This is a genomic window from Wolbachia endosymbiont of Protocalliphora sialia, from assembly GCF_053891855.1.
Genome location: NZ_JAIUJX010000002.1, coordinates 57,672 through 173,014 on the forward strand (window position 1 = coordinate 57,672; position 115,343 = coordinate 173,014).

Here is a 115,343-nt window from a genome sequence, read left to right on the forward strand (position 1 = left end):
ATATTATATGAATAATGGTTTACAGCAAGTTCTATTGCCCTACAAACTTCCTCTAATGTAAAATTAGCAATTCCTGTATCAGGACAAAAGCCAATCGCTCCTTTACTAGGATCAAAAAATATGTATTTATCATTCTCTGCTTTATACACCAACATAGAATGTCCACCATCCTTGGAATCCGCTTTATCACCAGCAAGATAAAAAGAATTAAATTCTAAGTAGCATCCTATTTCCACATCATTTAAGACACGTTTGATTTGTTCTTGGTTAGTATCGATCCATACTTTTGTTGAAGATAAACCATCAAACCATTGCTCATATATTTCCTCATCAAAATAAAATGGAGCTCCTTCTCGCCTTTTAATACTCTGAACATCAATAATAGGTAAGAATTGCGATAAAAACTGCATCATTAATAACTTTTTCGTTTGTTCTTTTCTTCCATCAATATAGTTCATAAAATCTTGTTCAGATATAATATTACCAGACTCGCAAAATTCAACAAAATCTTGCCTATTCTCTAATTTTAGAAAAGTAATAAAGTAACTTAATGAGTGACATAACCCTTCTTTGGGATCAAAATTTAAAACTTCTTTAAATCTATCTCTTAATTGTACAATTTTAGATATACTATCTGACATGCAATTATTCAAATCAAATTGAATGCCTTGCTCACTTTCAAATAATTTATTATACTGCCTTTCAGCTGATAAATCTGGTGCTTTATATACATATCTATCATTTTCTCTATGTATACCTTCTATATCTTTAATTATACCTTGTTCTACATTTTTACTGATAGCAGTTTTATGCTTTCCTCTGTTGGCAAATTTATTTAAAAACTCCGCAATTTCCTGCTTTGAAAGTATTTCTTCAACTTGTCCATCTTCTCTATCTTCAGTTTTTAAAAACACTCTAACTCTAGGATATTTTTTATCAGTATAGACTTTTAATACAATAGATTGAGCAATGCGATTAACATATTCTGGCATATTATTATTAAGATATTAATTATATATCTTAATAATAATATAACCTACACCACTTATCAATTAATAAATTAGTATTATTTATTACATAAAAAAGTAAGTTGCATAGTAGATTCCAGTGCTTGACACTGGAATCCAGGAATTTTGATTTTAAATTAGGTATTGGTCTTAAATTAAAATAAACGTTTGTGATGAGATTATATGAACACTGGATCCCAGTGTCGGGGCACTGGGATGACAGGAGAAGGAAATGCCGGAATGGCAGGAGAAAGAAACACTGGGATGACAATGGAAGATCTAATTCCTTATATCAATTAATTCTCATCCACCTTTTATGTTACATAAACTCATCACTTTTATAGAACATCTCATTAAAATCATTCAAAATTCCAAAATCTTGATTTTTAATAAATAGATGATCATCTGCAATATAGGACTCAGCAAGAGTAAATGATTCATCATGATGCTGTGATGCTGGCCTAACAATTTCATTGTACAAAACCATTACTTGCTCATAATTGTATCCACTACCATCATGATATTTACCACGTATAGTGTCATAAAAATTTCTTACATCATCATACGTAACTTGCAGTTCTACCTTATATTTCCCTATTTCAACAGCCTCACCCACTTTGATTTTTAAAGGATGTTGTTTCACATTATCTATAACAATTGTTTCCTCTGGCTTCTCTTCGTCTCCTCTTATCGATCTTTTACTCCTTTCTTCACTCGCAGGTTGATCTGCTGGCATTTGGTCTATATCGTTAGATTCTTCTTCTTGCATAGTAATTTTTTTGAGATAGCTAAGCATATCCTTTCCAGCTTTTTCCCAAGTTGCAGCTTCTTTTGAAAGCTCACGATAATAAGAATCATTACCGCCTTTGCTATCTATTACATCTCTTTCTATACCTTTCCCTTCTGCCCATAACTCAGCATGTTCAATAAGTGTCCTGCCATCTTTGCCCACAACATCAACGTCAGCTTTGTTTTTTATTAGATATTCTATTGTATCTAACTTTCCATGCCTCACTGCATGAACTAAAGGTGTCCAACCATCATTATCCTGCACATTAACATTCGCACCTTTTTCAACTAAATGTTTTATTATTTCCTTATTTCCAAGATCAACAGCAAGGTGCAAAGGCGTTAAGCCGTAGCTATCCTGAATATCAATATCCGCATTATGCTCTATGAGATATTTAACTACTTCCATATTTTTCATGTGCATAGCAAAATGTAGTGGAGATTTACCAGAGCTAATATCACGGGTATCAACATCTATAGCACGATCTATTAAGTATTTAGCAATTTCCGTATGTTTTAGCTCAATTGCATAGTGCAGCAGTGTTTGAGCTGACGTGTTCTTGATACCAAGATCTGCGCCATGCTCAACTAAACTCTTAACTATTTCCGCATGCCCTAGCTTAATAGCAGCAAGCAATGGAAAAGTATAAAAACCCTTACTGTTAGGATCTGCGTTATGATCTAATAGATACTTCACTATTTCTGTATTACCTGAATAAATAGCACTGTATAATGGCGTTTCGGAATAAGCATCTTGAATATTAGGATTTGCACCACGATCTATTAGATATTTAACTATTTCTGTATTGCCAGATTCAATAGCATAGTGTAAAGGTGTTTTGGAATAAGCATATTTAGCAGTTTGACGATAAGGATTGTCCTGGATATTAAGATTTGCACCATTATCAATGAGATATTTTGCTACTTCCGTATTTCCTGACCGAATAGAGTAATGTAGTGGCGTTTGTCCGTTATGGTCTCTTGTATCAATATATGAATTGTGTTTCAGTAGCGTTGCTACTTTGCTTAAATCTCCCAATGAAGCAGCAGAATGTAAACTCGTCGCACCTGTTACCTTATTTATCTCGTTTACTTTTCCTATAGTGTTTTCTACATTATTGTCATCAATATTCACCTTTAAGAAAGGCTGTTTATTATACTTCATAACTTTTATTGTAGCAGCTTTTCCTTGTTCGTCTTCACTCGCTTTTTTAGCAGGTTGCATAGAATCTTCTCTACTGACACTTTCTATCTTGGTTTTATCACCACTTACATTATGTACTGGGCTATAACCATATAGACCCTTGCCTGCACTTTGTTGGCTTGTTGAACTTTCAACACTGTTAGATTCAACAACATTATATTCCATATGTTGTTCACCACTCAGCTCAGCTTTGACCCACTGTTTAAATTCCTGAGTATAACCTTTTAGCTCAGTCAAAAAATCCTCAACTAATTTCTTACCTTCATCCCTATCATGATATCTCTTATAAGTAGAGAGGCTCTTTAGTAAATTATCAATTAAGTCCGGGTGTTTATGTTCAAGAAACTTTACTACTTGCTCTGCTTCTGAATAGTAGTGATTTCCTTGATAATCATTACGTAATATCTCATCTAGTTTAAGATTCTTATTTTTTATTGCAATTAAAGCTTCTTTATCTCCGTGATCATTAATGTGCTTGCCATTTTCTAAACCAGCAACATAGTTAGCAATAGCTTCGTGCATTGCTTTTGGCAAGATATAGCTTAGACCAAGATTTGCAAAGTGCATTGCATGCCCTATCTCGTGCTTTAACGTATGTTGATTTAAATTCCCTTTACTATCTAGGTAGACATAAACGTCAGCAGCATTTCCCTTATTTAGATCGATCATTCTTGTGTAGCCATTAACACCGTCGCCAGCATCGAATCCAACTTTTTTCAAGTACTCTTTAAACTCATTTTGAGTGTTGAATACATAAGCATTGATCCTTATATCATGGTCAGAGGTATTAAAAGCACCCTTAAAGTCTCGTACAGCATCTTTAATGCTTTTTTCTATTGTATCTAGCTTATTGGCAGCTAAGTCATACTTGATATTTATATTAGTGTTATCAAGGGACACAGTTTTGCTAAGTGAAAGGTTTGACATTACACTATCCATGTAATTTACTATTTCCACTTGCCCTTGCTGTTTAGCATAAGTAAGAGGTGTACCATCGCATGCTCTTTTAATATAAAGATCAGCACCATTATCTATCAGACATTTCACCATATCTAAATTTCCACGTGTAATAGCTAGGTGTATCGGAGTGTAGTTATGAGTAAGATTTATATCTGCACCGTTTTTTATTAAATAATCTACTACTTCTGTATGACCTTTATTGACTTCTACATTTGCAGTAAGATGAAGAGGAGTATCATTCCATTCATCTAAAACATCAAGCCTAGCACCTTTTTCTACTAAAAATTTCACTGCAGCTAAATTTCCACCTTCAGCAGCTTTATGCAGAAAGGTTCTGCCGATATTGTCTTGTCGGTTTATATCTGCACCTTTGTCTATCAAATATTCTGCTAATTCCATACGTCCACGTGAAATAGCCATGCCAAGAGGATTATTATATTTACCCAGGTTAACATCGGCATTACCTATTTCGACTAGAAATTTTATCATTTTCTCATCATTGTTGATAACAGCATAAAAAAGTGGAGTGAGCTCATGTTTATCTTGCACGTCCACTCTAACGCCTTTATCTATTAACAGTTTGACCTCATCGAAACGCCCACTAAAAACAGCTTTATGTAGAGCAGTATAGCCTGTAGAGTCTTTAGCATCTAAGTCTAAATTTTTTGATTTATCATATTCAGAATTTGTTTTAAATTTCATACTCACCTCTTAAAAATTTTCACTATAAATAAGTCTTGAGAAAAATGCGTTAACTGTAGATTCAGCCTTTACCTTGTTTTTACACAACTGCTTAGATAGTTGATCATCGCGAAAAAGCAGATTCTTAGTATCGAGATATTTAGCATAGTTGCCAGCAAGTATTGAGTAGAAACCGCTTTCAAGTTCAAGATAAGAGCTGCTATTGAGAACAAAAAATAAATCGCTCTGGTCAAGCAGTATGTCATAACCAGAGCTCGTGCAATGTAAGTATTCATTGCCTTCATACTCTGCTATGTAGTACTTACTTGCATCAAGATCACCATCAAGCTGCAAAATTGCCGCTGAACGTCCATTCCCAATACTATGGCCTTTTATTACTTTAAGTACTTTAATCTCATCATTTTCTATGAGTTCCCTTAACTTTTCATTCTTTTTATTTAATTCTTCCTCTGCTTTTCTTCTGTCTTCTTCTAATTTTGTTTCTTTTTCAACAAGCTCATTTTGTATTTGCAAAAACATATCTTGAACGGTTAAGCCATTTAGAAAGTAATCCAATACACTTGACACAAGTGGCTGCAATTCACCATTATCTTCAAAGCTCTTTTCCTGCTTTTTGTCATATTGAGTGGGGTTATAGGTTGCATACAGAGGATAAAAACCATAATTTGTCTCACCAGGTGATAACTCTATTGAAAATCCGCTCTGATCAAGTGGAAGTTTAGTAGCTAAATATCTACCATTATTATCTCTGACATACAGCTCATTTATACCATAGTGCCCACTATATTTGTTGTAATAAATATAAAAATTCTCAGGATTAAGATTAAAGTAATCATCTAAATTGTTAGGTTTACCGAGCTTTTCACATAGAAAACTCTTGCTCTTATCTGTAAGTTTGATGCGTGTAGAGAAGTAACACCGATCTATTCGGTCACCTTTTTCTATTTCAAAGTCTAGGACTATTTTATCGCTAAACATACAGAATTTCCTCACATTTCTAATATTTATGATTATAAATTGTGTACTATGAAAAATGTGTTAATTCTGCTTAGATTACAACCTGCGATTTCAGCGTATAACGCTGAAACCTAGAAAAAGTATGTTTTATTTGAATGAGATGAGTTATGCAACTTTCATAGTAGCTTCGCTATGAAAATTGTTTACTGTTATGTCTATAAGATACCCTACTACGCCACCTAATGCTGCACTCGCAATTCCTAATAACACAGCAGTTGCAATTATTCCAATAGCAGTAATTTCAGGTATAATTCCTATTGCAACTAATGTAGCTCCTACAGTACCAAACAATAATGCTAAGCCCATTGTCCATTCTCTCGAAGAAATTCCTGAAAATTGTTTTTGTGGAGAATGATGATTCTTATTATCTGTTATAGGTGGCTGAGCACTTTGCACTTCTGGTCCTAAAGTTGGTTGGAAATGATTATTAGTGTGTTGTACGGGTGAACCTGTTTTATTTTTATACTGAGCAAATAATTCTATAAATTCCTTGTTTTTCTCTTGTTGAACAATTTCTAATGCACTTGGCCACTTTCCTACTACTAGCGTTTGTTCAGCTCCTGCTTGTAATAAAAGGTTAGCGATGTTAACAGAATTAGGTTTGTTGAATTGACATATATCTTGCAAAATAGTTGCACACCCATCTATCGATATCAGATTAGGATTAACTCTATATTCAGAAAGTAGCTTGCTTACAAGCTCAACCTTGCCTATCCTACAAGACTCTAAAAATACTTTATTCTTTTCCTCGGTAGAAGCTCTGTCTAAAAGCATTGTTGTCACTTCTGCACTATATTCCCCTTTAGCAAGGTCATAAAGAATTGTACCATAATTAAGAAACCTCTCACCATTACTAATTTTAGCCTTGTGCTCTAAAAGCAGTTTTACAGCTTGAACATGGTTACCACTAGCAGCTTGATATAATGGACTGCATGACAATTTATCCAGCTTATTCACATCTGCTCCATATTTTAAAAGAACTTGTATCAAGTCCATACGACCGTACTTTGAAGCCACGTGAAGAGGGGTAGTACCTATTTGATCGCCAATATTAACATCTACAAATTCTTTCTGTGGGAGCATCGAATTTATGGCTACACCTGTTCCTGTATCATTATTTGATGATAAAAATTTCTCAAGAAGTACTTCCCAACCACTGTTAGGCTTATCACAAGCATTTTGCACAATATAATGTAATGGTGCTTTGTCCTTAATACCAACATTACCAGGTTGAATCTTTATATTAGGATTTGTAATTTTTGGTAATAATAACTCCGCTTCTTTTAAAAATCTACCTGCAAGAACAGTGAATAAATTAATTTCTATATAATTTAAGTGTGATCCAAAAATGCCTCCCATACACTCATCAACCCAATCATCATTAGGCTGTTGGCTAATGAATTCTTCAGTTATCTCGCCTATTGATATTTTATATGCTACTAATATTTCTTTAAACTTTTCTGTTGCTGTCTTTTGCTCTTCTTGGCTTTTATCTGACCATTTGTCGGGATGCCATTTCAATGCAAGCTCGCGATATGCCTTCTTAATCTCTTCTGTGCTTGCACTCTCTGACAATCCTAATACTTTGAATGCCTCTTTACGTGTTTCTGGAATCATACTCACTCCCCCAATCAAATTAATTTAGTATAACATTATACCAGTTTAACCCACAAAAATCAAAACTAATATTTTCAAAACGGTGCTAAACTTAAGGTACTATGAAGAAAGCAGTTGACGTATTACTACCGCTTCCAATTGATCAGTTATTTTCATATGCAGTTGAGGAAGATACTGAAGTTTCAATTGGAGATTACGTAGTGGTGCCGTTTGGCAGAAAGCGTTTGATTGGAATAGTTTGGAGAGAAAGTAGCAAAAGCGATCGAGAATTAAAATTTATTGAGCAAAAGATCGATTTGCCGAGCATCAGACCAAAACTGATCGAATTTGCAGAGTGGGTTGCGCAATATAATGTAATACCTATTGGTATGCTTGCCAAAGTGATAATGGGAGGAGTATTAAAGGTAAATCAAATAGATAAGTTAGTTTGCACTAAGCAAAAGCAAGAAATAAGTGAAATAGATTACCAATTAAGCCCTGAGCAGCAAGCAGCTCGCGATAAGATAATAAGTAATTTGAATGAGTATTCAGTGACTTTGCTTGACGGTGAAACCGGGTCTGGAAAAACGGAAGTTTATCTCTCTGTGATTGCAAGGTTAATTGAAATCGTAAACGATGCACAAGTCCTGATCCTTCTGCCAGAAATTGTCCTAACTTCACAATTAGTAAATCGTGTTCACAGTCAGATATCTGGAAATATAGCTGAGTGGCATTCAGGACTTACTCCCAAAGCTCGCCGAAATAATTGGCTCAGTATCGCAAATGGAAGTGCGCAGATAATTATTGGGGCAAGGTCATCACTTTTTTTACCTTATAAAAACCTAAAATTAATCATCGTCGATGAAGAGCATGACTCATCCTTTAAACAGGAACAAGGAATTATATATAATGCTCGAGATATGGCCATTATCTTAGCCAAGCTCGAAAATATTCCGATTATTTTATCATCCGCTACTCCGCTGCTTGAAACAATTTATCATGTTAAAAAAGGGAATTACAACCATGTAAAGCTAACCGAACGATTCGGTGGTGCAGAGTTGCCGCACATAAAAGTAGTGAATAATAAACAATGGATTTCAAATGAGCTTTTCGAAGGGATAAAACAAACCATAGAGAAAAAACAGCAAGTTATGCTCTTTCTAAACCGCAGGGGGTATGCGCAACTTGCAGTTTGTAAAAAATGTGGATATAAAATTTCCTGCTCAAATTGCACTGTATGGCTTACGTACCACAAGAAAAAGAACGTCCTTTTGTGTCACCATTGTTCTTACCAATCAAAACTTCCAGAAAAATGCTCGAATTGTCAAAGTGAGCAGTCATTATCCCTTTGTGGTATAGGAATTGAGAGGTTACTTGAAGAGATAGTAAAACTATTACCAAATGCAAAAACTGCGATTATTAGCAGCGACCAGAAGTCGCTTGGTAGCGTAATTGACTCAGTGCTCAAGGAAGAAGTGAATATTATAATCGGTACACAAGTGATTGCTAAAGGGCATAATTTCCCTAAATTAACTTTGGTTGGAGTGATAAATGCAGATTTAGGACTTGAAAATTCTGACCTCAGGGCAGCAGAAAAGACGTATCAATTATTGCATCAAGTTGCGGGTAGATCTGGGAGGTTCAACGAAAAAGGAACGGTAATAGTGCAAACTAATAATCCTGAAAGTTTGATAATAAAAGCATTGCAGCAGCAAAAAAGGGATTTGTTTTATGAAATTGAACTTGAGTCAAGAAGCAAAGCTAAAATGCCCCCATTTAGTAGACTAATAGCGCTTATAGTTTGTGGTAAGGATCAATTTGCAACGCAGAAAGCAGCAAATGAGATAACAAACTTTTTGCATAATCAATTTTCAACTACCTCTCAGCACTTGACATTGAAAGAATTTGAAATTTTTGGCCCATCACCAGCAGCAATAAATTTCTTAAATAATAAATATCGGTATAGAGTGTTACTCAAAATACACAATAAATACAGTCTGTCTATAAAGAAAAAGCTGAAACATTGCTGTAACTTGAGTTCAAACATTGCAATAACAATAGATGTTGACCCTGTGAGTTTCTTTTGAATTTATTTGACATTTGTAGGAATTGCTAATAAGTTCTATTAAATTTTTAATTAAAAATTTGACTTTTATTAGAATTTATTATATTATTGATATAATTAGAATAAGGAGATGGTATGAATGATTTAATGACGATTATTTGTAATCGACACGAGAGTCTTGAAAAAAAAATTAAAGAGTTACAAGAATATCTTAATGATAATAACGAAATTGTGATTAACAAGGAGTTATTCATACTGGCTCTTTTAAATATAGTCCCTATAAATGGAGATCTTATCAATAAGGAAGGAGGACAGATAGTATACCCTATCTTGCACCATTGTATTAAACACCGTAGTGCAATATCTGAGGAAAAAAAGGAGTTATCGTTTCAAGGAGTGATGGATATCTTAAATGAAGCAGTGCATAGCCATATTAGTCTTGAGAGTTTCTACAAATTGATAAATTTTCAAGATCAAAGTAGTCGAAATACGTTACTACATCAAGCTGTTATAAGTAATAACACTGACGCAATAAAAGCCCTTTTAAAATATGGTGCGAATCCTTTGTTAAAGAATGAAGAAGACAAAATTCCATTAGATTTAGCTCATGGAGATACAAAAAAAGTACTCATCGAATGTATGAAAGACCAAGCTCAATTGAAAAAAGAAAGTGCTAGATGTAATAGTTTGATTGGCATTATACCTGGCGTTTTTCTTGGCATTGGACTCGGTGTTGGTGGTGCTTTAGTCCCTTCAATGACTATTATATTATGCGCACTCGCAGTATCTGCTCTTGTTGCTGGAATAGCAGTTGGAGTGGCTATATATTTCCTAAGTCAAGACTATAAACAGGCTAAATCAATAGAAGAAGCTGTTAATCCTCAACTCTCTTCTGTCGAGCATGAAAAGACTGCAGATAATAAAGCAGTACTAGGATAACTGTGAGTTTTTTAACATTAGATTTCTTGCATAACTGGAATTCGAAAGTTCCAGCGCATTTTTCTTATTGGATTCCAGTGTCAAGCACTGGGATGACATCTTATTATGCAAGAAATCTATTCATTTAAAACTTATTTGAGAAAACGTAGCTATAAAAACCGCAGGTACCAGTTGGTTTTTATTAGCTAAATTAAAGGTCAAGTATCTGGAATTCTGAACATAAGATCCCCCTGTATAAAAAAGATTAGAAAAAATGCAGTGAACATACGACAGATATGCTCTGAAGAGGATACGCTACATTTTTTAATGAGTTTAATAAAAAAGTCTGCAGACGGAGATAGATTTTTGAGCTCAATAAATATCTCTAACTGTAATTGTAATCAGATTTAAAATATGCGGAAGTAATTTTTTAGCTATAAAATCTTCTAAAAAATTAACACAGAAGTTAGTTTCATAAGTATTTTTATCAAAAACTATTTTAAAAAAATTTAAATAGAGTTGAAAAATTTTAAAGATGAGATACCCTACCTGAAATGCAACTTCTGTAAAAAAAGAAATATGAAAGGTGAAATAAAAGCTGCAGCAAATTTTCAATCAGAAGACTTTGTATCTAAAAATAAGGATTTTGATTGTTTAGCTAACCCTATAAGTGCTTCGAATGAAAAGCTAGAGAATAGTGTTAAAGCTAAAGATAAAAAGAATGAGGCGCCTTTTTCCAGTAGAAGAGGCAGCTCGCATGTTTTAGAACTTTTTTCTAATGAAAATGTTGAGATTCACATTCAAGATAAAACGCCTTGTGCTGCTCGGAGTGAATCAGGTATAGCTGGAATATTTAGAGGTATAACTGGGTTGTTTAAAGGTAGGAATAGTATGAACGTAACCCTTTATCAATCTAAAGTGCAACGTAGCTCTGCAATTGATTATAGTACTACAGAAAGTATAGGGTCACGGCTACTAAATATCTGTAAAGGAGAAGAAGATATCTCTTTTGATCAAGAGATTAACTCCCTATATAAAGATGGTTGTTTGTATGATGCCTTATTGTTGCAAGATGAGAAAAATCAGGACACACCTTTACATGCGGCTATTAAAAAAAATCGTGCTGATTTTGTAAAAAAGCTTTTGTGTATCCTTAAGAAGCCATACCGTGCGAATGAGTTTTACAAGCACAAATATTTTGAACATAAGCAAGAGAATGAAAAGCCGCTTTTCAAAGTTATTAATACTAAGAACGAAAGCGGAAAAGACGTAATTACTCTGGCTATTGAAGGTAATAATTCAGAATGCATTTCAGCTCTTTTTAACTACTTAATTCGTGAAAATATTAACAGAAGAAAAGATGCTGAAAATGAGTACACACCTCTACACGAAGCTGTGCTTCTTAACAAAAATGAAGCAATCAAAGAGCTTCTGAAATCAAGAGATATAGATACTGAACTCATAGATAAGGAATCTTACAAAGCATATAATTATGCTAATAACAAAGAGGCAATAGAATTGTTTATTAAGTACTATAGCAGTAAAATTAGTGAGTTACGTATAAAATTAGAAGATAATAATAAAAAATTAGCGCGAATTAAGTGCGTCCTAAGCAAAACAAAACTTACTTGTGTATGCTTAGCAGCCTTTGGCTCTTGTTTTAGAATGTATAGAAATTCCCATGACATAATAAATGAAGAAGTGAGTGAAGATATGTTATATTATTCTCTTGCATTGCTTGCCAACACTACAGGTCTAATATTATTTTTTAATTATTTGATCGATACAATACTTTCCAAGTATGAAGAAAAAAATTCTAGTTTGAATAAAGAATCAGACAATTATGTAGAAGAAAGAAACATGTTGAAAAATAAATTGCGTCACTTTCAAAAAAGAGGTGCTGGAGTAACTACGCAAATGTATGAGATAATTTCAGTTATACCTGAGTCAGACTTAAGTTACAGTAGATTGTGATTACATTACTTTTTTCAAGACAATTTCTGAGAAAAGTGGAAAAATTTTTCTATAGCTAATCAAGATAAAGACTTACTACTTTCTTTACGAAAGGTTTGATGTTATCATTTTTGAACTATCTTGAATTTACTGAATGAACATTAATATAAAGAGTTTAGTTCATGCTTTTTCTAAATTGCCAAGTTTAGGTCCATCATCATCAAGAAGGCTAGTTATACATTTGCTCCAGAACAAAGAGAGGGTCATGCTACCACTTGCATCTTTGATTAGAGAATTAGCGGATCTTATAATAGAGTGTAAGATTTGTGGAAACCTAGATACTAAATCGCCATGTTCCATTTGTATTAACCCAAAGCGTGACACCAAGTTAATGTGTGTAGTAGAAGAATTGGGCGATTTATGGGCATTTGAAAAAGGAAATATATATTCAGGTATGTATCATGTTTTAGGTGGCAGATTATCAGCAATAAATGGCATCGGTCCAAAAGAACTCAATCTTGATAATATTCCTAAAAGAGTTATAGAATCTAAAGTTGAAGAGGTCATTATTGCAATCAATTCGACATTGGAGGGCCAAGTTACTGCACAATATATAATTGAATTGCTAAAAAACTTAAATGTGAAAATATCGCGCCTTGCTTGTGGCATACCGATAGGTGGAGAAATTGACTACTTAGATGAAGGAACGCTAAGAATAGCACTTACTTCAAGACAGGATATTAAATAATATTCCATTTCTTCTGAGCAACATACTTTAAAAATACTGTGACATGCTTCAGCCTAGAAACTTGCTTACTAATTGAAAATATTATACATTTAAATATAGTGTTTTAAAATGAGGGGTTATGTTAACTTTTGTACTAGATGGAGTACGTTATACTTATAATTGGTTAATCAAAAAATCAAGATCAACTACTCTTGATTTCATCGCATTATTTAACAAAAAATACGCAGATAGTAAACGAATTGGATATATAATAGAAGATCATCTGGGGATTGCACTTAAAAAAGATCTGATGAAGATTGAGCTTAAAACTGAGCAGATAGAACAATTGGAAAAAGAGCTGAAGATTGAGCCTAAAGTAGATTTTCTAAAAATGTTTGAAGTATTTCAACAAAAACAAGAACAAGAGCGTAGATCTATTGAAAATCTGGAAAATGTGATTCGAGTAAGACTTGATGATCAAATTAGGTCGGGGGTGTCGAGGTTTAGTTATTCTTATAGTGGCAAAGATCCTGTTTGTTATGCATTCAGTCAGGCACGTAAAATAAATGGAATAACAAAAGGTAATACGGACTTAGTTCTTCTTTTGTGGCTCATGTATGTTCATGTACCTATAGATGAACATGGAAAACTATTAGAGGATCTTGTAAAGAACCACTCCGGTAATAGAGCTGAGATGATAGAAAAATTATATTCACTTCAAGAAGAAGGTAAATTATCAATAACCAGTCGTAAGAGCCTAGATTGGATAATTAAAATATCCCCACTTATAGAGCAGTATATTTCAAATGAGAAATTTTCTGTTATGGAAATGGTAAGTTCTGGCAATATACATGGTTTAGAAAAAAGGTTAACAGAGGATATGGAAAGAAGGGTAAAAGAATTAACTGGCATAGATATTGTACATAGTCCTGAAAGCAGCTTGAAGAACCTTTCCATTTCTGCAGTAATAGAAAATTATGGGTTATTTAAGTAAATAGACTCTTAACTTATAAAATACTATAGTAAAATATAGTGTAAGAGTCTTATGTGCTTTAAAAAATTTATATCATTAGTAAGGTTCAGAAAAAAAGAAGACGAGCAATTACCTAAGGTAATAACTTGGGAGAATGATTGCTTAAACTATAAACAAGCTGCAAGTAGATTTAGTACTGTAATTAAGACAATCGATCAGTCTTTTTCAATTGTCTCCTTAGAAGGATATGATAAGTGGGGTAAAACATTTTTTTTGAAAGAATGGGTAAAGGATCTAGGGCAGCAAAATGAAATTGCAGCTTATTACAGCGCATGGGATATTAGTGCGCTAGATCAACCATTGCCTTCTTTTTTGCATTTCCTGTTTGAGGATCTATTCGCATCATACAAAGTAAAAAGGAGTGTTATACAGCAGTTCAAAAACATAAACCAAGAACTATTTTCTCTCAATACATTAGGAAAGCTAATCAGTAAATCTCCACTTGCTATGCTTTCAGTATTTCTCGATGCTGCAAAAGAGGCTGATAAGAAAGACATTGGTTTTGTCTTGGGTGAGTTAAATCTTCTCCAAAGGAGAAAAGAGAACATTAGAGATTTTAAAATACAACTAGCAGATGTGGTTAATAAAATCAGGAAAGACAAAAACATTTATATAATGGTGGATGATCTTGATATATGCCGCCCTAAATTCATTGTTGATTTTTTAGAATCCATAAAGTATATGCTCGATGTGGAAGGACTGGTTTTCATTATCTCTGTTAGTCAAGATAAAAGTAACGTGCAAAGAGCAATCAGCACAATACTTGGACCAAATTTTAGCCTAAAATCTTTTACTGATCTCTCTTTGCATTTGCCAAAACAGCCAACAGAGCAGTTTATAAGAAAACTGTTTGAAAGTTCTGAATTACCGAAAAAATCAAAGAGTTTAATAATAGATAGCTTTATATTTTACGCAGAAAGCTTCTCATTATCATTAAAAGCAATACAGTACTGCGTAAAGAAAATAAAGCTATGTTATGTGAAAGTTGATCCAAATTTATTTACATTTTTAGTAATACTACAGTCAGTAAACACTGATTTGTATGAGGAATTATATTCATCACCTCAGAAAGCACTGGAGAAGATTAAGAGCGCTTTGATTCTAAACAGTTCGAAAGAATGGGAAAAGCTTAAAACTTCTCTTGAAACTACTTTTAAAGAAAAAGAATCAAAGAATCATAAATCTTTGAAGCAAATAAGAGATATTATATTCTAGCACTTTCTTTTTAATTTGCATGACACAATGATTATACTTATTCCAGTTTAGCATTGGAACCATAAGCTGGCTCACATAAATTTTAGCATACATGACCTTGAAAGATCGCGGTGCAATACTTAAATTATTAGAATAGTAGGCTAATAATGGAGCTCAAAATGCACAATGTACAAGAAACTGAAAATTTAAAATTTGATGCTGAAGTAGGGAAAGTACTGAATATAGTAATCCACTCACTCTATACTAATAAGGATATTTTCTTGCGTGAGTTAATATCAAACGCATCAGATGCATGTGATAAATTGCGCTATGAATCACAATTAAATCCTAATTTATTAGATTCAAGTGATGAATTAAAGATTACTATTAGCTCCAATAAAGATAAGAATGAGCTGTATATAACCGATAATGGAATTGGAATGAACAGACAGGATTTAATAGATAATCTTGGCACGATTGCAAGTTCTGGTACGCAAAAATTCTTGGATGCAATTAAGAATAATAAAGATTCGAGCCAAGCTGTAGAGCTGATTGGAAAGTTTGGTGTTGGTTTTTATTCAAGCTTCATGGTTGCTTCAGAAGTTATAGTAGAATCAAGGAAAGCCGGAGAAGAAGAGTCTTGGGTGTGGAAATCTAAAGGAGATGGAGAGTATTCAATCAGCAAATTAGATGGTCAAATCTCTCGTGGCACAAAAATTACGCTCATCATGCGTCCTGAAGAAAGCGAATTTTTAGACAAATTCCGTATTGAAAACATCGTTACTACTTACTCTGACCACATAAATTTTCCCGTTGAGTTTGTAAATGAAGAAGGAAAAAGTGAAAAATTAAATAGCAAAGCTGCAATTTGGACTAAGCCAAAAAATGACGTTACTCCAGAAGAGCACAACGACTTCTTCCGTAGTGTTGCACATGTGGGCGGTGAGCCTTGGATGATATTTCATAATAAAAATGAAGGTGCAATAGAGTATACGAACTTGCTTTATGTTCCTTCTATCAAGCCTTTTGATTTATTTCATCCAGATAGACGCTGCTCTGTAAAATTGTATGTAAATAAAGTGTTTATCACTGAAGATAATGTGCAGATTATACCGCAGTACTTGCGTTTTTTGAAAGGTGTGGTTGATTCACCGGATTTGCCTCTCAATATCAGCAGAGAAACACTGCAAAATAATCGTGTAGTTGAGCAGATTAGGAAATCTTTAACTAAGCGCATAATATCAGAGCTCGGCAAAAAAGCAAAAGAGAATTTAGAGGAATATACAAAATTCTGGGGCAATTTTGGTGCGGTGTTAAAAGAAGGTCTTTGTGAAGCTATGCCAACTGATGAAAGAGAAGCATTGCTTTCCATTTGCAGATTTCATAGCACCAGTGATGGTAAGCTAGTTAGCATTGATGATTATATAAGCAGAATGAAGCCTGAACAGGAACATATCTACTATCTCACAGGTAATAGTCTCGATTCAGTGAAAAACAGTCCACAACTTGAAGGATTTGTCAGTAAGGGATTGGAGGTGCTTCTATTTGTTGATCCAGTTGATGATTTCTGGACTAGCGTAATTCATGAATATAAAGATCAAAAATTTAAGTCTGTGACCCGCGCTGATGTTGATTTAGAAAAATTCTCTTCAGAAGAAGGTAAGAAAGATGAAGAAAATAAATCAGATGAAAACAAAAGCGAAGAAAACGCGGATTCTATACTCGAATACTTCACCAAGGTTCTTGGAAGCTTAGTAAAAAGTGTAAAGATCTCTAAGAAATTAACCGATAGTCCTGTGTGTCTAGCAGTTGATGAAGGAACTATGGATCTCCGTATGGAGCGTTTTTTACGTGAACAGAAGCAGCTAAATTACCGCACGCCAAAAGTACTTGAAATTAACATTAAGCATCCTTTGATAAGAAACATAATGGAATCTTACGCTGAAAATGGTGAAAATCCAACACTTGGAGATATGATTTACTTATTGTTCTATCAAGCTTGTATAGTGGAAGGTGAAGAGATGGAAGACGTAAGTCTGTTTGCTAAAAGACTCAATAATCTGCTTGGCAAAATTTCTGTTTAATGCTATAATTAACTTAGCTAATAGTCAGGGGGTAAATCATGGGTGTTTGGAATTTACTTGGTGGACTCATGCCGCCAGCAGTAGATACTGCAGGAGAAAGTGAGCGTCGCCATTCCAGAGATTTAGGTGCTGAAGAAGAATTTGAAGTTTTAAATAATGAAAATCAAGATGTTTCATATGCTAAGGATCTAAGATTAGAGAATGCAATACTTGCAAACTTTCCTGATGGTTGTGATAGATCATTTATTGTAGAATCAAAAGATGAAGACTCGTATGACATTATTCCTAAAAATTTAACTTTTGCTGAAGTAATAAGTATCTTAAATCAAGCTGTAAAAGAAGATAATTATGAAAAATTAGACGAAGTTATACAAAATATTGAGGATTATGAAGGCAGGTCTATTACGCTAGAGAGTACAAATTTAAAGAATTTTTGTGAGCAACAACTTAACTTAGATTTACGAAATAATCAACATATATATTCAAATATACTATCACAGTATAAATTTAATCAAGTAGAGCTTAAGTACGATTATTTAGTAAAAGAATTGGTGTTATTTGCAATTGCAGCTAACGATAAATTGGCAGAAAAATATCAAGACATACTTTTTGCTGAAGGAAACTTAAGTCTTTTACCTTTACTTGTTGGTGGTCAAGAATATATAAAAGCTTTTATAGAAAAATTCCATAGTATCGATGAGGTTTATAATAAAATAAAGGATCAAACTATACAACTTGTTGAACCCAATAAGATTGGCTTTTTCTCAACCATAGCATTAAGAAAAGAACAAGAGTTACTAGAGACAGTTCTTGCAGAACCCTTCTTAAGGGATCTTGAGCATGTACTAAAAACAAGTAATCCCGATCCTTTATATGGCGTCCTTGAAACAGCATCTTTGGTCAAAAATGAAAAATTTATCACGTTAGTGCTAAACGCATTTGAAAGATATATTAATGAGCCAACTAAAGATGTAAAAGATCTGCTAAAAGGGAGTTTTGTTACTCTATTAGAGACTGCGATAAGTCAGGAGCATCTGCCTATCATCGAATACTTGTGCAAACGATATATCAATAACAAGGGTTCTACTAATTATGATATATATGAGCAAGCATTTGCTGACGATAGAGTTATTAAGGTGCTCAATCAACAAATTTTAAAGAATATAGGAGCTCGTGATAGAAAAAAAATTTATGATTTAGTTCTAAAAACTGCACTAGATGCTGGTAATATCACATTTATTGAGCACTTATGTGAAGAATATGCTGAGTGTAGTAACGATGTTATCGATTATCTCAATCAAAAATTTAAAAATAACGAATTTGATAATGCATATGAATTAGCTCTTATTACCTTGTCTAATATCAAAAGCAAGGATATTGTAATCGATACAATTGCCCACATTCAAATCTATCAGAGCATATCACACAATGAGCAAATAACTAGGCAGGTCATACAGAATATACTGAGAAATGCGGTACACTACTCGACAGATCAAGAAGATTACTCATTAGTCAAAAAAGTATGTTATTTGTGCACAGAAAGTGATGAAATTAGCATAATTTTTCGAGAGGAGTGTGAGATTTTTAAATCTAGCATAGAGAAGCGCATGGAAGATCTAGAAAGGGAAAATAAATTATTGCAGTCTGAAGCTTTACATGAATATAACTACAATTATGTGCCGGGTGTTATAAATGGATTAGCTCAAGTTCCTCATGCAGGATATGATATATACACTGAAGATCCAAAATACAATAAACGCCAAGAGAATACCGATCTTGTATCAAATTTAATACATATTAGAAATATTCTGCAATTTTCTATCGATGTGCAAGAATATTCTTGCACCGAACGTCAAGATTTATGGAATCAAATGTACAGCACTCCAGCAACTTTTATTGTACGGAAAAAAAGTGATAACACTGCAGATAAATCAGCAATTCCAGCCATAACAAGCGATATTTTATCAGAAAATTCAGAATCTCAAAGCACTGATAGTAAGCAGCTACAAAGGAGTATTGTTGACAAAGAAGAAAATATTATGAATAATAAAAAGGTTTCAATAGAAGAAACTATAGATAATAATAATTATAGGAGGGGTAAAATACCTAAAAATATAGAAGAGAAATTGTCTAATGCTATCTTCGCTCTTAATTATGAAGAAGTAATGTCTTTAGTGGAAAAGGTAAGGAAAGAGGACAATAGTGTAGACATAAAGCAAATCTTGAATAAAGCCTTAGAAGACGCTAATAAGACGGAAGTTGGTAAGAAAGATAAAGAATCTAAAAGCAAACTCGCAGAAATTAAAATATTTCTTGAAAAAGAGCTTGAGAACATCGCTGCTGCATCACCAGTGAGCGATGATGTGAAAACTACCGCAAGTAGTAAAAAAGCTCCTGTGGTGGAGTCTGAAGGAAGTGAATCAAATTTAGCATCGTCGAGTTCTGAAGATGATGATTTTTCTAAACTTGAAAGTGACGATTCTCCTAGAATTTCTTCAGATTCTCCTTTGTTTGATATTATTTATGAAACAGAAGTACCTGAAACTGCAGCAGAAATGCCTTCAATGGTCACTGAGGGAAAGTCTGATGATCTAAATGACGAAAAAGATGATCAGAAAATCTTACAATACCTACAGCTGTAGATCAGGGTAAATCGCCTATTCCCGAAAGTCAATGTGGTACTGTACACAATGAAGAAGATTTTACTGTTCTACCTCAATCATCATCATTAGGTTTTGCAAATGAAAGTGTTAATACCGTAATATCAATTGATAATAACAGAAAAGAGCAAACTTCTAATAAACCCGCTGAGCGTGTAGAGCAAATAGCTAACAAAGATACACAACCAGAACTTGTGATACCAATAGCTGATGAGCAAGGCAGCAAAAATAATCAAAAAACAACTGTTCCGCAAAATACAAAAAAGTATATTGTAGCTGCTTCTGCGCTTGCAATAACTGGTATTGCCTTAGGAGTAGCTGTTGCAGTTTACTTAGAGATGTTAGCAATAGGAGTAGCAGTTGCAGCTTGTTGTCTTATTGCAGCTACAATTACGTACTGCTATAGGCCTAAAAGCTTAGTTGAGGATAATGAGGTTAAAAAGGTTGATGATACACAAAAAAGTACACCTTGTTGTGGCTGATAATGAATAAATATAGTAGTCTATCATTTAATAATTTATTATAATTATATTGATTGTTAATAGATAAAAACTTGGTAGACTACGAAAAGATATTTTCAAGTAAAATCAAAGATATAAAGGAAGAAGGTCGCTATCGTGAATTCACACATTTTGCATCATTACCTGGCAAACTTCCCTATATTATGGATTATGAAAGAAATAGAGAGGTTATTGTCTGGTGCAGTAATAATTATCTGGGAATGTCACAAAATGATAGTGTCATTGCTGCTATTCAAAATTCATCTGTTGGTGCTGGAGGAACAAGAAATATATCAGGTACAACAAAAGAAGTTGTTGAGCTCGAGAAGTCTTTGGCTGACTTGCATCAAAAAGAAGCTGCTTTAACTTTTGCTTGTGGCTACCTTGCCAACCAAACTACGCTTAGCACTTTGTCGTCTGTTATTCCGGGTGTGGTAATTTTTTCAGATGAGAAAAATCACTCTTCGATGATAGAAGGCATAAAGTCAGGAAAAAGACCTAAATATATATTCAGGCATAATGACATTGATCACTTAGAGCAGTTGCTAAGGACTATAGATATAAAAACACCGAAAATAATAGCGCTTGAATCTGTATATTCAATGGATGGTGATGTAGCACCACTTAAAGCGATATGTGATCTAGCAGATCAGTATAATGCAATTACCTATTTGGATGAGGTACACGCAGTTGGCATGTATGGACCGCGCGGTGGCGGAATTGCAGAAAGAGAAGGTTTGATGGATAGAATAACTGTTATTCAAGGTACATTATCAAAGGCTTTTGGAGTGATGGGTGGATATATAGCGTCTTCAAAGAGCTTGGTGGATGTAATAAGAAGTTCAGCCCCAGGATTTATTTTTACTACTGCTATGTCACCCGTTTTAGCAGCAGCAGCAAAGGCAAGCGTTGAGCATTTAAAATCGAGCAATGTTGAAAGAGAGAAGCAAAAGCAGTCTGTTGAAAAGGTAAAAGACTCACTGAGAAACGCAGGAGTGAATTTTATGCAAACAGAAACTCATATAATTCCAATCATAATTGGCGATCCTGAGTTGTCCAAAAAAGCATCAAAATTGTTATTTGATAAGTATGGAATATATGTACAACATATAAATTACCCAACAGTTTCAAAGGGGACTGAGCGCTTCCGTATTACTCCTACGCCTTACCATACAAATGAAATGATAGAGCATTTAACAAAATCTCTTGTAAAAGTTTTTGAGAAATTGTCTGTTTGTGTCTGTTGTTGAGTTTAAAGTTGCCAAGAATAAGGTATCTATTTAAAAGCATGGTTAATGTACAAAATCAGTGCTTTATTTCTTGTCATGAAAGTAGCTAACACTGGGATCCAACTAAGTTACTTTACAACGTTTTTTGTGCAAAAGGACTAGATGCCATTGTCACACACTGACTATTTGTTCCTATAGTTGTCTTTTCTCGTCTATCTTATTTTGCCACCCTGCTGCAATGAGGGGTAGGTAAGACCATTTATTATTTTCACTACGTGACTTTTGCTCTTTTGAATGAACTTTAGTTTATATCTCCAGCAATGACAAGCGCGTTATCTTCCCTTAATCTCCCACCGCTTTCTTGCAGAAAAAGCCTACCGAGTGAAGTTTTATATTTATTAATTCCAGAATAAATTATTCCATTGTATCTTCCGGCAGCAAGATATGCAAAACCTAGTACCGTTGAGCCAAGGGAGCGTAGATTATTATTGTCAAGTGGTAATTTATTTAACAAATTACCACTTATGTCTATTATTCCCCCTTCACGAGCTTTCATCCGCATTTTTACATGGCGAGATTTGAAATCTTCAAGAAAAGCTCCTTTCTTTTCCTCTGCCCAGAAAGTTTCTCTAAGGGCTGGAGCATCAATCACAGCTGCTACAACTCTGTTTTTATGAATGAGACAAACTGATACTGCAAAATAAACCATACAACTAAAAAGGTTTTCCTTGCCTTCTATAGGCATAATAAACCAAGTATAACCGCCGTCTTTTAGATCTTGGCCCACATCGTCTTCAAAAATAAAGTCATAGTTCTGGTTGTAGTTTTTCAAGCAATCGTATATAAGTTGCTTGGATTTTGAATAAGTTTTATTGATAAAGTCTGCTGACTTAACGCTTGAAATTTGCAATTCATTAAAATCACGTATAAGCTGCTTGGAGGCACTGCGTACAGAATCAAGCATCACATTGATTCGTGGTGATGAAATGGCCATTTACTCTTTTACTCTTTCGTAATAGCTGTTATCAGGAGTATGTAATACAATTTTATCCCCTTCTTTTATAAATTGAGGCACGTTAACACGTATTCCGTTTTCCAAAATTGCAGGCTTATAAGAAGCAGTAACAGTCTGACCTTTGATAACAGACTCTGTCTCTTTTACAGTTAGTGTAACGTGATCAGGCACATGTGCAGAAATTATTTTATCTTGATAAGTTACTACTTTAATTTTCATATTATCTTGCAAATAAGCCTTCTTTTCCCCTAATAAGTCTAAATTTATAACAATCTGCTCGTAACTACTTGGATGCATAAGATTTACGATATTCCCTTCAGTAAAGAGATAAACATATTCCTCTTCATCTAAAATTGCCCTTCTGATTGTTGCATCAGAGCGAAACCTCTCATAGTACTTTGCTCCTGTTTGGATATTTTTCATTTCAGCTTGTATATATGCACCACCTTTACCAGGTTGAGTATGCATAATACTTACAACCAAAAACAATCCACCGTTATGTTCTAGTACCTGACCTGGCCTGATATCATTAGCCCTTTCTGCCATAATTACACTTTTAATTTGGTCTGATTATTATAAATAACTTTATACAAATATCAAAATTTTTATTGGCCAATGAATTCTGGCATGTTGATTACTATATACCTTTCCTTCATGTTGATGTATGGAAATACTTCTTTAGTAAAAGATAACATAATGTTTTTTTTTGTGCTGATAACCAAAATTTCTAATATATCCCCTGAGCCGAAATTATTCACAGACTCCACATAGCCATATAATTCATTACTCTCTAGTCTTACTTCCATATTCACAAGATCATCTTGGTAAAATTCATCCTCATCATTTAACTGTGGTAGCTTATCTCTTTCTATATATAACTTTTTATTTCTTAAAAGCTCTGCTTCATTACGGGAATTCACACCGCTAATTGTTGCTATTACTAAATTATTACTGACAACAGACACCAAGCTTATTTTATAATTTTCACTTCCGATTATTAGTTCACCATATAGGAAAATATTTTCGGGCTTTTCAGTAAAGGTTTTTATTTTGACAGCTCCTTTGATTCCATGAGGAGAAGTAATTATTCCGAGGCATATATTCATATTAATATGGTAGTTGAAATCAGCTTTTTGTCCATAGAATTGACAATTTACTGAATTAACATACAATTAATATTGTAATAATTATAGCGGGTAATGTGTGAGTTCTATCAGTAATCAAGAAAAGCAAAGTATTATAAGTAGCTTAGAAAAAATCAACTGCAAGCTAAAAGGTGAATCTATAAAACTTGATGATACAAAGGAATCTATAATAGTAGCACGTCGTAAATCTGTTGTTAAAGGGATATTGGAACATCTCAAAAACCCTTCCATTGCTAACTGTAATGTTATGATCGATGCAGAAACTGGATTTGGTAAGACTTACGACATTGGAATACTGAGTCATGTACTAGCCCAAGCAGGATTTCATCATCTTGTTGCAGTACCAAGCAGTGATCTAGTAAACCAAGCTAAAAAAATGATGAGTAGTGCATTTACTGTAAACATTAGGACACCTAAAACTGCTGAGGAAATTAAAAATGCACTGAAGGCAACTAAACCTACAACAATTATAGTGACACATGACCTGTTATTACAGCAAGAAAATGATCGTAAATTTAAAGACCAAAATACCAAGTTGTGGATTAGTGTTGATGAAGCAGACAGTATTAACAAGCAGCAGGATTTTGAGAATATGTGCAAGCTTGATGAGAAATATCCTACGACTTACCTAACTGCAACACCAAAGAGAAGGATTTTAAATAGATGCGGAAAAGTTATCAGCCCGACAAGATTGAGTAGACGTTGTATTGCAAACGCCATCGAAACAGCAAGTGTTATTGCAAAAACCAATAGGAGAACAAATTTCACTCTAGCATTTGTAGTGAATATTGCTGTTACTATAATACCTATGATTACATTATTTCCTGTTATAAATAGTAATGTTGCTGCTGTAATTGGTCTAACTTCAGATTATTGGCTGTATTCTGCTTTGATTGGAAACTTATATTATACAATTTCTATGTTTATATTTGGTATAGTAATGTTGCCAATTTGGTGGGTACTAACTAAAGCAACTGGTGTAGAGTCAAAAGAACTGCTTTCTAGATTTCTTGCTAACGTGCGTAGCTTATTTACTAGAGAAAAATCGAGCCCAGCTCATGAATATGTTGAAGAGAGCGAAGAAGTTTTTAATTACAATAAGCTTGTTGATACCGATGATTTATTAACTTCTATAAGATGGAATGTGCAAAGCCCAATTGGAGAAAGTGCTCTGCTTTTAGCTGATGATGTAAATAGTATAGTTAATCTTAACTTTACGTTGCAGGGTAGAGATAATTTAGTATATGAAGGTAGTACACGTTATGAAGTGTATAATAAATTTCAGCCTGAAGGGATATCTTATCAAGACTATAGGCTCAAGTTACGCGAAGCGAACTTTATAAGCTGCGTTAAAAAGCAACATCCTAGTCTGACAGAAGAGCAGATATCTGAATTAAAAGAAAAGGTGGATTTCAGTAGTACTGCTGAATATCTAAAATATAGAGTAATGCATTCAATGATCGATCTTACTCTCTCATATTTAATGAAGTGTGATAATATTACTTTAGATAAAAAAAGAAGAGAAGGTTTGAGTGAATTGATAGAAGATGTTAAAAAGAATGTTAGCACCACTAATGATAACAATATTATAAGCTACCTAGAGAGAAAAGGCTTTAGTGAGCAATTTGCTAGAGATGAGCTCTTACTGCAAATAAAGACAGTAATTGAAGCACTGAGTAAAAGTGATAATGAGCAATGCAGCTTAATAGTTGATAATTGGCGCTTAAGCAAAGAGCTCCATGACCTCATGGAAAGAGAGGAAGGTATACTACATAGTCTCATTGATTTCTGCAAACAAAATAAATGTATCTTTGCAGGAATTGGGAAAAATGATCTTGGTATTGGAGAAAACAGGCTCTTTTCAGCGATAATACGTAATCAGATAGGTGGATATCGAACTCTTTATTGTGATTATGAAAAAAGAGATTTTGATTCATTGGCTAAATATGCGTTGACAACGGTTATAGATGGATCGAAAGGTCGTGGATTTGATAGTGAATATAATCATGTTGCATCAATATTTGCAGATTCGGTTAGTCAGTTCAATAATCCATCTGAAGCCCTACAGAATCTTGGAAGAAATAGAGAGCGTAATGAGAGCAGACAATCATGGTTTTTCGCTGCTGCAGGTGAAGAAGTTGAGCTATTTGTGAATAAGATCTTAGCAAATTTTAAAAACGAACCACAGAAATTTTGTCAGAAAGTTTTGTTTCCAGCTACTAATAAATACAATAAGTTGCTAAAAAATAGAATGGGAGAAGAACTTGGAAGAAAAATAGAAATCTATATTAGTAAAAATATTGATGCATTAGGAAATATTGATGATTCAGCTCTGAAGAAGTTTTCTAGTGATTTGATAAAAGAAACGTATGAAAAAGTTCATGATATAAATGATTTTGATGTCAAAAAGACAGAACAAGATTTACATAGGATTTTAAAAAGTACAGAGGCATACCTTCGTTCATATGAGAACAGAATTAAAAACAACGGTAAATTATCTTGCACACGCTCAGCTTTATTTTCTGTGGGGAGTGCTATAACAAAGGTAATGTATTATCTTTGGGCAGGGTTTGACTATTTAGTCTTTTTGGCTAAAGCGTACAATATAGATAAATCTGGAGATACCAGTGCAAGAGCGTATGTACACATAATCAGAAACTGTCACTGTGAAAGTAGTGTGAAGGCGCAAAATGTATTGGTTCATGCATTAGAAATTGCCAAAGAACATGACAGCAGTTTCAAAAGAAATAGTTTGTACGAAGGCAATGAGGATAGATGTAAAGAAAAAATCATCTCATATTTTCAATCCAAGCAATATATACGTGCATTAGATAGAACAATTGCTCAAATTGAAAATAAACACTTGGTAACAATTTTGAAAGCTGTAGGCTACAAAGATGATGCTAATAAAATGGCACAAGAAATCAAAGATTTTTTATGTGATTTAAAGAATTTAAATTGTGTAGACTTGAGAGAAAAATATTATCAAGGCAACTTATATCAAGAAAGCAAATTATACAAAATCAATAATCAAGTTAGTACGATAATTGATGAAATTGTAAGGTGTCATAAGTGGCATCATGGAATAGAGGACTTAGAGCTAAAATTAAAAATCAACCATAATATTTTTGAAGTCAGAGTTAACAATGATTTTTCTAAGTTACGTGAGAAAAACTTTAACAAACGCTCTAAAGAAAGGACATATCTAGGTAGAGCTATGTTACTTATTGGGTCTATAATTTCAATGGAGCTTATAGGTAGAATATCATCAGGTCAGACCATGCCATTGCCTTTACTTTGCGGTTTTATAGTATTTGGACCATTGGCACTCTTGTGTGGTGCATTGTTATATGAAATAACAACCTATTTAGTGAGAGGAGCATTTTTTACTTTTGGAGTGCCAATTCTTTTAGGAGAACTGTCTAAATGTGTTTTGAGAAACGGCTTAATGAAAAGTTTGTTAGATATGACATTATCGCTTGGTAACTCGGCTTTTTTCAATATTCCGAAAGACATCGTGCAATCGTTTATATTTGAGGATATAACATACTTTTATCACATTCCGTTATTTGCTCTTGAAAAAAAGTATATGCTGCATATTCTTGTTTTAGTGCAAACAAGTGTTCTTCTCTATAGTCTCCTGTTAATGCTTTTGCTATAGTAGGCTTGTCATTCTTCATGTTTGAATTTCTAAATTCAGCTAGTTTTTGGGGGTCTTTCTCTCCTTCAATTATTGCTTTAATAATTTTCATGCCTGTTAAACCGTTGATATCACTAATAACCTTATGCAATTGAATATTCATTTGAATTAGCGCTTTTTGCATACGTTGAGTATGTTTAGCTGCATTTTCAATTAGATTAGCACGTTGTCTAACGTAACTACGCAATACACACATTTGATTATCCGGTCTAAATGATCCTTGAAGCAGTCCATAGCTGTGCAATTGTTGCAGCCATTGACAATCCTGAACATCAGACTTTCTACCAGGCACATTTTTGACATGTCGCGCATTTACTAGTTTTACCTCAAATTTATATGATTCTAATATTTGAAATAAGGGAATCCAATATACTCCAGTTGACTCCATGGCCACAGTTCTAACCTGACACTTTTTTAACCACTTTGCTAAGTTGTGTAGATCTACTGTAAAGCACCCAAATTTTTGGATACGTTGTTCATCTCTTCCTTCAGGTACACATACATAATGTACAGTCGAGCCAATATCAATCCCTGATGCGTCAGGGTTTATTATTTTTAATTTACTTTTTGCTTCTGCCATATAAAATTCCTCCTATACTATTATGATAAGAAGCACTTCAGCTTGGGACGGTTAGGTTATACAATCTTCTAAACGAGGTAGTCCAGAAAGAACTCCATCAATGGCTTTACCGTTTCCCCCAAAACCATGCTTTCAAACGGGCATTTATAGCACCATTGATTGTTTCGGTTATAGCTGCAGAAGCGCTTCTTCGTAAAACTATATCCAAAAAACATAAAGTAAAGAGAAAGAGTTTCTTTTTGGTTTTACAGATTTCGTCTGTTCAGGCTTTCAAGAACATATTCACTATAATAGAAGACTTTCTTATTTGCCTCTAAAACACCCGCAAAGCATATAATTAAGAGAATATTATAGTGTTAGTGTAATATTATACAATGTACTAAAATATGTTATAATGCTAGCATACCACTGAATTGATGCTGAGATATTCCTTTGCTTGATCAGTTAAAACACGTCCTCTTGGTGTGCGCTTTACGAAACTGACCTTGATTAAATAAGGTTCTACTGTTTCTTCAATATTGCCAACATCTTCAGATAGTGCAATAGATATGGTGTCAATTCCAATAGGTCCTGAGGTGTTAAACAAAAATCTCAGATAATCCATATCTAATTTATTTAGTCCCATTTTATCTACACCCAATTTTGATAGTGCAGAACTGGCAATTTTACAGGTAATTTTTTTATCATCTTTTACTTCAACAAAATCTCTTATTCTTCTGAGTAATCTCAAAGCAATTCTTGGAGTACCACGGGCTCGGCAGGCAATTTCCTGCACAGCATCCTTTTCGATTTCAGCACAAAGAACTCTTGCACCTCTTTTGATAATATCAATCAGTTCCTCAAAAGAATAAAACTCAAGATGCAGGGGAATACCAAAACGATCCCTCAGCGGTGCAGAAAGCAGTCCAAGCCGTGTTGTTGCCCCAATCAGTGTAAATGGTGGTAAATCTATTCTTAAAGTTCTGGTAGATGGGCCCTCACCTACTAGTATATCTAGGCAAAAATCTTCCATAGCAGTATATAAAACTTCCTCAATGCTACGATTTAATCTATGGATCTCATCGATAAATAGAACATCTTTTGCATTTAAAGTAGTGAGCACTGCAGCTAAGTCCCCAGCTTTACTAAGCAATGGACCAGAAGTTGCACGAAAGCTAACCCTTAACTCCTTAGAGACAATTTGTGCTAAAGTTGTTTTACCAAGCCCTGGAGGACCATAGAGTAATACGTGATCCAAAGCTTCAGCTCTCGTCTGTGCAGCATTTATAAACACTTTTAAATTTTGTATTAAATCTTTTTGCCCGACAAAATCATCAAGTTGCTCAGGCCTGATATTTAAATTACGTACATCTTCAGAGTATTCCTTACTACATGATATTGACTTCATATTGTTTTAAGCGCCATACGAATAATATCTTTAGTGTCCAAGTTTGGTGATTCATCTTCTATTTTTTTTATTGTATCATAAGCTTTTGTTCTTTCATATCCAAGATTGATCAAGGCTGAAAGAGCATCTTCACTAATTGAGTGAAAATGATTGTTATTTATCTCTAATTTACTTACTTTGCCATTCAGCTCAGTAATAATTCGATTTATGAGTTTCAGGCCAAGTCCACTCACCTTAAGTGCTAGTTTATCCTCATTTATAATTGCCAAAAATAGTTGCTCTGGAGTTAATTTGCTCAAAATTGACATTGCGGTTCTATAGCTGACACCGCTCACTTTAACTAATAAACGCAGACACTGCTGTTCTTCTTTACTTATAAAGCCATATAGCTGAGCAACGTTTTCTCTGCTATTTGCATAAGTGTCGATAAGTAATTTTACTCTACTTCCGATTGAACAAGCACTTAAAATTTTGGCTGAAAGATACACTATATAGCCAACATCATTCACATTCAGGATTATGTGATCGCTGCACACTTCATCAACTATTCCGCTTAGATTTCCTATCATTTTTAGTACTGTATAAAGTTCAGTTTAAATGCTCCTGAATCTTAGGTCAAGCAAACGAACATTATAGCAGTGGTTTCAGTTTCAATCATTGCAGACAAGTTTGCAGGAAATCTATTTGAATATGTTATTCCAGATCATTATGTAATTGAACCACAAGTTACTTCGATAGAAGTAGAATTGCAGTCTCCTAACTTAGCTAAGTAGTAGAAATTTCCATCTTTGGCGACATTAAGGTAATTGTTTGCTGTTTGCAAAAATATTTGCATAATTTAAGTAACACTACTTGATAAGAATTAACTATGGAGCTTAATAAGATTGCAGCATCGGTTTTACTTTCTGGATTAATAATTATGATAGTTAGTAATGTAGTTGATACGCTCTATAACCCAGAGGATTATAAAATTGAACACCAAACAATAGTAGCAGCCAGCAATGAGCCTCAGCAAAAGATTGAACAAGTGGCACTTGATATTGGGGAGCTCATGCAAAATGCTAGCTTTGAAAAGGGGAAATCAGCAGCAAAAAAATGTATAGCTTGCCACAGTTTTGAGAAAGGTGGAATGAATAAAGTAGGACCAAATTTGTGGAACGTAGTTGGAAATAAAAAGGCCCATCTTGGCAGTTCGTTCAATTACTCAAAAGCACTGCTTGAAAAAGGTGGAAAATGGGGATATGAAGAATTATTTACTTTTTTAAAAAATCCAAAAGCCTATATAAAAGGTACACGTATGGCATTTGCAGGCATTTCCAATCCACAAGAAATTGCAGATCTAGTCAGCTATTTGCGTTCGATGAGCGATAGTCCGGTTGCCTTGCCAAAGTAGTATGAATTATTGTAAATTACTTGATGGAAGTAATGGCCATATAGCATATCGAAAGCTACAAGGAAAGAAGGCTTCTATAGTTTTTCTTAGTGGTTTTGCATCCAATATGGATGGAACTAAAGCAACTGCTATTTACAAATTTTGCCAAGAAAATGACGTAGCACTTGTGCTCTTTGATTATTTTGGTCACGGTAATTCAAGCGGTGACTTCGCTGATTATACAATAAGTGATTGGCAAAAAAATTGTGCTAAAGTGATAAGCGAATTAACTAGCAGCAAACAAATAATTATAGGCTCAAGTATGGGTGGATGGCTGATGCTGCTCACTGCCCTTCAATTTCCAGAAAAAACTGCAGCGCTAATTGGTATATCGTCTGCTCCTGACTTCACTGAAGATTTAATATTTAAGCAATTATCAGATAAGCAAAAAGAAGAGCTGTGTTCTAAAGGTGTAATAGATTTTACTTCAGGGCACTGCGCGTACAAAATAACTAAAAATTTGATCGAGGATGGCAGAAAGAATCTCCTTTTAAATCAAGAAACAATAGATATAAACTGTCCTGTGCGCTTATTGCATAGCATTAATGATAAAGATGTTCCTTATCAAACTTCATTGAATTTAGCTGAAAAAATTAAGTCAACAGACGTTGAAGTACACTTAATAAAATCAGCAGAGCACAATATGTCTGATAATCATTCACTGAAAATTTTATTTAAGACCATCAGAGAATTTTTGTCAGGAGAAATATATAATTGAAGTAATTTAGATTTGTTTGTCGTAAGAACTGCAGTTATAGCTTCAACAGTAGGCGCTATTCTTGATCACCTCAACATTTTCTCTTGGCAGTTCTTTAATAAATCGAGAAGTGCGCATTGGTTGCCACTGATTATTAATCTCCCTCCTATCTGCACATGAAATGACTAACCTTTCTTTGGCTCTGGTTATGCCAACATATGCAAGTCTTCTCTCTTCTTCCAAAGCTTTACCACTTTTATCTTCAAAAGATCTTTGATGAGGAAATAATCCTTCTTCCCAACCAGGTAAAAACACGCACGGGAATTCAAGCCCTTTAGCCGCATGAAGAGTCATAACATATACATTGTCATCGCTATTCATATTATCCACTTCCATCACCAAACTAATGTGCTCCAAGAAGGTTATAGCGCTGTCAAAATTCTTCAAAGATGCAATGAGCTCTTTAACATTTTCTATTCGCGCTAAACCCGTCACTCCTTCATTCTCAAGCATTTCCATATATCCTGATTGATTTGCTACGATTTTAACGAATTCATGCAGCGGTTTTACGCTTACTATTTCTTCCCAAGCTTTAATTTTATTTAAAAAATCATTTAGTGAGAGTTTAATTCTTTCGGTTACTTGATCACTATTAACCAATATTTTTGCTGCCTGAAAAAAAGAAATTTTGTTATCCTGAGCAGTCGTGTATATTTTCTTTAGAGTTGTAGCTCCTATGCTTCTTTTGGGACGATTTACGATCCTTTCAAAAGCGAGATCATCATTATTATTTGTAACAAGCCTCAAATATGCAATTATATCCCTTATTTCTTGACGTTCGTAGAATTTTACGCCACTTATAATCCTATAGGGAATTGAATATTTTATAAAATACTCTTCGAGCACTCTAGTTTGAAAAGTCGCTCTTACGAGCACTGCAATGTCACTAAATATGTATTTATTGAGCTTTAATATCTGTTCGCTTATGAACCTTGCTTCAGCTTTCCCGTCCCATAATTTTATTAGATTTACCTTTTCCCCTTCAATGTTTGTTGTCCACAATTTTTTTTCTAAGCGAGTCTTATTGTGATTGATAACATATGATGCAGTTGCAAGTATGTGGGATGTTGACCTGTAGTTACACTCCAGTTTAACGGTTTTTGCATTTTTAAAATCATCGGAAAATTTCAAAATATTTTCAACTTCTGCACCACGCCAACTGTATATCGATTGATCGTCATCTCCTACACAACAAATATTTGAGTGCTCTTTTGCAAGGTATTTTAGCCAAAGATATTGTATTGCATTTGTATCTTGATATTCATCTACCATAATATATTTAAACTTGTTTTGGTAGTAGGACAGAACCTCGGTCTTTTGATTAAAAAGTTGTATGTTATATAACAATAAGTCACCAAAATCAACAGAGTTAAGAAATTTCAACCTTTCCTGATATTGGTGATAGACTTTGAGTGCAGTCACGTAAACTGGCCTAAATGATTGAACATCTTCCACTTCAGACGGCAATAAACACTTCTCTTTCCACTGCTGGATGATATTCATAATGGTCTTACATTTTTCTGATAGGTAATCAGGGCTGATTTCATTAATAATATTTTTTATTACCTGTAATTGATCATCCACACCAATGATTGTGAAATTGGAATTTAAGCCCACAATTTCAGCATGATAACGTAAAATTTTTGCTGCAATTGCGTGGAAGGTGCCAAGCCATGGTATATTTGTGCCCGTAAGTTCAAGCACTCTTGATATCATTTCATTTGCTGCTTTGTTCGTGAATGTAACTGCTAAGATCTCATCGGAGTAAGCGTAGCCATTTCGAATTATGTGCGCTATTCTTGAAGTGATCGTTCTTGTTTTTCCCGTTCCGGCTCCTGCCAGTATTAAAATTGGTCCATCTATGTTAGTTACAGCTGATTGTTGTTCTGGATTTAGCAGCGAGAGATAATCGTTCATTGTAGCCCTATAAATTATAGCTGCAGTAAGTTAATCTTACTACTTGCGCTCTGTAAAGTTTTTGTTGCTTGCTTCCAGTTTATTTCAAACAGTAGGTGCCCGGATTGACAAATGTTAAAATTTTAGGTAATATTGAAATATATGCCAATAATATTAAATAGATAATAAATATGTTTGCTAATTTAAATGGTCAAGAACAATTACAACAAAGAAAAGTGCGTTTTGCAGACCACAATGAGCTATCAGAAGATAAATCTGAATATGACTGGTATAGCTGGATCGATCACTTGATATCTCTGGAGTTTCACAAGGCTATAGAGGAGTTAAAAAAAGAGATCAGTGAGTTAGAAAAAGAACTCGAAGAATTAGAGGATGAAAATAACAAGAGGTTAAAAAGTGATACGGAAACAGACCTCAAATTTATCAAATGCCTAATTAAGCATTTTAATAATCCTGAAGAGATTATAAAGGAGTTAAAATCGTATGTTGATGAGGATAAATCTAGAGCGTCAAATAGGATGAAAAGTCATATTGTATTGGTCAGATATTTTGCTGAAAAGGTGCAAATAAAAATGACTGAAGAAACCAACGAATTTATAAAAGGCATTATAACACAAGATCAAAATCTTAAAACAACAGCACTTGCAGAAGTAAGTTTGCAATCTAAGGAATCTTTTCCAGGCGATACTGAGAATGATTTACAAGGCACCCAACCTACACCAGTAGGCTGTAAACCACTAAAGCGTGAAGGAACAGAAGGATTAGCTGTTCCTTCAGCTGGCACTAAAATAGATATGAATAGTGGCCAATTACAAACAACCTCTTACGAACTGCAAAACCCTTATGATAATGCAAGTATGTATAGCGCTTTAGGTGTTGCTGTTGTCGGTTTTATAGCAATTGGAGTGATGTTATGTGCTACAGGTAATCCAGTTCTTGGAGGAGTCTTTATAGCAGTCCCTGTAATTAGTGCATTAATACTTGGTATTACAAAAATTTATGAAGAAGTCAGTGAAAAGAAGGAAAAAAAGCCAGAAATAGATACATTGACCTCCTTGAGAGAAGTGCTTACCCCTCAATGGTTAAGTAAGGGTAGAGTTTCAAATATTTAATATGATATTGACTTTATTGTAATAGTGCTTTAATTAGGTAAGTAGCGTTGAAAGTAGTACGTTAATGCCTTTTTTCTTTTATTTTTTTGCAATTCTTAGCATTTTATCTGCTGTATGCGTAATTAGTGTAAGGAATCCTGTGCATGCAGTATTATTTTTAATTTTCACCTTCGTTAATTCTGCAGTTCTTTTTATTCTCCTTGGAGCTGAATTCATCGCTATGATGATGCTGATAGTATACATCGGTGCAGTTGCAGTGTTATTCCTCTTTGTAGTCATGATGCTCGATATTGACTACATAAGATTGCATCAGGGTTTTGCAAAGCATTTCACTCTTGGTGCTATATTATGTGTTGTGTTTTTTCTAATCATCAGCTTTGTAATTCGCAGTTCAGAACCGAATATAAGCAATGTTATAAACTATAATAACAATAACGTGAAAGCTATCGGTAATTTGCTCTACACTGACTACATGTACGCTTTTCATCTTTCTGGTATTCTGCTGCTTGTTGCAATTGTTGGTGCAATTGCTCTTACTTTGCAGGAAAAGAAAAAAGGAGTTAGAAAACAGAACGTGTTAAAGCAATTGACACAATCTTCATCTGTAAAATTGATTAAGGCTAAATTTGGAAAAGGAGTAGAATGGAAATAGGATTAAATCATTTTTTGATAGTTGCTGCTATTTTGTTCACTATTGGCGTGTGTGGTATTTTCATTAACCGTAAGAGCATAATCAATATACTGTTATCAATAGAAATATTATTGCTGGCGATTAACATCAATTTAGTTGCTTTTTCTGCCTTTATGAATGATATAGTTGGGCAAATTTTTGTGATGTTTGTGTTGACTGTTGCGGCAGCAGAGTCAGGAGTTGCGCTTGCAATATTGGTTGTATATTATAGAAGCCGTGGCAATATAGACGTTGAACAAGCAAATTTAATGAAAGAATGAAAGTATGATGGATATACTGAAATTAATAGTATTTCTGCCACTTTTTGGTTCATTCTTTGGAGCATTTTTTAGAAAAAGTCAGTTAGTTACAACGGCAGGGATTGGAATATCTGCAGTTTTATCTTGGTATGTTTTTCTCACCTTCTCTGAAAATTATCACTTGAGTTTATTTCCTCTATTTTCATTAAGTGTATTAAAAGTAAATTGGGCAATTAGTGTGGATGCTCTCTCATCCTTAATGCTTATTGTTATTACCACCGTTTCACTGATAGTACATCTCTACTCTATCGGTTATATGGAGCATGATAAGGGGAAGTCGAGGTTTTTTTCTTACCTATCGCTATTTACGTTTTGCATGATTGTGCTGGTTGTAAGCGATAATTTCGTGCAGCTTTTTTTTGGCTGGGAAGGGGTTGGCCTGTGTTCTTATTTACTCATAGGATTTTGGTTCCAAAAATATTCTGCAAATAATGCAGCAATTAAAGCATTTGTTGTGAATAGGGTAGGAGACTTTGCACTATTGATTGGAATCTTTCTTATTTATTATACATTTCACTCTTTGAATTTTACTGAAGTTTTTGATACAACTGATCTTCTTGGCACGCAGAACATTAGGGCATTCTGCTGTGAATTCAAAGTAACTCATATAATATGCATATTACTTTTTATTGGCTGTATGGGTAAATCTGCACAGCTTGGTTTACATGTTTGGTTGCCAGATGCAATGGAAGGGCCAACCCCTGTTTCTGCACTCATTCACGCAGCAACGATGGTAACAGCAGGTATATTTTTAGTAGCAAAATGTTCTCCATTATTTGAGCTATCAAATGTGGCACGAGAATTAATAGTTATTGTTGGGGCACTTACTGCTTTCTTTGCAGCTACGGTTGCGATTACTCAGAACGATATAAAAAAAATAATTGCTTATTCAACCTGCAGTCAACTTGGTTATATGTTCATGGCATGTGGGCTTTCTGCTTACAATGTTGCTATTTTTCATTTAATGACACACGCTTTTTTTAAAGCTCTACTATTTCTTGGTGCTGGCAATGTGATTCATGCAATGCATCATGAGCAAAACATTCAGAAAATGGGAAATTGCTGGAAGAAAATCCCTTGCACTTATACTCTCATGTGGATTGGATCTCTTGCGCTTTCTGGAATATTTCCATTTGCAGGTTTTTACTCAAAGGATTTGATAATTGAACATGCTTATAGCACGGATAGCTTTGCTTTTGTAATAAGCTTAGTTGTTGCATTCTTCACAGCGTTTTACTCTTGGAGGTTATTGCTTCTTGTGTTCCACAGCCAAAAACAAAGTAAAATTAATATACATGAGGCACCAAAGATTATGCTTATACCATTACTGATACTCGCTTTTGGATCAGTATTTTCTGGAATATGGGGAGCAAATATTTTGAACATAACTAGTAATGCGTTTTGGAAATCAAGTTTAGTGATGATTGATGAGCATGGAGTTCATAATTTCTTTATAAAACTACTGCCAACCTTAGCAAGTCTAAGTGGAATAGCACTTGCGTACCTAATTTACCAATATCAAGTAATTAGGCAAATTAAGAGTAAATTTTTACTTAAGTTTTTGCAGAATAAATGGTACTTTGATGAGGTGTATGAGTTTGTTATAATTGCACCGATAAGGTTTATATCTAGGCTTCTATGGAAGTTTGATGTTAAGGCTATTGATTCATTTGGACCAAATGGTGTTGTAAGGTTGGTTAATGAATGTTCAAAAAGTTCTATAAAGTTACAAACTGGTTATATATTTGATTATGCATTTATTATGTTTGTTACTTTAATAATCGGTGCTTTATATATTATTGGAATTAAATAGAAGGTGTTGTTACTTAGTATATTCTTGCTTCCACTGATAGGAGCGTTGATTTTATCCTCGATCAGGATTAATCATCAATCTATACACTTAAGATTCCTTGCCCTATTTTTTGCTGTACTTCCATTTTTGCTTAGCATTGTAGCTTGTATAGAATTTGATTATAACGATGCGGACTTTCAGTTTGTCAGCTATCCAGTAAGAGATATTGGAATAGGGGTGGATGGAATATCGTTGCCTTTCCTTCTGCTTACAACTTTCTTGTTTGTAATTTGTATACTCTATAACTGCAAAATGAGTTATACGAACCTAAAAGCCTATATGGCATTATTTCTACTGCTTGAGAGTTTTGTAGTAGGGTTTTTCGTTTCACTGAATGCTATAAGCTTTTATGTGTTTTTTGAAGCTGTTTTAATACCAATGTTCTTTATTATTGGCATTTGGGGAGGAAAACACAGGGTATATGCAACGTTTAAGTTATTTCTTTATACATTAACTGGCTCATTATTATTTCTACTTGGATTAGTGTACATCTATAGCATTTTTGGGACGTTTAATATACAAAAATTAGCCACATTAGTGCCAAGCCTTGATCTTGAAGTGCAGTCATTGCTGTGGATTGCATTTTTTATTTCTTTTGCAATAAAAGTACCGATGTTTCCATTTCACACTTGGCTTCCTGATGCACATGTGCAATCATCAACTTCTGGGTCTGTGATTTTAGCTGGCTTGCTTATTAAAATGGGGGGATATGGATTTTTAAGGTTTTCTATTCCAATACTTCCTCAGGCAAGTTTGTATTTTTCAAATTTCGTTGTTGTGCTGAGCATTATTGCGGTGATATATGCTTCTCTAGTTGCGTTTGCTCAAGATGATATAAAGAAGTTAATAGCTTATTCTTCAATAGCACATATGGGGATCGTTACTGCTGGCCTCTTTTCATTTTGTGAGGAAGGAGTACTGGGTAGCATATTTCAAATGATTAGTCATGGCCTTATTTCTGCTGCTTTATTTTTGTGTGTTGGAATGCTATATACTCGAACTGGAACTTTGGAGATTGCAAAGTATTTTGGCATAGTAAATACAATGCCAAAATTTGGTTTTATGTTCATTTTGTTTTCAATGGCTTCAATAGGGCTACCTGGAACATCTGGATTCATAGGTGAGTTTTTGGCTATGGTTGGAATGTTTAAGAGCATAGGGTTTTTTACAGGATTTATCGCACTTGGCACTATTTTAAGCGCAGTTTATATGCTGAATTTATGTAAGCAAATAATATGGGGGGTTAGCTATTCTAAATTATTAAATAACCGTTTGGATAGCATAGAATTTTCTGTCTTAATTCTGCTTGCAGTGTTTGTTATTTTGCTTGGATTTTACCCAACCCTTGCACTGAATTATTTGAAGCCATGTATGGCAAATTTGTTAGTCAAATATAATGCGCTATGAATTATATACAGATATTGCCGGAAACGTTCTCTATTATCTCCTCGTTAGTGTTGCTACTGCTTGGAATTATATTTAACCGCCGAACTATCAACTTATTAGCACTTGGCTGCACAGTGGTAACTTTGATTATTTTAATTATTTCGGCAGAAAACAATGAAATTTTTCTCTTGAATTCGTTGTTAAAACTCAATTTATACATCAGGTCAGCCCAAGGGTTAATTCTCAGCACAGGAATTTTAATACTTTTGATGCTGAATTTATCAAAATATGACTATAAATATGAATTTTCAATACTGATTCTTTTTGCGCTATTTGGCATGATAACTTTGGTTTCAGCAAATAGTCTGATTTCTTTTTATTTAGCTTTTGAGTTGATGAGTATATCTTTGTATGTTCTTGCGAGCTTTAATAAAGATTCAGCTTATTCATGTGAAGCAGGAGTGAAATATTTTACACTTAGTGCACTATCTTCCTGCATTATGCTATATGGAATGTCGCTGCTTTATGGATATACAGGACAAGTCAATTTCTCTGAGCTCGGTTCATTCTTGCAAAACCATCAGATAACTTATGGAATAGTTTTTGGGTTAGTTTTTATCCTTATTGGTTTGTGTTTCAAGCTTGCTATTGCTCCTTTTCATATGTGGGCTCCAGATGTCTATCAAGGTGCACCTACCATAGTAACTGCGTTTTTTTCTACGGCCCCAAAAGCTGCACTTGTAACATTTTTAATTCGATTGATGAATGAAGAGTTAGTAAATGTAAAAAGTTATGTTCAGCCTATTTTCTTATACGTTTCAGCATTGTCTGTGCTTATCTCAGCTTTTGGGGCCTTACGTCAGCAAAACTTAAAAAGGCTGCTTGCTTACAGTTCAATTGGTCACATTGGTTTTATATTTGCTTCACTTTCTATTTTTACACAAGCAGGAACAGATAGTGCCTTAATGTATTTGGTGATATATATCATCACAAGCATAGGGCTATTCTCATATCTCGTACAAATTGACGATGACGATTGTGATATTGCAAATTTATCTGGTATAGGGAAGAAACACCCAATTGTAGCATTTCATCTTTCTGTACTGTTACTCTCGATGTCGGGAATACCTCCACTTGCAGGTTTTATCGCTAAATTTTTTATATTCAAAAGTTTAATAAATTCTGGCTTTATCAGCCTGTCTTTGATCCTTGTAATAGCGAGTGTGATATCATGCTACTATTATTTAAATATCATTAAAGTTATGTATTTTGATAAAGCTAGTGGTAATAAGGTTGCTTATTCTAAGAGTCTATTCATTATCACTTCAGTGGCTTCACTGATCAACCTCGTTCTTTTCTTGTACGCAGAAGATCTTTACTCACTCATTAAACTAAAGGGCTGACAAGGTGATCCTTGAAGGCTTTCATATTTATCATTACAAAGAAGTTTCAAGCACTAATACGGAAGCATTGGATTTAATTAATAAAGGAATATCAAATGAAACCGTTATTATTGCTGATAAACAAACAGAAGGTAGGGGACGCACTAGAAAAAGTTGGGTTTCTCCAGAAGGTAACTTCTATGCGAGTTTGATAATTAACCAAGAAACGGATGTCAGCAAATTGACAGAATTGACTTTTGTGACTGCTGTTGCTGTTGGCAATACATTACTGTCATTTATAGCTGATAGTAATGTTCAATATAAATGGCCAAATGATGTTTTGATTGATGATAAAAAAATCAGTGGAATATTGCTTGAAAGAAAGTCCAATTCGCATTGGCTTGTTATAGGAATTGGAATTAATGTCAATCATGCACCACTTCCAGGAACAACGTGCATTAGCAATTACGGTGAGTCTGTGTCTAACATAGATCTACTAAAAAAATTAATAATAAATTTTAATAAGCTAAGAAAGCAATGGCTATTTGATGGGTTTCATGCTATAAGAGAAATGTGGCTCACAAGAGCATTCAAAGTGAATGAGCAAATTACTATAAAGTTAGCTGATAAATTGTATGAAGGAATTTTTGCTGATGTAGACAAAAGTGGTAAATTGGTGTTGCAGCAAAAGAATGGAAGCTTAATTTATTTTAATGCAGGTGAGTTATTTATTGGCAATGCATTATGAATACATATGTAATTTTTGCTTACCTTATCAGTTTCATACTGATTGGTGGAAATTTGATTTTTACTGTTTCTTGCTATATTAAAAGTAAAAAAAACTTAGAAAGTCTTAAAAGCAAAAATGAAGAAGAAACATAAGCGATTACTTATAACTTCAGGAATTTTCTGTTTTTTAAGTTGTGCAGTTTTTTTTATTTTAACAACGCTCAAAGAAAATATCTCATTTTTCTATACAGTAAGTGAGGCAATAGTTTTACCAAATAGTCAAAAGCCAATCCGTGTTGGTGGAATGGTTGTTGAAAATAGCGTGATACGGAGCGAAAGCGAAGTAGTTTTTCAAATGACAGATTTTAATAAAAGCGTCACGGTGAAATACCAGGGAATACTTCCACCGATGTTTTCAGAAAAAAGTGGTGTTGTTGTGCAAGGTAAAATGTCTGATAACAGCACCCTTCTTGCAGATACGGTGTTTGCAAAACATGATGAGAACTACAAGCCGAAAGTTTTAAAATAGATTCCCTAATGCAGCTGTATTGAAACGATATGTAGAGAGAGTAACAGCCTGCTAGCAAACTGCTACTTTCTTAACTACTACAATATATCAGAGCTGGCTGGCGCTTCCCATTTTACGTTATTATGGTCAATTATTGCTGCTTTTAATCCTTCAACTTCTTCCTTTAGGTGATCAAGTTCTTCTGTCCATGTTCTATAGTTTTGATTATTATCAATAAATCCATCCTGTTGAATTAACTCATTCAAATGAGATAAACCTTTGGCCAAGAGTTGGTTTGTATCAAGAGACTCTTCTCGAAGTTGTACTATGTTTTTCATAAGTGAGACATTCAAATTAGAGACAAACTTCTCATTTAAATCGTAGATTAACTTATCCATAACTTGATAGACGTAATGAATTGTTGCAATTTTATCTGCAATGTCCTCAAAGTTTGTGGGCTTAACTTCAACTTCTATATTGTCTATTTCTTTAAAGTTGAAATCGCTCATTTGGTTTATTACTTCAAAGTTATTTTCGCTTTCTTGTTTACTGTTGTTACTCATGTTAGCTCCATAAAATTTTAAAATCAACTCAGTTACACTGAAATAGCATGTAAAAAGAGTAACAGCCTGCTGGCAAGCTGTTACTTTTTTTCTTAAATGAACTCAGGGGTATCCATTGGCGGTGGTTCTAATTCGGACTTTAAATCGTTAATTGTCTTTATTAGTCCACTATTTTCATCACCAACTGTACCTATCAATGTTATAACTTTAGTTTGCTCAGCTTTTAATGTTGTATTTAATATATCAATCATATTATTCATATTGTCAGTTACTTTCCCAATAATATTTTGAACATGGGAGAATGGTGCAGGCCGCTTTAATTGATCTGCTGTGTAAGGTGTTCCACTAGCTGTGAATTTGATGGGATCAATTTTACTCATAATTGGCTTACTTCCTTCACTATTAATCCCTGCAAGATTCTGTGTGCTATTTTGTACACTGTTGTCGATTGTCATATCTTACCTCCATAGTCATGTAAAAAAATTTAACTAATCCTTAACTATAATAAACAACGTATAAGTTGCTTATCATTGGAATACTTTGCTATAGCTCCAAATCTAGAGCTATTTATCTATATTAACTCATAATATCCTTCTTCCATAACATCATATGGAGAATCCATTGGTGGCGGTGTGGTAAATTCGTCGAGCTTTTTGTGTAACTCATTTATCGATTCTTTTTGTTTATAAAACTCCTCCTTCAATGCATCAATAATATCTTTAGAATGATCTTTACTATCAAGATCACCAATCACAGATATAACTTTCTCGTGAGGCAATTTGTGAATAATATCTTTAAGCTCTCCTGCACCTAAATTGTCCAAAAGTTCTTTAAACTGCTCATTAGACATATTGCGAGCAAAGGCTTGAAGTTTTTCTGGGTTGTCAGCTAAAGACTTAATAATAATCTGAATCCTATTAGAATCAGTTAAATCCTGAGCTACTATTGCAAGTTTCTCGTGGTCTAGTTTCTTAACTAAATTATGTAATTTATCTCCTTCTAACATTTTTACTAGAGTTGGAAGTCGATCTTTTAACGCTTCATTAAAAAGAGTGCTTAAAATTTGCTCAGGTGCATCTTTTATTAGTTCTACAAACTGGTCATTACTCATTGTCTTGATCGCCATCTGGAACTGATCCATTTTAAGGTGAGGGAAAATTTGTTTTACTTGCTCTGGATTTAAGTCTCTCACTAGAGCTTCAAGCTGAGCATCATTTAAAATAGGAACAATTATTTGTAACTTTTCTTGATTTAATTCATGAACAAGAATGTGTAATTGGTGGTTGGTTAAATGACTCACCAAAGCTTGCCATTGATTATCTGTTAAGTGCTCTACTAAATCCTCTATTTGGCCTGGACGAAGAGTATTGGCAAGAATTTCTAACTGACCTTCTGTTAGTTTCTCAACAAAAATTTTAGCAAACATCTTTGATAGTAGTATATTCTCTGGTATTTTAGATAATATATCTTTTATTGTTTCTTCACTGACATCCAGTCCAATATATTGTAATGCCTGATTGTCAGGTGAATTAATAATATTTCCTTGATAATCTGAGAAATAATATTTGTAAGTATCATCCAGCTCTTCCTGTGTTACATAACTATGTTTCGATCTCTCAGATTTAACATTATTACGCAAACTACTACCACCATCTCCTCTACTTATAAACTTCGATTCCATTGATAGCTTGACCAACATATCACCGTAATATACAAATGCACAACTGTTTTCTGTATAACCTGGTTTATCTCTAGAAAGAATACTTTTCAGGGTATTCTCCTCTTCGTTCCTTATGCAATAAAACCCATCTCTAGCGATGTTATCGCCGCATAATCTTATTGGTAATTCTATCGCTTCATCTTCTTTTTCCAGTTGCACAAGCTTAACTTTTTTAACAGGTTGAAAATGAGAAAAGTCAGGCCAATAGACGCTGCTACCAAATCCTTTTGATAATTCCTCTCCGGGTACCATCTTAAAGACAAGTTTTTTTCCACTCATAAGTATTATCTAATAAATTTAATTATATCTATTCTAACATTTATTGATTAATTTATGATTAAATTGGTTTGTACTAGAATTGTAATAACAAAATATCACTAGAGAATTAGTATAAAACCCCGATAGAATAAATAGGCTGGCTTTATGGTATGTTGAACCTATATTGGTGGAGGCAAGCGGGATCGAACCGCTGACCTTCTGCGTGCAAAACAGATGCTCTACCAGCTGAGCTATACCCCCACTTTTGCTTAAAGCATAAATCACTCAGGCTGAAATGCAAGAAATATTTATCTATTGCTAAATAGTTCACAAATTCTGCAGTTATGTAAAATTCTCTATCTTTTTAGAGTTGTAAGTCAGCTTTGCCAAATAAATCTGTTAATTAACAAGAAGTTTTCCTTCAAAAATTTTTAATTAAATTATCACTAACGCAGTATATTATATAATTTATTTAATCACACATGAAAATTTTAGTTTGATTAAAACGGATAAAAACTATATTACTGTTTAGTGTAGCTGAAAAATAAAATGATCCCGTAGCTCAGCCGGTAGAGCAACTGACTTTTAATCAGTGGGTCACGCGTTCGAATCGCGTCGGGATCACTTAGAATCTTAAAAGCATGCTAAAAGAACAGGATAAAATATTCATAAACTTAAATGGTAGAGAAACACCACTACTTGAAGGTGCAAAAAAACGTGGTAGTTGGCAAAAAACAAAGGAATTACTGGATTTAGGATCAGAAAAAATCATTGATGAAGTAAAGAAATCTGGCTTGAGAGGTCGAGGGGGTGCAGGATTTTCTACTGGCCTTAAGTGGAGCTTTATGCCTAAAAATCCTTTAAAAGCGTATTTAGTAGTCAATGCAGATGAGTCAGAACCTGGTACGTGTAAAGATAGAGATATATTACGATATGAGCCACATAAGTTACTTGAGGGAATTCTTCTAGCTGGCAGAGCGATCAGCGCATCAGTTGCATATATTTATATCAGGGGTGAATTTTATAATGAATATTTAGTTCTAAAAAAGGCACTTGAGGAAGCCTATAAAGAAAACTTAATTGGAAAAAATGCCTGCAAATCAGGTTATGATCTTGATGTGTTTATTCATAGGGGTGCAGGAGCTTACATATGTGGAGAAGAAACAGCTCAACTTGAATCAATTGAAGGAAAAAAGGGCTTTCCTCGAATGAAACCTCCATTCCCTGCGGGTGTTGGACTTTTTGGCTGCCCAACCACAATAAACAACGTTGAAACTATAGCCATAGTTCCAGATATTCTAAATCGCGGAGGAGAGTGGTTTGCATCTCTGGGTAAACCAAATAATACTGGCACTAAGGTCTTTTGCATTTCAGGGCATGTAAATAATCCATGTAATGTTGAAGAAGAGCTCGGAATTTCACTGCGTGAATTAATTGAAAAATACGCAGGTGGAGTGAGAGGAGGTTGGGATAATTTACTTGCTGTAATACCTGGTGGGTCTTCAGTCCCATTAATTCCAAAATCTATATGTGATACTATTGAAATGGATTTTGATTCATTAAGGGCTGCAAAATCAGGGCTTGGTACTGCTGCTGTAATAGTGATGGATAAATCAACTGACATAATAGCTGCAATAGAAAGATTATCACATTTCTATATGCATGAGTCCTGCGGACAATGTACACCATGCCGTGAAGGCACTGGATGGATGTGGAGAATTATGAGAAGAATGGTAGCAGGAAATATTAAACCTGGTGAAGTAGATAAGCTACTTGACCTTACAACTCAAATAGAAGGGCATACAATTTGTGCACTTGGCGATGCTGCAGCTTGGCCAGTTCAAGGATTAATCAGACATTTTCGTCATATAATTGAAGAGAGGATAGTAACTTAACTTATATTTTTAAATGATTTTACTACTTAGCAGCTAAAGTTAAAGAATATTGATTTCCTTCCCTTTTAGGTGCTAATTCTACTTTTGCAATATCTTCAGCGTCTCTAATTAGCCGTTCTAATTTTTCCAGTCCAATTTCAATGTTCATAAGCTCTCTCCCTCTAAATTTCATTGTGACTTTAATTCTATGTCCATGCACAAGAAAATCCCTTGCTTGACGCAATTTTGTTTCGTAGTCGTGATCACCAATATTAGGACCGAGTTTAATTTCTTTTATAGTTAATGTTTTTTGTTTCTTTTTTGCTTCACTTGCCTTCTTTTTTATATCATACTTTTGTTTGCTATAGTCCAGAATCTTACATACTGGAGGAGTTGAATCAGGTGCAATTTCTACCAAGTCTAAATTAACACTTTGTGCAACTTCCAAAGCTTGTCCTATTGGAACAATTCCAACCATTTCACCATTATGATCAACTAAGCGTACTTCCTTAGCTGTGATGGATTCATTAATTTTGTTTTTATTATTCTTTTGAACTTGCAAATTTTTCTCCCTTAACTCAAATTAATACTTTTTAAAAGCAATTCAGTAGCCTTTTCCAAAGGAAAAGACTCTTGTTCTTCTGACCCTAAATTTCTCACTGACACAGTTCTATTGATGATCTCATTTTTACCTATAACCCATAATATAGGTACCTTATTTGAACTATGCAAGCGTATCTTATAACTAATTTTTTCATTGGTCAAATCGGTCTTAATTCTAACACCTTGTTCTTTTAAAATATTGCTGATTTCAGTAGCATAACCATCAGCTTCATTTATAATGGTCAGAATAGCAAGTTGCGTTGGAGCAAGCCAAATTGGAAATTTTCCTGCATAATTTTCTATCAAAATCCCAATAAAACGTTCAAAAGTTCCAAGAATTGCTCTATGTAGCATAACAGGGTGGTGCTTTTGTCCGTCTGCTCCTATATAAAAAGCTCCAAGCCGCTCCGGTAAAATAAAATCAACTTGCAACGTTCCACATTGCCAATTTCTACCTATTGCATCTTTCAAAACAAACTCTAACTTTGGACCATAAAATGCACCTTCACCAGGATTAAGTTCATAACTAAGCCCTGCTTCTTTAACTGCTTCAAGCAGTGCTCTTTCAGCTCTATCCCACACTTCATCATTACCTGATCTAGTATCTGGACGGTCTGAAAATTTCACAGAAATTTCATTGAACCCAAGTTCTGAATATACTTCTTTTAAAAGGTCACAAAACTTTACAGTTTCAGAATTCACTTGTTTTTCCATACAAAAAATATGTGCATCGTCTTGCGTAAAACCACGCACTCGCATCATTCCATGCAATGAGCCTGAGCTTTCATTTCTATGGCATGTGCCAAACTCTGCCATACGTATCGGTAAATCACGATAGCTTCTGGTGTGAGAATTAAAAATCTGCACATGACAAGGGCAATTCATGGGTTTTATTGCTAGCTTTTTACTTTCAGATTCATCAATAATGAACATATTTTCACGAAACTTATCCCAATGTCCCGATTTTTCCCACAGCTCTTTGCTTACTAAAATAGGTGTTTTTACCTCAAAGTAGCCATTGTTCATTAACTTTTTTCTGATGTAAGACTCAAGAACATTATATAAAGTATATCCCTGTTCATGCCAAAAAATCTGCCCAACAGCTTCCTCTTGAATGTGAAATAAGTCCATATCCTTAGCAATTTTGCGGTGGTCGCGTTTTTCTGCTTCCTCCAGACGTTTAAGATAAGTATTTAATTCATCCTTATTTCTCCACGCGGTGCCATATATTCTTTGCAACATTGGGCCCTTAGAATCGCCACGCCAGTATGCACCTGCTACTTTCATAAGTTTAAACGCTTTAACTCTGCCAGTTGATGGTGAGTGCGGACCACAACATAGGTCTACAAAGTTGCCTTGTTTATAAACAGTTAGGTTTTCATTTTCTGGTATTGATGAGACAATATCAACCTTGTATCTTTCACCTATATCACTAAAGAAATCAATTGCCTGCTTACGAGTCCAAACTTCTCGGACGAATCTGTGGTTACTTTTTATAATTTCCTTCATTTTTTTTTCTATTGCAGTAAGATCGTCCGTGGTAAAGGCACGATCTGTAGCAAAATCATAGTAGAAACCATCTTGAATTGTTGGCCCGATAGTAATCTGAGTATTAGGAAAGAGCTCTTTTACTGCCTGCGCCATTATATGAGCAGCATCATGCCTTATTATATTTAAACCCGCTTCGTCACTCAGTTGTATTACCTCTATCTCTGTATCAGATTCAATTTCACGTGAGAGATCATACAACTCACCATTTACCTTAAAGGCAATTGCTTCTCTCAAAGCATCCGGTTGTAATATATCAAAGCCAGTGACTCTACCACTGTATTCTTTTACTTTTTGTTCGGCTAAAAAGGTAACTTTTATCATTCATTAGACCTTTTATCATCCCAGTGCTTGACACTGGGATCCATGTTTCTTTCTTTTCTAGATTCCAGCGTCACGCGCTGGAATGACACCAAAAGATGAGCTACTGATCTTTCAGTTAAATAACAGTTGTACAAGAGATCTATTACATACTTGCTGTAAGAAATTTTAATTGTTGACATACCTAGTTAATAATACGGCCTATTCTTTTTTAACCTGAGTGCAATTGCTTCTTCCCAAACTTCACCATTACGCAATAGCTTTTCTTTATTGTACATTAGCTCCTCTCTTGTTTCAGTAGCAAATTCAAAGTTAGGACCCTCCACAATTGCATCAACTGGACATGCCTCTTGGCAAAGTCCGCAGTATATGCATTTTGTCATATCAATATCATAGCGCGTAGTGCGGCGACTACCGTCTTCTCTTTCCTCTGCTTCAATAACTATTGCTTGAGCAGGGCAGATAACTTCGCATAACTTACAAGCTATGCATCGTTCTTCACCATTTGGATACCTACGCAGCGCATGCTCACCACGAAACCTTGGACTTAAAGAGCCCTTCTCCATAGGATACCTCAAAGTAACCTTTGGTTTGAACATATATTTTAATGTAATAACAAACCCTTTAATTAACTCTACAGAAGACCAATACCAAGCTAATTTCTTGAGCATAATATTTAAAACTTGTGTCAGTCATTATAAATCATATTATCAGTTTTCAAAATAAATATTTTCATCTGGATGACTTTTGTAGTTTTTCTGTACAATATATTTACTAATACTGCATTAATATGAATAAGTAATATAAGCAAAAATTTTTTAGATTAGGTATTTCGATTTCTTAAATTGCTAAGTAGTTTATATAAATAATGACAAACACAAATGAAACTATTTTTGCTTTGTCGACCGTATTTGGTAAGTCAGGAGTTGCAGTAATCAGAATTTCAGGCAACTACGCCCTTAAAGCTTTAAATCATTTTCATATTAAGAAAAAAATTAAACCAAGATTTGCTACTTTAGTTGATCTATATGATGATTCCAATCAATTGATAGATAATGGAATAATCATCTATTTCCCTGCTCCAAACAGTTTCACTGGTGAGGATGTTATAGAGTTACAAGTGCATGGAAGCAAGGCCGTCATAAAAATCATCTTGGAGAAATTATCAAAAATTTTCGTTATGGCCAGGCCTGGAGAATTCTCACTTAGGGCTTTTCTAAATGGTAAATTTGACTTAACGCAAATAGAAGGAATTGCAGACTTAATTGATGCTGAAACGAAAATGCAAGCTAAACAAGCGATTAAGCAGATGTCAGGAGAATTGGAGAGACTATACAGCAATTGGAGGCAAAGATTAATAACGATACAATCTAAAATCGAAGCATATATAGACTTTCCAGAGGACATTTGGGCAGAAAAAAGTGAATTGGAAAAAATTAATAATGAAGTGCAATCTCTCGTGCAGTTGATACAAGAGCATTTAAATGATAATAGACGGGGCGAAAGGTTGCGTGAGGGTTTACATATTGTAATAACTGGTGAACCAAATGTCGGTAAATCAACTCTGTTTAATTTCTTAGCCAAGCGTGATATTGCTATTGTTTCTGAATATGCAGGCACAACAAGAGATATACTTGAAGCTCATATTGACATTGGCGGATACCCAATCATTCTCTCTGATACTGCTGGAATTCGTGAAAGTTCAGATCCAATAGAATCAGAAGGTATAAGTCGAGCAAAAAAGAGGTCTTTTGAAGCTGATTTAAGAATAGAGCTATTTACTTTTGAACAACGTTATAATATCAATTGCAACGTTGTAAATAGCGATACTATTTATGTATTGGGCAAAGCTGACGATGTTATCAATAATCACAATATAAAAATTAATGGCATAGATCTTTTACCCATTTCTATTCTAAAGGGAATAGGTACAAACAAATTGATCTCTCTCATAAAAGAGAAGGCAAAGGAAAAATTTGGGCATGATAGAGACACTCCTGTGATTACTCGGCAAAGACATAGGAATCACATGCAGAAAGCACTGGAACATTTACAGCGTTTTAATATCTATAATCCAATTGAGTTGATATCTGAAGACTTGAGGCTTGCTGCATTTGAACTTGGTGCAGTAATTGGAATTATTAATGTTGAGGAAATATTGGATAGTGTGTTTAGTAGCTTTTGTGTAGGCAAGTAAGATTTTTATAGATTGCTTGAAATTAAATATTGTGGTAAAAAAGAGGTGGACGGATGGCCGAGCGGTTTAAGGCACCAGTCTTGAAAACTGACGTACGGAAACGTACCATGGGTTCGAATCCCATTCCGTCCGCACTTACTTCTCAGATTTAAAATGTTAGTTAATTTTTAGAGCTTATTTAGATGGTTCGTAACGCTGGAAATCTTGTCTAATCTAGCCACATCTTTTAAAAATACATCCCTTTGTAAATTGACCTTGTTAGCAAAGAAAGCTAATATCTATAAATAGATCACCATCTGAATATGGAAACCGATATAGTAATAATAGGTGCAGGGCCTATTGGAATATTCACTGCTTTTCAAGCGGGAATGCTTGATATGAGATGTAATATAATAGATGTTTTGGATCAAGCAGGGGGACAATGTACAGCTCTTTACTCAGAAAAGCCAATATATGATATACCTGGTTATCCTGTAATTACTGCCCAAAAATTAATTGAGCAGTTAATGGAGCAAGCTTCACCGTTTGAGCCTGTTTACCATTTAAGTCAAAAAGTGGAAAAGATTTCAAATAACGAAGGTGAAAACTTTACTATCATAACGAACATAGGTACAGAGGTAAAATGCAAAGCCGTTATCATTGCTGCAGGTAACGGAATGTTTGAGCCTAATCGTCCACCCTTAAGTGGTATATTAGAATATGAAAATAAATCTGTGTTTTATAGCGTAAATAAGATTTCTGATTTTCAGGATAAAACTATAGTCATTGCAGGGGGGGGTGATTCTGCGGCTGATTGGACTGTAGAACTTTCTAAGGTTGCGAAGAAAATTTATGTGATACATAGGAGAAAGGAATTTCGCTGCACTCCTGAAACTAGAAATAAATTAGAATCACTTGAAAATGATGGAAAGATAGAACTGGTAGTGCCATATCAATTACACGAACTAGCAGGAGGTAATGGGCAGTTGAGAGCAGTGATAGTAAAAAACATTGCCTCTAAGGAAGAAAAAGAAATATCCGCTAATTTTTTGCTGCCATTTTTTGGACTGTCAATGAATCTTGGTCCAATAAACAATTGGGGTATACAGTTAGAACATAGCCGCATAGTTGTTAATTCAGCTACGCTTAGAACTAGTAGAGATAGAATATATGCAATCGGAGATATAGCTACTTATCCAGGCAAACTAAAATTGATACTAAATGGTTTTGCTGAGAGCGCCATGGCTTGTTATGACATATACAAAGTAATTCACAATTCTCCAGTTAATTTTCAATATTCAACTTCAAAGGGAATTCATGGAAATAAAGAGTAAGGAGATCCATGAACCTACATGGAGTTATCTCAAGCATAAGGGAATACAAACGAAAAAGATTACTTTACAAATTTCCCCAACTCCCTTATCATGACGTCCAGTACAATGTTGCAAATTAAAAATCTCTCCATCCTGTGCTGGTTCTTCTATTCTAAACGCCACTTCTACCTGGTCATAACCAATCTGAATTCGTTCTACTAATGCTTTAATGATGCCACGCTTAGTTTGCCAATCTAGCTGTTCCAAATTAGATTTTACACTGGAATAAAGACTCTTTATACTGTTGATGATAAGGTTCATTCCCTTCTCTATCGCTTTTTGATCAACTACCTTTTTCTTCTCTTCTTCTATCCCTCTTAAGCGTTCCCTCATTCTTTTCATCGTCTGTTTAAATTCTTCCTCACTTATATATCCTTTATCTCCTACATTTTCTTGACTATAATAGTCTTCCATTAACTTTTCGATGCCTTGTTTTATTTGATTTTCTCTTCTTGCAAGCTTCTTATCTGATGATTCATCATTTTTATTTTCTGCAATTCTACGGTGATACTCATTTTTTATTATCTCTGGGTTTTTTAGTAAATTTTTCACCTTTTCCCATATAGCTGTTTCTAACATATCTGTACGGACCAATTTATTAGTACACTTCTCCCTACCATCAGTAATACGTATAGTACTACTACAGCGATAATAGCTAAACTTTTTTCCCTCAACTCCACATTGTGCACCACTATACGCATATCCACAGTTTTGACACACAACTAGACCTTGTAATAGGTATTTCTTTTTTCCTCCCTCTCTCTGCATCCTTGCTCTTTTTCTATTTTCATCCAGTTGCTTTTGTACTTTATTAAATAACCCTTCATCAACTATTTTTGGTACTGGTATATAAATCCAGCTGTCCTCATCTGTGCGACAGATAGAAACCTTTTGTTTATTTCTTTCTCTTTTTTCAACCCTCTTTAATTTACCAAACGCTGCTTGTCCTTTATATGCTGGATTTCTTAACACCTTCCAAATTATTATTGGACACCACACCTTCTTTCCAGTTCTTGTTCTAATTGACTTATCTCTTAGTCTACGTATCACTTCCCTTATACTTATTCTCTCTTGCCCTACCCACATGAATATCTGCTTTACTATTTTTGCTTCCTCTTCATTTATTTCAAACTTTGTCTTTTCTCTATCTACATGCTTTATACGATTATAACCAAAAGGTGCAATGCCAATTACACTTACACAGCCTTTTTTTGCTCTATGGAGTTTTCCCCTACGACTACGTTCCATAATCTTTGTACACTCATATTCTGCCACTAATCCTTGCATTCCCAATAACAATTTAGACTCTGGATTATTTTCAGTCTTATGATTTAAGAATATTACTTCTACTCCTGCTTTTTCAAATTCATCAAGTAGTATCATTTGATGTGCAGATTTTCTTGATAGTCGGTCAGGTGAATGAATATAAATTTTATCAATTTGATCTTCTCCTACTTTATCACGTAATGCATCTAAACCTTCACGTTCTAAACTCCACCCACTAAGCCCATCATCCTTAAATTCATACTCATTCAGTAACTCATGCTTATCTGCAGCAATTCTATGCTTGAGCTCGGCAATTTGACTCTCTATTGTATTGTTCTGCGCTTGACTCTTCGATGAAACTCTTGCATATAAGGCCACTGTTATCATTTTTCTTTATCTCCTTTTCATTGTTTCTTTTTACCGCATACCTTAGTAACAGCTCATAGGCGTCTGCTAGATGTTGTTCCGCTAATTCATCTGGCTCGTATCGGCAAGTTAATGTTCTTTTTCTCATAGTTTCTCCTGCAAATGTTTTTGTAGTGCAAGGAGCCTTACCACTCCTTTTTTCCATCAATCCATTTACTCTTATGAAAAAGACCAACTTTTATCAGCTACAGCCTTCAAATTTGGTCTAGCCCTTCCTTTACCAACTGCTGTTGCGCTTTCTGATACGACTCTTATTTTTTTAACAAACTTTCCATTTTCTCTGTTTCTTTCTTTAATACCTCGGCTATTTCTTTGCTATTTTTCGCATAATCCATCGCTATCATTCCAAATTTATCCGCTTGCTCTATTTCTCCTCCAGCTTTTACCAGCTCCTCCACTATTTTTTTTTCACCTACCATGCACGCAAGGTGTAGAGGTATGCATTTATTTCCATATTCCTCAGCATTTACGTCTGCTCCTGATTTTATCAATTCCCTCACGATTTCTAGACGTTTCTCCGTTACCGCTAGGTGCAGTGCTGTGTATCCTTTCACATCTGCTGCATTCACATTCACTCCTTTTTCAACTAATAACTTCACTGTTTTTGCGTCTACTGCATAATGCAGAGCTGTTCTTTCCTTCTCGTCTCTTTCATAAATATTTTCATATGAGTTCTCTAATAATTCTTTTGCTGACTTATTAAATTTGCCAAGCTTTAACATAATCCACCTCACCTTTTCTTTAAATTTAAATCCCTCTTTTAAACCTTCCTTTTCGCTACCTCATCTATCATTTCGTTCACTTGGCTCATTATTTTGCTTGCTAAATTTTTACATTCTTCCTTTATCAGTGATTTGTCTCTCTTCCTTATTTCTTCTATCTCTATTATTTTTAACTCCGGCAAATAACTCCCATTCAACATGTCTGCTATTTCTCCCACTAGCCTCTCTATTCCATAGCATGTCAGTTCTCTATTTTTTATTACTCCTCCTTTTTCTCTCAAAAATTTGCTTGCCTTTTCACTTTCTTTGCTATCACACAGAGAATACTTTTCACTTTCCCAGATGTAATACATTGGTGTTGCACCATATTTATTCAGTTGATTAACTTCAGCTCCCGCTTTTACTAGCTCTTTTATTATTTCAACTCCTGCTCCTCCTATTTTGCATGCAGAGTGCAATGGCGTACATCCACTGACATATTGAGTGGCATTTACTTCTGCTCCTTCCCTTAGCAGCACTTTTACATTTTCTAAGCTTTTTGCAAATACTGCACAGTGTAGTGGTGTATAACCATTTTTATCTCTTGCATTTACCTCTGCCCCTTTTTTTATTAATAACCTCACTGTTGTGTAATCGGAGATTTCTACTGCTTGATGCAAGATCGTCTCTCCTTCTTCATTTCTTTTATTAATGTTTTTAAACCCGTTACTTGATACTTCTTTAAAAAACTTACTCTTGCTAAAACTCATTTCATACCTCACAAAATTAGCTTTTCTAGCGCCAGACAAATTTCTTATATTTACCTGCTGCTATTCAAGTCATGTCCTTTTTAGCATGAGAAAGCAAGTCCTTTTCTTTTTATTTCATACACTTTTACCTATTATTAATATAATATATGATGATCTAAATATAAGTGCTTAACTTATTAGAGATATTATTCGACTATCTTTCCAACTTCTGTGCAAATGTCGATGTTCATGCCACTTCAGTACTCCCGGGTAAAATACTAAAATGTGCTTTTCTAATTCGTGTATTGAGTCTTTTTGCTCTGAATCTAAATCGTTTTTATAGTAAACGTTGTGTTCTGCTAAAACATATTTTCTGACCTTCTGATCTGTATAATTTTCTACTTTATAGTTGTGAGTAACGCTAAATCTTTCTAAAATTGGCTTGTGTTTTAAATTCCAATATTGCCCTGAAAGTTTATCGCTTCCCAATACAAATTTATTTCCTCTTTCTTCTACGCTACTAACTGGAAAGCACGTATTTATGTCTCCTAAATCCCAACTGTCTGATAATACTATCTGCGCTTTTGCAAATTTAATCGATGGTAATAAACTCTGTGGTAATGGATATAGTGCTTTTAAGTTGTACCACAAATGATTTCTTTCATAAATACCGTTATAATTCTTTGTGTGAGGCTCTGTTTCTCCAAGGATTGCTACATCTAGGCGATATATATCATTGCTTAAAGCTCGTTCATAATGATCGCGTAGATAGTTTTCTATAATTCTAATAACTGGACCACTAGACCTGAAAAAATTTACTCTTCCAAATGATAACACTGGTCCATCTTTTTCTATTTTTACTCCTGAATAATCAGAAAGAAGATCTCCAAATAAACTCTCATCCAATATAAATCTCTGCGCATTATAATAATCGTTAAAAATCCTCATCAACCTCGATCTTACAGGCAGTGATAGTTTTGCCAGCTCTACTACTGCATCTACGAAGAAGTCATTTGGTACCTCTTTTATCCCTACTTGCAACTCAAAAAAGTGTTTACCGGGTGGTTCTTCGATGATTGTAATGTCTTCTATATTTGCCCACTTGAGTGCTATTTTAAGTGATTTAGGTGTTCCTCGCAGTCTTTGAAATTTTACTCCTTCTACTACTGCTTTTCTTCTATCTTTTACCCAGCGTAGTATTTCTTCTAAACCATATTCTTCTATTATCCACGGCAATGTTTCTTCTTCCAATCTAAATTTAAATCCTCTAATACAGCTTGGATCAACCTTATAATCTATCGCATCTACTAGCGCTTTTTCCTGTTTTGTTGCATTTGGTGGCAATAACATTAATTCCACTCAATCTTTAAATTTTTCAAATTTGCAGATTCATTTCCCAGAACCACAACATCCTCTCTTGGCTCGATCAATTCCACATTTTCTACACCATCTACAAATAGATTCGCTATTATCCATGATCTTGTTACACTCCACCCTAATCTTTTTGCTAATTCAAACTTCTTAATAAACTGCTTCTTGATTTCTTCCTCTGATATTACAGGACTCATGCTCATTCTGCTGTGAATATCTATTTCCGTAATATTGCAACCAATTACTGTTATCGTATCTGTTAAAACCCTTATATCATCTCTAGTAACCTGCTTTTTTACAATTTCTAGTAGTTCTTCTGACACTATGCCAGTTGTGGATAATTGTGTTGATAAGATTGAAATTTGTACTTTCCCTGGTATAGGTGATTCTACTAATGCATCTTTTACTCTACTATCTGCTGACAGTGCCTGATAACGATAATACTCTTTACTTCCTCCTGTACTCCAGCCTTTTATTTTTGCTTTTATTCTTTTTCTAAATCGTTCGTCCTCTTCTTCTTTTTCTCTCTCTACTCCATAAAATTCAGCTAAATTACCAAGATCTTCTCCCGTTGCAAATTTTAGTAAATTACTTTTTACAGCTTCATTTATTCTTTCTCTGAGTAACAACTCTCTCCATGCTGCCACCTCCAGAATCTTTATCGCTGGATCACTTTCAACTAATGCTGTAAAACTTGTGTCTCGATTTACTAACTCTTCTTTCATTCTCGAAAATATTTCCTCATAGCTTAGTTTTTCAATAATATTAGATGTTTGCATTTCTAAACAACTACTCCACTAATATTTATGAACTTGCCTTCTGAAAGATACATACCTTCAAGTACAAGAGTCATTTTTCCTTCTTTAGCTTCAGCAATCTTTACTTTTTCTAACTTAAATCTCTTCTCAAATTTCCCCAGTGCTTCTGCTGTTGCTGCATAGATCTTCAAAGTAAAATCTATAATGCACCCCATAAACTAGACCAAAAAAAAATGGTTGATCCGAGTAGGAAGGTAAAGGGGTAAAAGTATGGCGACAAAAAAATATGAACCAGAGTTAAAAGCAAAGATAGCTTTGGAAGCAATAAAAAATCAAAAAAGCACAGCTGAGATATGTAGTGAATATAAAATACCATCAACAAATCTATATGATTGGCGTGATAGAGTATTGGCAAGGTTAAAAGACCTATTTGTTGAAGAAAGTGAAAGTGCGAGAAAACAAAGAATCTTAGCGCAAGAAATAGAAAGTTTACATAAAGTAATAGGAGAATTGACAGTGGAAAATAGCTATTTGAAAAAAAAATTACTGAAATAAGCAAAAAAGATAGAGTAAGGTTTATAGAAAAAGATTCTGATCTGTCAATTAGGAAACAGGCTGATTTATTGGGGATTTGCAGATCTAGCCTATATTATAGGCCTATAATTAATAACGAAAGTGAAGTAGCAAATTTGATTCAAGAAGTATATTTGGCTTCTGATTGCCGTTATGGATATCGTAAAATTACTGCTGAAATCATAGCGAGTGGAGTAGTAGTCAATCACAAAAAAATCTTAAGAATTATGAAAAAAATGAAGATTAGTGGGCTGTATTGTAGAAAAAGATGTAATACAAGTATTAAAGAAAAAAAGCATAAAATATATCCTTATTTACTCAAAGATTTGATTATTTGTAGAGTTAATCAGGTATGGGCTACTGATATAACATATATTATGGTAGAAGGTAAGTTTATCTATTTTGTGGCAATAATGGACTTGTATAGTCGCTATATTATTGCTCATTCATTATCACCATATCTCGATGCTGGATTTTGCCTTTATACTCTCAAAGAAGCTCTAAAACAAGGTAAACCTGAGATTTTTAATAGTGATCAGGGGGTGCAGTTTACTAGCTACAACTTTATTATGGAATTAGAGCGTGCTAATATTAAAATCAGTATGGACCATAAAGGACGTTGCTTCGACAATATATTTGTTGAGCGCTTATGGAGAACTTTAAAGCAAGAAGCTATATATTATTATAGACCAAATAGTATCAGAGATTTAAATCTTATAATAAATGATTTTGTTGCTTGGTATAACTATAGAAGGCGACATCAGACTCTACATTATAAAGTTCCTGCTGATCTTTATTATCATAAACAGTAAATGAATATATTGATAAATACTTTAAATGTGTGTCGACGTATTTATCAACATATTCATTTTAAAAATCGGATCACTTTGAAAAAAATGGTCTAGACAAATGGGTGCATTATACTTGAGAGGAACTCAGTGGATCATCCACGACGATAAAATCTCCACCTTCACCAGTCAGTGTTCCACCAACAGATGTTGCAATCCTACATCCTCTCTGCACTGTTTGAAATTTATATTTAGTGTTCTGGTCTTTGCATAGTTCTACCTCTGGAAATAGCACTCTATACCAACTAGACTGCATCACGCACCTGGTGTCAAGCGAATGCTTTTCGCTAAGCCGCTGAGAATAGCTTGCAACTATTATTCTTGCGGTTGGCTGATTACCAAGTATCCATGCGGGCCATGCAACACTCACGCACATAGACTTCATCGAGCGCGGAGGCATATTGAATATTATTCGCTTCACTTCACCAGTGCTTGCTGCTTCAAGCCTGTCTGCTATAATTTTTATATACTGATAATTGTTATACTCACATCCCGGCATCACCGTTTGAAAGCATAGTTCGATAAATTTTAAAAAGTTCATGTTAGTCTCCTATAGTGTTAGTGGAATTTACTTTATGGTGGTGTCAGCCTCTTTGGTGTCATATCAGCGTCCTTTTTCTTGTCATCCAAGTAGCCCTTTCCTTGTCATTCCAGTGCTTGACACTGGTTCACCTTATGATGGTGTTATTCAAGCAGCCTCTATCCAAGTGCCCCTTTGGTGTCATCCGAGTAGCTGACACTGGTTTCTTACCAACAAAACCTAGCATAACTTTTGTGCTCAAAAGATTTCTGGATTCCAGCATCAAGTGCTGGCCTGAAGCTTTAGTTACAAGTATTAAGAAATTCACCAAATGAAGAAAAAAGGCAAAAGAATCCCCGTATAGCGAGTTTTAATAATGTAAATTGATAATGTGCTAACAAGCGCGATTTGGCTGAATGTAGAAAAAATAAAAAAGACATGCAGCCGCTATAATTTTATGTAATCTGCCAATATATACCTGAGTTTTTTACTGAATTTTGTTGTTAAATCTGCAGAGATTAAAAACAAGGATAAATACTCTTATTGATATGATATGTATAACAATGTTACAAAAAATAATATCATAGAATTCAATAGGATAATTCCTAGAAAACCCCTACATACTAAAAAAAGCAAAATGCTGTTAAAATGAGCTTAAGAATAAATAGCAAACATCTAACATAACAATTCTATTTGTAAATCAGGTGAGACTTATCCTATAGAAAGCTTTCGAACTACGCAAGCGTATCTTTTGCCTTTAGTATTTCTTTAAACCTGCTGCAAAAGAGTGGGAATGGTTATAAAATAGGGAGGTATAGCAAGAGAATAGAGAGGGAAGATGAGCTTAAACTACCATAATCTAAAAGAACATCCGAGAAATTTTCGAGATGTAACAGGTTTGAAAATAGAAGAATTTGAAAAGATTGTAGAAAAAGTGCGCCCAGAGTGGGAAAAAGTTCAAGAACAGAAGAAATGCCATGGAAGAACGTCAAGATTGCCTGTATTGGAAGATAAAATACTCTGTATAATTCTATAGACCTGCTGCAAAAGAGGAGATATTTAAAGAGAGATGTAGCAAGAGGGAATGAGCTTAAATTATCAAATCAACGTTATTCTACTTTACCTCACTAGCATTTTCCTTACCTTGAGCCTTACTATTACTCACAATATAAACGTGGGAGTGTTAAATAAACCATACGCGTCAAGTTAAGGAAAAGTGACATAAGGAGGGAAGAAAATGGTAAAAAACTATTTTAAATATTAAGCAGTTAAGTTAATAATTTACATTATTTTAGGCAAGAATTTCCTAAAAAATAAATGTAACAAATAAAATACCCTCTTTAAATGTTGCTATATTTGACAGTATTTCCTTAACTTGACGCGTATGGTTAAATAAACTGTGTCAAACCGAGAAGTAAAATATAATTGAGATAAAAAAATGGAGGTTTGACATGAGTCAAAGAATAGCAGATAGAACTACTGGTTTGGTAGATTATAAAGAATTAGAAACAAATATCTTGTCGTCTATACGAGAAGGTAGACCATTAATGGGAAAAGATGGTGCATTAACGCCATTTGTAAAAAGGCTACTTGAAGCAAGCTTGGAGGGTGAAATAGAACATCATTTATCTACTGAAAGCGAAGAAAACAATCGTAGAAACGGAAGGAATGGAAAAACTTTGAAAACAAGTGCAGGTTCATTTGAACTATTGACACCAAGAGACAGAGAGGGAAGTTTTGAACCACAGATAGTGAAAAAAAGGCAAACAACAGAACTTGAAACAAAGGTCTTGAACATGTTTGCAAGTGGTGTGGGATACAGAGATATAGCATCATATGTGGAAGAAATTTATGACCATAAAATATCTGCAGCAGAGATATCTGGAATTACAGATAAATTACTACCTATAATCAATGAATGGCGTAGCCGTCCACTGCAATCAGTGTATCCAATAGTATTTATGGATGGGATGTTTTTTAAGGTAAAAGAAGACGGTCGCTGTGTAAGTAAGTGCATGTATAACATATTAGGAATAGACCAAAATGGCAGAAAAGAAGTACTGGGTTTTTACTTAGCAGAAAGCGAGGGAGCTAGCTTCTGGTTAGGCGTATTAAATGACTTGAAAGAGAGAGGAATAGAAGACATTTTGATAGCTTGTGTCGATGGCCTAAAAAGCTTTCCTGCAGCTATAAATAGCGTATTTCCTAATGTGGAAGTACAGCTATGTGTAGTGCATCAAATACGGAACTCTCTGAAATACGTATCAAGCAAAGATGTAAAAGTTTTCATGAATGATTTGAAAAAAATATACCGCGCTACAAGTAAAGAAATTGCAGAAAATTATTTGCTTGAGCTGGAGGAAAAATGGGGCGAAAAGTATCCATTAGTTGTGAAATCTTGGCAGAACAATTGGGAAAGTTTATCTGGTTACTTCAAGTATTCAGGTCCTGTTAGAAGGCTAATTTATACCACTAATCCCATCGAGGGGCTACACAGGCAAATTAGGAAATTTACCAAGACCAAAGGCGCATTCACCAGCATAAATGCCTTGTACAAGCTGGTATATTGTGCTATAAGAAAGGTCGAGGAGAAATGGACGATGCCTGTACATGATTGGGCATTATCTATATCTCAACTCGATATTTTTTTCCCTGGTAGATTAAAGATTGAGTTGAATTGAAAATTCGGTTTGACACACTTTTTTGAACGTTCCCATAAACGTTCGTTACATAGCTCTTAATATGTCTAAAGAGACGAAATTTCCCGAATTATTTATAATGAACCCTTACGATCACATTCTGGGGACGTACATCAGAAAACTTTTATATTATTAGTTTTGTAGTAAAATTATATGAGTACATCGTATCTATTAAATCAGAAGCTTTATGGATTACAGATTGAGAGCTTATTTGTTTGGGGTTATCTGGTTTATACTTAGCTTACTTAGTAGTGTAGCTAATGATACTATATCAAAATATCTAAGTTTACATCTTCAGAGTTTTGAAATAATTTTTTTCCGCTTTCTGTTTACCACTATTACCCTTGTACCTTTTATGTTTTACTATGGAATAGAAACTTTTAAAACAAGTCAAATATCTACTCAAATAACCAGGGGTGGGTTGTTGTTTTGTGGAATGACCTTATGGACTTACGGGTTGACTGTTTTCCCCATAGTAACTGCAACGATTATAAGTTTTTCTATACCATTATTTGTTATACTTCTTGCAATCCCTTTGCTAAACGAAAATATAATTTGGCAAAGATGGATAGTAACTGTTATTGGCTTTGTTGGTATTGCTATTACTACCAAAGCTCATAGTGAAGATTTTAATCCTAAAATTCTTATTTTTATTGTATCTGCATTAATCTTTGCTATATTAGACATACTTAATAAGAAACTTGTAATAAAAGAGTCAGTAATAAGTATGTTATTTTATTCAGCTCTAACGACAACTATTTTTTCTACTCCACCTTTGTTATTTTATTGGCATATGCCTTCCTTGTCAGAATTAATATTACTGCTGATTTTAGGAATAAGTTCAAACCTAATTCTGTTCTTCATGTTAAAAGCTTTTGCTCTTACTGATGCTACTGCACTTGCACCGTATAGATACATAGAACTAATAATTTCTGCAATAGTAGCATATGTTATATTTAATGAATTACCTGATAAAAGTGCTTTATATGGTACTTTGATATTAATACCATCAACCTTATTTATAGCTTATTCGGAAGGTAAGGCAATTAAGAAAAATAATGTAACAACAAAAGTTTATAATTGTTAATGGTATTTATTTTAGATGCTAAGCTATATTTTTAAGGTGATAATAAAATGCACATAACTATTATAGGAGTAGGGTATGTAGGATTAGTATCTGGTACAATGTTATCGGAGCAGGGCCATAAAGTTGATTGCATTGACATAAATACTGAGAAGATTGAACTTTTGAAATCAGGGAACATTCCTCTATATGAACCTGGATTAGCAGATTATTTAGAGAATAATATAAAGTCACAAAGGATAAGATTTTTCGATTCGTATTTTCAAATAAATCCCAATACAGAAGTAGTATTTATAACTGTAGATACTCCATCAGACTCCCTAGGAAATGCAAATTTAAAGAATGTATATAATGCAGTAAGTGAAGTTTCTGAGAGAGTTAATCAAGATTGCTTAATAGTGATAAAGTCAACTGTTCCTCCTGGTACTGCAGAAAATATATATAATTATTTATCTAATAAGGGCTATAACTTTGATTTGGGGGTTAATCCAGAGTTTCTCAAGCAAGGCTCTGCAGTATCAGATTTTTTATACCCAGATAGGATAATAATAGGAGTAAAAACTAAGCTAGCTAGGGCAAAACTAGAAGTTATATATAAATCATTTATAGATAAGAATATTCCGTTAATGGTCACTGATACAGTTACTGCTGAAATGATTAAATATGCTTCTAATGCTTTTCTAGCAACAAAGGTTGCTTTTATCAATGAGATGGCAGGTTTATGTGAGCTATTAGGAGCAGACATTGACCTTTTAGCTAACAGTATGGGAATGGACCATAGAATAGGTAAGGAGTTTCTCAAAGCTGGTCCAGGATTTGGAGGATCATGTTTTCCTAAAGATTTATCGGCCTTAATAAGGCTTGCTGAAGATCACAATGTCAAGCTACAAATTTTAAATTCAGTTAAGGAATCTAACTATAATCATATAACAAACATTGCTAAAAAGGTAGAATATCTATTAAATGGAGTCCAAAATAAAAAAATAGCGATATGGGGGCTAACTTTTAAGTCTGGTACTGATGATGTAAGAAATAGCCCATCTATAGATATTGCACAATTGTTAGTGAATAACAAGGCTAAAATTACTGCATATGACCCAATGGGGATGGATAATGCTAGGCAAGTTCTAAAGGATATAGAGTACGCGGATAATGCTATAGGGGCTGCAAGGGACGCGGAAGCCTTGTTATTGTTAACGGAGTGGAAAGAATTTAAAAATCAAGATTTTGCAAGTTTAAAGAGTATTATGGCTGCACCTAATGTTTTTGATTTCCGTAATTTATTAGATAACGAGCTGTTACTAAGATATGGTTACCATGTTTATTCCTTGGGTAAAAAATCTATCTACAAAGTTTAACTGTTGAGAAATGTTTTCTACACCGCTTTACTTAGTTTTTTAAGGTCTTTGCTTGATAATATGGAAAAGCAAACGAGTGCAACAACAGAGCAAATGGAAAAAAATGAAAACATAATACTGTTACCACAGTGCTTAACAAGTACTCCTAAGAGCACGCATGAAAATATTGAACTTGCAATATACCCAAATAATCCTGTTAAGCTTACAATTGCACATACATTATTTTGTGGAGCAATTTCTACAGCTATAACACCTGTCAGTACTTGCGTTCCAAATATAAAGAATCCTGATAAGATTGCACCAAGGTTCATAAGAATTATGTTTTGACCAAAATTCATTACAATAAAAGTGAGTGCTATACCCAACATGTAAAGTAATGCCAGCAAGCTTCTATTTTGAAAGAAGTACATATCACTAATTCTTCCTGTGATTAAAGTTCCAAGGATTCCACCTAAATCATATACGCCTGTTATTAGTGAGGATTGTACAAGAGAAATTTGTAATTTATCCCTTAAAATTATAGGAAACCAAAAAAAGATTCCCATTTTTATAATATAAGCACAAAAAGTAGCACAACATAGAAACCATATGGAACTTTTCACTTTGATACCTATCTGAGATTTCTGCACCTTATAATAGGTAGTAAAGTTGGCACTTTCTTTGTGATATGCTTTTAATATTATGTAAATTCCAAAAAGTAAGCATAAGAGACCAGAGTACAAAAATGCACTCTTTGCATCATATATTTTGATTATACTTGGTAATACAATTAAAGTAATACAAGAACCAAGTTGCTGAGATGAGCTCATAACTCCCCATGATGATGCAATTGAAGAGATGCTAGAGTTTGTAACCATAAACTTGGTAATAGCTGGCCAACCTAACCCTTGTGTCCAAGCTAATAATATTAATGTTAACAGTAATAAAGTTAGATTATTATATGATAAAGTTATACCAATGGTTAATAATCCAGTTGCAATATTGCATAGCCCAAACATAAATAATGGATTATTTTTGGAGTCCATGATTATTCCATTAACAAATTTTGATACTCCATAAAAAAAAGAAAAGCAGGCAAAAAAATAGCTTAATTTTACATGGTCAGTATCTATTAACAGTGGTAGAGCAATTGGTATACTTTGTCTTGATAAATAAAGCAGCATATATCCACAGAAGAATAGTAAATATTGAAAGAAGACAAAGTTCACACCTATTCCCAAATAGCTCTATGCAGATGCTAGCATAATACTATATTGGTATAATATTATTTGACAAGAAGTTTGCAAACAATTAGTGCAGAAAATTACTTAGTATCTTTCTTATAGCAGATACAGTAGTATTAATATCTTCATAGCTTATATCTCTATGTGTTATAGCTCTGATTTTACCTTTGATGTTAGCCATTCTAATTCCATAATTTTTCATTAGTACGTTTATTAATTCTTGAGTAGATATACAATTAGTACGTAATGAAAAATACGCTATATTAGTTTTATACAGGTCGATATCAATTATAACTTGATCTATGGAGTCTAGGCCTTCTATAAGGTGCTGCATTTTTTTATGATCTTCTTCTAAAGAATTTACATTATTATGTAGAGCATATAAACATGCAGCTGAAATAATGCCAGCTTGGTGCATACCTCCGCCAATTTGAAACTTATAGTACCAAGCTTTTTCAATAAACTCTTCACTTCCAAGCAATATTGCGCCCATTGGAGCACCTAATCCTTTACTAAAATCAATGAATACCGAATCAAAATAACTTGCATACTCCTTTGGAGATATTTTAGTATGAGCACAAGCGTTGAACAGTCTTGCTCCATCTAAATGAGTGAATACGTCATTCTCTTTGCAGAGACTTGAGATCTCTTGAATATATTCTAAAGGCCACACAGCTCCACCACCAAAATTAGTCGTTTGTTCGATAGAAACAAGCCCAACTCTCGGAATATTTCTTAAACTAGGACGAGTAATAAACTCAATAATTTGTTCTCCAGTAAATATTCCTCTCGTACCTTTGATTGGCAAAGGAGTGGCATGTGCCTGGGCTGCGATCAAGCCAGATTGTACTATGAGCGGATGTGAAGTTTCATCAAGCAGCAAGTAATCACCAGGTCTTTGAATGTGTACTTTATAAGCAATTACATTGGACATCGTTCCTGAAATCAAAAAGATTCCTGCAGGTTTACCTAATATTTTACATGCGGTTGCCACTAATTCGTTCACAGTTGGATCTTCACATGCAGCTTCGTTTCCAACTTTTGCTTTAGCCATCGCTTCCCTCATTTTGGCTGAAGGGTCAGTGTTTGAATCGCTAAAGAAATCTATTTTTATTCTCATATTAAATTTAACACAACCTCCTTTATAATTTCAGCAGCTTTCATGATGTCTGTTTCCTTTGTGCCAAGATGGGTAACTGCTCTTATATGAGACTCGAACCAAGGAAAAAGCAATAAACCATAAGCTTGGCACTTACTCAAGAAAACCTCATTAGTTACATTTAGTGCTTTTATACTAAAGCTTACTATGTTAGTTTCTGGATAAGGTAGTATCAGCTTTACATGTGGAATTTCTTTAATCTTATCTGCAAATAATTTAGCAAGCTTATTATCTTCTTTAAGCCTAGAGATATTATTCTGTAGTACATATTTTGCTGCATTAGCACAATACCCTATCTGATGATAACCACTACCTAGCCAAACCTGTAGCTTTTTAGCCCTTTCAATTATCTCTCTTTTACCCATAAGCATTGAACCAAAAGGAGCTCCAAGTCCTTTGGTAAAAGAAAAGCTCATTGTATCAACATATTTAGCATAATCTGCTAAAGCAATATTTGTTTCGATATGAGCATTAAATATTCTTGCACCATCTAAATGAAGATTTACATTGTGAGCTTTTAAAAAGTGATATAACTCGACTTGTTTTTCAAAAGGATAAATTTTACCATTAAACCCATTTATACTATTTTCTATAGAAACAAGACTCACCTGAGCGAAAATTTTATACCTCGGCTTAGAATTAATAGCATATTCTACTTCATCAACATCTAAGATTCCGCTATTATTTCTAATACAATTAAATACAATATTATTTACTTTTGCATTGCCTGCGCTATCGAAAAAATTAACGTGATAATTATAATGAGTTATTAGTTCATCACCAGGACTTGTTTGACTGGCAATGGCTAATCTATTTGCAAGCATACCGCTGGTTACAAATAATGCTTCTTCTACTTTGAATAATTGTTTGCAATATTCTGATAAGTCATTACAGCTTTTGTCTTCACCATAAGCAAAATCTCCAACAGTTGCATTACTTATTGCATGTATAACGTTGGAGCTCTGCAGAGTTGTAGTGTCACTTCTCAGATCAATAATTTTTTCCATCTTATTTTTTTCCATTCAAACAACCAATTTGAGCATTCCAAAGTTCTTTATAAAGACCGTGTTTAGAAACTAGTTCAGCGTGTTTACCATCTTGGACAATTTTTCCTTTGTTAAATACTAGAATTCGGTCCATGTGTAAAAGTGTAGAAATACGGTGTGCTATAGTAATCGTAGTTTTATTTTTCATCAATTTGAATAAACTCATTTGAATTGTTTTTTCTGTTATAGAATCTAACTGACTAGTTGGTTCATCGAGAAATAATATTGGAGCGTTTTTTAAAAATGCCCTTGCTATTATTATTCTTTGTTTTTCTCCTCCAGATAGCTTGATGCCTTTTTCTCCAACTGTAGTTCCATATTGATCTGGTAGAGTCATAATGAAATCGTGAATACCAGCCAGCTTTGCAGCTCTCATTACTTCTTCGATAGTGGATTGAAGTCTACCATATATGATGTTTGCTAAAATAGTATCATGAAATAACAATGGGTCTTGAGGTATTACAGATATTTGTTGCCTCAAAGAACTCTGTGTAACTTCTGATACTATTTGATTATCAATCTGTATATTACCTTTTTTCACATCAAATAGCCTTAGAATTAAGTTTATAAAAGTAGATTTACCACCTCCAGAATAACCAACTAGGCCTACCTTTTCGCAAGGATTAATGGTAACTGAGAAATCTTGAAATAATGGCTCCTGACCTTCATAAGAAAAAGAAACATTATTAAACGTTATTCTTCCACTTAATAAATTTAATTCTTTAGCATTTTCCTTATCTTGAATTTCTGGTACAGTAGTCAAGATTGGCAATGCATCTGAAACTTTGCCGAAATGAGTAGAAAATTGCGTAAGATTCCTAGTTAGATGGTTAAGAAATTCTATGATCGATATATTAATTCCAAGTACAAGAGCAATATCTCCTATTGCGATTTTGTTCAATTGATAATCATAAATTAAAAAGTACAAGTTTACTGCTTGGAGTATATCAAATGAATAGCCATATATAAACCAAAGACAAAAGTATGCCCATTGTAATTTTCTCTCTGCAATAGTTCTTTTCTTGCATATTTGAAAAAATTTGTGTCTCTCATGTGCTTGCTGAGTAAATAGCCTTACTGATATAACATTTAAAATACTATCTGCTATACTAGCTATTACTTGTGAATTTTGTTTAGAGTAATTATCAGCTAGTTCAGTAAGTACACGAAAGCTGAAAATCGATACTAAAATAAAAATGCTTACCCAAGTGAATGTAGCGATTGCAAATTTTATGTTTACTAATGATAAGGTATAAATAGCTAAGACTAATGCTATGCTGTAACCGAAAAAACAATCTATAAGCAATCTTATTAACTCTATTACACTATCCATTAAGTTACTGGCCTTATGTACTAAACTTCCGGATAAATTGTTCTGATAATAGGAATGGTCTTGTTGGAGTAGCCTACAAAAAGACATATCAGCTATTTTTTGACGCATTAAGGTAAACATTCGAATGTCAACAAAATAGCCATAGAATCTAAAAGCAGTAGTGATAAGTAATGCCATACCAAGATAAGCGCTTACAGGTAATAAAAGATTTTCAATTACATTACCTTCCTGATATTTTACAGCTGTATCTAGAATATTTTTTACTAAATACTTTCTAAAAGACAAATCAACAGCTACCACCAGGGCAACTAAAGACATTATAAGTACATTAAGTTTGAATTTAGATACTATATTCAAGATGAACATCAATACACATTTGAAGCTATCAACTCTACCTCTGTTCATTTATAATGCTAGCTCCACTACGTTGACTTTTTTATTGAGAAATACAAGTAGTGAAAACCATAAATTTTTGTATATTTTTCCTGAGATGTCTCCAGCATCATGTAGTGCTGATGCTTGATTGAGAATAAGTAGCTTATATAAATTTCGCTTAGCCTCAGTAGTGTCGATCTCAGAAATATTTGTAGTTGTGTCTGTAATCAAGGCTAACCAGCTCTTGATAAGTTCTTCCATGTTTTTTACTTTTATACTTTCCTGGTAGCAAAACAATGACAAGCATTCTCTCAGTATAGATTCTGTTAACTCACCACAATTGAGTATACCAAAAACTGAAGGCTGAGGTTTTGGCACAAAGGGAAGGTCTTGATCTTTTATAATCCACCTTGTTACATAAGCAAATCTATCTTTAGCATCTGTATTCTTATCACTACCATGCCATAACCGGGAATCAAAAACTATCGCATCTCCTGCTGAAATAGGTAGTGACTTAATTTTGTAATTTTCCCGATTACTTGAGTACTGATCAAAAAAATATGGGTACCAAAAATCAACTAAAGGCTGTATTTCCCATTTATGACTGTTTTCTATAATTTGCAGTGCACCTGAAGTTTCACTGACATTATTCAAAGCTAACCAAACAGAAAAGTGGTAAGGATCATTGAAACTATAGGAGATGTCTTGATGGAAGGGAACTGCATCTATTAAATCAGCAGTTTTACATATAACATTTGATTTTTTCTGCAGTATTTGACACTGAAGTGACTTTTCAAGGTAATTTTTAATAATTTTATCTAATGCTTGAGAGATAATTCTAGTTACTCGAGATGACGTGCCCCATCTGCCGGTACAGTTTAAGTAGTCAGAAGTTGAAACACTTATTTCTTGGGATAGCTCTGATATCTTATTTGTTATATCACTTAAAGACTGAATTATTAGCTCTAAAGGAACCAGATTTTTGATAATAAAAAAACCATTTTTTTGTAATGTTTCCATGTGATTAACACCTGACATCAATAACTGATAAGTAATCTGTTAAAGGTACAACAGAAGAAATTTTGAATCCTTTTACTTGTTTGAGTATTTTTTCCCAATCGCTTAATGTTCTTAGTTTACCTCCTGTTTCAACCATGACATTAATATCTACAGAGCCTCCAGCTGGAGAGCGGTAATCTAAAATAGTTTCTATCAATAAAATACGAGATATTCCTTTGACCAATTTTAAATAAGACAATACTTTATCATCATCATAGTGCTGTAAAAAGCGGCAAAAGACACCTAATTCATAATTTGTAACTGATAGTTCTTCCTGAGTTATAAGTTTGACTTTTAAATTTTCTACTAACTGTCTTGGTACTTTATGTTTGTTATATAGGCCTATAGAACCTTTATTGTGTATATCAGAATAAGCAAGAAATAAAGAGTGTACACCAAATAGTAATATATTCTTAGCACCATCTATATTAATCCTAGAATTAAACTCTTTAGTATCAAACCTAGAATATCCTAGCAATGCTTGGTAAAACACTATTTTCTTATCTTCTGATGCTTCTCTTTCCTTAAAAGATTCAAATGAAGAGATGGACTTCTGTTTTAGTATATCGGCAATCTTTAACCAATTCTTTTCAGCGGCAACTCTTGCCCACATCGTTGCTGCTTTTGGCAAAAATGGTATTTCCTTAAAACACTTACCTTTTGATGATAGTTTCCATAAGTCCTCGTCCTTATCGTAATCAATAAACCCTATTTCCCACAACGCCCTTAACAGCCTTTCTAGATTTGGTACGATAATGTTTAACTTTTTAGATAAAACTGGCATAGTTGCAGGTAAAATATTTAACAAATCAAGTTCAATAGCAACGCTTGTTAGGTACGTTTTCCAAAAGGCTGAAAGTTCTGCAGAAATCCTATGCACTTGAGATTCTTTACCTAAATCAAAAATACTAAACTTTACATTTCCGGTAATATCGATTTGTTCTAACACACCTTCAAAAGTTTCAACTTTTGCCATCCCATTATAAAATGCTTCTACCATTTTAAATCTCTGCTGGTAAATAGGATCACCATTAATATCTATATGAAACCAACCATGTTGATCTTCTGCAATAGAATACCCTTTATGAAAAACATTAAGTTTTTTATACCATTTATTATGTACTAACTTTCCATGATGATTAATATGTGTAGCTTTGCCATCCTTATAGACTACAGCGATACCATCCTTAAAATCTCCAACATAATCATATTCCTCCTGATAAATCCTGTTGCCATTTAAATTAATATGAAAACATTTATCATGTCTTCTAACTACACAAGCATCTTCCTGATAATTTCCAATCCATTGATAAGACTGTTTGTATACTCTACATCCAAATGAATCAATATGGTAACACCCTGTATCATCTTCTACGGCTGCTCTATTAAAGTAGAATCCAAAAGTTTTTAGAAATCTATTATGATAAACTGCTTCTCCTCTTACATTGATATGATAAGCACCTGTCTGATCATAAACCGGTGCAAGACCGGGCTCATGAAATTTACCAACCTTTATAAACCTATTTTCATACAAAGGATTTCCTAGTAATTCGTGAAAGCTCTCACACGGTGAAATTTTAATAGATCTAAGATTATCTTTGATTAATTGATCAAAGGTTTTCTCATGTTGCATGTTTTGCATAATTTGTAATTTAAATAATTCTTTTGTAAGCTTAGGTACTCACTACTCTGCCATATTTCCTCGAGTTTAACCTCATTAACATTACCAAAATTTCCTAATGTCTTACGGAGTTCATCTGGAGCACAGCAAGGACTAAACTTTCCTTCATTGTTTATCCATGCTTCTTTACCTAAAAATGGGCATTGACCACCTGGAGCCAAATCCTTAATACCTTCTTGAGAAAGAATTGTAAAATTTTCTAATTTTATCTTTTTACCATTTGGTAATAGCATATTATCTCTAAGCTCATATAACCTTCTCACCTCTGTATTCCATCTACTAATTGCTAACTCATCTCTTCTCATAGATAGATCCTTAATTTCCTCAAAATGTGCCCAAAGATGATGTCCTTTAACTCTATCTATGCCATTTTTTATGGCCATCTTAACTATGTCATAGAGTTCATGTAAATTACTTTCCAAAAATGTTAATTGTAAAGTAACGGTACACCTTTCACCTGTATCGCTAAAGTATTTATCTCTAACTTCAAGGAAAGTTTTTAAATTTTCTGTCACTACTTCCCATTTTGAACCTTTCATGATTCTTTCATGAGTTTCTTTAGTTGCCCCATTCCAGGAAATCTTAACATCAGATAAAATTGGTACCAATAGTTCAGCCCATTTTCTAGCTCCTTTAATGGGAAAAGAACCATTGGTTGTGAGGTTAAGCTTAAGGCCGAACTCATGGCACAAATTGATTATTTCGTCAAAGCTTTTATACATTAAAGGCTCACCCATAGTAGAAGGAATGATTTCCCTTAAAGGTGTGCCAGCTGCTTCCTTAATTACTTTTCTGATAGTTTCTATCGACAGTATCTTAGGTTTTATTCCTTTAGCTTTCTTCTCTTCTTTAACTTTGCTGTATGGTGAAAAACATTCGCACATTATACAAGCAAAATTGCAGTAATCTGGATTAGTATCAAAAGTAATTCTCCAAGGACCAGGTTTCACAGCTACTGATTTGCCTTTCTTTTCAATAGCATTACGGTAAATCTTGTTAAGTTTCTCAGTATGCTCACCTATAGAAGGTATATTTCCATTTTCAGTATAAGGCCTTTTTTGGGTAAGTTTATTATATAACTCCTGATCTGTAGATAGGACTTGCATTTTTTCTGACAAACTACTTGCATCTCTGTGCTTAAATAATAGTCCATCTCTTACATATTCTGCCATGCCACCATAATCGGCTGTTATAACTGGTATTCTAAGTTGCTGTGCTTCATGTATTACTAACGGTGAATTTTCACCCCAAATTGAAGGAACGACTATTGCATCGACTTTATTAAATACGTCAGTAACTATATTCTTATTATCATAACTTCCCATCCATTCTATTCTTTCTTTAACAACAGGTGAAAACTGATCGGCAATCGCTTTTAAAGCTTTAGTTTCTTCTCTTGCTGCTCCCCAAATTCTAAGTTTTGCTTTAGATGATAAGTGAGAAAAAGCTTTCAATAATAGATCAACACCTTTTTCGGGAGTATGAGTACCAATATAACCGAAAATAAACTCTTTTTCTTGTACTCTATTTCTCTTCTTAAGACGATTGAGATCAAAACCATAATCAAGATAAGAAATTTTGTTTATCGGAACATTAAAATCCTGAGTAAATTTGTCCATCAAGAATTTCGATGGGGAAATAAAGTAATCTATATAGTCTATTATTTTCCTTGTGTGCTTCATTCTAGTTGCAACCCATTGTTCCCAATAATTTATGTCTGAATTCAGGAATTCTTCATCTCCTGTAAAATATCCCTTGTAACATTGGGTTGCACATTTTTGATCCTTTTGTCCATCACAAAGCTGTAATAAATCTTCAGAATTACGTTGAATAAACCTTCCTCTTGGACACATTAACCAAAAGTCATGTAGCGTAAAAATTGTAGGTATATTTTCTTTAAAAGCAATTTCTGGTAAAGTAATTGATAGATGATTAAGATGACCAAAATGTATAAGATCTGGCTGAAAGTTATCTATTATTCTTTTAAATTTTATATTTACTTCTTCATTGATAAATTTATAACGATATTTAGCTGTAGGTATATTAATTAAATGCAGTAAAATCCGGGAATCACTACGATCTAGGACTGTAGTGTAATAAAAATCAGGTAAAAAGCTATTTTCATACCTAGTAAATACTTGTACCTCATTGTTATTTGCTAGTTCATGAGCAAGAGTTTGGCTATAAACCTCTGAACCAGCACTATAATAAGGAGGGTAACCATGAATAACTTTTAATATTTTCATATATTACCATATCTATATTGTTAGGATGTTCTTGTGTATTGTTTTGTAGACTTTTTATAAATTTACTTAATCCTACTTCTAATGAATGTTTTGGAGACCAACCAAGTAGCTCTTTAGCTCTAGTAAAATCACCATGGAACTTAGTTACATCAAAATTTCTTGGAGGATAAAAATCAATTCTAGAATCACTTTTCGTGACTTTTAATATTGTTTTTGCTAAGTTTTCTAAAGTACATGGGCTATTAGTAGTAAGATGAATAGCAGGAAGGGAAGATTTTTCGCTTTGTAAATATTTAACAGTTAAGCATATACCCTCTATAACATCATCCAAATAGGTAAAATCAAAAACACATTCTTTACCTTCTATTTTAATTGGATCACCTCTTAATGCATTAATACAGAGTGCAGGAATCACTCTACTGTTATGATCTAGTAAACCACCGTATACATTTGAAAAGCGTAATATTGCTACATTAAAATCTTTTGAACTTGTTATTTGTTCCTCAATAAATGCTTTACCTTTTGCATAATTATTTATTGGATCGATACTAGCAGATTCTGTAACTGGCAGTTCCTTCTGCTCTCCATAGACTTCCCTACTACTTGCATATATAAACCATGGTTTATTTGGAAGTGACTTACATAACCCTAAAAACCGCATTGTACCATCAACATTAATCTTTTGACACAGTGTAGGATAAAGTTCACCATGTATAACTCTAGAAATTGCAGCCAGATGAATGATTCCTGTACACTGAGCAAGTAGTGGTACTATATCTTCTGAAAAAAAACTGAGTGGATTATCGTGAAATCTAATATCGCAGCTTATTACTTCATGGCCTTGGTTTTCTAACTTTTTCACCAAGGTTGACCCTATCAAACCTGCAGCACCTGTTATTAATATCCCCATGTATACCCTCTCACTACAACTAGGAAAATTTGTCGTACCAATTATCTTACAAGTAAGAATCAAAAGGTATTATAAAACCAGTATAAAACAAATGTCAACTTAAATTAATGAATAAAAAAATGTAATTATGAAAGAAAAGTTGGCTGCCTTCTTTCTTGAAAATAGTGTTCGGCTTTAATCAAATCCTCCTTATTATTTACTCCCATTGCTTCTCTTTCATCAGAAACTACATAACCTACACTCAAGTTATTGTTTGCTGCAATGGGCACTATATCATTAAGACAATATTCATTGGTCGAATTATTAAATTTTATTTCTTTTACTAAGGTAAAGAGATCTTTAGCATATGAAGCTATTATTCCAGAGTTTGCAAGAAGCATTTTATCTCCATTTTTTAGGATTTTTTGAACATTGCCGTAATTATCAATTACTAATCTTCCATATTGTTCATCTTGACTATTGAATCCAAGAAGAACTAAATTATTATACTTTAAACAATCAGTCATTTTCATAACTGTATCGCTAGATATAAAAGGAGTGTCTCCATACTGTATTAAAACTATGTCTTGATCAGATAACTCCTCCAGATTTTCTAGAGCAATTTTAACTGCAGTGCCAGTGCCTGTAATATCTTCTTGAATTATTAGTTTTATATTGTATTGATCGATTATACTTTTTAGAGTATCAAAGTTTTCTAAATCTTTTAGAAGGGAGTTGTTAACAACAATTGATAAGCTTTTTAGACTCAGCAATTTTGCATTAGAAATTATATGTTCTAAAAGAGTAAGATTTCCCACTTGGTGCAACGCTTTTGAATATTCAGAATTCATTCTACTGCTCTTTCCTGCTGCTAATATTATCAAAATGTTACTCATACATAACTCAGGAATTGATTAGGTAGTAAGTTAATTTATAATTAGTAAGATGTAAAGTCCACTGTAATTTTTATATATTTTCTAGATCTTGGCACCCTCATTAGAGTTTCATTTAAGAGAGCTATAACTTTAAACTCTTTACTCGATTTTCTACGCTGACATCTTGTAAACTCTGATCTGGACTTTTTAATATTTCTAATAATCTACTTGCAAGGTTTGAGTGTTTATTGATTACTGCAACCTGGACTAATGACTTGTCTTGATCATTACGAGCATTTGTTACAGCTACGCGCTCATCAGGTTTTATTGCTTTCAGCTTACTGATAATTTCAACATTACCATTTTTTGCATTCTCAAACAGCTCTTCTACTAATTTCAATAGGTTAGTAATATTTTGGTCTCGAGAAAGATCAAGTGGTGCTTTACCTTCTTTATTCTTGATGTTATAAATTGCACCATGTTTTAATAAAGATTTTACAACTTCCAAGGAGCCACCTTTAGCTGCAACATGAAGTGATGTAGTACCACTAGAAGTAGTTTTAGCATTAACAAAGTCATTTAATTTATCACGACTGATATGTTGTAACAGAACCTCAACAATTTCTTTGTAACATTTGGAAGTAGCAGTGTGTAATGGTGTATTACCTTTATTAGTAACTTGACTAACATTAGCTCCATTTGTTAGTAAGATGTTTACTATATCTATGTGTCCATTGCTAACAGCGTAATGCAACGGTGTTCTTCCATCAATATCTTTATCGTTGGCATCAGCTCCATCTTTTAACAGACGCTGAACAGTTCGTATATCACCTTTACTAGCAGCAATGTTGATATCTTTCTGCAGATGCTGGAGAACCTCTGATGCTTCGCTACCCTCAAGCTTAAATCTAAAATTAATCATCTCTATCTTTTTTAAAATATCTAAAACACTCGGATGACTTGGTCCAAAAACAGCTTTTCTTTGATCAAAACTTTCTCTGTAGACTTTAAGTGCGCTGATCCATTTCCCTTGAGCAAAAAGTACATTTGCTATGTTGTATTGAGTATTCAAGGTTTCTGGGTGATTTTGTTGTAAAGCTTTTTTCTGGATATTTAAAACCTCTTGAAAAGCTTTCAAGGCTTCATGATGTTTATTTTGATTGAAGAGTACCCCAGCAATGTTATGTAACGTTCTCAAGGTATCAGCATGATTAATACCTAAAATTATTTTCTTCTTTTCAAAAACCTCTTTATAGATTTTTAAGGACTCTTCGTATTTACCTTGGTTAGCTAGTACCATTGCTATATTATTTTTGGCACTCACAGTGGCTAGATCATGTGTACCTAGTGTTTCTTTCCTCTTTTCAAAAACTGCCCTATTGATATTTAACGCTTCTTCATATTTTCCCTGTTTATCTAATACTAATGCCATGTGAAACTGAGTATTTAAGGTATCTGAATGATTTGACCCTAGTATTTCCTTTTGTCTCTGATAGACTTCTTGATAAATATTAAAAGCTTCTTCATCTTTCCCCTGTCTATGCAGCACTAAAGCGATTGTACTTCTTGTACTTAAAGTATCCTTATCGTTTAAACCCAGCATTTCTTTTTGTTTCTGAAAAATCTCTTCAAGCATATTTAAAGCTTCTTGGTAAATTCCTTGCTTATATAGCACTTTGGCTATATATGTCTGAATATCTAAAGTACCAGGATTGTCTGGTCCTAGTATTTCTTTTCTTCTTTCAAATGCGCTTCTGAAAATACTTAAGGCTTTTTGGTAATTGCCTTGATTCAAGAGCACTAAAGCTGTATCAATCTGAGCGGATACGTCACTTTGCGATATCTGCTTCAACTGCTCGACTTTTGAAAAGTTACTATGTACTGCAGCAACTACTAACGTTTTGTTCTCTCTATTACGAGCACTCATCACTGCTTTTACTGTATCAATATCCTTTATCTTATTTAGGTCATTAATAACTTGAGCATTACCATCTTTAACCTTTTTAAATGATTCACTGACTAGTTTAAATAAGCTAGTTATACTTTTATCCACAGTAAAATCTGATGGTGTTTTCCCACTGTCAGAGACAGCATTGTATACTGCACCATTAGACAATAGGGCCTTTACAACTTTTAAGTGAGAGAACTTAGCAGCATAATGCAGAGGAGTAAACCCCTTGTTACCGACCACATTAGGATTAGCTTTATTTTGTAATAGAATATTGACAACTCCATCATAGCCCTTCCATGCAGCATAATATAATGGTGTTACACTATCAGCATTTTTGGCATTAACAAACGCTCCTGCTTGAATGTAATTCTCAACCTCTGAAGAGCTATTACGTTTTACAGCCTCAAATAATTTCTCAGTTGATGCTAATAGATTGATAACGTCTTTATCGTTAGTCATTTCTAATGGTCTTCTACAAAGCTTGTCAACAGCGTTATAAACTGCACCATTTTTTAATAAAACTTCAATAACGTCTTTATAACCAAAATTAGCAGCAATATGCATAGGGGTTAAGCCATTAGTATCTTTAGCATTAACGTCAGCACCTTGTGCTATCAAATACTTTACAACTTCTAACCGACCTTTCATTGCAGCATAGTGTAGTAATGTCTGGTTAGCTGCACCAAGCTCATTAATACTCAACCCCTTGCTAAGGAAAAACTCTACGGTATTTTTATAACCTTCTCTAGCTGCAATGTGTATAGGCTTTGATCCAGAGGCATTTTTAGCATTAATATTAGACCCTTCATCTACTAGACATTTTACCATTTCCAAGTTACTTTCCTGTGAAGCAATGTGCAGTATAGTCCAATCATCATTGCCTTTAGCATTCATATCTACTTTTTTATACTGCAGTAACATTTTAACCACTTGCAAATGACCATGTGACACTGCTAATTCTAAAGATGTTCTACTCTTATTGTCTTTAACATTAATTTTTGCTCCATTACTTAATAGGACTTCAACAACATTATCATGGCCGTGTCCTGCAGCTATATGTAGCGGAGCACCTTCAACATTTACAATGTTAACATTAGCCCTATTTGCTATCAAAGTTTCAGCAATTTCCCCATGACCTTCTTGTGCTGCAAGATATAACGGTGTTGTACCATTAATAGTCATAGCATCAACATTAGCTCCTTTTGTTATCAGAGCATTTACTATCTCCTTATCACCTCTTTTAGCAGCCAAATGCAATAGTGTAGTATTTTCAGGACCTTTTGTGTTAACATAAGCTTTATTTCTTAGCAAAATCTCTACAATATCTCTGTAGCCAGCAAGAACTGCGAGTAATAAAGGTTCACCACCTTCTACATTAACACTAGCTCCATTTGCTATAAGAACTTCGACGATTTCCTTATGATTATATTTAATAGCAGAAAGCAATGGTGTTAGGTTATTGCTCTTAACATTAACATTGGCTCCATTTGCTACCAGAATCTCAACGATTTCCTTATGACCTGCTTCCACAGCTACATGTAATGGTGTACTGCCTGCAATACCTTCCGCGTTAACTTTAGCTTTATTTTTTATTAAAAGATTAACAACGTCTTTATGGTCTTCTACAACAGCTGCATGTAACGGTGTAAGACCATAATTAGCTTTAGCATTTACTTCAGCTTTATTTTTTATTAGGAAAACAACAGCATCTCCACGGCCATTTAGAGCAGCTGAATGTAATGGTGTCATACCATCATTAGTTCTAGCATCGACTTCAGCTTTATTTTTTATCAAGAGATCAATAACATCTTTGCTACCGTTCATAGCAGCTGCATGTAAAGGTGTACTACCCTTAATGTCTTGAGCTCTAACTTCAGCTTTATTTCTTATTAGGAGTTCAATAATATCTTTGTGACCTTTCAGAGCAGCTACATGTAATGGTGTTAGATTATTATTGGCTTTATCATTGATTTCTACTCCATTTTTTATTAAAAGCTCAGCAACTGCCTTATGACCACTCTCTGCTGCATAGTGTAATGGCGTAGCATTATTTTTATCTTTAGCGCGAATGTTAACCCCATGCTCAAGAAGAGCAACAACTATCTTCAAGTGGCCACTCTGCACTGCAAAATGTAGTGGGGTTATACCTTCCACAGTGGCAATACTAGCATTTGCCTTATTTGTCAGTAAAGCCTTAACAATTTTCTCATGTCCATCTTTTGCTGCGTAGTGCAAAGGTGTGTTATTATAGGTTTTGTCAACAACATTAACATTAGCTCCATGCCTCAATAAAATATTAGCTATCTTTTCATGACCGTTTTCTATTGCATAGTGTAATGGTGTACAACCATTTATGACACTAGCATTAACATTTGCCCCTTTCAGAATTAAAGCGTTTACTATTTCCAGATGGCCATTAAACGCCGCTGCATGTAATGGTGTCCAATCTCTGTCATTTCTAGCATTAACGTCTGCCTTATTTTGAAGTAAGAAATTAACTAACTCCAGGTGACCACTTTCTGCAGCTTCATGCAATGGAGTAAAGCCACCCATGGCCTCATTAATATCAACATTCGTATCTTTTTCTAGTAGAACCTTAGCAACATTAACATGATTATTTCTTATTGCATAATATAAAGGTGAAAGACCACTCATATCTTGAGTAACAGTACTGGCTTTATTTTTTAATAAAACCTCAACAGTATCCTTGTGACCATTTTGGGCTGCAATGTGTAGTGGTGTTTTGCCATGATTATCTGCATCATCAACATATAAACCAGCTTCCCCTACAAAAAACTTCACAATATTTTTTCTTCCATGTGCAGCAGCGATCTGTAGTGGGCTTTGACCATTAATATCTTTAACATTAACGTCTAAATTTTGATTAAGAACAAATTTTACAATTTCAAGACTAGGTCCCTTAGCAGCAAAATGTAATGTAGTCCATAAGTTAATACTTCTAGCATTGATGTCTGCTCCTTTTTTGAGATAACTCTTTAAGTCTTCGAGATTCCCTTCTTCCAATGCGACAAACATTCTTTCCTGATTAGTAATAGTAATAAGACCTTGATCGTATTTATCCTTCAATTTGGAAGGATCGTCTCTCACTAACTTGCCAACTTTTTTCTTACTTTTCATTATGTTTTCTGAAGTAAGTTTTTTAGCGTTTAAGATAACTGCTATTGAGGGATCAGATAACAATACATCAACCAAGGCATTATCGTGTGCTAAGTGATTACGCAAACATTTTCCAGTTAGTAAAGGAGTATTCTCATCTAAGAAAAGTAAATTGTTTTCTAGATAATTCTTTGAGGTGCCTAAGATTGACATTATATCCAGAACAAGCATTTCTACTACTGCTTGCAATTTCTTATTACTCTTATAGGAAGGGAGTTTTTCAATTAATTTACCACTCAATGCGTTATTCCTTAAAATACTTTTCAGTTCAGATAGCTTCAGTGCAAGTTGGTTATTATATTTTTCTTCTGTTATATTGTAAGTCTTCTTTTGTTTGTATGCAGGAATAAAAGAACCTTTCTCATTCAACTTTTCTCTTAATTCCTCAATCCATTTGATATCACCTGTTCCAAATTCAGCAATATAAAAAATTTCGCAAGTTAATCTATTTACTTCATCAAGGTTGTCTTCTTGTATTCTTGACTTAACACTATGAGAAATCTTCTTCGATAGCTCAGCAATCTCTTTAAGGCTGTGAGATTCTATTCGGGGAACAATATTCTCTAATGTTTTATTAGCACGAAATTTCATTCCCCTAATAACGTTATGGTCAATCTTATTATCACTAAAGCCAATACTTAAACTCTTTAATAATGCAAACCCTGTAATATAATCAGTTCTGATATTTTCTGATTGAGTTCCTGCACAATTGATTATGTTATTAATTTTATTAAACAGCTCTTGCTCGTGACTTGTCTTTTCAGTTACACTATTGCTTAGTTCTGCAATGAGCTTTTTAAGCTTTTCGTGTTCCATTGTTACAAAGTTTCCTGAGGTTATTTCATCTAATTTAGCGTTGCTAAACGCTTCGGTGACTTCTTTTATCTCATCCAAGTTCTCACTATTAATAATTTTTCTTAGAAGTATTCTGACAGTTTTAATTTTGTTGTCATAAAGAATACTAGTAATCACATCACCAACTTTCTTAGTGTCATTTTGAACACCAATAAAAAAATTAACATCTGTATTTTCCTCAATCTCTGTTCTTTTAGAGAGTGAATAAGCATGTGATAGTGAGTTACGTAAATCTATAATGACTTCTCTTGTGTTCTTTGGTAATGATAGTAGAAGAAGCTCGCTTGTAGTGCTAGATAACTTGGGAGATTCTAGAGTGTTTTTTAAATATTCACCAATAACCTGTAAAACCCTTGTAATAATTAACTGTCCTTCCCTTTCTTTAGGATTAGCTGATAATGCCAACTTTATATAATCACTTATTTTCTCTAAAGAATGAATATCCCTAATTTGTTGATAATCGCTATACAACTCTCCAAATTGAGGATAATTGCTAACGATCTCTGCAACAACCCTCTCACGTTTTAACTTCGGGAGATCAGCAAATTTACCAATGTCCACACCTTCTATAATATCTTTTTCTTCTTTAAGTTTCTTTGCAAAATTTTCCAAGTGGTCTAGTATTTTACTTTTATTCAATGTGGCATTATAGAATAGATTCATTTCCTGTCGTTTTATGTGAGAAGAAACAAAACTGATCAAACAAAATTCCATTTCTTCCCAAGGTAGTCTATCGTAGGTTGATTTCAACTGCCGCTTTAATATATGAATATTTTGTGCAATAAATTTTGCTATGAATAAAAACTTTTCATCTACTTTTTCTGTGTTTGAATACCCTGCCTTTAACAGGCTAATATTTTGAAGTACTAACTCAATCCGCTCTCTTATGTTATTAAGATAACTCTTCACATTCTGATCTTGTCCAGAAGCACTAGAGAAAAAACGGAGGTTTATCAACTTATTTTCAACAAAAATTTCTATCTCTTCTGACAAGAATACGTTCTTTAGTTTTAATTCCTCATAAGCTCGTGAAAGAATTTCATCTAATTCCCTGAAATGAACAGCAAAATAATTACCTGGCCATTTATTAATGAGTGTATCAAGAAGTTCAACATTACCTGAACGTATAGCATAATAAAACGCATTATGGCATGTTTCATCCTCATCATCTGGTAATATAGTAGTTTCTCTGATGCCAACAGATAAATTACTGAGAATTTTACTATTATTGCCAAGTAGGTATTCTAAAATCTTTACCTTATTGTGTTTACAAGCTAAGATAACTAAGTTAGTACTCTTAACAGGATTGTTAGCATTATCATAATAGTCTCTCAAAGTTACTTGATCTTCTGCATCACTTATGTAATCAATAAAATTGCTTAATTTTTTTAAGCTGTCGACATTACCATCTGATATTGCCTCTTCGAGTTCAGTTAAAACCAGGAGATAAAGTTCTTCAGCTTTTGCTTTTCTGCGGTAGAGCTTTTTATATTCTCTAATAAACTCCTCTTTTGATGTGTAAGAACGTGATAAAAACTGTTTATCTTCTTGATAAAAACTGGTTTGTTGTTTAGGTACATGCATAAACCCTCTCTGAGATATATTTACACCAGTATTAGAATAGCAAAGTTTACTTAATATGGCAAAAATTAAAATAGCATCTTTTGTTAATAAAATATTTTTGAGAGAATATCTACTAATCCTGCAATTTCAGGACGAAAAGCCTTCACAACATTTGATTTTGGGTGTGGGAAATGTGTTGGTTGTTTAAATTTTTAGTAACACCTACTAATAATAACCCGTTTGAAAACAACAAAGAGAAATGATGATCAACTTACATAAAAAAGCACTAAGTTTAGTGTTTTGGCATTATAGCAATCTCTTATGTATCACCTCTCTGGAACCATACGACTAATTGTTGTTCATAAAAAACTCTAGTACTGACAAAAAATGTATTTATTCTAATCTTGCACGTTTGGTATCATTACTTATAGAAGTTTCATAAAGTCTTGTACCAGGCTCTACGAGATTATTTAAGGAACTTAAAGATTGAAAAGTACGTTTATTGGAATCATCAAACGCTACTATAAAGTTTAACAAGTTATCATTAGATAGATATTCAGTTATATTATATGTAGAATCATGATCCAGAATAATTTTCTTTTCTTTGGCATCTTGATCTGCCACATCTAATTTAGTATAAAATTGTATCTTACTTAACTTATTTAACAAATCTGCTCTTTCTAAAAAAGGTTTTACCTTATCTAATATGATATCATTATATATAGGATAGCGTATGGAATAATCAATTTTTGCTAGTCTTACAGATAATTGATTATTATATAGTACATGTATGTTGAAATTATTTGTAACAAATTCATATAGTGGAAGGCTATCTTTTATTTCATCTGTTTTCATTTGAAGAATTTCACAAACACAGTCATCTAGATAACTTGATAATTTACTGTAATTACTGCATCCTTTATAAGGAGATAAGTCAATAATTTTTCCGTAATCCTTATTGAAGTTCCTTACTAAAGTAAATTTAATCAACAATTTAGCGCATGCTAGATCACTTACAGCGTTATCTAAAGATGTGGAACAATTATCATAAAGCCGTCGTTCACGATTTCTTATATTAATATCAGCTCCATATCCTAATAGTTCTTTAACTACTTCCAGATTTTTACCACTTTTTTTTACAGCATGGTTCAGTGCAGTATTGCCTTTACGGTTTGTTGCATTTACATCAGCACCATGTTTCAGAAGTTCTCTCACTAATTCTAATTCCTTCCCCAGTGTTATAGCAGAATGTAGTGGAGTTTCACTATACATGTTTCTTGAATTGACTTCGGCACCACCTAACAAAAGCTCTTTAGTAATTTCTACACTACTAGTAGTATGAAGTAACGTATCTCTATTCCTTTCTACTCTAAGGTTAGCATTAGCACCTGCAGACAAAAGAGCTTTAACTTTTTCTAAGTTTCGTTCATAGACTGCTTTTTCTAATTCTTTGTTAATATTATTATTTAGCATATTTTTAAAATCCTCCTAAATTTCACTATTTTGTAACAAAATTTTTGTATATTTTCTAGATCTTGGCACCCTCATTAGAGTTTCATTTAAGAGAGCTATAACTTTAAACTCTTTACTCGATTTTCTACGCTGACATCTTGTAAACTCTGATCTGGACTTTTTAATATTTCTAATAATCTACTTGCAAGGTTTGAGTGTTTATTGATTACTGCAACCTGGACTAATGACTTACCTTGATCATCACGAGCATTTGTTACAGCTACGCGCTCATCGGGTTTTATTGCTCTCAGCTTACTGATAATTTCAACATTACCATTTTTTGCATTCTCAAGCAGCTCTTCTACTAATTTCAATAGGTTAGTAATATTTTGGTCTCGAGAAAGATCAAGTGGTATTTTACCTTCCTTATTCTTGATGTTATAAATTGCACCATGTTTCAACAAAGACTTTACAGCTTCAAAAAAGCTATTTTCAGTAGCAACATGCAATGATGCAGTGCCTTTAACTATTGTTTTAGCATTAATAAAATCACTCAATTTATTGTGGCTTACACGTTGTAACAAAGCTTCAATAATTTCTTTATGACCTTTGGAAGCAGCAGTGTGTAATGGTGTATTACCCTTGTTAGTAACTTGAGTAGCATCAGCTCCATTTGCTAGCAAGATATTTACAACTTTTATGTGCCCATTATTAACAGCATAATGTAATGGCGTTCTTCCATCCACGTTCTTCGAATCAATGATTGCTCCATCTCTAATGGAACTCTCAATTCCTAAATAATTATTATCTTCTATAGCCTTAAATAACTTCTCAACCAATTTTAGTAATTTTATTACTTCTGGGTTTCCTCTTCTTTCCGCAAAGTGTAATGGTAAAACATATCTACCTCCTTCAGCTCTAGCATTAAAGTATGCTCCGCTCATAAGTAGAGACCTAACTATATCTAAATTACCAATTTGTGCCCCTAAGTGTAAAGGCGTAGCATTTTTATCCATTTTTGCATTAACATCCGCTCCATTTATAATAAGAGTTTTAACTACCTTAGGATGAACATATTGAGCTGCAAGATGTAGGGCTGTGCCTTTATTTTGATTTTCTTTTACATTTACATCAGCACCATGTTTCAATAGAACGGTTGCTATCTGATCATAACCTTTTTCTGCTGCAAAATGTAAAGGAGTCCAATTTGTGTGATCTAAAGCATTAATATCTGCTTCCTTTTCTAAGAGCAATTCAACCACCTCTAAATGATCATGGTCTACTGCAAAGTGTAGAGGTGTAGTACTTTTAACTGTTTTAGCATTAATGTCTGCTCCTTTATCAAGCAAAGATTTAGCAACTTCTAAATTACCATCATATGCTGCACAATGTAGAGGAGTCCAACTTCTGTTATCTAGAGCATTAATATCTGCTCCATTTTCAATCAAGAAATTCATTATTTCCAAGTGATTATGTTCTGCTGCCAAATGTAGAGCTCTTCTACCATCATCCATCTTTGCATTTATATTTGCTCCTTTTGCAATTAAGCTCTCTACTATTTTTAAAGAAAAACCATTATATGCTGCATTATGTAAAGGAGTCCAATTCTGATCATCCACGGTGTTAATGTTTGCTCCATTTTTAATTAAAAAATCACTCACCTCGAAATGACTTTGCTGAATTGCTAGATGCAAAGGTGTAAAACCTTCGTTTTTTTTAGCATTAACATTGGCTTTTTTCTCTATTAGTAGCTTCACTACTTCTAAGTGACCATTCTGAGATCCTATATGTAAAGCTGTGGAATTATCGTGGTCCTTAGCATTAACATCAATTCCCCTTACGAGAAGAAGAGACTTAACTACTCCAAAGTGATTACGTTCTGCTGCTAAATGTAGAGGTGTAAGATTCTCATAATCCTTAGCATTAACATTAGATTTTGCTTTTAGTAAAATGTCTACTAACTCTAAAAAGCCATTTTGAGACGCTAAATGTAGAGGTGTAATCTTATCATCTGTTTTTGCATTAACGTTTGCTCCCGCTTCAAGCAGAACTTTAACTATATCTAACCTACCAGTTTGTGTTCCCAGATGTAAGGGTGTAATGTTTGCATCAACTTTATGATTACCTATGCCTGAAGATCCAGCGTTAATATTAGACCCTTGTGAAATAAGAGCTTTAACTACTTCGAGGTTACCATTTTGTACTGCAGAATGCAAAGGTCTTGCTCGATCATTATTTACAGCATTAACATTTAATCCCTTTTCAATAAAAACATTTACTATATCTAGATGACCATTTTCTGCTGCTAGGTGTAAAGGTGTATTAAGTTTATCTGTTTTAGTACTAAGATCTGCTCCATTTGCAATCAAGGTGTTGACTATATCTAAATATCCTTGCTGGGATGCAAAACTTAAAGGTGTAAAGCCTAGAATGGTCTTATGGTTTACATCTGCTCCATGAGCAATAAGAAAGTTAACCATCTCTAAGCGATTTTTTGCAATTGAAAAATACAGTGGCGTAAAGGCATCGTACTTAATCTCTGAGTTAATATCTAAACCCTCTCCTAATAAAGTGTTGACTAAATCCAACTGACCATTTCCTGCTGCTAAATGTAGCGGCGTAAGACTAAGATGTTTCTGAGTTTCATAGTTTTCATTTAAAAACTCTACAAAAAATTGCAGCTGATCCAGATTATTAGATATTCTATTAGTAAACATAAAGGCCTCGCATGAAGAATTTATGTAAAATATAGTATCTACAAGTTTTTAAGCAAGATAAATCTTCTTCTTAAAAAAGATACTGTGATCCAATCTGTGTGCTTATAACTTTTTTATTTGATCATGAGTGATCAGCTGTCTCAGCTGCAATAGAGACACCTGCCTTAAGTAGCTACGTCAATTTTCTCTGTTTTTGCCCCTTTTTTTTCTGATGAAGATGTCTTCATTCTTCTCAGTAGCCAATATTCTTTTTAAAGAATAATCGTTACGTGCACCAAGGAACTTAGAAAGAACAATAGGAAATCCACTTAAAAAGCATTAATAATTATACATAATTCTAATGATCTTCATGAAAGGGCTTAGAATAGAATTTAATAGACAATCTGATTTTAATTGATATTAAACTGATCAGACTGAGAGTTGAAAATATGGCAATAATTCTTTTAGACACAAAAACTATAAATCGTATAGCAGCGGGAGAGGTAATAGAAAGGCCAGCGAGTGTAGTAAAGGAATTAGTAGAAAATGCAATAGATGCTGGAAGTTCAGAGATAGAGATCAAAATAGAAAGTGGTGGACGTAACCTTATAACTGTGACAGATGATGGAAATGGAATAGAAAAGGACGACTTAGAACTAGCATTTATGAGGCATGCCACTTCAAAATTAAGCGATAGTGAGTTAATAGAAATCAAGCACCTTGGGTTTAGGGGAGAAGCTTTACCTTCAATTGCAGCAGTAAGCAGAATGAAATTATCGTCTAAGGCAAGTGGAGCAAAGGAAGCATGGTCTATAAGGTATGAGGGAGGAGAAAAAATAAGAGAGATTACCCCTTGTTCTTTGTTGCAAGGTACATATATTGAAGTTCGTGACTTATTTTTTGCTACACCAAATAGACTAAAGTTTCTAAAAACCGAAAGGGCAGAAACACAAAGTATTGTTGATATTGTGAATAACTTAGCGATGATTAATTATAGTATTGGGTTTACTTTCACTTCTGGTAATAAAAAGCTCTTAAAATATGTTAAGCAAACTTCGCTGTTCAACAGATTATGTGAAATAGAAGAAGAATTTCAAAGCAATTCACTGGAAGTTAAAGAGGAAGAAGAAGGCATCAAACTTAAGGGACACATCTGTAAACCTAATGTCAATCGTGGCAACTCAACTCAGATTTATACGTTTGTTAATGGAAGGCCAATAAAAGACAATCTACTTGTTGGTGCAATTAGATATGCGTATCACGATTTTATTCCAAACAATAGGTATCCTTTTGCAGTGTTGCATTTAGAAGTACCATATGACCAAGTAGATGTAAATGTGCATCCAAATAAATCGGAAGTAAGATTTCAGAATAAAAGGCTAATATATGAAATAGTGAGAAGAGGGATAATAAAAACACTATCAACGAGATTTGCAGCGGGTGATCAAGGTATTGAAGAGGAGCTAATTTTTAATGATAGTAAAAGCCAAGAGCAGGTTGATAGTCAAGAGAAAAAAGATCAAAAAGAGTTTTATGAAAAGAGACCAAGTCTTTTAGAAAATCGTCTAATGAAAGAATTCAATGCACCAGATGAAAGAAGGCAAAGCTTACCAGAAACTTTTAAGTATGGAGAATCCCCAGCCCAAAAGGGAACGATGGTTTTAGAAAGGAAGCAAATTGATTTGGTAGAGGATCATCCCCTAGGATATGCACGTTGTCAGGTCCACAATACTTACATTATTGCTGAGGCTGGAGATAGGCTGATTATAGTAGATCAACATGCAGCCTATGAGAGATTGATATACGAGTGCTTAACAAGCATAAAAAGACAAAAACTTCTTCCTGAAACAGTTGAAATTAAAAACCAAGCTGGAATGGGAATGGTTAAAACTTATAAAGATGAGCTTTTTGAAATGGGTTTTGATATTGAAATACAATCAGAAGATAAAGTAACGATAAAAGAAATACCTGCAATCTTGGGAACAATAGATATAAAAGAGATGCTAGTTGATATAGTAGATAAGTTAATGGAAATGGAAGATACGTTGCCAATAGAGGATAAGGTGAATAAAATATCAGCCACAATCGCTTGCCATGGAGCAGGAAGAAAAATGAAATTGGAAGAGATGAATGAGATACTAAGACAAATTGAGAAAACTCCATATCCTGGTCATGAAAGACCAACGTATATAGAAATGAAACTAAGTGATATAGAAAAATTGTTTGAAAGGAGATGAGTTCAATTTGTCAAAAAGGTTCCCAATTAAGTATACGTAACAGCTCTTCTGGTTATGGAGTATAAAATGTGAAAAAAGAGAATAAATGCTCTAATTTTTTAGATTACAAAGTAATAGGACAGGAAGTAAGAAATCGTAGATTAGCAAAGGGATATACTCAAAAAGATTTAGCAAAAAAAATCGGAACAACATATCAGGTAATACTTCAATACGAAAAAGGAACACGCAGAATTTCAATTAAGAAGTTATATGAATTAGCAGAAGCATTATCAACAACTGCTAGAGATCTAGCTTGCGTACAAGAAGTATCAAATGAGGGAAGGTATGAGGGAGAAGAGGTATTAAATCTAGTAAGAAGACATAGAGAGATTAAGGATCAAGAATTACGTGAAACGTTTTATTTATTAACTAAATTCATCCGTATTAGTGAGGAAGAAAGTGGAAAGGCGGTAAAAATAGAAGTAGCAAAGGGTTTGGTTAAGGAAGGAGTTTCTGCTCATGTTATCTCTCGAACAACCAATTTATCTGTTGATGAATATGATAATGATGAGAAAAAAATTTCCATTCCGTATAAAGTAGGTCAAAGAGTAAAAGAATGGAGGTTGAGAAGAGGATACACTCAGGAAGATTTAGCAAGTAAAGTGGGCATAATAAATCAAAGAATATATGAATATGAACAAGGACGAGCTGCTGTTTCACTTGAAATGTTAGATGAAATAGCAAAGATGCTATTAATTAATATTACAGATCTGCTTCCAGAAACAAGAGAAAATGAGAATAGTGAAGTGGAACTATCAAGGTTAATAGAAGAATACAAAAAGATTAAAAGCCAAGAATTACGTCATGTACTCATAAAATCTCTGTTTGAAAGCATACAAGTTTGCAAAGAGAAAGTGAAGAGAGTAGAAAAGATGAAAATTGCAAAGAATTTAGTTAAGGAAGGAATTTCTATCAATATTATTTTAAAAACAGTGGGCATCTCTTTAGACGAAATTCAACAAATTTAAAATAAAAAATCAGTATCTATTAATATCTTTACTTTTTGATGAAAAAATAAGTAAAAAAGATTGAAAAATTGATTTGACTTCACTCAAAAGCTATGGCCTTATGCCAATGCTGACAAAAAACAGCAGTAAATATATAAAAACATTTTGTTATTAGTGAAGGGTAATTTTTATGAATAATAAGAAAGATCGTAGAGAAGAAATAGAATTCAGAGCATTAGAAAGCAACGGTAAAGCACTACTTGATCGTGAAGTAATAGAAACGTTTCTAAGTGCAGTGCATGACAGGGAAGAAGCTCGAATTATTGCTAGAAAGCTAATAGATAATTTTGGAATAGGAGGAGTTTTAGGCCAGGAAATAGATGACTTGAAAACTATAGAAGGGATAACTGACTCTACAGTAGCAGTAATTTTATGCCTAAAGGAAGCTGCAAAGTATAATGCACCCATTTGTCTAGACCATTTTTTTCAAAGTGATCCGATTTTTAAAATGAATATGTTGATAAATACGTCGACACACATTTAAAGTATTTATCAATATATTCATTTACTGTTTATGATAATAAAGATCAGCAGGAACTTTATAATGTAGAGTCTGATGTCGCCTTCTATAGTTATACCAAGCAACAAAATCATTTATTATAAGATTTAAATCTCTGATACTATTTGGTCTATAATAATATATAGCTTCTTGCTTTAAAGTTCTCCATAAGCGCTCAACAAATATATTGTCGAAGCAACGTCCTTTATGGTCCATACTGATTTTAATATTAGCACGCTCTAATTCCATAATAAAGTTGTAGCTAGTAAACTGCACCCCCTGATCACTATTAAAAATCTCAGGTTTACCTTGTTTTAGAGCTTCTTTGAGAGTATAAAGGCAAAATCCAGCATCGAGATATGGTGATAATGAATGAGCAATAATATAGCGACTATACAAGTCCATTATTGCCACAAAATAGATAAACTTACCTTCTACCATAATATATGTTATATCAGTAGCCCATACCTGATTAACTCTACAAATAATCAAATCTTTGAGTAAATAAGGATATATTTTATGCTTTTTTTCTTTAATACTTGTATTACATCTTTTTCTACAATACAGCCCACTAATCTTCATTTTTTTCATAATTCTTAAGATTTTTTTGTGATTGACTACTACTCCACTCGCTATGATTTCAGCAGTAATTTTACGATATCCATAACGGCAATCAGAAGCCAAATATACTTCTTGAATCAAATTTGCTACTTCACTTTCGTTATTAATTATAGGCCTATAATATAGGCTAGATCTGCAAATCCCCAATAAATCAGCCTGTTTCCTAATTGACAGATCAGAATCTTTTTCTATAAACCTTACTCTATCTTTTTTGCTTATTTCAGTAATTTTTTTTTCAAATAGCTATTTTCCACTGTCAATTCTCCTATTACTTTATGTAAACTTTCTATTTCTTGCGCTAAGATTCTTTGTTTTCTCGCACTTTCACTTTCTTCAACAAATAGGTCTTTTAACCTTGCCAATACTCTATCACGCCAATCATATAGATTTGTTGATGGTATTTTATATTCACTACATATCTCAGCTGTGCTTTTTTGATTTTTTATTGCTTCCAAAGCTATCTTTGCTTTTAACTCTGGTTCATATTTTTTTGTCGCCATACTTTTACCCCTTTACCTTCCTACTCGGATCAACCATTTTTTTTTGGTCTAGTTTATGGGGTGCATTATATCCCAAATATTACTTTGGGCATTAGCTTCTTGGACAATCCCTCCAATGTAAGTGCTTATGGCTGGCTGCCTACTTACATTCAAATGAATATAAGAGCACCTATATGGTTATCCCGTTTCACGATTTTGTTTCGTGTTAGACTTAGGTTCTTACTTTTTACCGGAAGCTGAGAACATCTATAATCAAAGACATCTAACTTTAATTCCTCGTATGCTTCATACCATTTTGGTCTATGCGTAAAACAACCTTAATTTCGCATATTCAATATAACGACAATTCAATCATAAGTTTCTCTCGTAACCATATCTAACTCTGTTTGCAGGAGTTTGCTATAAGGTTTAGCATTACCTGCTTTTATCTCATGCTTGCATCCTAAAGGTTGCCATTCTTTAAAATGTGAGACATACATTATCCCTGATGTCTAGGGAAGATGGAATCTAACCATCACAAAATCGCAACTTCGGGTCGCACAGAAGTTTTACTATCATTCACTAATCTAGCTAGAATTCAAGAATTTCAATGCTTTAGCTATTTTAAGTAGAATTAAATTTACTAGTACAAACAATAAATTACTATTCTTAAATTTAATCAGATTGATTGCAAAAAATAAGATTTTCAATAAGCTGCTTGTATAGTTAGCCTTTCATAGATAGTGATGCAACAAAGCCCGCTGGAATCTAGTTCATATTATATATTTATCTGATAAGTTCCATGTATGTGTAATTTATTTAAATTGACTTCTTATCATATAATTAAATACATTATTGAAAATTAAAGATAAGGTTATGGCAATGGAAATTTCAAATTGGCACGAATTATTAAGTTTAGTTAATGTTGACAAAGATTTAAGCAAAGATAACGTAATTGAAAAAATACAAAATGAGCTGAAAAGATATTCAAAGGAATATGAAGAGTGGGAAAAGTCTGGCTTTGATATAAATTATGTGTTTAAAGATGGTGAAAAAGCGACTCTTTTGCACTTGGTGGCTTCCTTTAACCTAGAAAATATAGCGAAGGCTCTCATGGAAAAAAGGGCAAATGTTAATGAAAAAGATGTAAAAGGAGATACTCCTTTACATAATACTACTTATCTTGATAGTATAAACATAGCAAACGCTCTCATAGAAAAAGGTGCAGATGTTAATGCAATAAATATATGGAGAAGGACTCCTTTACACTATGCTGCTTTATTTCGCAGTATGGCCATAATAGATGCTCTTGTGGAAAGAGGTGTCAATGTTAATGCAGTAGATATGTGGGGAGAGACTCCTTTATACTATCTTAATTGTCAAGCAATTAAGATAGGGTGGATTGCCGGTGGAGTAACTGCATTATTAGGTACTGCTATATCTATAGCACTTTTTACAGCCGGAGCAATTACAGCTGAGTTAATACCTATAGTTATAGCAGTAGTTGCAATTACAGCAACAGCACTAATAGTTGGCAATGCTATATATAAATTGTCAAAGCCTGATACTCAAGTTGATAAACCAATCTTAGCAAATCGACAGCAAGAAACTGCTAGCGATAGTAGGGTTGCCTAGCGATTCTGCCACAGTGTCAGCTGCTTCAATGATATCCATTTGTTCCTATAATTATCTTTTCTTGGCTACCTTATTTTGCTATTCTGCTGAACAGAGACAAATTTACTTTCTTACTTCACTCACTAAAATTTTAATATGGCGTTTCTTTCCTGCAGATAATTTGATAAATGGCTGACCTTCAAAGCTTTCAGAGTTTATTGTATAGTTAACATCGTTTATAGTATTATCATTAACTTTACATCCATTTCCCTGTATTAAACGCTTTGCCGCACCTTTTGAAGGTTCAAAACCGGTGTCATGAAGCAAGTCTATCAGGAGTATGCCATTTGCAACTTGTTCTCTTGTGATAGTGTAACCAGAAAGCAATGAACTGTCTTCATTTTCAAAAGCAGAGATTGCAGCAGATCGTGCAAGTTTCGCTTCTTTACAACCGTGACATATTTTTGTCACTTCTGTTGCCAAGACCTTTTTTGCTTCATTTATTTCTTGATCCTTCAAGGACTCTAGTTTTTTAATTTCATCAGTTGGTAAATCAGTGAAAAGTCTCAAGAAACGACCAACATCTTGATCATCAACATTGCGAAAATATTGCCAGTAGTCATAAGGCTTTAGCATGCTGCCATCGAGCCATATAGCTCCACTTTCAGTTTTGCCCATCTTTTTTCCTTGCGCGTTTAATAAAAGAGGTGTGGTAAGACCAAACAGCTCAGGTAAATTTAACTTTTTGCCAAGTTCAATTCCGTTTACTATATTTCCCCATTGGTCTGACCCTCCAATCTGGAAACGACAGCCATACTTTTTATTCAACTCGACAAAATCATAGGCTTGTAACAACATGTAATTAAACTCGAGAAAGCTTAGATTTTGCTCCCTATCTAGCCTAATTTTCACACTATCAAAGCCTAACATGCGATTTACAGAAAAATGTGTCCCTATATCACGCAAAAAGTCTATATATTTTATGTTATCTAACCAATCTGCGTTGTTTACTATGATTGCACCAGTTTTTCCATAATCGAAAGATATCATCTTCTCGAGGGTTTTCTTTATACCAAGTATATTTTGATTGATATCTTCTATCGGCAAGACGCTTCTTGCTTTGTCTTTACCAGATGGGTCACCAATTTTTGTTGTGCCACCTCCAAGTAGAATTATTGGCTTATAACCGAATTTTTGTAGGTGACGGAGCATCATGATTTGAATGAGACTGCCAATATGCAAACTTGGTGCCGTACAATCAAACCCAATGTATGCAATTATATAATTATCTTGTGATAATAGCTGGTCTAACCTATCAATGTTTGTACATTGATATAGGTATCCTCTTTCTTGAATGAAGTTTAAAAACTCAGATTTATGTTTCATAATATGTTATTTTGTGTGTAAACGGTGTTGTTAACGATGGCGTCATTCCAGTGCTTGACGCTGGAATCCAGTTTATTATGAAATTTCATCAAAAATGTTGTATAGTGTGCTCATTTATGATTAAGTTTTCTAGATTCCAGTGTCAAGCACTGGAATGACACCACCAACTTCATAAGGGTTGCCTTCAAAATTACAACATTTGAGCAAGTGTATACCAGCTACCTGGATAATCAATTCCATAACTCTTCTATCTTATAATATTCTCTTACTTCTGGCCTGAATAGGTGAACCATTATACCTTGAAAATTCACAATCACCCAGTTACCTTCATCCATACCTTCTACATCTATTTTATCATATTGCTTGAGATTTTTCATCACTTGCTCAGCTAATGCTTTTACATGGCGGCTCGAATCACCGGATGCAATGATCATATATTTTGCAATGACAGTTTTATTCTGTACATCAAAAGTAACTATATCTTGACCTTTGTTTTGATCTATTACATCTACAATTGTATTTTTTATTGATTCTGTATCACCATTCATTATTCTAAATTATATAATTTATCTGTAATGATACACTCAAAATTTCTGAATATGAACTATTTTTGATATGTTTCTAGTGTAACGTTTATAATACATATATTTGTAATATATGATAGTTTTCTGATGGTATGGTCATTTACTTAATCGGATTTCCGGGTAGTGGCAAACTTACGATTGCAAAAGAGCTGTGTAATATTATTGATGGGGTGATAGTAGACAATAACCTGTTTAATAATATTATATTTGATATGATTGATTTCAGAAACGCTGAGGTTACAAGTGAAATATGGGAAGAAATTTTTGTGATTAGAGAGAATATGTTAGCAATATTGGAAAAATACCATATAGAATCAAAGCATTATATATTTACAAACGAATTGATAAAAGGTGATTCCTATGATCAAAAAGTATATAACTCAGTGGTGAATTTAAGTAAAAAAATGAACGTGGAGATTCTCCCTGTGGTGTTATATTGTAATAGTGGAGAACTAGTAAAGCGCGTTCAATTAAAGGAAAGAGAGCAGGAGAGAAAAATTACTGATTCAGATTTTGCTATGAGAAGAATTAAAGGAAAGAAACTATTTGTGCCTCAAGGTTCACTTGAAATTGATAACTCAAACTTAAGCGCAAAAGAAGTTGCAAAAAAAATTGTTGAAAAAATGAATAGTAAAAAAGTAGTTGGAACTTCTATGATAGATAATTTAGCAACAGAGAGTATTTGTGATTAGTGAGGAGAAAGAGTATCGCCCTTGTGTTGGCATAATGTTATTTAACAAACAGGGAAATATTTTTATTGGAAAACGTTTTGATAGTGACTCTTATTGGCAGATGCCACAAGGAGGAGTTGATGAAGGTGAAGAGCTAGAGCAGGCAGCGCTACGTGAGCTATTGGAGGAAGTTGGTACTGATGAAGAAGAAGTTGTGGCTCAAAATAAAGAGTGGATATATTACAACTTACCCGAGGAAGTTATACCGATATGCTGGAATGGGAGATATTCTGGCCAAAAGCAAAGGTGGTTCTTAATGAAATTTTGTGGGAAGGATAAGGATATTAATATTAACTATACTGATCATCCAGAGTTCAAAGAGTGGCGTTGGCAAAATGTGGATGATTTGGTAGCCAGTGCCATACCGTTCAAAAAAGAAGTTTATAAAAAAGTGATAGAAGAGTTTTCTTCTATCATAAAAGGATCTATTTATGATAGTTGATTCTCATTGTCATCTAATTTATTTTTCTGATGATGAAATACCAAAGGTAATTTCAAGAGCAGAGCAAAATGGTGTGAGAATTTTGCATAACATATGTATAAGCATTAATGATATCCCTAAATTATTAAAAATCTCTTCATCCTATGATCAAGTCTACTGCTCCGTTGGTATACATCCGCTTGATACTAATGTGGAAAAAGGTGAGTGTATAAATGCTGATGAATTGATTGAATTTACTAAGGGCAAAAAGGTAATTAGTATCGGTGAAACCGGATTAGATTTTTATAAATCTGATAACAAAAGCAATCAAAAAAAAAGTTTTGCATCACATATAGAAGCGGCAAAAGTAACAGGATTACCTTTAGTTATTCACACTAGAAATGCTGATAGTGAGATGATTGATATGTTAAATTCAGAAATGAAGAAGGACGCTTTTAGTGGAGTAATGCATTGCTTTGCTTCTTCTAAAGAGCTTGCTTATAAGGCTATGGACTTGGGATTATACATTTCATTTTCTGGAATTATTACTTTTAAAAATGCGAACTTACTAAGAGAAATTGCACAAAATGTGCCACGTGAGCGTGTTTTAGTTGAAACTGATGCACCTTATCTATCTCCTGAGCCTTACAGAGGAAGAAAAAATGAACCGGCAATGGTGAAATATGTTGTGAATTGTTTAGCAGAATTATGGAATGAATCGCCGGAACAAGTAGCAAAAATAACTACAAATAATTTTTTTAGACTGTTTTCGAAGCTTGAGCTCAAAGAAATTCTATAGGGCAATTAATTTAGCTTACAGAGCTCTTTTACTGCACTTACAGATTTATAAAACATCTCTTGTTCACTATCGTTCATTTTAACTTCTAGAACTTTCTCAACTCCATTTTTGCCAATAATAGTAGGAACACCAATGAATAAGTCTTTCACACCATATTCACCATTAAGATAAGCAGCGCATGGTAATATACGCCTTTTATCTTTTAAGTATGATTCTAGCATGCTTATGGCTGAAGATGCAGGAGCATAGTATGCAGATCCAGATTTAAGTAGACCAACTATTTCTTTTCCACCATTACGAGTGCGCTCAACTATTTCATCAACTTTTCCTCGCGTAATCAAACCCATCTCAATGATTTGGGTAAGTGGAATGCCAGCAATTGAAGCATAATTGATTAGTGGTACCATAGTGTCACCATGTCCTCCAAGCACAAAAGCAGATACATCTTCGACAGAAATATTTAACTCACTTGCAAGAAAATAACGAAAACGAGCAGAGTCAAGCACTCCTGCCATACCAACAATCATATTAGTTGGCAGGCTTGAAGATTTGTATACTACTGAAACCATAGCATCTAAAGGATTGGTAACCACTATTACAAATGCGTTTGGAGAATGTTTTTTAATATTTTCCCCAACCTCTTTCATTACTGCAGCATTAGTTTGCAGAAGGTCATCTCTGCTCATTCCAGGTTTTCTGGCAATGCCAGCAGTTATTATAATTGCGTCAGAGTTTTTTATATCTTCATACCTATTTGTACCAGTAATATTGACATTAGATCGATCAATAGGAGATGATTCTGTAATGTCAAGCGCTTTACCTTGTGGTATTCCATCGCTTACATCAAGCAAAATAACATCTCCTAGCTCTCTTAGTGCAATCATATGGGCAAGAGTCCCACCGATATTTCCTGCGCCAATCAAAGATATTTTTTTTCTTTGTACTGTCATTTTCTACTCCTTTCTATTTATTTTTGTGGCTTTACTACCTTCCCAAGGGGATAAGCTATCAAACATACGAAAATCTTGCGGTAAGTCTATATGATTATATACAACCTTTTTTGCCTCTATATCGTATCTTACTTCCTCGTAGCCAGTGAGAGGAAAATCTTTTAACATTGGATGGCCTTTAAATCCATAATCCGTTAAAATCCTACGTAAATCTGGGTGATCAGAAAACTCTATTCCATACATATCAAATACTTCACGCTCAAACCACGAAGCTGCGTTAAATATTTTTGCTACACTTAGAGGTATATCACCTTCACATAACTGAAGCTTTATGTGCACTCTGATATTGTGTACAACGCTGAGCAAATTGTATATTAGCTCGAAACGTTTTTCTCTATCTGGGTAATCAACTCCAAAAATATCAACTAATAATTCAAGCCTACATTTTTCATCATCACGCAGAAAGAGCAAGTGATTTTCAATGCCATTCAAAGTTGAATATATTACAATAGTACCATCATTTTTTTGAATACATTCACATTTAGTATTGTTTTGTATGTATTTTGCAGTTTTATCCATGCTATATATTCTTAGTTCGTTTTATTTTATTTTGTAGACATAGCATTCCATATAGAAGAGCTTCAGCAGTTGGCGGACATCCAGGAACATAAACATCAACTGGTACAATTCTATCACAACCACGGACTACTGAGTAAGAATAATGATAATAGCCACCACCATTTGCACAACTTCCCATAGAAACTACGTATTTGGGGTCCGCCATTTGATCATAAACTTTACGCAATGCCGCTGCCATTTTATTAGTTAGTGTGCCAGCAACAATCATAACATCTGCTTGCCTTGGACTTGCACGAAAGATCATGCCATATCTATCAAGATCATAACGACTGGATGCAGTATGCATCATCTCCACTGCACAACATGCAAGACCAAATGTCATTGGCCACAACGAGCCAGACCTTGCCCAGTTCATTATATAATCTATTAAATCACCAAATTTAGTGATAAGAAAACCTTCTTTTTTGTAACGATTCCAGTCGCCATCAGATAGAATTTGATTTACCATAAACTACTCCCACTCTAACGCACCTTTACACCACTCATAGATAAAGCCTATAGTAAGTATTGCAAGGAATATTATCATAGACCAAAATCCACAATAACTTATTTTAGATAAAGAAACAGCCCAAGGGAAAAGAAAAGCAATTTCTAAATCGAATATTATGAACAATATTGCAACTAAGTAAAATTTTATGTCGAAACTTTTTCTGGCTCTTGATAAAGGATTAAAGCCACACTCATATGTAGAAAGCTTTTCGCCATCTGGGTTACTAACTGCAAGAAACATAGGTAATACACCTAAAGTAAAAGATACTACAATTGATACACAGATAAAAATTAATATGGTTAAATATTCACTCATTTAAAAAACATATAACACTATGTATTTACATGCTTTCCTAATCTTTTACCACCTAAAATATGTACGTGAAAGTGTGGTATAACTTGTTCTCCGTCTTTACCGTGATTAGTAACTAATCTATATCCTGTTTTTTCTAAGTTATATTTATGTGCTATTTCTCTAACAGTTTTAAAAAAACTTACTATTTCCTCTTCGGAAGCTTTCAGAACAAAATCATCGTATGAAACGTATTGAGCTTTTGGTATAACTAGAATATGAACTGGTGCATCAGGATACTTATCACAAAAAGCTAGCACATTTTCATTTTTATGTACCTTCTCACAAGGTAACTCACCTCTTAATATTTGAGCAAAGATGTTATTGCTATCATAAACTTCATTGCTCATATTTTAAGAGCGACCTTTTCCTCTTCCTTTATTTCTTTCTACATCAGGCGTAGATAGTGGTTTTATTACTTCACCAGAGGCATCTTCAAAATTCAAAAAAGTACTTCCCAATCCTTCTACTTGCTTTTTGATATCTTGTTCTGATAACAGCATATTTTTTATAGGAGAAATAGCTTCTTTACTTTTACCAAAAGGAAATTCGTTAGGATTAGTAATGTTAAAAGATTTTACTAATTCATCTGTACTTGTAACAGTTTCTGAAGACTGCCCTGGTGACTTTCCAATTTGTGCTGACCTTAGAGCTTCTGATGATTTGTTCTGGTTATCATATTCTCGATACAATTTTTCTGCAATACCATACAGCAATTTTAAGTCTGTGTGAACTTTAAATTCTCCACCAGTGATTTCTGCAAACTTCTTGAGGTCGCCTTCAACTTTATTAGCAATTCCTTTAAGAACAAGCTCTTTTATTTCTTTCTCGCTCTTGCCTTTATTATCAGGATTAGTTTTAATAGTGTTAGCTATTTCCTCAACGTTAATTTCAATTACAATTTTGTTTTCTTCTTTGAAAATAGTTACATTTGGTAGGTTTTTCTTTACTTGACCTAATTGTTCATCATTCAAATAAGGTATATCTCCCGTCAGAGTCCTTGACACTAAAAAAGCTACCTTTCCTGTCCCTTTCTTCTGCTCTGTTATTTCTACACCAAGATCCTTGCTAGCTTCTGTGGTTTTTATAGGTGGGTCATATTTCTCTTCTTTTTTAGGTACATCACTAACAACCTTTTTTAATGAAACTTTAGCATCATGCTTCATTTCATCAATTGAAGCAAACGGTTTCTTTATAGGATAAATAAGTGCTTTAGGCACAAGAAAAAACACGCCTTTTATCTTAGCCAAAACAGACTTTTTATTTGACTCATCTTTTGTCATACATACCTCCAAGTCACTTTCTACAATCAAATAGTAAAGTACACCTAATTATAGACGAAAACATTTAAGCTTGTATATCTATTATAAGATGAAATTATAGAGATTGCAATCATTATTTGTACATTACCAAAGCATGTAGTATTTTTGCTGCTTTTCTTGTTCAAATTACCTTTAAAGATAAATTATGTTAAAATGGAACGCAAATAATATTATTGATGCTACTGGCGGAAGAGGGGAGGGTATTTGTAATTCGGTATATAGCTCAAATATTTCAACGGATACAAGAAGCATAAAAAAAGGTGATTTATTTATTGCTCTCAAGGGAAAGGAATTTGATGGCCATGATTTTCTACATGAAGCATTTTTAAAAGGAGCTGTTGCTGCGGTAGTAAGCGAAGATAAATATAGAAATTTTCCTCTAATTATTGTGCAAGATACTCTAAAAGCTTTGTATAATATGGCATCATATTACATTAGAAATATTCTTGTTAATGCTAAAGTTATCACAATTACAGGTAGTGTTGGGAAAACCACTACAAAAGATATGCTTAACACTGTTTTGTTGCATTATGGAGTATCTCATGTAAATGAAGGCAACTTAAATAATAATATAGGATTGCCTTTGACAATTCTAAAAGCTCCAAAAAACTGCCAGTACTTAATTCTTGAAATGGGAATGAATAAAGCTGGTGAAATAAAAGAGTTATCGAAGATTAGCAATCCGGATATTGCAGTTATTACCAACATTGAACCTGCGCATGTTGAAAATTTTTCATCTCTAATTGATATTGCGCAAGCGAAATTAGAAGTTCTGCATGGCATGAAAAATAATGGTACTTTGGTTTTGAATAAGGATAATGAACATTATGATTATCTATTATCAAATGCTAACAGAAATGTAGTAAGCTTTGGTAAGAATGAAAGTGCTACTGTTTGTTTGTTAGACCTAATAAGAGACGATAACGGTCTAAATTTAAAAATAAAACTGAACAATGGTCAAATTATGAACTGTAATTTACGTTTGCGGGGTGAGCATTTTGCATACTCTGCATTAGTTGTTACAGCAGTTTTGCAAAGTCTCGAACTTGATTTATCTAAATTACCACTAGCACTTGAAAATTTTACTGTAACAGAAGGTAGAGGTAATGTTCATCAAGCTAAATACAATGGAAAATTAGTACATTTGATTAACGACTCCTATAATGCTAACCCTACTTCAATGAAGGCTGCAATAAGAACTTTAGGTACATATTCTAATTTAAGAAAAGTGGCACTGCTTGGCGATATGTTAGAACTTGGTAATGAAAGCATAGTATTTCATACAGAATTGCTTGACTCTATAGTAGAACAAAATGTGAATAAAGTTCATACAGTTGGTAAATTTATGTTAGAATTGAATAAACTTTTACCGGAGAATATAAAAGGCATGCATTTCGATGATTCTAACCAATTGAAAAGTAATTTAGCTAATATTGTTCAAGGTAATGATGTAATTTTAGTTAAAGGTTCTCATGGAATGAGAATGGACCTTATAGTGCAGGAATTCACAATAGAATATTAAATAAAACTATTGTATTAATTTAAAGTTAAGTTATTGGAAGTTTTAACTGTGATAAAACGTATAGTTATTTTTGGTGGAACAGGATTTATAGGAAAACACATCGTAAGATGCTTGGCAGCGGCGGGGTATTTAATAAGAATATTTACTCGTGATCAGGAAAAAGCTGCTTGTCTGAAGTTATGTGGAAATTTAGGACAAATATCAATGATTGAAGGAGATTTTTTTAATGAAAAATCAATTTTAGAAAGTATGGAGGGGTGTGATGTTGTTATAAATTTAATAGGAATACTATATGAGACAAGAAAGCACGATTTCTATGCCGTTCATGTTGAAATAGCTGAAAGAATAGCAAGAGCTGCACAAATAAAAAATGTATCCATGATGATACATTTTTCTGCTATGGGAATAGAAAATGGTAAGTTATCAAAATATGCCCAAAGTAAATTGAAAGGTGAAAAAGCTGTAACTTCGGCGTTTCAAGGAGCAATAATAATTAAGCCAAGTCTTGTATTTGGTAAAGAAGATAATTTCTTTAATAAATTTGCAAGATTAGCAACAATTCTTCCTTTTTTGCCGTTGATCGGTAGTGGAATAACGAAGTTTCAGCCTATATGTGTAACAAACTTAGCTGAAGTGGTATACCGTATTATCAGCTTTAATAAGCAAGATAAAAAAATTTATAATATAGGTGGACCAAAAGTTTACTCTTTTAAAAGCTTATTGAAGTTTATTCTGAATGTGACTAACAGAAAGTGTCTACTGATCAATGTACCTTTTCCAATGGCAAGATTGATAGCCTTTTTCTTAGAAAGCAAAGTTGTTTCTGTGCTGTTAAAACCTATAACCGGAGATGCAAGCCCTATACTTACTCGAGATCAGGTGCAAGTTATGATGAGTAGTTCAATTGAAAAGTCAGATGATCTCGAAACAATGAAAATTCGACCATTAGCAATTGAAAATGTGGTACCAGAGTACTTGAGAATTTATAGAAAGCATTGATAGAAGAGAATGTGCCCGGTAGGATTCGAACCTACGACCCACAGCTTAGAAGGCTGTTGCTCTATCCAACTGAGCTACGGGCACACAGCATATATAAAATGCTTCTTAGTACACGTGAAGTCAAGTATTTCTTGTGAATATGATGTTTGTAATAATATCTCAAAACTTTGTCAGTACATCATATAACACTGAAGCTCGGAAAAAAAAGAGGCTTGGGTAATGGAAAGTGATGTAAGAAGTTTAATAATGTAGCAATATGGAACCCCATGTGAGACCTGCACCTATTGCAATCAGCAGTACCAGATTTCCTGATTTTATTTTTGATTCTTGTATTGCATAGTCTAAAGCCAGTGGAATTGACGCTGCTGAGGTGTTTGCATGCTTATCAACAGTATTAATCACTTTCTCTATAGGAAAATCTAATTTCTTTACTACTGCTTCAATAATACGAATGTTTGCTTGATGGGGAATTAACCAGTCAATATCAGTAATCTTCAAACTATTGCATTTTAGAGTTTCCTCTACTGAAGCTGTTAATTTCTCTACTGCATGTTTAAACACTTCTCTTCCATTCATAAGTATCTTTCCAGAATCACGAGTAGAGGATATTCCTCCGTTCGTACATAATATGTCCACATTGCCATCAGAGTGTAAGTTTGTTGATATGATGCCGCTGCTACCCATTTCCGATTTTATTATCACTGCACCAGCACCATCACCAAAGAGTACACAAGTTGACCTATCTTCCCAGTCAACAATCCTAGACATGATTTCAGCACCAATAACGAGCGCATATTTAATTCTATTGTTAGATTTTATGAGCGAATCAGCAACTGTAACTGCATATATAAAACCAGAGCATGCTGCTTGTACATCAAAAGAAAATGCGTTTTTACATTTTAACTTACTTTGTATAATCGTTGCACAGCTAGGCAAAGTTTTATCAGGCGTTGTTGTTGCAACTATAATCAAGTCAATTTCATCTACTGAAATTTTAGCTTTTTCTATAGCACTTTTTGCTGCATTAACAGCTAAATCTGACGTTAGTTCTCCTTCATCTGCTATATGCCTTTGAACTATTCCTGTTCTCTGCTTTATCCATTCATCGTTTGTTTCAATTATCGATGCAATTTCGTTATTACTCAAAATTTTTTTTGGTAGGTAAGAACCAGTGCTCAATATGAAACTTTTATTCAATATGACTTACCCCGTTAATTATCTTCTGGTTTAAATTTTCACTGATTGCATTTACTGCAAATTTTATAGCGTGAGCAAAAGAAATAGCATCAGAATTTCCGTGACTCTTTATAACGATACCATTTAACCCTAAAAACATAGCTCCACTTCTAATTTTAGGATTAAAACGCACTAACGCCTTACTTAACTTAGATTTTAATAACGTACCAATAAGCATTTTTATTATCCATGAGTTAAATACTTCCTGCTTTATTAGATCGATAAGAGTACTCGCAGTTGCCTCAGCTGTTTTTAACATTACATTACCAACAAAACCATCAGCAACAATTACATCTATATTACCATCTAAAAATTCACTTGCCTCTATATATCCTTTGAAGTTAATACTTGGAGCATTTTTGAGTAACTCAAAAGCTCCTCTTACTGAGTCAGTACCTTTCACTTCTTCTGTACCAATGTTTAGCAAAGCGACTTCAGGATTTTCAACTTTTAATGCTATTTTTGCAAATATACTCCCCATTAATGCAAATTGAAATAATGAGTCAGTATTACAGTCAACATTTGCACCAAGATCAAGCAATGCAAAGCTTTTTGTCTTAGTTGGACAGACAGATGCAATAGCAGGACGATAGATATTGGGTAATGTTCCTAAAATAAATCTGGAGATAGCCATCAATGCTCCAGTGTTGCCTGAAGACACCATCCCAAAAGCTTTACCTTTTTTCACTGCTTCAACAGCTGCCTTCATACTTGAATCTTTGCGATGTCTAAGTGCAAAAGAGGGTTTATCATTTGGGAGAACATTATCAGAGCAATGGGTAAATTCGGAGTTATCGCTTACTTTTTTGTATTTTGAAAGCAAAGGAGATATTTCTTTCTGATCTCCATAAATATGAAAAAAAACTTCAACACCTGGGTCAACAAGATTATCCAAGAAAAAACTAGCACCCTGAATTACGGAGAGAGGTGCAAAATCCCCTCCCATAGCATCAAGTGCGATAACTATGTTGTTGTTGACCGTGGGTAACATATCATGAGTTACTCCGCCTTTTGTTTAATGAAAACACGTTTTCCTTTGTAACTATTGTCAACTGCTATGTTGTGAGGCAACATGAATTCTCCAGTTGTTGCACATACCACAATATTCTTAGGCTTAATAGCATGATGAGAACGATGCATATTACGCCTTGACTTTGACTTTTTTCTCTTCGGAACTGCCAAAACTTACTCCAATTCAATTATATAACACAATTTATTAGTAGCATGTTTTTTACAAGAAGTAAATAGCGAAATAAGTAAGGTTTTCTTATACAATTCAGTCTTATAAACTTAAACTCAAGCATTTTGATCAAAGTATATTGAACTTAAGACATATCTTGACTATACTCTGGCGAAGTTAATAAAAATTTTAATAAAATCAGTAAAACTAATTTTAGCTAAGATAAATGTAAAGTGAGTTCCTTTAATATAGACAGCGTTAGAATAATCGGTAGATGCTTTATGAACTTTCTCTTGAGAATTGGTAACGCATTTGTATTTTTTATTCAATCTCTATATCACTGCTTTACTCCTCCATATTATTTTAGCAATGTGGCAAGACAAATTATAGAGATAGGCTTTTTCTCTTTGCCAATTGTTGGGCTAACTGGAGTTTTTATAGGAGCAGTGATAGTTTTACAGAGTAGCTTAAGTGGTATATTGATTAATCAAGAACAAGTAGTACCTAAACTTGTTACGATCACTATCATTAAAGAGTTAGGGCCAGTTTTGATCAGCTTAATAATGGTAGGAAAGGTTGGGTCCTCAATTGCAGCAGAAATTGGCACAATGCGCATTACTGAACAAATAGACGCACTTACAACTTTGGACATCAATCCTTTCAAATATTTAATTGTACCAAGAATTCTAGCGTCAGTTATAGTATTTCCAATACTTACAGTATGTGCAGATCTAATAGGAATATTTGGAGGGTATGTCACTGCAGTCTTTGAATTTAACCACAATTTAAATATATACATAAAATATACAGCTCAATTCTTTAATATGTACGATTTTATTGTTGGACTAATGAAAGCGACTGCTTTTGGCGCCATAATTTCTGTCTCAAGCTGCTATTACGGTTACCATTGCAAAGAAGGTGCACGAGGAGTGGGTGTTGCTACAACATCAACTGTTGTTTTATCGTCCATACTGATCATTTTAGCAAACTACATGATTACTTTGATACATGCGTAACCCCATAATATCAATATCGAACTTAAATTTATCTTTTGATGAAAGGACAGTACTAAAAGATCTAAGTTTCGATATATTAAAAGGGGAATCATTAGTCATACTTGGCGGATCAGGAAGTGGCAAATCTGTATTAATAAAAACAATCATTGGCTTGGTGACACCAGACTCAGGGTCTATTAAAATAAATAGTAAAAGCAAAAATAAATTTGGGGTGTTATTTCAAAATTCCGCTTTATTTGACTACGTTACAGTGTGGGAAAATATATCTTTTAATTATAAAAAGCGCTTTAATATCAGCAAAAAGGAGGCAAAACAGCTAGCAATTGAGAAGTTAAATGATGTTGGACTGGAGGAAAACATAGCAGATATGTTTCCAATAGAGCTATCAGGTGGAATGAAAAAAAGAGTGGCACTTGCAAGAGCAATTGCACACAACCCAGAAATTATTGTATTGGATGAGCCAACTTCAGGATTAGACCCAATCATGTCAGATGTAGTAAACGAGATAATAATAAAATTATCTCAAGATCTTCGCCCTACAATTATCACGATTACACATGATATTCATAGCACATTTAAAATAGCTGATAGAATAGCAGTATTATATGAAGGGGAGATCATTTCTCACGGAACTGTTCAGGAAATACAAAATACTAACAACGAATATATAAAAAAATTCATTTATTGTATATAGCTACAGGTTTACAAATGATATTGTGGATGCTATAACTAGAGTAACTTGAGCTATCGGCAACCTTCGGTCTGTTACTAGTGTAGTGATATAGTGTGTTAGCTATAAAACAACGCATTAAATATAGGTAAAGTAACTTATATCAATTTTTATTATCATGCCAATTCTAACTGCAGAAATTTATTGAATTTATTACTTCACGCTAAAATAATATATTTTACTATTCAACAGCAATTACAACTGATGATTTTATTTCATTCCGCTACTTGCTGACTTACTTTCTGCTTAGCATATTCATCAAATCAGATTCTTTGAGTTTACTATGATCGACTTTACTGAACTTATTTACCATAGAGCTCATTTGATTATACTGCTTAATTAAAAGATTAACATCAGTTACACTTGTACCGGACCCTTTAGAAATTCTAAGTCTTCTTTTGCCATTTAAAATATCCGGATTTTGTCTTTCTTTTTCAGTCATTGAATTTATAATGGCTATATATTTTTTCACTTTATTATCGTCTGGTATACCACTGCTTAACTTTTTTGTGAATGAGCTAGGAATGAATTTCATTATGTTGCTAATACCATCCATTTTATTGAGGGTTTTTAACATGCCCACTAAGTCGTTCAGATCGAACTTACCCTTTTTTACTTTCTTTTGCAGTTTATCAATTTCTTCCTGACCAACAATCTCAGCAGCTTTCTCAACCAATGAGACAACATCACCCATACTCAGTATCCTTTTTGCAATTCTATCAGGATAAAAATCATCAAGGTCACTTAATTTTTCACCACAAGCAATAAATTTAATTGGACAATTGGTGATCATTTTCATAGAAAGAGCAGCACCACCACGTGCATCACCATCAACACGGGTGAGAATAATCCCAGTTACACCTATTATTTCATTGAATGATTTGGCAATGTTTACTGCATCTTGACCTATCATTGCATCGGTTACTAAAATAACCTCTGTAGGTGAGGATATTTCCTTCACATCTTTCAGTTCATTCATCATATTATCGTCAATATGAAGCCTGCCTGCGGTGTCTAGTATTAATACATCATAATTATCGTTCTTTGCTGCTGCCAGTGCCCTTTTTGTAATTGTAGTGGGCTTCTCGTCTATTACTACAGGTAAAGTTTGCACATCTATTTGTTTACCTAGCACTTCAAGTTGTTTTTGAGCAGCTGGTCTATAAATGTCCAAAGAAGCAAGCAACACTTTTTTCTTTTGTTTTTTTAACTTCAGAGCAAGTTTCCCTGAAGTAGTTGTTTTTCCCGCACCTTGCAAACCCACCATCATAATCACAGCAGGAGGTTTAACCGATAAATTTAAGTCACTTTTTTCTGATCCAAGAACTGCAACTAAATTATCCTGCACAATTTTGATTATCATTTGTGCCGGAGAAACACTTTTTATGACTTTTTCCCCAATCACTTTATCTTTAATGTCGTTGATGAATTTTTTTGCAACTTCAAGTGAAACATCAGCTTCAATTAAGGCCATGCGTATTTCTCGCATGGCAAGGTTAAAATCATCTTCAGAAATAATTGACTTTCCTCTCAGTTTATTAAATACAGAATTTAAACTTTCAGTTAACGATTTAAACATAATATAATTAGTAGAATACTCATTAAAAAGAGAGAAGAAGCTGAAACAAAACTCACTGAGTTATAACTCAGCACTTCTTTAAGTTTATTAATATTATTAAAGTATAAACTAGCAGGTGAATTAGTCAAGTTTTGCAGTAGGTTGGCAGATATTTCTCTCACTTTAAAGATCAGTTGATTGAACAGCAAAGCAATATATGGTATAAGAGCTCTGAAAATCCAATCAACATCCATTTTAAAATTTATTCTTGGATAAAACAACTTGCGTAAAGGAATAAACAATAAAGTGGTACATAATAACAAATTAAATTGCGACAAAATATTTTTTGTGTTGTACACAAAATCTAAAATCGAAGATTTATTGTAAATAGGTAAGTAAGGATTGCCAGCGATTACACATATAAATGCTAAAATAAGCATAGATATTTTACCTTCCCTCTTTGCTAAAGGTTTTGACTTACTTTTTGCAATAAATATGTAGTAAAGAAATTTGAGTCCCACGCTTAAATAAAGCAGTAAATTCAGAATCTTGTATAAATTTTTATATCCTTTTAGGGCAGCACCATTTATTTCAATTTCAGCTGCAATGTATGATTTACTGACGAATCCAGCAGTTCCAGGAAATGTAGCCATTGTGAGTACTGCGATCATAGCGCACATACCTTCCACTGACATTAGTTTACCCATTCCATTAAAACTAATTGTTTTTGTTTGTGAAATAATCGAATTGCTGACTACAAATAATAGTGATTGATAAAGAAGAGAGAAAATTATGTGTAACATCAAAATTGGTATTGCATTTTCTGAAGGGATGAGTAAACCTCCTGCAATAATCAGCAAGCCCATTTGTCCTACAGCATTGTAGCATAAAAATCTACGAATATTTTGTTCAAGGGAAGCAAATATAATGCTGTAAATTACAGTAATGGCGCCTACAAGTGCTAATATTTCAGTACAATCTTGCCATAGGGTATAAGTGTGTAAAAGCATCACTAAAAAAGAGACTTTAGTGGTAAATAAAGAGAGATATGTAGTGCCATGCAGTGACGCATCAGGATACGCATCAACAACCCAAAATGAAAAAGGGAAACAAGCACAGTTTATCAATAAACCCAAAATTATCAGGTTAGTGCTTTGAGATGCCAATCCTGCTATCAATATAACTCCAACGAAAAAGTGTATACAAGCGTACCTTATTGCAGATCCACTATCTTTACAGCTAGCCGCGATAACAAAAAATGCACTGATGGTCATTAACTCAAAGAATATTATAACCAATATCATATGTTCAGATAAAACTGCATAAAGTGAACTAATAGTGTAAGCAGCAAAAGATAGCATCTCTGAAAAAGTCAAATTTTGTGCTGGTAGAACAGCTAAAAATGCAACTGATAAAAAAGATATTAGTACGATACGAAAAGATAAATCAAAATTTAGAACTGGATGAGAGCAATTCAGCGTAGTACCTAAATTTTCAGGTAATATTAGGACTATCACTATTAATGTAGTCAATAGAAATAGCAATAAAAATTTATAAAGTTGCACAATGATGTAAAACAGTATGGTTTATGCTACCTCAACATACAAATAAAATCAATTTGCGTATTAACCACTAGTTAAGCTAATTACCATATAATTATATCAGGGTTTAGAAGGTCATAGAGAAACCGGTCAGATTAGGTTTTTAATCTAATCCGACCGATAGCTTTAATAGTGAGGTAAGCTTTAATATAGCACTCCTAATTCACAGTGCTACACTCGTGCATAATTTATTTTTAATTTGTGCACGAGCGTTAGTAAATTATTTACTTTTTGAAATAAAGTTTGGCATCACTTTAATATCTAGAACTTCATTAAGTCTGTCAGTTGAGAGTTATTTACTCGCTTTTTCTTCAGTATTTGCATAAATATAATGGAGCTGCCAGTTTTTAATGCACTCATTCGACTTTTATGCTCTTCGCAATATCTGATTCTATTAAAGAATTCTTCGTTAATTTAGTTTTTTATGTTTTTTGGATAATGATATAGATAGGTTCCGCTAACACGTAATGGAATATTAAATTGTTTATCTATAGATCCCTGTATCAAGCATTGTAATGACGGCATTCGAGTAGAGATAATGGAACCAAGAGAGCTCTGAGTAGCTGTATAATGAAAATTAGATTATATAAAAACCTCTGACAACACATTCTGTGTTGTATCATTGTCCATAACTGTGTAATCAATATTATATTTATCGAATTCATTGTGCATCCTAGTTAAATGTCCTTTATCATGATCCAAAAGAACACTTACGTAGCTCAAGCTATCATTAAAAAGATCATTATAAATTACTGGAAATTGAACTGTGTAGGATGTTGTACACTCATCTTGACCGTTATTATCTTTACAAAGGGACATTTTTCCTGTTTTGCCAGTATCATCTTTAGTAGAAATAAGAAATTTCATACCTACGTCTTCGTTTTTTGCTATAAACTCCTTACACTTTCTACTTTTTGCAGAACATGGTCCTATAGCTATAGAGTAGCTTTCTTTTGGAAGTGTGAATATTAACTGATGTGTCATAATACTACCTTAATAAAAATCATTATTGTAGTATAGATTTATTAATAAATAATATACATTATGGTATAATTAGTACAAAATAGGTTTAACCAATCTCAGTAGGACTGCCAGTTGGACCCATAAGAATTATTTGTTCACCTTTTTTAAAACATTTACATAAATTAGTGGAACCGCCAGTTTCAAGCACAATAGTGGAAATAAATCCTTTTTTTTTGTCTACTTCAGTGCCGGTTACTGCTATACCTTCCATAGCAAGGTTTGTATTATTGGCTTTTCTGCTATTGGTTTCAAAATTTTGCAACCTAAAGAATTGTCCAGGTTTAAAATTCTTTGCCGCAAGTGGTGCTTTGATCACTATTTCCACAACTTTGTTTGTTAAATATTGAACTTTTATAACCTTTGCAGTGAATTGCTCTTTGATTTTTTTGAAAAATTCTTTGTTAGTTAGGTGTTCTGATATTATTCCAGCGCGTGACGCTTTAGCGTGCAAATGCTGCAATTTGTAGGTAATTCGCATAGTAGTTGGTGTCGTGCAAATAGCTGACACTGGAATCCAGTTCTGACTATATAACCATCTGGTGTACTCATTCAAAATTAAGTTTTCTGGATTCCAGTGTTTGGGCACTGGAATGACATCTTTTTTGGTGAAAGTTACTCTTATATTACAACATTCATACAATTGTGCATATGACTCCGAGATTCTAGCCGGAATGATATAAATGAAGCTATTAACTCTATTCAAAAGCTGAGAAATGATAGGGTAACCATTCTTAGCGCTTGCCATAGCTTTGACTACACTGCCGCTATACGAGGGATGAAGATCACCAAAAAAGCTAATTGTTTTATTGCCTTCCTTATATACTAATATTCTATCTTTATCTCGCATCTTAGGAGAAAAGATAGGATCTATTTCTTTTCCCGATGAATTCAAATGAGTAAAATATCCGTTACTTAATTTAAAATGCTTTTTATCTTCTGTTGCAATAACTGTATTTGGCTTAGTACCTGCTGCTATAAAAATAGAACGTGCTTTTATATGCTTGATTTCATCAGATTTTGTGTCTATTAGTTTTATTGATTCAGCGTGGTTATATTTATCTGTTACAACTTCAATCGGCTCTAAGTTTTCAATAAAGTAAATCCCTTCTGATAGTGCATTTTGCACCTCTTCGCTATTTAATCGATAACTTGGTGAATCTTTTAGCTCTTTTCTATATACAATTTTCACTCCCCCTAGACTTTGCATTAGTTCCAATATTTTTGCTTCTCTATTCTCTTTTTTTGCTGATTCTTGCTCTTTTCGGATCAATTGTGCATGCGATATCAGCTCATTTGCAAGTTCATATTCCTCTTCTTTCCAATCTTTTTCGACATATTTCTTTCCATACTTATCAACCAATATTTCATAACGAAGAAGAAATTTTTCTACTTGAATCGGATAGTAAGCTAAAACTTCAGTAGCAGTATCAATTGCAGTGAGTCCTGCACCTATGACAACTATCGGCATACGAACTTGCAGATTTGCTATAGAATCAAATTTAAGAGCGCCAGTCAGTTGTAACGACATAAGAAAGTCAGATGCCATGCGCACTCCACGGGCTAGTATGTTTTTTATTTTGATCATTCGTGGCTTACCAGAGCCAAGTGCCAAGGCAATGTGATCAAAACCCAAGTTAAATGCGTCATCAACAGTTATCGTACTGCCAAAACGAATGCCTCCATAAAGTGCAAAATTCTCACGTCTTTCCAGCAGTAATCTAATAATCTTTAAGTAATTTTTATCCCACCTAGAAGTAATGCCGTATTCTGACACTCCACCAAACCCATCTGCCGTGCGTTCACTCAATTTTTCGTGTTCAAAATCTTTAATTAGCTGTAAATTATCGATCAAAGGTTCAATCTTTAGTCCATCAATGGCGATAACGTTATGCCCATCGTTTAATAAATGATGAGCTAAATTAAAACCCGCAGGACCAAGGCCTACAACTAGGACGTTTTTTCCAGTGTTTCCTTTTGGCAATGGACGCTGAAAATTTAAAGGATTCCAGCGGCTAAGCAGAGAATATATTTCAAATCCATACGGTAAACTAAGCACATCATCTAGAATCCTTGTTTCAATTGCTGGCACATTTACGGGTTCTTGTTTTTGATATATGCACGAATTCATGCAGTCATTGCATATTCTGTGTCCAGTAGCCGCACATAATGGGTTATCTATCATCACAATTGCAAGACTTGCTATGCTGTATCCTTCGCTTTTTACCAGATTCATTTCTGATATTTTCTGCTCTAGTGGGCAGCCGTGCAGCTCAACTCTAAGTGGAGACTTTTTGAAAGTGTTGTCATCATTGATTAGCCCCTTTGAGCAGTTGTCCTTACTTTGCTTATGACAAAATATGCAGTAGTGAGCATTATCTAGTGCTTTATTCAAACTCACCTTTTTGCTTGT

93 protein-coding genes, 4 tRNA genes and 3 pseudogenes (2 of these 100 cut by a window edge) are annotated in these 115,343 nt (G+C 33.8%); 44 read left to right on the forward strand and 56 right to left on the reverse strand.

The window, feature by feature from the left end:
* The 4 genes from LB100_RS01240 to LB100_RS01255 form a co-directional block, all read right to left on the reverse strand.
* Nucleotides 1-992: the 5' portion of a hypothetical protein gene (locus LB100_RS01240; protein ID WP_456201089.1), read on the reverse strand. The gene continues 178 nt to the left of window position 1, outside the view; 992 of the gene's 1,170 nt are visible here — the first part of the coding sequence; it begins with the start codon at nt 990-992; the stop codon falls past the left edge of the window.
* Between the two features lie 334 nt (nt 993-1,326).
* Complete coding sequence (locus LB100_RS01245; protein WP_456201090.1) at nt 1,327-4,662, reverse strand: ankyrin repeat domain-containing protein; 3,336 nt, start codon at nt 4,660-4,662, stop codon at nt 1,327-1,329.
* A 9-nt stretch (nt 4,663-4,671) separates the two neighbouring features.
* Nucleotides 4,672-5,640, reverse strand: coding sequence for a hypothetical protein (locus LB100_RS01250; RefSeq protein ID WP_456201091.1), 969 nt, complete (start codon nt 5,638-5,640; stop codon nt 4,672-4,674).
* Between the two features lie 144 nt (nt 5,641-5,784).
* On the reverse strand, nt 5,785-7,296 hold the full coding sequence (locus LB100_RS01255; protein WP_456201092.1) for an ankyrin repeat domain-containing protein: 1,512 nt from the start codon (nt 7,294-7,296) through the stop codon (nt 5,785-5,787).
* A gap of 101 nt (nt 7,297-7,397) precedes the next feature.
* Between LB100_RS01255 and priA the strand changes: the two genes are divergently transcribed.
* The 10 genes from priA to hemA all read left to right on the forward strand — a co-directional run bounded on the left by priA (nt 7,398) and on the right by hemA (nt 21,659).
* A complete protein-coding gene (priA, locus tag LB100_RS01260; protein WP_456201093.1) occupies nt 7,398-9,362 on the forward strand; it encodes a replication restart helicase PriA in 1,965 nt (654 codons plus the stop codon).
* A 113-nt stretch (nt 9,363-9,475) separates the two neighbouring features.
* A complete protein-coding gene (locus LB100_RS01265) occupies nt 9,476-10,279 on the forward strand; it encodes an ankyrin repeat domain-containing protein (protein ID WP_456201095.1) in 804 nt (267 codons plus the stop codon).
* Nucleotides 10,280-10,837: 558 nt separating this feature from the next.
* Nucleotides 10,838-12,232: an ankyrin repeat domain-containing protein gene (locus LB100_RS01270; RefSeq protein WP_456201096.1), complete on the forward strand. Its 1,395-nt coding sequence runs from the start codon at nt 10,838-10,840 to the stop codon at nt 12,230-12,232.
* Nucleotides 12,233-12,371: 139 nt separating this feature from the next.
* The gene (recR, locus tag LB100_RS01275) at nt 12,372-12,959 is read left to right on the forward strand and encodes a recombination mediator RecR (protein ID WP_264720250.1); all 588 of its coding nucleotides are present in this window, start codon (nt 12,372-12,374) and stop codon (nt 12,957-12,959) included.
* Nucleotides 12,960-13,077: 118 nt separating this feature from the next.
* Complete coding sequence (locus LB100_RS01280; protein WP_456201098.1) at nt 13,078-13,932, forward strand: hypothetical protein; 855 nt, start codon at nt 13,078-13,080, stop codon at nt 13,930-13,932.
* 51 nt (nt 13,933-13,983) lie between these two features.
* Nucleotides 13,984-15,186, forward strand: a complete 1,203-nt coding sequence (locus LB100_RS01285) for a P-loop NTPase fold protein (protein ID WP_456201099.1) — start codon at nt 13,984-13,986, stop codon at nt 15,184-15,186.
* 158 nt (nt 15,187-15,344) lie between these two features.
* Entirely contained in the window at nt 15,345-17,249 is a 1,905-nt protein-coding gene (htpG, locus tag LB100_RS01290; RefSeq protein ID WP_456201101.1) for a molecular chaperone HtpG, read from the forward strand.
* Between the two features lie 38 nt (nt 17,250-17,287).
* Nucleotides 17,288-19,891 (forward strand): host RNA manipulator TomO, encoded by a 2,604-nt coding sequence (locus LB100_RS01295; RefSeq protein WP_456201103.1) that lies wholly within the window; start codon nt 17,288-17,290, stop codon nt 19,889-19,891.
* 212 nt (nt 19,892-20,103) lie between these two features.
* Nucleotides 20,104-20,391: a TomO hydrophobic C-terminal domain-containing protein gene (locus LB100_RS01300; protein ID WP_456201105.1), complete on the forward strand. Its 288-nt coding sequence runs from the start codon at nt 20,104-20,106 to the stop codon at nt 20,389-20,391.
* A gap of 71 nt (nt 20,392-20,462) precedes the next feature.
* Nucleotides 20,463-21,659 (forward strand): 5-aminolevulinate synthase, encoded by a 1,197-nt coding sequence (hemA, locus tag LB100_RS01305; protein ID WP_456201245.1) that lies wholly within the window; start codon nt 20,463-20,465, stop codon nt 21,657-21,659.
* A 280-nt stretch (nt 21,660-21,939) separates the two neighbouring features.
* Here the strand turns inward: hemA and LB100_RS01310 are convergent, their stop codons facing one another.
* Genes LB100_RS01310 through rimM form a run of 3 tightly spaced genes read right to left on the reverse strand, consistent with a single transcriptional unit; the run spans nt 21,940 to nt 23,759 of the window.
* Nucleotides 21,940-22,632 carry an inositol monophosphatase family protein gene (locus LB100_RS01310; RefSeq protein WP_007302192.1) on the reverse strand — a complete coding sequence of 231 codons (693 nt, stop codon included), beginning with the start codon at nt 22,630-22,632 and terminating at the stop codon, nt 21,940-21,942.
* Complete coding sequence (gene efp, locus LB100_RS01315; protein WP_017532253.1) at nt 22,633-23,199, reverse strand: elongation factor P; 567 nt, start codon at nt 23,197-23,199, stop codon at nt 22,633-22,635.
* Between the two features lie 59 nt (nt 23,200-23,258).
* A complete protein-coding gene (gene rimM / locus LB100_RS01320; RefSeq protein WP_456201107.1) occupies nt 23,259-23,759 on the reverse strand; it encodes a ribosome maturation factor RimM in 501 nt (166 codons plus the stop codon).
* 97 nt (nt 23,760-23,856) lie between these two features.
* On the opposite strand from rimM, the gene LB100_RS01325 reads away from it, so the two are divergent.
* A complete protein-coding gene (locus tag LB100_RS01325; RefSeq protein WP_456201109.1) occupies nt 23,857-27,459 on the forward strand; it encodes a DEAD/DEAH box helicase in 3,603 nt (1,200 codons plus the stop codon).
* Here the strand turns inward: LB100_RS01325 and LB100_RS01330 are convergent.
* From LB100_RS01330 to ruvA, 3 genes and pseudogenes are all read right to left on the reverse strand, one after another.
* Nucleotides 27,344-28,078: pseudogene (locus LB100_RS01330) on the reverse strand (IS110 family RNA-guided transposase); the annotation flags it as partial. The gene LB100_RS01325 and the pseudogene LB100_RS01330 sit on opposite strands and share 116 nt — an antisense overlap.
* Before the next feature lie 397 nt (nt 28,079-28,475).
* On the reverse strand, nt 28,476-29,465 hold the full coding sequence (gene ruvB, locus LB100_RS01335) for a Holliday junction branch migration DNA helicase RuvB (protein WP_456201111.1): 990 nt from the start codon (nt 29,463-29,465) through the stop codon (nt 28,476-28,478).
* On the reverse strand, nt 29,462-30,034 hold the full coding sequence (gene ruvA, locus LB100_RS01340) for a Holliday junction branch migration protein RuvA (RefSeq protein ID WP_264336486.1): 573 nt from the start codon (nt 30,032-30,034) through the stop codon (nt 29,462-29,464). The genes ruvB and ruvA overlap by 4 nt, the downstream gene beginning before the upstream one ends.
* A 69-nt stretch (nt 30,035-30,103) precedes the next feature.
* Between ruvA and LB100_RS01345 the strand changes: the two genes are divergently transcribed.
* From LB100_RS01345 to LB100_RS01355, 3 genes are all read left to right on the forward strand, one after another.
* Entirely contained in the window at nt 30,104-30,238 is a 135-nt protein-coding gene (locus LB100_RS01345; RefSeq protein WP_456201113.1) for a hypothetical protein, read from the forward strand.
* Between the two features lie 95 nt (nt 30,239-30,333).
* Nucleotides 30,334-30,858 carry a c-type cytochrome gene (locus tag LB100_RS01350; RefSeq protein WP_456201115.1) on the forward strand — a complete coding sequence of 175 codons (525 nt, stop codon included), beginning with the start codon at nt 30,334-30,336 and terminating at the stop codon, nt 30,856-30,858.
* 1 nt (nt 30,859) lies between these two features.
* The gene (locus tag LB100_RS01355) at nt 30,860-31,615 is read left to right on the forward strand and encodes an alpha/beta hydrolase (RefSeq protein ID WP_264719739.1); all 756 of its coding nucleotides are present in this window, start codon (nt 30,860-30,862) and stop codon (nt 31,613-31,615) included.
* Between the two features lie 42 nt (nt 31,616-31,657).
* Here LB100_RS01355 and LB100_RS01360 read toward each other — a convergent pair whose 3' ends face one another.
* Nucleotides 31,658-33,571: an ATP-dependent helicase gene (locus LB100_RS01360; RefSeq protein WP_456201117.1), complete on the reverse strand. Its 1,914-nt coding sequence runs from the start codon at nt 33,569-33,571 to the stop codon at nt 31,658-31,660.
* A 170-nt stretch (nt 33,572-33,741) separates the two neighbouring features.
* On the opposite strand from LB100_RS01360, the gene LB100_RS01365 reads away from it, so the two are divergent.
* From LB100_RS01365 to ccmE, 9 genes are all read left to right on the forward strand, one after another.
* Complete coding sequence (locus LB100_RS01365) at nt 33,742-34,683, forward strand: hypothetical protein (RefSeq protein ID WP_456201119.1); 942 nt, start codon at nt 33,742-33,744, stop codon at nt 34,681-34,683.
* A gap of 64 nt (nt 34,684-34,747) precedes the next feature.
* Nucleotides 34,748-35,335 (forward strand): NADH-quinone oxidoreductase subunit J, encoded by a 588-nt coding sequence (locus LB100_RS01370; RefSeq protein WP_029237644.1) that lies wholly within the window; start codon nt 34,748-34,750, stop codon nt 35,333-35,335.
* Nucleotides 35,326-35,634 carry an NADH-quinone oxidoreductase subunit NuoK gene (gene nuoK, locus LB100_RS01375; protein WP_064085801.1) on the forward strand — a complete coding sequence of 103 codons (309 nt, stop codon included), beginning with the start codon at nt 35,326-35,328 and terminating at the stop codon, nt 35,632-35,634. The genes LB100_RS01370 and nuoK overlap by 10 nt, the downstream gene beginning before the upstream one ends.
* A gap of 4 nt (nt 35,635-35,638) precedes the next feature.
* Complete coding sequence (nuoL, locus tag LB100_RS01380; protein WP_456201121.1) at nt 35,639-37,486, forward strand: NADH-quinone oxidoreductase subunit L; 1,848 nt, start codon at nt 35,639-35,641, stop codon at nt 37,484-37,486.
* A 3-nt stretch (nt 37,487-37,489) separates the two neighbouring features.
* Complete coding sequence (locus LB100_RS01385) at nt 37,490-38,932, forward strand: complex I subunit 4 family protein (protein WP_456201123.1); 1,443 nt, start codon at nt 37,490-37,492, stop codon at nt 38,930-38,932.
* Nucleotides 38,929-40,314: an NADH-quinone oxidoreductase subunit N gene (locus LB100_RS01390; RefSeq protein WP_456201125.1), complete on the forward strand. Its 1,386-nt coding sequence runs from the start codon at nt 38,929-38,931 to the stop codon at nt 40,312-40,314. The genes LB100_RS01385 and LB100_RS01390 overlap by 4 nt, the downstream gene beginning before the upstream one ends.
* Nucleotides 40,315-40,318: 4 nt before the next feature.
* Nucleotides 40,319-41,041, forward strand: coding sequence for a biotin--[acetyl-CoA-carboxylase] ligase (locus tag LB100_RS01395; RefSeq protein WP_456201127.1), 723 nt, complete (start codon nt 40,319-40,321; stop codon nt 41,039-41,041).
* Nucleotides 41,038-41,175 (forward strand): CcmD-like small membrane protein, encoded by a 138-nt coding sequence (locus tag LB100_RS01400; protein ID WP_456201129.1) that lies wholly within the window; start codon nt 41,038-41,040, stop codon nt 41,173-41,175. The genes LB100_RS01395 and LB100_RS01400 overlap by 4 nt, the downstream gene beginning before the upstream one ends.
* A complete protein-coding gene (gene ccmE, locus LB100_RS01405) occupies nt 41,159-41,551 on the forward strand; it encodes a cytochrome c maturation protein CcmE (RefSeq protein WP_264336476.1) in 393 nt (130 codons plus the stop codon). The genes LB100_RS01400 and ccmE overlap by 17 nt, the downstream gene beginning before the upstream one ends.
* A 77-nt stretch (nt 41,552-41,628) precedes the next feature.
* Here the strand turns inward: ccmE and LB100_RS01410 are convergent, their stop codons facing one another.
* The 4 genes from LB100_RS01410 to LB100_RS01425 all read right to left on the reverse strand — a co-directional run bounded on the left by LB100_RS01410 (nt 41,629) and on the right by LB100_RS01425 (nt 44,332).
* Complete coding sequence (locus LB100_RS01410) at nt 41,629-42,093, reverse strand: hypothetical protein (RefSeq protein WP_264336475.1); 465 nt, start codon at nt 42,091-42,093, stop codon at nt 41,629-41,631.
* A 92-nt stretch (nt 42,094-42,185) separates the two neighbouring features.
* Nucleotides 42,186-42,548 carry a hypothetical protein gene (locus LB100_RS01415; RefSeq protein WP_456201131.1) on the reverse strand — a complete coding sequence of 121 codons (363 nt, stop codon included), beginning with the start codon at nt 42,546-42,548 and terminating at the stop codon, nt 42,186-42,188.
* Between the two features lie 116 nt (nt 42,549-42,664).
* Nucleotides 42,665-44,092, reverse strand: a complete 1,428-nt coding sequence (locus tag LB100_RS01420; RefSeq protein WP_456201132.1) for an MgtE intracellular N domain protein — start codon at nt 44,090-44,092, stop codon at nt 42,665-42,667.
* A gap of 164 nt (nt 44,093-44,256) precedes the next feature.
* A tRNA-Ala gene (locus LB100_RS01425) sits at nt 44,257-44,332 on the reverse strand.
* A gap of 290 nt (nt 44,333-44,622) precedes the next feature.
* Here LB100_RS01425 and LB100_RS01430 point away from each other — a divergent pair.
* Both LB100_RS01430 and nuoF read left to right on the forward strand, forming a co-directional pair.
* Nucleotides 44,623-44,695: transfer RNA gene (locus LB100_RS01430), tRNA-Lys, on the forward strand.
* 17 nt (nt 44,696-44,712) lie between these two features.
* Nucleotides 44,713-45,966, forward strand: coding sequence for an NADH-quinone oxidoreductase subunit NuoF (gene nuoF / locus LB100_RS01435; protein WP_264719821.1), 1,254 nt, complete (start codon nt 44,713-44,715; stop codon nt 45,964-45,966).
* Nucleotides 45,967-45,988: 22 nt separating this feature from the next.
* On the opposite strand, the gene infC is transcribed toward nuoF, so the two are convergent.
* The 3 genes from infC to nuoI form a co-directional block, all read right to left on the reverse strand.
* The gene (gene infC, locus LB100_RS01440; RefSeq protein WP_264719820.1) at nt 45,989-46,507 is read right to left on the reverse strand and encodes a translation initiation factor IF-3; all 519 of its coding nucleotides are present in this window, start codon (nt 46,505-46,507) and stop codon (nt 45,989-45,991) included.
* An 11-nt stretch (nt 46,508-46,518) separates the two neighbouring features.
* Nucleotides 46,519-48,420, reverse strand: a complete 1,902-nt coding sequence (thrS, locus tag LB100_RS01445; protein ID WP_456201134.1) for a threonine--tRNA ligase — start codon at nt 48,418-48,420, stop codon at nt 46,519-46,521.
* Between the two features lie 185 nt (nt 48,421-48,605).
* The gene (gene nuoI / locus LB100_RS01450) at nt 48,606-49,088 is read right to left on the reverse strand and encodes an NADH-quinone oxidoreductase subunit NuoI (protein WP_456201135.1); all 483 of its coding nucleotides are present in this window, start codon (nt 49,086-49,088) and stop codon (nt 48,606-48,608) included.
* Between the two features lie 197 nt (nt 49,089-49,285).
* Here nuoI and mnmE point away from each other — a divergent pair, with 197 nt between their 5' ends.
* The 3 genes from mnmE (at nt 49,286) to LB100_RS01465 (ending at nt 51,927) form a co-directional block, all read left to right on the forward strand.
* Complete coding sequence (gene mnmE, locus LB100_RS01455; protein WP_456201136.1) at nt 49,286-50,614, forward strand: tRNA uridine-5-carboxymethylaminomethyl(34) synthesis GTPase MnmE; 1,329 nt, start codon at nt 49,286-49,288, stop codon at nt 50,612-50,614.
* Between the two features lie 47 nt (nt 50,615-50,661).
* Nucleotides 50,662-50,746 (forward strand) — tRNA-Ser (locus tag LB100_RS01460).
* 170 nt (nt 50,747-50,916) lie between these two features.
* Entirely contained in the window at nt 50,917-51,927 is a 1,011-nt protein-coding gene (locus LB100_RS01465; protein WP_456201137.1) for an NAD(P)/FAD-dependent oxidoreductase, read from the forward strand.
* Between the two features lie 24 nt (nt 51,928-51,951).
* Here the strand turns inward: LB100_RS01465 and LB100_RS01470 are convergent, their stop codons facing one another.
* From LB100_RS01470 to LB100_RS01500, 7 genes and pseudogenes are all read right to left on the reverse strand, one after another.
* A complete protein-coding gene (locus LB100_RS01470) occupies nt 51,952-53,619 on the reverse strand; it encodes a recombinase family protein (RefSeq protein ID WP_456201139.1) in 1,668 nt (555 codons plus the stop codon).
* Entirely contained in the window at nt 53,528-53,803 is a 276-nt protein-coding gene (locus LB100_RS01475) for a hypothetical protein (protein ID WP_017532679.1), read from the reverse strand. The genes LB100_RS01470 and LB100_RS01475 overlap by 92 nt, the downstream gene beginning before the upstream one ends.
* 106 nt (nt 53,804-53,909) lie before the next feature.
* On the reverse strand, nt 53,910-54,380 hold the full coding sequence (locus tag LB100_RS01480; protein ID WP_456201141.1) for an ankyrin repeat domain-containing protein: 471 nt from the start codon (nt 54,378-54,380) through the stop codon (nt 53,910-53,912).
* Nucleotides 54,381-54,418: 38 nt separating this feature from the next.
* Nucleotides 54,419-55,129 carry an ankyrin repeat domain-containing protein gene (locus LB100_RS01485; protein WP_135352802.1) on the reverse strand — a complete coding sequence of 237 codons (711 nt, stop codon included), beginning with the start codon at nt 55,127-55,129 and terminating at the stop codon, nt 54,419-54,421.
* A gap of 168 nt (nt 55,130-55,297) precedes the next feature.
* Entirely contained in the window at nt 55,298-56,458 is a 1,161-nt protein-coding gene (locus tag LB100_RS01490; protein WP_108784550.1) for a phage tail protein, read from the reverse strand.
* The gene (locus tag LB100_RS01495; RefSeq protein WP_456201143.1) at nt 56,458-57,258 is read right to left on the reverse strand and encodes a baseplate assembly protein; all 801 of its coding nucleotides are present in this window, start codon (nt 57,256-57,258) and stop codon (nt 56,458-56,460) included. The genes LB100_RS01490 and LB100_RS01495 overlap by 1 nt, the downstream gene beginning before the upstream one ends.
* Nucleotides 57,259-57,260: 2 nt before the next feature.
* Nucleotides 57,261-57,437 (reverse strand): annotated as a pseudogene (locus LB100_RS01500) (GPW/gp25 family protein); the annotation flags it as partial.
* Between the two features lie 70 nt (nt 57,438-57,507).
* Here LB100_RS01500 and LB100_RS01505 point away from each other — a divergent pair.
* A protein-coding gene (locus LB100_RS01505; RefSeq protein WP_214303219.1) for an IS3-like element ISWpi17 family transposase occupies nt 57,508-58,622 on the forward strand; the annotation gives its coding sequence in 2 pieces (ribosomal slippage) (nt 57,508-57,781 and nt 57,781-58,622; 1,116 coding nt in all).
* Nucleotides 58,623-58,734: 112 nt separating this feature from the next.
* On the opposite strand, the pseudogene LB100_RS01510 reads toward LB100_RS01505, so the two are convergent.
* A pseudogene (locus LB100_RS01510) lies at nt 58,735-59,199 on the reverse strand (phage terminase large subunit); the annotation flags it as partial.
* 817 nt (nt 59,200-60,016) lie between these two features.
* Between LB100_RS01510 and LB100_RS01515 the strand changes: the two are divergent.
* From LB100_RS01515 to LB100_RS01530, 4 genes are all read left to right on the forward strand, one after another.
* Nucleotides 60,017-60,214 (forward strand): hypothetical protein, encoded by a 198-nt coding sequence (locus LB100_RS01515; protein WP_063630617.1) that lies wholly within the window; start codon nt 60,017-60,019, stop codon nt 60,212-60,214.
* Between the two features lie 415 nt (nt 60,215-60,629).
* On the forward strand, nt 60,630-61,859 hold the full coding sequence (locus tag LB100_RS01520; RefSeq protein ID WP_456201145.1) for an IS256 family transposase: 1,230 nt from the start codon (nt 60,630-60,632) through the stop codon (nt 61,857-61,859).
* Between the two features lie 205 nt (nt 61,860-62,064).
* Complete coding sequence (locus tag LB100_RS01525) at nt 62,065-62,964, forward strand: DMT family transporter (RefSeq protein WP_456201147.1); 900 nt, start codon at nt 62,065-62,067, stop codon at nt 62,962-62,964.
* A 47-nt stretch (nt 62,965-63,011) separates the two neighbouring features.
* Nucleotides 63,012-64,319, forward strand: a complete 1,308-nt coding sequence (locus LB100_RS01530) for a UDP-glucose dehydrogenase family protein (RefSeq protein WP_456201149.1) — start codon at nt 63,012-63,014, stop codon at nt 64,317-64,319.
* Between the two features lie 17 nt (nt 64,320-64,336).
* Here the strand turns inward: LB100_RS01530 and LB100_RS01535 are convergent, their stop codons facing one another.
* From LB100_RS01535 to LB100_RS01590, 12 genes are all read right to left on the reverse strand, one after another.
* Nucleotides 64,337-65,482, reverse strand: a complete 1,146-nt coding sequence (locus LB100_RS01535; protein WP_456201151.1) for an MFS transporter — start codon at nt 65,480-65,482, stop codon at nt 64,337-64,339.
* Nucleotides 65,483-65,609: 127 nt separating this feature from the next.
* The gene (locus tag LB100_RS01540; RefSeq protein ID WP_456201152.1) at nt 65,610-66,662 is read right to left on the reverse strand and encodes a threonine aldolase family protein; all 1,053 of its coding nucleotides are present in this window, start codon (nt 66,660-66,662) and stop codon (nt 65,610-65,612) included.
* Nucleotides 66,659-67,708, reverse strand: coding sequence for a threonine aldolase family protein (locus LB100_RS01545; protein WP_456201246.1), 1,050 nt, complete (start codon nt 67,706-67,708; stop codon nt 66,659-66,661). The genes LB100_RS01540 and LB100_RS01545 overlap by 4 nt, the downstream gene beginning before the upstream one ends.
* A 1-nt stretch (nt 67,709) precedes the next feature.
* Nucleotides 67,710-69,485 carry an ABC transporter ATP-binding protein gene (locus LB100_RS01550; protein ID WP_456201153.1) on the reverse strand — a complete coding sequence of 592 codons (1,776 nt, stop codon included), beginning with the start codon at nt 69,483-69,485 and terminating at the stop codon, nt 67,710-67,712.
* Nucleotides 69,486-70,475, reverse strand: a complete 990-nt coding sequence (locus tag LB100_RS01555) for a phytanoyl-CoA dioxygenase family protein (protein ID WP_456201155.1) — start codon at nt 70,473-70,475, stop codon at nt 69,486-69,488.
* Between the two features lie 4 nt (nt 70,476-70,479).
* On the reverse strand, nt 70,480-72,156 hold the full coding sequence (locus LB100_RS01560) for a WG repeat-containing protein (protein ID WP_456201156.1): 1,677 nt from the start codon (nt 72,154-72,156) through the stop codon (nt 70,480-70,482).
* Nucleotides 72,117-74,441: a glycosyltransferase gene (locus tag LB100_RS01565; RefSeq protein ID WP_456201158.1), complete on the reverse strand. Its 2,325-nt coding sequence runs from the start codon at nt 74,439-74,441 to the stop codon at nt 72,117-72,119. The genes LB100_RS01560 and LB100_RS01565 overlap by 40 nt, the downstream gene beginning before the upstream one ends.
* Nucleotides 74,398-75,351 (reverse strand): NAD-dependent epimerase/dehydratase family protein, encoded by a 954-nt coding sequence (locus LB100_RS01570; RefSeq protein ID WP_456201160.1) that lies wholly within the window; start codon nt 75,349-75,351, stop codon nt 74,398-74,400. Before LB100_RS01570 ends, LB100_RS01565 begins: the two co-directional genes overlap by 44 nt.
* A gap of 125 nt (nt 75,352-75,476) precedes the next feature.
* Nucleotides 75,477-76,226 (reverse strand): NTP transferase domain-containing protein, encoded by a 750-nt coding sequence (locus LB100_RS01575; protein WP_265022376.1) that lies wholly within the window; start codon nt 76,224-76,226, stop codon nt 75,477-75,479.
* A 121-nt stretch (nt 76,227-76,347) separates the two neighbouring features.
* Nucleotides 76,348-83,772 (reverse strand): ankyrin repeat domain-containing protein, encoded by a 7,425-nt coding sequence (locus LB100_RS01580; protein ID WP_456201161.1) that lies wholly within the window; start codon nt 83,770-83,772, stop codon nt 76,348-76,350.
* A 372-nt stretch (nt 83,773-84,144) separates the two neighbouring features.
* Nucleotides 84,145-85,224: an ankyrin repeat domain-containing protein gene (locus tag LB100_RS01585; protein ID WP_456201163.1), complete on the reverse strand. Its 1,080-nt coding sequence runs from the start codon at nt 85,222-85,224 to the stop codon at nt 84,145-84,147.
* Between the two features lie 95 nt (nt 85,225-85,319).
* The gene (locus tag LB100_RS01590; protein WP_456201165.1) at nt 85,320-87,920 is read right to left on the reverse strand and encodes an ankyrin repeat domain-containing protein; all 2,601 of its coding nucleotides are present in this window, start codon (nt 87,918-87,920) and stop codon (nt 85,320-85,322) included.
* A gap of 428 nt (nt 87,921-88,348) precedes the next feature.
* On the opposite strand from LB100_RS01590, the gene mutL reads away from it, so the two are divergent.
* The 3 genes from mutL to LB100_RS01605 all read left to right on the forward strand — a co-directional run bounded on the left by mutL (nt 88,349) and on the right by LB100_RS01605 (nt 91,666).
* Complete coding sequence (mutL, locus tag LB100_RS01595) at nt 88,349-90,136, forward strand: DNA mismatch repair endonuclease MutL (RefSeq protein ID WP_456201167.1); 1,788 nt, start codon at nt 88,349-88,351, stop codon at nt 90,134-90,136.
* Between the two features lie 68 nt (nt 90,137-90,204).
* On the forward strand, nt 90,205-91,143 hold the full coding sequence (gene wmk / locus LB100_RS01600; RefSeq protein WP_262986639.1) for a WO male-killing family protein Wmk: 939 nt from the start codon (nt 90,205-90,207) through the stop codon (nt 91,141-91,143).
* Nucleotides 91,144-91,312: 169 nt separating this feature from the next.
* Nucleotides 91,313-91,666 carry a hypothetical protein gene (locus LB100_RS01605; RefSeq protein WP_456201169.1) on the forward strand — a complete coding sequence of 118 codons (354 nt, stop codon included), beginning with the start codon at nt 91,313-91,315 and terminating at the stop codon, nt 91,664-91,666.
* A gap of 21 nt (nt 91,667-91,687) precedes the next feature.
* On the opposite strand, the gene LB100_RS01610 is transcribed toward LB100_RS01605, so the two are convergent.
* A protein-coding gene (locus tag LB100_RS01610; protein WP_214303219.1) for an IS3-like element ISWpi17 family transposase occupies nt 91,688-92,802 on the reverse strand; the annotation gives its coding sequence in 2 pieces (ribosomal slippage) (nt 91,688-92,529 and nt 92,529-92,802; 1,116 coding nt in all).
* Between the two features lie 347 nt (nt 92,803-93,149).
* Nucleotides 93,150-93,281 (reverse strand): hypothetical protein, encoded by a 132-nt coding sequence (locus tag LB100_RS01615; RefSeq protein WP_255521118.1) that lies wholly within the window; start codon nt 93,279-93,281, stop codon nt 93,150-93,152.
* Between the two features lie 382 nt (nt 93,282-93,663).
* Here LB100_RS01615 and LB100_RS01620 point away from each other — a divergent pair, with 382 nt between their 5' ends.
* Nucleotides 93,664-94,416, forward strand: a complete 753-nt coding sequence (locus tag LB100_RS01620; RefSeq protein ID WP_319803442.1) for an ankyrin repeat domain-containing protein — start codon at nt 93,664-93,666, stop codon at nt 94,414-94,416.
* 102 nt (nt 94,417-94,518) lie between these two features.
* Here the strand turns inward: LB100_RS01620 and tyrS are convergent, their stop codons facing one another.
* Together tyrS and rsfS are read right to left on the reverse strand one after the other, a co-directional pair.
* The gene (gene tyrS, locus LB100_RS01625) at nt 94,519-95,781 is read right to left on the reverse strand and encodes a tyrosine--tRNA ligase (RefSeq protein ID WP_264719682.1); all 1,263 of its coding nucleotides are present in this window, start codon (nt 95,779-95,781) and stop codon (nt 94,519-94,521) included.
* Nucleotides 95,782-96,011: 230 nt separating this feature from the next.
* A complete protein-coding gene (gene rsfS, locus LB100_RS01630; protein WP_064085463.1) occupies nt 96,012-96,329 on the reverse strand; it encodes a ribosome silencing factor in 318 nt (105 codons plus the stop codon).
* Between the two features lie 128 nt (nt 96,330-96,457).
* Between rsfS and LB100_RS01635 the strand changes: the two genes are divergently transcribed.
* From LB100_RS01635 to LB100_RS01645, 3 genes are read left to right on the forward strand one after another with little or no spacing between them, the layout of a single operon-like run.
* Nucleotides 96,458-97,057 carry a hypothetical protein gene (locus LB100_RS01635; protein WP_353281613.1) on the forward strand — a complete coding sequence of 200 codons (600 nt, stop codon included), beginning with the start codon at nt 96,458-96,460 and terminating at the stop codon, nt 97,055-97,057.
* Nucleotides 97,050-97,538: an RNA pyrophosphohydrolase gene (locus LB100_RS01640; RefSeq protein WP_456201172.1), complete on the forward strand. Its 489-nt coding sequence runs from the start codon at nt 97,050-97,052 to the stop codon at nt 97,536-97,538. The genes LB100_RS01635 and LB100_RS01640 overlap by 8 nt, the downstream gene beginning before the upstream one ends.
* Nucleotides 97,528-98,316, forward strand: coding sequence for a TatD family hydrolase (locus tag LB100_RS01645; RefSeq protein ID WP_010403563.1), 789 nt, complete (start codon nt 97,528-97,530; stop codon nt 98,314-98,316). Before LB100_RS01640 ends, LB100_RS01645 begins: the two co-directional genes overlap by 11 nt.
* A gap of 5 nt (nt 98,317-98,321) precedes the next feature.
* Here the strand turns inward: LB100_RS01645 and mdh are convergent, their stop codons facing one another.
* The 6 genes from mdh to LB100_RS01675 are packed head-to-tail and all read right to left on the reverse strand — an operon-like array spanning nt 98,322 to nt 102,029.
* Nucleotides 98,322-99,266: a malate dehydrogenase gene (gene mdh, locus LB100_RS01650; RefSeq protein WP_264719678.1), complete on the reverse strand. Its 945-nt coding sequence runs from the start codon at nt 99,264-99,266 to the stop codon at nt 98,322-98,324.
* Nucleotides 99,267-99,269: 3 nt separating this feature from the next.
* A complete protein-coding gene (locus LB100_RS01655; protein ID WP_264719677.1) occupies nt 99,270-99,845 on the reverse strand; it encodes an NADH-quinone oxidoreductase subunit C in 576 nt (191 codons plus the stop codon).
* A gap of 1 nt (nt 99,846) precedes the next feature.
* Nucleotides 99,847-100,353, reverse strand: a complete 507-nt coding sequence (locus LB100_RS01660) for a NuoB/complex I 20 kDa subunit family protein (protein WP_264719676.1) — start codon at nt 100,351-100,353, stop codon at nt 99,847-99,849.
* Nucleotides 100,354-100,356: 3 nt separating this feature from the next.
* Nucleotides 100,357-100,710 carry an NADH-quinone oxidoreductase subunit A gene (ndhC, locus tag LB100_RS01665; protein ID WP_264719675.1) on the reverse strand — a complete coding sequence of 118 codons (354 nt, stop codon included), beginning with the start codon at nt 100,708-100,710 and terminating at the stop codon, nt 100,357-100,359.
* A gap of 17 nt (nt 100,711-100,727) precedes the next feature.
* Nucleotides 100,728-101,096 carry an HIT domain-containing protein gene (locus tag LB100_RS01670; protein ID WP_456201175.1) on the reverse strand — a complete coding sequence of 123 codons (369 nt, stop codon included), beginning with the start codon at nt 101,094-101,096 and terminating at the stop codon, nt 100,728-100,730.
* A gap of 3 nt (nt 101,097-101,099) precedes the next feature.
* Complete coding sequence (locus tag LB100_RS01675; protein ID WP_456201176.1) at nt 101,100-102,029, reverse strand: hypothetical protein; 930 nt, start codon at nt 102,027-102,029, stop codon at nt 101,100-101,102.
* Between the two features lie 184 nt (nt 102,030-102,213).
* Between LB100_RS01675 and LB100_RS01680 the strand changes: the two genes are divergently transcribed.
* A complete protein-coding gene (locus LB100_RS01680) occupies nt 102,214-103,590 on the forward strand; it encodes a UDP-N-acetylmuramoyl-tripeptide--D-alanyl-D-alanine ligase (protein ID WP_456201178.1) in 1,377 nt (458 codons plus the stop codon).
* A gap of 48 nt (nt 103,591-103,638) precedes the next feature.
* Nucleotides 103,639-104,589: a complex I NDUFA9 subunit family protein gene (locus tag LB100_RS01685; RefSeq protein WP_264719671.1), complete on the forward strand. Its 951-nt coding sequence runs from the start codon at nt 103,639-103,641 to the stop codon at nt 104,587-104,589.
* Nucleotides 104,590-104,599: 10 nt separating this feature from the next.
* Here the strand turns inward: LB100_RS01685 and LB100_RS01690 are convergent.
* From LB100_RS01690 to rpmF, 4 genes are all read right to left on the reverse strand, one after another.
* Nucleotides 104,600-104,673 (reverse strand) — tRNA-Arg (locus LB100_RS01690).
* 156 nt (nt 104,674-104,829) lie between these two features.
* Entirely contained in the window at nt 104,830-105,786 is a 957-nt protein-coding gene (locus tag LB100_RS01695; protein WP_264719670.1) for a beta-ketoacyl-ACP synthase III, read from the reverse strand.
* Complete coding sequence (gene plsX, locus LB100_RS01700; protein ID WP_264719669.1) at nt 105,779-106,816, reverse strand: phosphate acyltransferase PlsX; 1,038 nt, start codon at nt 106,814-106,816, stop codon at nt 105,779-105,781. Before plsX ends, LB100_RS01695 begins: the two co-directional genes overlap by 8 nt.
* A gap of 8 nt (nt 106,817-106,824) precedes the next feature.
* Nucleotides 106,825-107,007, reverse strand: a complete 183-nt coding sequence (rpmF, locus tag LB100_RS01705; protein ID WP_006014434.1) for a 50S ribosomal protein L32 — start codon at nt 107,005-107,007, stop codon at nt 106,825-106,827.
* A 231-nt stretch (nt 107,008-107,238) separates the two neighbouring features.
* Between rpmF and LB100_RS01710 the strand changes: the two genes are divergently transcribed.
* On the forward strand, nt 107,239-108,021 hold the full coding sequence (locus LB100_RS01710; RefSeq protein ID WP_264336533.1) for an MlaE family ABC transporter permease: 783 nt from the start codon (nt 107,239-107,241) through the stop codon (nt 108,019-108,021).
* The gene (locus LB100_RS01715; RefSeq protein ID WP_264336534.1) at nt 108,014-108,715 is read left to right on the forward strand and encodes an ABC transporter ATP-binding protein; all 702 of its coding nucleotides are present in this window, start codon (nt 108,014-108,016) and stop codon (nt 108,713-108,715) included. Before LB100_RS01710 ends, LB100_RS01715 begins: the two co-directional genes overlap by 8 nt.
* Nucleotides 108,716-108,986: 271 nt before the next feature.
* Here LB100_RS01715 and ffh read toward each other — a convergent pair whose 3' ends face one another.
* From ffh to LB100_RS01735, 4 genes are all read right to left on the reverse strand, one after another.
* Nucleotides 108,987-110,330 (reverse strand): signal recognition particle protein, encoded by a 1,344-nt coding sequence (gene ffh, locus LB100_RS01720; protein WP_264719668.1) that lies wholly within the window; start codon nt 110,328-110,330, stop codon nt 108,987-108,989.
* Nucleotides 110,315-111,874 (reverse strand): proton-conducting transporter transmembrane domain-containing protein, encoded by a 1,560-nt coding sequence (locus LB100_RS01725; protein WP_264719667.1) that lies wholly within the window; start codon nt 111,872-111,874, stop codon nt 110,315-110,317. The genes ffh and LB100_RS01725 overlap by 16 nt, the downstream gene beginning before the upstream one ends.
* A gap of 618 nt (nt 111,875-112,492) precedes the next feature.
* Complete coding sequence (locus LB100_RS01730) at nt 112,493-112,894, reverse strand: hypothetical protein (RefSeq protein ID WP_226079314.1); 402 nt, start codon at nt 112,892-112,894, stop codon at nt 112,493-112,495.
* Between the two features lie 85 nt (nt 112,895-112,979).
* Nucleotides 112,980-115,343: the 3' portion of a WPE palindromic element domain-containing protein gene (locus LB100_RS01735; RefSeq protein WP_456201182.1), read on the reverse strand. 708 nt of this gene lie beyond the right edge of the window; 2,364 of the gene's 3,072 nt are visible here — the last part of the coding sequence; its start codon lies off the right edge, out of view; its stop codon occupies nt 112,980-112,982.

What these genes read in the sequence shown, in the direction of transcription:
- LB100_RS01245 (WP_456201090.1), bottom strand. Translation starts at nt 4,662, where the DNA reads ATGAAATTTAAAACAAATTCTGAATATGATAAATCAAAAAATTTAGAC.
- LB100_RS01250 (WP_456201091.1), bottom strand. Translation starts at nt 5,640, where the DNA reads ATGTTTAGCGATAAAATAGTCCTAGACTTTGAAATAGAAAAAGGTGAC.
- LB100_RS01255 (WP_456201092.1), bottom strand. Translation starts at nt 7,296, where the DNA reads ATGATTCCAGAAACACGTAAAGAGGCATTCAAAGTATTAGGATTGTCA.
- priA (WP_456201093.1), top strand. Translation starts at nt 7,398, where the DNA reads ATGAAGAAAGCAGTTGACGTATTACTACCGCTTCCAATTGATCAGTTA.
- LB100_RS01265 (WP_456201095.1), top strand. Translation starts at nt 9,476, where the DNA reads ATGAATGATTTAATGACGATTATTTGTAATCGACACGAGAGTCTTGAA.
- LB100_RS01270 (WP_456201096.1), top strand. Translation starts at nt 10,838, where the DNA reads ATGAAAGGTGAAATAAAAGCTGCAGCAAATTTTCAATCAGAAGACTTT.
- LB100_RS01280 (WP_456201098.1), top strand. Translation starts at nt 13,078, where the DNA reads ATGTTAACTTTTGTACTAGATGGAGTACGTTATACTTATAATTGGTTA.
- LB100_RS01285 (WP_456201099.1), top strand. Translation starts at nt 13,984, where the DNA reads ATGTGCTTTAAAAAATTTATATCATTAGTAAGGTTCAGAAAAAAAGAA.
- htpG (WP_456201101.1), top strand. Translation starts at nt 15,345, where the DNA reads ATGCACAATGTACAAGAAACTGAAAATTTAAAATTTGATGCTGAAGTA.
- LB100_RS01295 (WP_456201103.1), top strand. Translation starts at nt 17,288, where the DNA reads ATGGGTGTTTGGAATTTACTTGGTGGACTCATGCCGCCAGCAGTAGAT.
- LB100_RS01310 (WP_007302192.1), bottom strand. Translation starts at nt 22,632, where the DNA reads ATGGCCATTTCATCACCACGAATCAATGTGATGCTTGATTCTGTACGC.
- efp (WP_017532253.1), bottom strand. Translation starts at nt 23,199, where the DNA reads ATGGCAGAAAGGGCTAATGATATCAGGCCAGGTCAGGTACTAGAACAT.
- rimM (WP_456201107.1), bottom strand. Translation starts at nt 23,759, where the DNA reads ATGAATATATGCCTCGGAATAATTACTTCTCCTCATGGAATCAAAGGA.
- ruvB (WP_456201111.1), bottom strand. Translation starts at nt 29,465, where the DNA reads ATGAAGTCAATATCATGTAGTAAGGAATACTCTGAAGATGTACGTAAT.
- ruvA (WP_264336486.1), bottom strand. Translation starts at nt 30,034, where the DNA reads ATGATAGGAAATCTAAGCGGAATAGTTGATGAAGTGTGCAGCGATCAC.
- LB100_RS01350 (WP_456201115.1), top strand. Translation starts at nt 30,334, where the DNA reads ATGGAGCTTAATAAGATTGCAGCATCGGTTTTACTTTCTGGATTAATA.
- LB100_RS01355 (WP_264719739.1), top strand. Translation starts at nt 30,860, where the DNA reads ATGAATTATTGTAAATTACTTGATGGAAGTAATGGCCATATAGCATAT.
- LB100_RS01360 (WP_456201117.1), bottom strand. Translation starts at nt 33,571, where the DNA reads ATGAACGATTATCTCTCGCTGCTAAATCCAGAACAACAATCAGCTGTA.
- LB100_RS01365 (WP_456201119.1), top strand. Translation starts at nt 33,742, where the DNA reads ATGTTTGCTAATTTAAATGGTCAAGAACAATTACAACAAAGAAAAGTG.
- LB100_RS01370 (WP_029237644.1), top strand. Translation starts at nt 34,748, where the DNA reads ATGCCTTTTTTCTTTTATTTTTTTGCAATTCTTAGCATTTTATCTGCT.
- nuoK (WP_064085801.1), top strand. Translation starts at nt 35,326, where the DNA reads ATGGAAATAGGATTAAATCATTTTTTGATAGTTGCTGCTATTTTGTTC.
- nuoL (WP_456201121.1), top strand. Translation starts at nt 35,639, where the DNA reads ATGATGGATATACTGAAATTAATAGTATTTCTGCCACTTTTTGGTTCA.
- LB100_RS01390 (WP_456201125.1), top strand. Translation starts at nt 38,929, where the DNA reads ATGAATTATATACAGATATTGCCGGAAACGTTCTCTATTATCTCCTCG.
- LB100_RS01400 (WP_456201129.1), top strand. Translation starts at nt 41,038, where the DNA reads ATGAATACATATGTAATTTTTGCTTACCTTATCAGTTTCATACTGATT.
- ccmE (WP_264336476.1), top strand. Translation starts at nt 41,159, where the DNA reads ATGAAGAAGAAACATAAGCGATTACTTATAACTTCAGGAATTTTCTGT.
- LB100_RS01410 (WP_264336475.1), bottom strand. Translation starts at nt 42,093, where the DNA reads ATGAGTAACAACAGTAAACAAGAAAGCGAAAATAACTTTGAAGTAATA.
- LB100_RS01415 (WP_456201131.1), bottom strand. Translation starts at nt 42,548, where the DNA reads ATGACAATCGACAACAGTGTACAAAATAGCACACAGAATCTTGCAGGG.
- LB100_RS01420 (WP_456201132.1), bottom strand. Translation starts at nt 44,092, where the DNA reads ATGAGTGGAAAAAAACTTGTCTTTAAGATGGTACCCGGAGAGGAATTA.
- nuoF (WP_264719821.1), top strand. Translation starts at nt 44,713, where the DNA reads ATGCTAAAAGAACAGGATAAAATATTCATAAACTTAAATGGTAGAGAA.
- thrS (WP_456201134.1), bottom strand. Translation starts at nt 48,420, where the DNA reads ATGATAAAAGTTACCTTTTTAGCCGAACAAAAAGTAAAAGAATACAGT.
- nuoI (WP_456201135.1), bottom strand. Translation starts at nt 49,088, where the DNA reads ATGCTCAAGAAATTAGCTTGGTATTGGTCTTCTGTAGAGTTAATTAAA.
- mnmE (WP_456201136.1), top strand. Translation starts at nt 49,286, where the DNA reads ATGACAAACACAAATGAAACTATTTTTGCTTTGTCGACCGTATTTGGT.
- LB100_RS01465 (WP_456201137.1), top strand. Translation starts at nt 50,917, where the DNA reads ATGGAAACCGATATAGTAATAATAGGTGCAGGGCCTATTGGAATATTC.
- LB100_RS01470 (WP_456201139.1), bottom strand. Translation starts at nt 53,619, where the DNA reads ATGATAACAGTGGCCTTATATGCAAGAGTTTCATCGAAGAGTCAAGCG.
- LB100_RS01475 (WP_017532679.1), bottom strand. Translation starts at nt 53,803, where the DNA reads ATGGAAAAAAGGAGTGGTAAGGCTCCTTGCACTACAAAAACATTTGCA.
- LB100_RS01480 (WP_456201141.1), bottom strand. Translation starts at nt 54,380, where the DNA reads ATGTTAAAGCTTGGCAAATTTAATAAGTCAGCAAAAGAATTATTAGAG.
- LB100_RS01485 (WP_135352802.1), bottom strand. Translation starts at nt 55,129, where the DNA reads ATGAGTTTTAGCAAGAGTAAGTTTTTTAAAGAAGTATCAAGTAACGGG.
- LB100_RS01490 (WP_108784550.1), bottom strand. Translation starts at nt 56,458, where the DNA reads ATGTTATTGCCACCAAATGCAACAAAACAGGAAAAAGCGCTAGTAGAT.
- LB100_RS01495 (WP_456201143.1), bottom strand. Translation starts at nt 57,258, where the DNA reads ATGCAAACATCTAATATTATTGAAAAACTAAGCTATGAGGAAATATTT.
- LB100_RS01515 (WP_063630617.1), top strand. Translation starts at nt 60,017, where the DNA reads ATGAGCTTAAACTACCATAATCTAAAAGAACATCCGAGAAATTTTCGA.
- LB100_RS01520 (WP_456201145.1), top strand. Translation starts at nt 60,630, where the DNA reads ATGAGTCAAAGAATAGCAGATAGAACTACTGGTTTGGTAGATTATAAA.
- LB100_RS01525 (WP_456201147.1), top strand. Translation starts at nt 62,065, where the DNA reads ATGGATTACAGATTGAGAGCTTATTTGTTTGGGGTTATCTGGTTTATA.
- LB100_RS01530 (WP_456201149.1), top strand. Translation starts at nt 63,012, where the DNA reads ATGCACATAACTATTATAGGAGTAGGGTATGTAGGATTAGTATCTGGT.
- LB100_RS01535 (WP_456201151.1), bottom strand. Translation starts at nt 65,482, where the DNA reads ATGCTGCTTTATTTATCAAGACAAAGTATACCAATTGCTCTACCACTG.
- LB100_RS01540 (WP_456201152.1), bottom strand. Translation starts at nt 66,662, where the DNA reads ATGAGAATAAAAATAGATTTCTTTAGCGATTCAAACACTGACCCTTCA.
- LB100_RS01545 (WP_456201246.1), bottom strand. Translation starts at nt 67,708, where the DNA reads ATGGAAAAAATTATTGATCTGAGAAGTGACACTACAACTCTGCAGAGC.
- LB100_RS01550 (WP_456201153.1), bottom strand. Translation starts at nt 69,485, where the DNA reads ATGAACAGAGGTAGAGTTGATAGCTTCAAATGTGTATTGATGTTCATC.
- LB100_RS01555 (WP_456201155.1), bottom strand. Translation starts at nt 70,475, where the DNA reads ATGGAAACATTACAAAAAAATGGTTTTTTTATTATCAAAAATCTGGTT.
- LB100_RS01560 (WP_456201156.1), bottom strand. Translation starts at nt 72,156, where the DNA reads ATGCAAAACATGCAACATGAGAAAACCTTTGATCAATTAATCAAAGAT.
- LB100_RS01565 (WP_456201158.1), bottom strand. Translation starts at nt 74,441, where the DNA reads ATGAAAATATTAAAAGTTATTCATGGTTACCCTCCTTATTATAGTGCT.
- LB100_RS01570 (WP_456201160.1), bottom strand. Translation starts at nt 75,351, where the DNA reads ATGGGGATATTAATAACAGGTGCTGCAGGTTTGATAGGGTCAACCTTG.
- LB100_RS01575 (WP_265022376.1), bottom strand. Translation starts at nt 76,226, where the DNA reads ATGAGTAACATTTTGATAATATTAGCAGCAGGAAAGAGCAGTAGAATG.
- LB100_RS01580 (WP_456201161.1), bottom strand. Translation starts at nt 83,772, where the DNA reads ATGCATGTACCTAAACAACAAACCAGTTTTTATCAAGAAGATAAACAG.
- LB100_RS01585 (WP_456201163.1), bottom strand. Translation starts at nt 85,224, where the DNA reads ATGCTAAATAATAATATTAACAAAGAATTAGAAAAAGCAGTCTATGAA.
- LB100_RS01590 (WP_456201165.1), bottom strand. Translation starts at nt 87,920, where the DNA reads ATGTTTACTAATAGAATATCTAATAATCTGGATCAGCTGCAATTTTTT.
- mutL (WP_456201167.1), top strand. Translation starts at nt 88,349, where the DNA reads ATGGCAATAATTCTTTTAGACACAAAAACTATAAATCGTATAGCAGCG.
- LB100_RS01605 (WP_456201169.1), top strand. Translation starts at nt 91,313, where the DNA reads ATGAATAATAAGAAAGATCGTAGAGAAGAAATAGAATTCAGAGCATTA.
- LB100_RS01615 (WP_255521118.1), bottom strand. Translation starts at nt 93,281, where the DNA reads ATGTATGTCTCACATTTTAAAGAATGGCAACCTTTAGGATGCAAGCAT.
- LB100_RS01620 (WP_319803442.1), top strand. Translation starts at nt 93,664, where the DNA reads ATGGAAATTTCAAATTGGCACGAATTATTAAGTTTAGTTAATGTTGAC.
- tyrS (WP_264719682.1), bottom strand. Translation starts at nt 95,781, where the DNA reads ATGAAACATAAATCTGAGTTTTTAAACTTCATTCAAGAAAGAGGATAC.
- rsfS (WP_064085463.1), bottom strand. Translation starts at nt 96,329, where the DNA reads ATGAATGGTGATACAGAATCAATAAAAAATACAATTGTAGATGTAATA.
- LB100_RS01635 (WP_353281613.1), top strand. Translation starts at nt 96,458, where the DNA reads ATGGTCATTTACTTAATCGGATTTCCGGGTAGTGGCAAACTTACGATT.
- LB100_RS01645 (WP_010403563.1), top strand. Translation starts at nt 97,528, where the DNA reads ATGATAGTTGATTCTCATTGTCATCTAATTTATTTTTCTGATGATGAA.
- mdh (WP_264719678.1), bottom strand. Translation starts at nt 99,266, where the DNA reads ATGACAGTACAAAGAAAAAAAATATCTTTGATTGGCGCAGGAAATATC.
- LB100_RS01655 (WP_264719677.1), bottom strand. Translation starts at nt 99,845, where the DNA reads ATGGATAAAACTGCAAAATACATACAAAACAATACTAAATGTGAATGT.
- LB100_RS01660 (WP_264719676.1), bottom strand. Translation starts at nt 100,353, where the DNA reads ATGGTAAATCAAATTCTATCTGATGGCGACTGGAATCGTTACAAAAAA.
- ndhC (WP_264719675.1), bottom strand. Translation starts at nt 100,710, where the DNA reads ATGAGTGAATATTTAACCATATTAATTTTTATCTGTGTATCAATTGTA.
- LB100_RS01670 (WP_456201175.1), bottom strand. Translation starts at nt 101,096, where the DNA reads ATGAGCAATGAAGTTTATGATAGCAATAACATCTTTGCTCAAATATTA.
- LB100_RS01675 (WP_456201176.1), bottom strand. Translation starts at nt 102,029, where the DNA reads ATGACAAAAGATGAGTCAAATAAAAAGTCTGTTTTGGCTAAGATAAAA.
- LB100_RS01680 (WP_456201178.1), top strand. Translation starts at nt 102,214, where the DNA reads ATGTTAAAATGGAACGCAAATAATATTATTGATGCTACTGGCGGAAGA.
- plsX (WP_264719669.1), bottom strand. Translation starts at nt 106,816, where the DNA reads ATGTTACCCACGGTCAACAACAACATAGTTATCGCACTTGATGCTATG.
- LB100_RS01715 (WP_264336534.1), top strand. Translation starts at nt 108,014, where the DNA reads ATGCGTAACCCCATAATATCAATATCGAACTTAAATTTATCTTTTGAT.
- ffh (WP_264719668.1), bottom strand. Translation starts at nt 110,330, where the DNA reads ATGTTTAAATCGTTAACTGAAAGTTTAAATTCTGTATTTAATAAACTG.
- LB100_RS01730 (WP_226079314.1), bottom strand. Translation starts at nt 112,894, where the DNA reads ATGACACATCAGTTAATATTCACACTTCCAAAAGAAAGCTACTCTATA.